Below are 105,378 nucleotides of genomic sequence, written 5' to 3'. Positions count from 1 at the left end.
CCGAAAGCCCCCGAACGGAGCGCAGAGGAAAAGCTGGGCAAACCAGCAGCTACCTCATGCGCACAACCCGACGACCAACGACAGCCCGACCTCACAGCCACACACCAGGTCAGTCGGTGGATCGAGGCTAAGAGTGCCCAGAGCACCGACGCGGACGAACCTCTGTTCCCGGTCCGCGTCGTCGCCGAACGCGTTGGCGTGCCCACCGCGACGCTGCGCAGCTGGAATCAGCGCTACGGCGTGGGTCCTCCCGAACACAGTCCGGGCCGGCACCGCCTCTACAGCGAGACCGATATCGAGGTCGCGCGTCGGATGTACGAATTGATCGTCGAGGGCGCCAGCCCGCGCAGTGCGGCGCGGACGGCGATCGACTCAGTGCGGCCGGCGCGTGGTGACGTCGCTACGCTGCTTGAGTCCGCCTTCGATTTCGATGTGTTCACCGCGGGCCTGCTGCTCGATCGTCACCTGCGCCACTTCGGTGTGCTCGACACGTGGGATCAACTGGTACGCCCGGCATTCGATGCGATTGCGCTGCGGCAGGCCCAGGGAGAGGGCTGCATCGATGTCGAGCATGCGCTGTCCTGGACGGTGTCGCGCTCCCTGCAGCGTTTCCCCATCGCTGAACCGAACGAAAACCCCTCGATCATCCTCGCGTGCACTTCGCGTGAAACACACTCGCTTGCCCTGGAAGCGTTGCGCGCTGCACTCGTCGAGCATGGACGCAGCGCGCTGATGCTCGGCGCCGACGTCCCGCGCACAGCGATCATCGATGCGGTCCAACGCAGAGGGCGCCCGGTGGCCGCGCTGTTGTGGTCGCAAACGGCGGACACCGCCGACGTTCGGATGGTCAACGACCTGGCCGCACATGCGTCGGTCAGTGTCGGCGGCCCAGGGTGGGATGCGGTGATTGAGGAGCTTCACGCACCGCGCCTGGACAGCCTTCGCGCGGCCATCGACTTCTTCGCGTCCGGCGGGTAGACCTGGCGGCTACGGCGAGAGGCCTGGCAAGGTCTTGATCCCGAACTCGCGGCGTAGCACCGTGCGCGCCGCGTAGAGCCCGGCCATCCCGTGCACGCCGCCGCCGGGCGGAGTCGCTGACGAGCACAGGTAGACCTTCGGGATCGGTGTGCTCCACGGGTTCAATCGCGGCGTCGGTCCGGTCAGCGCGTGCATCAGGGAGTTGCCGCCGACACCGATGTCACCGCCGACGAGGTTGGCGTTGTGGTCGGACAACTGCGATGCAGGTACCGACCGCACCGCCACAACGACATCGCGGAAGCCGGGTGCGAACCGCTCGAATACCTTCGTCACCACTTCGGCCTGGTCGACGCTCGAGCCGTGCGGCACGTGCGCATACGCCCACAGCGGCCTGCGTCCCTGCGCATCAGTACGGTTCGGGTCGGCAAGGTGGGGGAGAGCGGCGAGCACCATCGGCCATTCGGCATGCCTGCCCGCCGCGATTTCTTTTTCGGCAAGCGCCATCTGCTCCCGGCTGCCGCCCATGTGCAGTGTCGGGGCCTGGGCCGCACGTGGATCAGTCCAGGGAATCTCGTCAGAGAGCACGAAGTCCACCTTGGCGACCCCGGGACCAAAACGATAGCGCTGCAACGCTTTTGCGTATCGAGCCGGCACTCTGTTCCGGTAGATGGACAACAGCGCGGTCGGCGCAGTATCGAAAAGCACGACGCCGCCTGGTGGTTCGGTGACCTCTGCGCCCGCCGTGATGGTGCCGCCGTGAGCGCGCAGGTCGGCGATCAACGCGTCAGGAATAGCTTGGCTGCCGCCCACCGGAATAGCCCAGCCGACGGTGTGCGCAAGTGTGGCCAACATCAGTCCGGCACCGGTGGTGACGAACGACGGCATCCGGTTGATGGCATGTGCGGCAACGCCGGTGAACAACGCGCGGGCGTCTTCGCCGGCGAGCCTGCCCCACAGCGGGGTGCCCTGCTCGAGCATGTTTCGGGCGATGAACGCGGCGGCGATCGGATCGCTCGGAATGGAACGTTTGTCGCCGAGGAGGAAGTCGACGACACCAGCATCACGGTCGGTGAGCGGACCGAGCAGCCGGCGCCACGAATCGCCGTGGAGCAGCTCTGCGCAGGTGCGGTCGAGGTCGTGATAGCCGACCGCCGTCGGCTTGCCAGGAAGCGGATTGGCGTACGAGACGGAGGGCACCTTCAAGGTCACACCGCGGGCGGGTAGATCGAACGCCGTCAGGAACGGCGATGCGAGTGCCAGCGGATGCACAGCGGAGCAGACGTCGTGGAAGACGTCGCTGAACTCGGGGTCGGCCAGGGTCCGCGCGCCGCCTCCCAACGTCGGCTGCGCTTCGAAAAGCTGCACTGACAGACCGGCCCGCGCGCAGATGACGGCGGCGGCCAATCCGTTGGGTCCACTGCCGACCACGGTGACGTCCACCGCCCAATTACAGCCCATTAGGCTGGCCGCGTGAGCCTGCCCGTTGTATTGATCGCTGACAAGTTGGCGCCCTCGACCGTCGCCGCACTGGGTGACCAGGTAGAAGTGCGCTGGGTCGATGGTCCGGACCGAGAGAAGTTACTCGCCGCCGTGCCCGAGGCCGACGCACTACTGGTGCGCTCGGCGACCACCGTGGACGCCGAGGTGCTCGCCGCAGCGCCGAAGCTCAAGATCGTCGCCCGTGCCGGCGTCGGTCTGGACAACGTCGACGTGGATGCCGCCACCGCCCGCGGCGTCCTGGTGGTCAACGCGCCGACCTCGAACATTCACAGTGCCGCCGAGCATGCACTGGCGCTCCTGCTTTCGGCGGCGCGGCAGATCCCCGCCGCCGATGCGACGCTTCGCGAGCACACGTGGAAGCGCTCGGCGTTCTCCGGCACCGAGATCTTCGGCAAGACCGTCGGCGTCGTCGGCCTCGGGCGGATCGGACAACTGGTGGCCCAGCGACTGGCCGCCTTCGGCACGCACGTCGTCGCGTACGACCCGTACGTGTCTGCAGCCCGAGCCGCCCAACTGGGTATCGAACTGCTCACCCTCGACGAACTGTTGGGCCGCGCCGACTTCATCTCGGTGCATCTGCCCAAGACCAAGGAGACAGCGGGCCTCCTCGGCAAGGAGAATCTGGCGAAGACCAAGCCGGGCGTCATCATCGTCAACGCCGCTCGCGGCGGGCTGATCGACGAGGCCGCGCTGGCCGACGCCATCAACAGCGGCCATGTGCGCGGCGCAGGTCTCGACGTGTTCTCCACCGAACCGTGCACGGACAGCCCGCTTTTCGAATTGCCGCAGGTGGTGGTGACGCCACACCTCGGTGCGTCGACCGCCGAAGCTCAGGACCGGGCGGGCACCGATGTCGCCGAGAGTGTGAAGCTGGCGCTGGCCGGAGAGTTCGTGCCCGACGCGGTCAATGTCGGCGGAGGTGTCGTCGGCGAGGAGGTCGCGCCGTGGCTGGATCTGGTGCGCAAGCTGGGGCTGCTGGTCGGTGTGCTGTCCGCCGAACTACCTGTGTCGCTGTCGATTCAGGTCCGCGGTGAGCTGGCCTCTGAAGACGTCGACATACTTCGGCTTTCGGCGTTGCGCGGTTTGTTCAGCGCTGTGATCGAAGACCCGGTGACGTTTGTCAACGCGCCTGCGCTTGCCGCCGAGCGCGGTGTCGAGGCCGACATCAGTACCGCGACCGAGAGTCCGAACCACCGCAGCGTCGTCGACGTCCGTGCGGTGTACTCCGACGGCTCGGTGGCCAATGTGTCCGGCGCGCTGTCGGGTCCGCAACTGGTGGAGAAGATCGTTCAGATCAACGGCCGCAACTTCGATCTGCGCGCCGAGGGCGTCTACCTGATCGCCAACTACATCGACCAGCCGGGCACGCTCGGCAAGATCGGCACGCTCCTTGGCGCCGCCGACATCAACATTCACGCGGCCCAGCTCAGCGAGGACGCGGAGGGGCCGGGCGCGACGATCCTGTTGCGTATCGACCGCGATGTTCCCTCCGACGTCCGTGCCGCGATCACCGCGGCTGTCGGCGCCAAGCTGCTGGAAGTGGTGGACCTCACGTGAAACTGGCGATCATCGCAGGCGACGGCATCGGCCCGGAGGTCGTCGACGAGGCGGTCAAGGTGCTCGACGCCGTGCTGCCAGGTGTGAACAAGACCAACTACGACCTCGGGGCGAGGCGGTACCACGCCACTGGCGAGGTACTACCCGAATCCGTGCTCGACGAGCTTCGCGCGCACGATGCGATCCTGCTCGGTGCGATCGGCGATCCATCGGTGCCCAGCGGCCTGCTCGAACGGGGTCTGCTGCTGAGGATCCGGTTCGAACTCGACCATCACATCAACTTGCGCCCAGCCCGGCTCTATCCGGGGGTGAGCAGTCCGCTGGCGGGAAACCCGGAGATCGACTTCGTCGTGGTCCGTGAAGGTACCGAAGGCCCGTACACGGGGACCGGCGGGGCGATCCGCGTGGGCACACCCCATGAAATCGCCACCGAAGTCAGTGTCAACACCGCGTTCGGCGTGCGACGGGTCGTGCAGGACGCATTCGGCCGCGCCGCACGCCGGCGCAAGCAGTTGACCTTGGTGCACAAGAACAACGTCCTGACGTATGCGGGTGCACTCTGGTGGCGCACCGTGCAAGAGGTCGGCACCGAGTACCCCGATGTCGAGATCGCCTATCAGCACGTCGACTCCGCGACCATCCACCTCGTCACCGACCCGGGGCGGTTCGATGTCATCGTCACCGACAACCTGTTCGGCGACATCGTCACCGATTTGGCCGCCGCGGTCTGTGGCGGCATCGGACTGGCCGCGAGCGGCAACATCGATGCCACCAGGACCAATCCGTCGATGTTCGAACCGGTGCACGGCAGCGCACCCGACATCGCGGGACAGGGCATCGCCGACCCGACGGCGGCGATCATGTCGATCGCGCTGTTGCTTTCCCACGCGGGTGAAATCGATGCGGCAGCCCGCGTCGACAAGGCTGTCGAACAGCACCTGGCCACGCGCGGCGACGAGGCTCGGTCCACCACTGAGATCGGCGATCGGATCGCGTCAAATCTCTAGTCGCGTCGCCACCCTGACGCGGCAGTGCTGGTTGTTCGCAATCGGCTCGTCGTTGTTTGCGGCCGCGACGATTCCCGGGTTGTCCGCAGTGGCGGGTGCCGGTTTCGCCAATCTGTTGTGCTTCATCGGCTCCTGGTTCTTCACCACCGCGGGCTGGATGCAGTTGGTGCTGTCCGGACCCGCGATGCGGATCGGGTGGCTTTCGGCGGCTGCTCAGTTCGCCGGAACCATCCTGTTCAACATCAGCACCGGTGCCGCCCTGTGGGCACATGCGGTCAAGCCGGAGCGGCGCCTGGTGTGGGCACCGGATGCGACCGGATCCCTGGCATTTCTGCTCAGCGGGGTGCTTGGCGTGGTCGCCGTGACAGCCGTCGTCGGGATCGTCGAGCTGAAATCCCGCGACTGGCAGAGCGAGTGGATCAACATGATTGGTTGCGTGGCCTTCGCGGTATCCGCGCTCGGTGCGTTCGTCAGCGAAACCGGTGTCACCGAGGATGCCGTGCTGGCCAACACGGGCACCTTCATCGGCGCACTGTGTTTCTTGATCGCCGCATTGGTGATACTGCCGCGTCGCTCGCAACGAGAGTGAGGCTTCACGTTCGCGTTGGCTCAACCGGGACCAGCGGCGTGGCCAGCAGCGGCAGCAGCGCACACGCGGCGAACGCCACCGGAAAGCCGAGGACGCCGATCAATGCGCCGAAAGCCGGGGCGGCAGCGGCGGCGGTCAAGTGCTGACTGGTGTTCTGCACACCCAGCGCTCGGCCGCTCCAGAACGGTCCGGCTATCTCGGCGATGGCGGTGAACGCTAACCCGTTGTCCGACACGGTGATCACGGACGCGACGACCATCATCGCCACGCTGACCGGGGAACTTAGCGAGTCGCTCAGCGCCAACAGTCCCATCGCGACGGCGGCCGCCAGCGCGATGGTGCGAATCGGTTTCAGCCGCGAGCCCGTCACATCCGACCAACGGCCGGCAGCGATTCGACCGCATACGCCCATCACCTGGGTCACTGTGATGAGCGCACCTGCCGATGCCGCCGACCACCCACGGTCGGTCATCAACCACACCAGTGCGAACGTCCACAGCACGGATTGCGGCACCACTAGCAGCACAGAGACGGCGTGAATCCGGGTCAGCACCGTCGATGCGCGGTAGGGATTGGCCAGGTGCTCGGCCGGTGCCTCGGAGCGCGGCGGCCGCGGCGGATCGATCACGGCCACCGCGCAAATGACCGCGGAGACGGCGCACACAATCGCCGGGAACAGCAAGGCCGCCGAGATGCTGTAGGTCTCGGCGACTCTCGGAATCACCAAGGCGCCCAAGCCGACCCCCAGCGGCGTCGCGGTTTGGCGGATACCCATGACCAATCCGCGTTGATCCGGTGGGAACCAGCCGACCACGAGCCGGCCGCTGGCTGAATTGCTGCTTGCGGCCGCCATCCCACCGAGAAGCAGGAACACACCGATGGCGAACAATGAGTCGACGGATGCAGCCGCGAACGCGGCCGCAGCGATGAGCACCGACCCGAGAGTCAACACGATGCGTTCGCCGACGCGGTCGACGATGTAACCCCACGCGATGAGCGTGAGGACCAGGCCGAAGCTGGGCAGCGATGACATCAGGCCAGCCGCCGCAAGGTCGAGCCCGCGTTCGCGTTGCAGGCTCGGAATGAGGAACGCCGCACCGTTGATGAACACGTTGGCGCTCGTCGTCGCGGTCAGTGCGACGACGAGCATCGACCAGCGTCGCGCGGTGCTGATCGGGTCCCCGGACATGGCCCCCATGGTCGCATGTCGATCTCACATATCTGAATTGCTATCCCATTATCTGAGAAAGCACTGGGGCGGGAGCGCTCGCAACACCGAGGATCGCGGCCACTAGGCTGAGCGAATGCGCCTTGGACGTATCGCCAGCCCCGACGGGGTCGCCTTCGTCAGCATCGAGGGTCCCCCCGATGATCCGACTCAGGCGATCGCCAAAGAAATCGCAGAGCACCCCTTCGGCACGCCGACCTTCACGGGACGGGAGTGGCCGCTGGCCGATGTGCGCCTGCTCGCGCCGATTCTGGCCAGCAAGGTCGTGTGCATCGGAAAGAACTACGCGGCACACATCGCGGAAAGAGGCGGAGGTGATTTCCCCCACCCGGTGATGTTCATGAAGCCAAACACGGCGATCATCGGGCCCAACGTGCCCATCCAGCTGCCGGCCGACGCCAACCCGGTGCACTTCGAGGGTGAGCTCGCCGTAGTCATCGGCCGACCCTGCAAGGATGTTCCCGCCGCCCGCGCCGCGGAGAACATCCTGGGTTACACGATTGGCAACGACGTGTCCGCGCGGGATCAACAGCAAGCAGACGGCCAATGGACCCGGGCGAAGGGGCATGACACGTTCTGTCCGATCGGGCCGTGGATCGTCACCGATCTCGATGCGTCCGATCTGGCTTTGCGCACCGAGGTCAACGGCGAGACCAAACAGGACAGTCGGACGTCGCTGATGATTCACGATATCGGCGCGATCGTGGAATGGATTTCGGCGGTGATGACACTGCTGCCCGGCGATATCATCCTGACCGGAACGCCGGACGGTGTTGGCCCGATCGAGGACGGGGACACCGTCAGCATCACGATTGAAGGAATCGGGACCTTGTCGAATCCGGTTGTGCGCAAAGGAAAGGCATGACGGCCGGTATGCGCGTGCGGTTCTGCCCGTCGCCGACCGGCACGCCGCACGTGGGCCTGATCCGTACGGCGCTGTTCAATTGGGCCTACGCGCGGCATTGCGGTGGGGAGTTCGTGTTCCGGCTGGAGGACACCGATGCCGAACGGGACAGCGAGGAAAGCTATCTGGCGCTCCTCGATGCCCTGAGCTGGTTGGGGTTGACCTACGACGAGGGTCCTGACATCGGTGGCCCATACGCGCCGTACCGGCAGTCGGAGCGTGGCGAGATCTACCGTGACGTGCTTGCGCGTCTACAGGAGTCCGGTGAGGCCTACGAGGCGTTCTCGACCGCAGAGGAAGTGGAGGCACGCCACGTCGCCGCCGGCCGGAACCCGAAGCTGGGCTACGACAACTTCGACCGCGAACTCACCGAGGCGCAGCGCGCCGCGTTCATCGACGAGGGCCGCAGGCCGGTGCTTCGGCTGCGGATGCCCGCGCAGGACATCACCTGGTGCGACCTGGTCCGCGGGGACACCACGTTCGCGGCGGGCGTAGTTCCCGATTTCGCGCTGACTCGCGCCAGCGGAGATCCGTTGTACACATTGGTCAATCCCGTCGATGACGCGCTGATGAAGATCACCCACGTCTTGCGCGGCGAAGATCTGCTTCCGTCCACACCGCGCCAGATCGCGCTATATCAGGCGCTGATTCGAATTGGTGTCGCAGAGCGGGTACCCGAGTTCGCACACCTGCCAAGCGTTCTCGGGGACGGCAACAAGAAGCTGTCCAAGCGCGATCCGCAGTCGAATTTGTTCCTCCACCGCGATCGCGGCTTCATTCCCGAAGGTCTGCTGAACTATCTGGCGTTATTGGGCTGGGGTATCGCCGAGGACCATGACGTATTCAGCCTCGACGAGATGGTGGCTGCGTTCGATGTCGTCGACGTCAACTCCAACCCGGCCCGGTTCGATCAGAAGAAGGCGGACGCACTCAACGCCGAACACATCCGGATGTTGAGCGAAGAGGATTTCACCGTCCGGTTGGCCGCCTACTTCGCCGAGCACGAGCACGACACGGGGCTCGACGACGCGCAGTTCGCGGAGGCCGCCCGACTCGTTCAGACCCGAATTGTTGTGCTCGGGGACGCATGGGACCTGCTGAAGTTCCTCAACGACGGCGAATTCGTCCTCGACGAGAAGTCTGCAGCCAAGGAACTGGGGACAGACGCCGTGGCCGTTCTGGACGCTGCGCTCGGCGCGCTGGACAAGGTCGGGCAGTGGACCACCGCCGAGATCGAAAACGCGCTGAAGGTTTCCTTGTTGGAGAATATGGAGCTCAAGCCCCGCAAGGCGTTCGGTCCGATCCGGGTCGCCGCCACCGGGGCGTCGGTCAGCCCACCGCTGTTCGAATCGCTCGAGCTACTGGGTCGAGACCGCAGTCTCAGGCGGCTGCGAGCGGGCCGTGACCACGCCGCCGCCCTCACGGCCAAGGCGTGAAAATAGGCCCGCGAATCTTTGGTAGTCTGCTCGTCGGCCCGGAACAACGCGCGGCGGCAGCGCCGAGTGCTTAGCAGGGTTGAAAAGAGCTTGTGGCCTGCGGTTACGGGCGCCCCATGGGGTATGGTGTAATTGGCAACACAGCGGTTTCTGGTACCGCCATTCTAGGTTCGAGTCCTGGTACCCCAGCCATTTCGGTGATTTCTGTCGGCGTTGCCTCCTGGGCTATGCTGGCGGTCCGGAAATGTTCTGGCCCCCGTCGTCTAGCGGCCTAGGACGCCGCCCTCTCACGGCGGTAGCGTGGGTTCGAATCCCATCGGGGGTACAAGCGAGTGAGCCGAGGGCAGAGAGCTTGCTCTCATGCCGAGGCGATTGAGCTTGCGGACAAGCGAGTGAGCCGAGGGCAGAGAGCTTGCTCTCATGCCGAGTCGATTGAGCTTGCGGTGCCAAGGTCGATTTTCACAGTCGGCGCGTGAGCGCATCTGCCGCCGCCAACAAATCCGCCGCCCATCTCGCTCCTGGACGTCGTCCCATTCGATCGATCGGGCCCGACACCGAAACAGCAGCGATCACCGCGCCGTGAGCGTCGCGCACCGGCGCCGACACACTCGCCACTCCGGGCTCGCGTTCGGCGGCGCTCTGCGCCCAGCCGCGTTTGCGCACCTCGGCGAGAGTCCGATCGGTGAACTTCGCCGTCGGCAACACTGCCTGTTGAGTGGTGGCGTCGGCGTAAGCCAGCAGCACCTTGGCCCCCGAGCCCGCCGTCAACGGCAGTCGCGCGCCGACCGGAACGGTATCGCGAAGCCCGGCAGGTGGTTCCAGCGCCGCGATACAGATCCGTGCGGTGCCTTCGCGGCGATAGAGCTGCACGCTCTCTCCGGTGATCTCGCGTAGGCGCGGCAACACCACCGCGCCCGCGGCCAGAAGTGGGTCGTTGATCTGTCCTGCCAATTCGGTGAGCGCGGGCCCGAGCCGCCATTGGCCGTCTCCGTTGCGGATCAACAGCCGGTGTACTTCCAGGCCCGCGGCGAGCCGGTGCGCGGTCGCCCGCGGCAGGCCGGTGCGATCACACAGTTCGGCGAGTCCGCACGGCGAATCGGCGACCGCGTGCAGCACGCCCACCGCTTTGTCCAACACGCCGATACCGCTATCCTGTCTCACAGGGAGATATTAGCTTCCCAGAATGTGAGAAAGTCAAGATGGCAGCCCAAGATAAACCACGCACACTCGCCGAAAAAGTGTGGGATGACCACGTCGTCGCCCTCGGTGTGGGTGAAGGCGCCGCGCGCGAACCCGACCTCATCTACATCGACCTGCACCTGGTGCACGAGGTGACCAGCCCCCAGGCATTCGACGGCCTTCGGCTCAACAACCGCCCGGTGCGCCGGCCGGATCTGACCATCGCCACCGAGGACCACAACGTGCCGACGATCGACATCGACAAACCGATCGCCGATCCGGTGTCACGCACTCAGGTCGAAACGCTGCGTCGCAACTGTGAAGAGTTCGGCATCCGGTTGCACCCGATGGGTGACGTTGAGCAAGGCATCGTTCACATCATCGGTCCGCAGTTGGGACTCACCCAGCCCGGCATGACGGTGGTGTGCGGGGACAGCCATACCTCGACGCATGGCGCGTTCGGTGCGCTTGCGATGGGCATCGGTACATCGGAGGTCGAGCATGTGCTCGCGACGCAGTCGCTGCCGCTGCGGCCGTTCAAGACGATGGCGGTCAACGTCGACGGGCAGCTGCCTGCCGGTGTGAGTGCCAAAGACATCATCCTGGCGGTGATCGCGAAGATCGGTACCGGCGGAGGACAGGGCTACGTCATCGAATACCGCGGCAATGCGATCGAAGCGCTGTCGATGGAAGGTCGCATGACGGTCTGCAACATGAGCATCGAGGCGGGCGCACGCGCGGGCATGGTCGCGCCCGACGAGACGACCTTCGAGTTCTTACGCGGTCGTCCGCACGCGCCGCAGGGCGCCGATTGGGATGCGGCCGTCGCGGCGTGGAGTGAACTGCGCACCGATGAGGGTGCCGAGTTCGACACCGAGGTCTACATCGACGCTTCGGCTCTGAGCCCGTTTGTGACGTGGGGAACCAACCCCGGGCAGGGGGTGCCACTGTCGGCAGCGGTGCCAGACCCCGAGCTGATATTCAACGACGGTGAACGTCAATCTGCCGAAAAAGCATTGGCGTATATGGACCTTCGGCCCGGAACGGCGATGCGTGACATCACGGTCGACACCGTCTTCGTCGGTTCGTGCACGAACGGGCGCATCGAGGATTTGCGAGTGGTCGCCGACGTGTTGAGGGGCCGCAAGGTCGCCGACGGCGTGCGGATGCTCGTCGTTCCCGGGTCGATGCGAGTGCGTGCGCAGGCCGAATCAGAGGGTCTCGGTGAGATCTTCACCGCCGCCGGCGCGGAGTGGCGGCAGGCGGGCTGCTCGATGTGTCTTGGAATGAATCCAGATCAACTGGAGCCAGGACAGCGCTGCGCATCGACGTCCAACCGAAATTTCGAAGGGCGCCAAGGCAAGGGTGGTCGCACACATTTGGTGTCGCCTGCGGTCGCCGCCGCCACCGCTGTGCGTGGCACGTTGTCCTCGCCTGCTGATCTGACTCACGCATAGGAGCCCCGTCATGGAACCATTTCGCACACACACCGGCATCGGGGTTCCGCTTCGGCGAACCAATGTCGACACTGACCAAATCATCCCGGCGGTCTATTTGAAGCGGGTAACCCGAACAGGTTTCGAGGATGGCTTGTTCGCGGCATGGCGCAACGACCCGTCGTTCGTGCTGAATCTCGCCCCGTTCGACAAAGGGTCTGTGTTGGTGGCGGGTCCCGATTTCGGCACCGGCTCGTCACGCGAGCATGCCGTCTGGGCGCTTATGGACTTCGGATTCAAAGTCGTCATCTCGTCTCGCTTCGCCGACATTTTTCGGGGCAACGCGGGCAAGGCGGGCCTCTTGGCGGCCGAAGTCGCACAAGATGATGTCGAACTGTTGTGGAAGCTCATTGAGGAGCATCCGGGCATGGAAATTACTGTGAATCTTCAAGATCGGAACGTCACCGCGGGAACGGTCATGGTGCCGTTCAACATTGACGATTACACCGCCTGGCGACTTCTCGAAGGACTCGACGATATAGGCATTACGCTGCGGAAATGCGATGAAATCGATTCGTATGAAGCGCGCCGACCGAGCTGGAAACCGCGCACCTTGCAGTCGTGACGAAATGGCTCAGTGAGCCGAAATCATCACCACCGAACCCGGTTATCCGGGCCCCCGGCAGGAGCCCAAGGGGGGCAAGAAAGTTCGCTAGATTCTCGTGAAATTGCGCGTGGCTCTTGGAAATCAGTGGTCATTGGGTTTACCGTGTCCACTAGTCGGCCCAAAGTGGGCTACTGGTTTTCGGAGGTTTTGCATGAATAAAGCGGAGCTCATCGACGTACTCACGGAGAAACTGGGCTCGGATCGTCGGTCGGCAACCCTTGCGGTGGAGAATGTTGTAGACACCATCGTGCGTGCGGTTCATAAGGGTGACAGTGTCACCATTACCGGCTTCGGTGTTTTCGAACAGCGCCGTCGTGCCGCTCGTGTTGCGCGTAACCCGCGCACCGGCGAGACCGTGAAAGTTAAGCCAACATCCGTGCCGGCCTTCCGGCCCGGCGCTCAGTTCAAAGCGGTTGTCTCTGGCGCACAGCGCCTCCCGGCGGAAGGACCAGCAGTGAAGCGTGGTGTGACTGCGGGCGGCGCCCGCAAGGCCGTGAAGAAGGTCGCGGCCAAGAAGGCCGCCAAGAAGGCGGTCAAGCGCACAGCAGTCAAGAAGGCTGTGAAGAAGGCAGCCGTCAAGAAGGCCGTGAAGCGCACCGCAGCCAAGAAGGCGGTGAAGAAGGCGGCAGTCAAGAAGGCTGTGAAGAAGTCAGCCGTCAAGAAGGCCGTGAAGAAGGCCCCGGCCAAGAAGGCCGTGAAGCGCACTGCAGCCAAGAAGGCGGTGAAGCGTTCCCCGGCCAAGAAGGCCGTGAAGCGCGCTCCGGCCAAGAAGGGCCGCAGGTAAGTTCAACATCGAACACGCCGTGGGTCGTGCTGGCTAAGCCGGCAATCGAACGAATGCGACCCACGGCGTGTTTGTGTGTCGCGAGGCTAGCGGCTTCGGGGCGGGTCCCCCCCCGGCAGATTTCATTTCTTGACGGCGAGCGGACTGCCGATGTGATCGGCTGCGACCAGGTGTCCGTCGAACAGCGACAGCACCCACGTACTGCCCTTGCGGTTGCGTGATTTGTCCGGGCGAACCCCGTCGCGCTCACACCACCACGCGATCAGATCCGGAATCACCTTGCCCTGTGTGCAGATCACCGGCGTGCCTTCGGTGTCCGCGGCGATCTCGAGGAACCGGTTTCTGGCGGCTTTTCGGTTGTCCGCATAGGCTTCCTCGGTCAGCAGCGGTTCGCTGCTGATGGTGAGACCGAGCTCTTCGGCCAACGGTTCGATCGTCTGCCGACAGCGTGTCCGGTCGGCGGCGTAGAGCTCGTTGGCGCCGAAAGACAACAGCTGTCCGACGAGAGACTCGGCTTGGGCGCGCCCGTGCTTGTCCAACGGACGATTACGGTCGTCACCCTTGTATCGGGACTTGCTGCCCGCGGTGCCGTGCCGAACGACTAATACCGTCTTCGTATCGGCCGGCAACTTCTTGAAGCGACGTAGTACCTTTCGGTCGTGCGGGTAGCCGACCGCCTTGATGGCTTCGGCCACGGGAAGCCATTTGAGTTCGTCGACTTCGTCGTTCGGGCTGAACTCGCCGCCGATTGCGCGCGCCGTCCAGTACCGGACCTTCTTGATGTTCTGCTCGACGGGATAGCTCACCGCGGCGAGCCGGCGGCCGAGGTGCGCCGCGTAGCCGGTCTCCTCCGCCACCTCGCGCACGGCGGTCACGGGTTCGGTTTCGCCGGGGTCGACCTTGCCCTTGGGCAGCGACCAGTCGTCGTAACGGGGACGGTGAATGACCGCGACCTCGGGCGCGGAGGCACCATCACCCGGCCGCCATAGCACCGCACCTGCGGCGAAAACAGCATTGTCCGGAACTGCGTGAGGTGGGTTGTCCCTCGGCACGTCAACTCCTGCTGGTCATTCGGGCCCTGGCGAGCTCACAGCCGACGAGTTTCAAGGTTGCCGGTGGCGTTCCATCAACGACACCTGGTGGTCGCGAACCGTTTCACCCTCTCGTGGCGATGCTGTCCACTTACCGTCCATGTCCAACTCCCAGCACCGGGTAGCCGGGTCGAGGGCGGAATCAAAGACATCGTTCAATTGCGAAGCCAGCCTCGGATCCTTGACCTGAGCCATCACCTCGACTCGTCGATCGAGATTACGATGCATCATGTCGGCGCTTCCGATCCAGAACTCGTCGGTGGCGCGGAAGTGAATAATGCGCGAGTGCTCGAGGAAGCGGCCCAGAATCGAGCGCACCGAGATGTTTTCGGAGTAGCCGGCCACCCCCGGACGCAATGCGCAGATGCCGCGAACCACGACCTCGACGCCGACACCCGACTGCGATGCTCGGTAAAGCGCATCGATCACCTGCTCGTCGACCAATGCGTTGGCTTTGAGCCGAATGCCCGCATCGGCGCCGGACTGCTTGGCCGCAATTTCGCGTTCGATCCGTTCGATGATCCCTCTGCGGACGCCGTTTGGCGCGACCAACAGGTTGCGGTACGAGTCCTTGCGCGAATAACCGGTGAGCGAATTGAACAAATCGGTGAGGTCCGCGCCGATGTCCGGGGCGGCGGTCAGCAGGCCGACATCTTCATAGAGGCGCGCGGTCTTGCTGTTGTAGTTGCCGGTGCCGATATGGCAGTAGCGCCGAATCGTGGATCCCTCACGCCGCACCACCAGGCAGGTTTTGCAATGCGTCTTCAACCCGACCAGTCCGTAGACCACATGTACGCCCGCCCGCTCCAGTGCGCGGGCCCATTTGATGTTGGCCTGTTCGTCGAAGCGCGCCTTGATCTCAACTAGGGCGACTACTTGTTTGCCTGCCGCAGCGGCGTCGATGAGCGCGTTGACGATCGGCGAATCGCCCGATGTCCGATAGAGCGTCTGCTTGATGGCCAAGACGTTGGGATCCGCGGCCGCCTGCTCGATGAACCGTTGCACCGTGGTGGAAAACGAATCGTAGGGGTGGTGCACCAGGACGTCGCCGTCGCGCAGTGTCGAGAAGATGCTCTTGGGGGTCTCCCGCTCGCCGAATGCGGGTGGTGTCGCCGGCACAAAGGGACGGTCCTTGAGTGCCGGACGATCCTGACCGTAGATCTGCCAGAGCGACGAGAGGTCGAGTAGGCCGGGTACCTCGATGACATCGCCGCCGTCCACGTCGAGTTCGCGCTGAAGCAACTCGAGCATGCTCTCGGTCATGTCATCGGACACCTCGAGGCGAACCGGGGAACCGAAGCGCCGCCGCGCGAGTTCTCGCTCCAGCGCCTGCAACAGATCTTCGTCACGATCTTCTTCGACCTCGAAGTCCGCGTTGCGCGTGATGCGGAACGCGTGATGCTCGACGATGTCCATGCCGGGGAACAGCACCGGCAGGAACGCTGCGATCAGTTCCTCCATCGGCAGGAACCGCACCACATCGGATGAGCCTTCGCGGCGCGCCAACTCGACGAAGCGGTCGACGTTGTCGGGCACCTTGATTCGCGCGAAGTGCTGCCCGCCGTCTTCGGGCTGCCGGACCGTGACGGCCAGGTTCAGGCTCAGCCCGCTGACAAAGGGGAAGGGGTGAGCCGGATCGACTGCCAACGGTGTCAGTACCGGGAACACCTGCTCGTGGAAATACGTCGAGAGCCGTGCACGCTCGTCCTCGTCGACTTCGGCCCATGTGACGATCACGATCCCCTCGTCGGCGAGCGCAGGGCGCACCGCGTCGAGGAACACGTGGGCATGCCGACTGGAGATCTGCTGGGTGCGCTCGTTGATCCGGCGCAACTGCTCACGCGGCGACAAGCCGTCGGCAGACCGCACCGAAAGCCCCATCTCGTCGCGCCGCTTGAGTCCCGCGACACGCACCATGTAGAACTCGTCGAGGTTGGACGCGAAGATGGCAAGGAACTTCGCGCGTTCCAGCAGCGGCAGGGACGGGTCGGCCGCAAGCGCAAGGACCCGCGCGTTGAAGTCGAGCCAGCTCAGCTCTCGGTTGAGATAGCGGTCCTCGGGCAGCGCGTTGTCGACCGCTTGCGAGGTTGCCGCAGGCGGGGCCTCAGGCGCTGAATCTCCGGTGTGCCGCGGCCCCGGCCGAGCAGACGCCGTATCGGGTGGCGCCGGCTGCGCGGCTCCGGTCGCCGACCCGGAGTCGGTGGCGAGAATCTCGGTATCGGCTTCCGTCATTCCACAGATGATCCCCTATCGAGCAGTCGTGCTGCCACCGATGGACGAACTGTTATCTGGCACCGGCGATGGCCTGCGCCGTTGTCGTGCCGACCCCGAGGCGACGCGCGACGAGGAGGTCGTCGGGTGTGTCGATGTCGCAGCGCAGGCCGGGCCAGGCGCCGGTCAACTCGATCGCACCCGAATGCCGATGGCGCTGAGCCGAATCTGCGCCGAACTGCGGATCCAGCGCGACACCGAGAGCAATCAACGCCGAAGTGCCCGTGCCGTGCCGATCGCCGACGAAGCTGCGAGGGTAGGCGCGCGCGGCCGCGATGGCCTCGCGCAGTTCTTGTGGCTGGAGTGCGGGTAAATCACCCTGCAGCACAACGATGTTCGACGTCTCGACGCGCACCGCGTCCGCCGCGGCCGCGATGGCGTTGTTCAGTGGGTTCCGATGGCCCTGTGGCGTCGGGTCGGGCAGTACCCGGGCGCCGAGCTGCCGGGCGGCCTCGCCCGCGACGTCGTCCGGTGTCACCACCGTGATCGACCGGACCGCCGGCACCGCCGAGGCCGCCGTGATGGTGTCGATCAACATGGCCAGCACCACGCCTTCGCGGGTGGCCGCCGAGAAGACCGGCGCCAGCCGTGTCTTGGCAGCGGTCAGCCGTTTGACGGCGATCACCAGCCCGACATCGGCCTCCGATGACCCGCCCATGAACGCCATCCTGCCAGCCGACCGTGCCGCGCTAGGGTGAAGGCGTGGTCGAGGCGGCGGTGCTGGGGGCCGGAGCATGGGGAACGGCGCTGGCCAAGGTGTTGGCAGACGCCGGCAATGAGGTGCGTTTGTGGGCACGTCGTCCCGAGTTGGCCGACGAGATCAACACCACACATCGCAATCCCTTCTATCTAGGTGACGCCGAGCTGCCGGAGACGATCCGCGCGACCAGTGACCCGGCCGAAGCGCTGAGCGGGGCGTGCACGATTTTGCTGGCCGTGCCCGCGCAGACGCTGCGCACCAACCTGGTGCAGTGGGCCCCCCTGATTGGCGGCGACGCGACGTTGGTGAGCCTGGCCAAGGGCATCGAGCTGGATACGTTGATGCGCATGAGCCAGGTGATCGTGCAAGTCACCGGTGCGGACCCCTCGCGTGTCGCGGTGATCTCGGGGCCGAACCTGGCCAGCGAGATCGCCGACGAGCAACCCGCCGCAACCGTCGTCGCCTGCAACGACTCCGGGCGGGCCGTGACGCTGCAGCGCGCGTTCTCGACCGGTTACTTCCGCCCGTACACCAACGCCGATGTGATCGGCGCCGAAGTCGGCGGCGCATGCAAGAACGTCATCGCGCTGGCGTCTGGCATGGCTGCCGGAGTGGGGCTGGGGGAGAACACGGCAGCAGCGATCATCACTCGCGGCCTTGCCGAGATCATGCGACTCGGAATCGCGTTGGGCGCCAAGCCGGCAACGCTGGCGGGCCTAGCTGGCGTCGGTGACCTCATCGCCACGTGCACCTCACGGCAGTCGCGCAACCGCACGTTCGGCGAACGGCTCGGCCAGGGCGGCAGCATGGAGTCCGCGACGCGCGCCGCGGATGGGCACGTCGCCGAGGGCGTGGCGTCGTGCCAATCCATTCTCGCGCTTGCGGAGAGCTACGACGTCGAGATGCCGCTGACCGATGCCGTGAATCGGGTCTGCCACAAGGGCGCATCGGTGTATGAGGCGGTGGCACTGCTGCTCGGCCGCACTACGAAGCCGGAGTAGGACGTGGACGGACTGTACGGCGATTCGACGCGCAGCGTCAAAGCAGTTGGTTCGGAACCAGTTCCGGGTAATCCCGTCGTTGCCCCGCCGGTGATCGCGTCGACGTTTCATCTCTCGCCGGATGAGGCGCAGCCGCTCGACAAGTACGGACGTTACTCGAATCCCACATGGCGGCAATTGGAGTCGGCGCTCGCCGAACTCGAGGGAGCCGCGGCGGCGCTGGTATTCGGTTCCGGAATGGCCGCTATCACGTCGGTGTTGCGGGTGCTCGCGAAGCCTGGCACCAAACTTGTGGTTCCTGCCGACGGCTACAACCAGGTCCGTCGCTATGCCAAGGAATACCTTGCGTCACAAGGGGTCACGGTCGTAGAGGCCGAGAGCGCCGGGATGTGCGCCGCGGCATCCGATGCCGACGTGGTGCTCGCGGAGACGCCGGCCAATCCCGGTCTCGATGTCGTCGACCTGCACCGGTTGGCGATGGATTGCCGGCGTAGGGGTTCGACGCTCGTCGTCGACAACACCACCGCGACGCCCTTTGGTCAGCAACCGCTGTCCCTGGGCGCAGACCTCGTGGTGGCCAGCGCGACCAAAGCGCTGTCGGGTCACAGCGACCTGATCGCGGGATACGTCGCAGGCAGCCATCCCGAACTGATGGCCGCCGTCGAACAGGAACGCCTACTTGCCGGCGCCATTCTCGGGCCGTTCGAGGCGTGGCTGGTGCTGCGAAGTCTCGGCAGCGCAGGTCTGCGGTTTGATCGACAGTGTCAAAACGCCCAAGCGCTCGCGGTGATGCTGCGGGCCCATCCGGCGGTGCGCTGGGTCCGGTATCCGGGTCTGCCCGACGATCCCTCGCATCAGGTCGCGGCGCAGCAGATGAAGCGGTTCGGTGGATTGGTCGCGATCGAGTTGACCGATGCCGATGCTGTGCACGCGCTGGTGGATCGCAGCGCGCTGCTCGTCGCATCGACGAGCTTCGGGGGTATTCACACCTCGGTGGACCGCCGGATCCGCTGGGGCGATCCGGTCAGCGACGGCTTCGCCCGTATCGCGCTCGGCATCGAGGACACCGACGATCTGATCAGTGATTTCGAACGGGCTTTACAGTGAAATTGCAGGTCAGCGAATTGAAGCGACCTGTTGCAATGGTGGACGGTAGCCTCTCTAGGTTGTGACTGACCGTGATGGGCCCGGAGCTGGTCCGCCGGCGACATCGAGCTCGGGCGCGACCGGACGTGTCCGCGTCGCAGTCGTCTACGGCGGCCGCAGCTCTGAACACGCAATTTCCTGCGTTTCCGCAGGTAGCATCCTGCGCAATCTCGATCCGGAGCGCTTCGAGGTGGTGGCTGTCGGCATCACTCCCGAGGGGGCGTGGATGCTGACCGACGCCGAGCCCGACACCCTCGCCATCGCCGACGGGCGGTTGCCGCAGGTCACCGGCGCCTCGGGCAAGGAGCTCGCCCTCGCTGCCGATCCCGGGCGAAGGGGTGAGCTGCTCTCGGTCGGCCAGGGCGCCCCAGAGGTGCTCGGGGCAGTCGACGTGGTGTTCCCGGTGCTGCACGGCCCGTATGGCGAAGACGGCACCATTCAGGGGCTGCTCGAGTTGGCGGGTGTGCCCTACGTCGGTGCGGGGGTGCTCGCCAGCGCGTCGGGCATGGACAAGGAGTTCACCAAGAAGCTGTTGGCAGCAGAGGGGCTCCCCATCGGGGATCAGGCCGTGCTGCGACCGCGGCAAGAGACGCTGAGCCTGGATGACCGCGAACGACTCGGGCTGCCGGTGTTCGTCAAGCCCGCCCGCGGCGGATCGTCTATCGGCGTGAGTCGCGTGACGGCGTGGGATCAGCTGCCCACCGCGATCGAGATCGCGCGACGGCACGATCCCAAGGTGATCGTCGAGGCGGCGATCATCGGGCGTGAATTGGAGTGCGGGGTACTGGAATTCCCCGACGGCCGGGTCGAGGCGAGCACCGTCGGTGAGATCCGCGTCGTGGGTGTCCGCGGCCGCGAGGACTCGTTCTACGACTTCGCGACGAAGTATCTCGAGGACGCCGCGGAGCTCGACGTGCCTGCCAAAGTCGACGACAGCATCGCAGATGAAGTGCGCCAGTTGGCGATTCGGGCATTCGGAGCCATCGACTGCCAGGGTCTGGCCCGTGTCGACTTCTTCCTGACCGAGGACGGCCCGGTCATCAACGAGATCAACACGATGCCGGGGTTCACGACCATCTCGATGTTTCCGAGGATGTGGGCCGCCAGCGGTGTCGACTATCCGACGCTGTTGGCCACCATGGTCGAAACGGCGCGGAAGCGCGGAACGGGCCTGCGCTAGCTTACCGGCGCGGGGTCAACCGCCTTGGCGGGCAATGTCTTCGCGATCAACCGCGAGATCTCCTGGATCGGTGTCGGGCCGGTGTCGGCGGGCAGCGTCAAGGCCACATACACCGGGCGATCGACGGCGAACCAGGTACTGCGTGCTTGGTCGGTGCCTTGGCCTTCGCCCGCCCCTGGTTCGCCAACCCGAAACCACGACACCGCGTCCACAAGTTGAAGTGGACTGCCGAGCACGAACTCCGCGGGCCGGTCCACACCGCACCGCAGGATCACGGCCTCGCCGTCCGGGGTGGCGCGCCATGCCGCGGCCGCCGGCGGTGCAGGATCGGCCGCGCGAGCACGTCGGAATTCGCCGAGCTGTTCGGGCAGCGCGTCGACCAGTGCTCTGCAGTCTGCGCTGTCGGCCTGCGGCGCAGGCACCGAGACGATCGCGACGGGCTTGTCCGTGGCGGGGGTCTGTCGAAGTGCCGCAAAGGCCAGAATCGCGAGGACAGCGGCGACGGCCACCACGATCGCCGTGATCATCAGCGCCCTTGGCGGGCCGTCGCGGGTTTCGGTGTCCACCGACCAAACTCTAAGGGCGGGCTCCGTCGGCGATCGGGCAGGTCAGTGTGCGGGTGATGCCGGCGACCTGCTGGACGCTGGGTACCACTCCGGCCTGCAGTTCGCCGAGGCTGGACGCCCCGATTCGCACCACCACGTCATAGGGGCCGGTGACGTACTCGGCAGACAGCACTCCGGATAGCCCCGCGAGCTGTTTGGCGACGACCTCAGCGCGGCCCACCTCGGTCTGGATCAGCATGAAAGCCTCGACCACCCGGCTGTCCTCCTTCTGGCTGCATAGACTCCACGCCGCAGGGATCAAACGTACCGCAGCTCAGGGGAGGCGACATGGCGAGCGATGAGCCCCTCGAGACGCTCGCCGCGGTGGGCGAGTTCGCCGTGATCGACCGGCTTGTCGCAGGCCGCGAACAGCCGGACGCGGTGGCACTGGGTCCCGGTGACGACGCCGCGGTGGTGCTGGCCCGCGACGGCGCGACGGTGGTGTCGACGGACATGCTCGTCGAGGGGCGCCACTTCCGGCTGGACTGGTCTACGCCACACGACGTCGGCCGCAAGGCAATCGCACAGAACGCGGCGGACGTCGAGGCGATGGGTGCGACGGCGACCGCGTTCGTCGTCGCATTCGGAGCGCCCGGTGACACGCCCGCAGCGCACGCTGTCGAGCTCGCCGACGGCATGTGGCACGAGGCCCGACGGATCGGCGCCGGCATCGTGGGCGGCGATCTGGTGACGGCGCCGCAATGGGTGATCTCGGTGACCGCGCTCGGTGACCTCGGCGGCCGCGAGGCAGTACGTCTAGCTGGTGCCCATGCCGGTGACACCGTCGCCGTCGTGGGCGAACTCGGTTGGTCGGCTGCCGGATACATGCTGGCGCTCAACGGTATTCAAGATTTTGACGCGCTGCGTCGCCGGCATCTGGTGCCAGAGCCGCCGTACGGCCATGGACGCGTCGCCGCGGATGCGGGTGCCACGTCGATGACCGATGTCTCCGACGGCCTGGTGGCCGATCTCGGGCATATTGCGCGGGCATCGGGTGTCGGCATCGATCTGTCATCGGATTCGCTGGGCGCAGACCGCGATCCGCTCACGGCGGCGGGTGCCGCGCTGGCGGTCGATCCGTCGGACTGGATCCTTGGGGGAGGCGAGGATCACGCGCTGGTCGCAACATTCCCGGGGGCGCCGCCCGAGGGCTGGCGGGTGATCGGACGGGTGCTTGACGGTCCGGCGAGAGTCGTGGTGGACGGGAGGTCCTGGCATGGAGATCCGGGCTGGCAGTCGTTCTGAGGCAGCACGCACGCTAAGTTGACCCTCGATGACCGCACGACCGCTGAATGAAATCGTCGAGGACGGCTGGGCACGCGCGCTGGAACCAGTGCAGCCTCAGGTGGCCCACATGGGGGAGTTCCTGCGCGCCGAGCTGGCGGCGGGTCAACGTTATCTACCCGCAGGCCAGCATGTGTTGCGTGCCTTCACTTTCCCGTTCGAGAATGTACGGGTTCTGATCGTCGGCCAAGACCCGTATCCGACACCGGGTCACGCCGTCGGACTGAGCTTCTCGGTGGCACCCGACGTGCGCCCGTTGCCGCGCAGCCTGGCCAACATCTTCACCGAGTACACCGATGACCTTTCCCATCCCACCCCAACGACAGGCGATCTGACACCGTGGGCCGAGCGCGGCGTCATGCTGCTGAACAGGGTGCTCACCGTTCGGCCGGGAACCCCGGCGTCACATCGGGGCAAAGGTTGGGAAGCGGTGACCGAGTGTGCGATCCGGGCCCTGGTCGCGCGGCGACAACCGCTGGTCGCGGTGCTGTGGGGCCGCGACGCGTCAACATTGAAGCCGATGCTCGACGGCGCCGATTGCGTGGCGATCGAGTCACCGCACCCGTCACCACTGTCCGCATCGCGTGGTTTCTTCGGTTCGCGACCGTTCAGCAGAGCCAACGAGCTACTGGAGAAGATGGGCGCCGAACCGATCGACTGGCGTCTTCCCTAGCGTCAGCCGCGCGAGACCTTTCCGGCCTTGAGGCACGACGTGCACACGTTCACGCGCTTCTTGTTGCCGCCCGGGCTGCTGACGGCGCGCACGGTCTGGATGTTCGGATTCCACCGACGGCTGGTCCGGCGATGGGAGTGCGACACCGACTTGCCGAAGCCGGGGCCCTTCCCGCAGATATCGCACACGGCAGCCATATGTGAAACTCCTCGAATCAGTACTGGGGGTCTGGGGTTCCGCCGCGACCGGCGGCGGTTCGACCCGACAACCTGACCAGGATACCGGCAGCGCCGGGGATCACCAAAATGGTCTCCAACAGGCGCGAATGATTCCAAATGTTTCGGAAGGGCTGTCAGCGCTAGTGGATAGGCTTGCGGCCACGTCGACACCTCGAGCCAGCGGGGTGCCAGACAGCGGGCTGGAGGTGGGCATGGCGGATCGGCGGCTGGACGCCTCCGCATTGCGGGATTGGGCGCACACCGCCGTCGGCGACCTCATCACCCACACCGACGAGATCAACCGGCTCAACGTGTTCCCTGTCGCCGATGCCGATACCGGCACAAACATGCTGTTCACCATGCGTGCGGCCTGGGCGCAGGCCGACGCTCTGGCGGCGTCCGACGACGTTGTGGAGGTCGCTGCCGCACTGGCGCGCGGTGCACTGCAGGGCGCGCGGGGTAACTCCGGCGTCATCCTGTCGCAGATTCTGCGCGGCCTCGCCGATGTCACCGCATCGGCGGCGGCCGACCGGGGCGGGGTGCTCGCCGACGTCAGCGGGTCCCTGTTCGCGGCCGCAATCCGGCATTCGGTCGGCCTGGTCGTCAGCTCGATGGGCGAAGCGGTGCCCGGCACGATCGTGTCGGTCCTACAGGATGCAGCGGCCGCAGCCGAAGTGGCGGGTGCCGACGACGCCGGGATCGCCGCTGTGGTGTCGGCGGCCGCCGAGGCTGCGGCCGTTTCACTGGACAAGACCACCGGGCAACTCGACGTTCTGGCCGAGGCCGGTGTGGTGGACGCCGGCGGGCGCGGGCTGCTGGTACTGCTGGACGCGATGAGCGCGACCTTGACCGGGCACACCCGGCACCGGGACGAGTATGTACCGTCCCCGCCACACGACCACGTCGTCACCGCGACGGCGGCAGGTCCGCAATTCGAGGTGATGTACCTGCTCGGCGGTTGCGACACCGCCGGCGTTGAAACGCTTCGTCGCAGCCTTGACCGGCTGGGGGAATCGGTGGCGATCGCGACGACGGCCGACTCGGGCCAGTACTCCGTGCACGTGCACGCCGACGATGCCGGAGCTGCGGTCGAAGCGGCCCTGCCCCTGGGCACCCTGAGTCGCATCCAGATCACGTCCCTCACTTCAGCGGCGAGTACGCGGCCCTCGGGAGGGTGGGCCCGGGAACGGGCAGTGCTCGCCGTCGTCGACGGCGCAGGCGCCGAAGAACTGTTCGCGGGCGAGGGTGCGCAGGTGCTGCAACTCGACGCGAGCGGGCCCGTCAGCGCCAAAAACCTGCTCCACGCGTTGGTCAACACGGGCGCCGCACAGGTCATGGTGCTGCCGAACGGATACGTCGCCGCCGAAGAACTCGTCGCCGGCTGCACCGCCGCCGTCGGCTGGGGTATCGACGTGGTGCCGGTGCCGACGGCGTCGATGGTGCAGGGTCTCGCCGCCCTGGCCATGCACGAGCCAGATCGGCAGGCCGTCGACGATGGCTACACGATGGCGCGCGCCGCAGCGGGTGCCAGGCACGGGTCGGTACGGGTAGCCACCGAGGAGGCGCTCACCTGGGCGGGCGCGTGTCAGCCCGGCGACGGGCTGGGCATCTCGGGTGATGAGGTACTGATTGTGGGAAAGGACCTCATCGCGGCCGGCGCAGGGCTGATCGACCTGCTGCTGGCAGCGGGGGGTGAACTCGTCACGGTGCTCACCGGTGCAGGCGTCGACGCAGGGGTCGGCGCCGCGCTGGCAGATCACGTCCATCGTCAGCACCTCGCCGCCGAACTCGTCACCTACCACACCGACCACCGCGGCGACGCTCTGCTGATCGGGGTCGAGTAGTCGTGGCCAAACTCACCGACCGGCTCGATTTCGTCATCGGCAAGAAGTCCGCGGATCTGCTCGAGGAGCACTTCGGTATCCGTACGGTCAACGATCTGCTGCGGCACTACCCGCGCAAGTACAGCGACGAGATGACGACGGCCACCGAGGGCGAGGATCTCGAGGAAGGCGAACACGTCACCTTCGTCGACCGCATCACCAAGGTGGAAGTGCGGTTGACGAATCGGCCGCCGAAGCGCGAATACATGGTCGTCACGATCGGCGACCGCAAGCCGAAGGTGACCGCGACCTTCTTCAACGTCAAGATCATCAAGAGAACGCTCGAAGAGGGCCAGCGGGTGATGTTGTCGGGCGAGGTGGGCTATTTCAAAGGCACCTTGCAGCTGACGCATCCGGCATTCCTGGTGATACATGGCGACGGTCGAGTCGCTGGAACCAGATCGCTCAAGGCGATTGCCGAGGCCGAAGGGACGTCCGACGAGAACAAGCTGCTCTCCGTGTTCGCCCGTGACTTCTTGCCGATCTACGCCGCCAACAGCAAGGTGCAGAGCTGGGATATCTACGCATGCGTGCGCCAAGTGCTCGATGTGCTGGACCCGATCGACGAACCTCTCCCGGAATCGTTTCTGGCCGAACACAATCTGATCAGCGAGGACGAAGCGCTGCGCGCGATCCACACCGCGGAAAAGACGGCGGAACGCGATGCCGCGATCGCACGTCTGACCTATGACGAGGCCATCGGCCTGCAATGGGCGTTGGCACAGCGGAGGTTCGGCGAGTTGAGCGAGGCCGGTCCCGTCGCGGCCACTACGGACGTCGGTCTGGTCGCGGCCATGCGCAATCAGATGCCGTTCGAACTCACCGAAGGTCAAAAGGATGTCCTCGAGGTGCTGACCGCTGAGTTGGCGGCGAGTCGGCCGATGAATCGGATGCTGCAGGGTGAGGTCGGGTCCGGCAAGACCATCGTCTCGGTACTGGCGATGCTGCAGATGGTCGATGCGGGGTATCAATGTGCGCTCCTTGCCCCAACGGAAGTCCTTGCCGCCCAACATGCCCGATCGATCCGTAGCGTCCTCGGACCGCTGGCGATGGCGGGACAACTCGGTGGCGCCGAGCAAGGGACGCGGATCGCGCTGTTGACGGGGTCGATGTCGCCGCAGCAGAAGAAGCAGGTGCGCGACGAAGTCGCAGCCGGCGAAGCGGGCATCGTCATCGGAACACACGCGCTGCTGCAGGATGCCGTCGAATTCCATCGGCTCGGCATGGTGGTCGTCGATGAGCAGCACCGGTTCGGAGTGGAACAGCGAGATCGCCTGCGGGCCAAGGCGCCCGAGGGTGTTACTCCGCACCTGCTCGTGATGACCGCGACGCCGATTCCGCGCACCGTTGCCCTGACGCATTTCGGCGACCTCGAGACCTCGACGCTGCGCGAGCTGCCGCGGGGTCGGCAACCGATCACCACCAACACCATCTTCCTCAAGGAGCACCGGTCCTGGCTTGACCGTGCCTGGCAACGGATCACCGAGGAGGTGGCCGCTGGACGGCAGGCTTACGTCGTCGCTTCCCGCATCGACGAAGACGACAAGAGTGGCAAGAAAGGTCGAGGCAAGAAGCGCGACCAGGACTCCGAGCAGGGCCCACCCGCAACGACGGTCGTCGAACTGTTCGAGCGGCTGCGACGCGGCCCGTTATCGGGACTGCGGCTCGGCCTCATGCACGGGCGACTGTCCGCCGATGAAAAGGATGCGGTGATGGCCGCGTTCCGCGCGGGGGACATCGATGTCCTCGTCTGTACCACGGTGATCGAGGTCGGTGTCGATGTACCCAACGCGACGGTGATGCTGGTGATGGACGGCGACCGGTTCGGCATCAGTCAGCTTCACCAGCTTCGCGGTCGCATCGGTCGAGGCGAACATCCGAGCCTGTGTCTGCTCGTCACCCAACTGCCGGAAAGCTCAAAGGCAGGGGATCGCCTGAAGGCGGTCGCCTCGACGCTCGATGGTTTCAAGCTCGCCGACCTCGACCTCGTAGAGCGGCGCGAGGGTGACGTACTGGGCTACAGCCAATCAGGACGTCCGATCACGTTGCGGTTCCTGTCGCTGTTCGAGCATCTCGATCTCATTCTGACCGCACGCGACTTCTGCGATTCGCACTACGCGAGGAATCCGGGCGACCCCGGGATGGCGGCCCTGGCAGCGCCATTCGTCGATACCGAACGCGTCGAATATCTGGAAAAGGCGTGAACCGCAAGCGGCTACTGCTGCTCCTTGCGATCGTCGGAATCGCGGTGCTCGTCGCCGTTCAGGTCACCGACTCGTCGATCAACCGATCGCAGTTCATCGCCAGCGCCGACATTCCGACCGTCGCACCCGGCGTCGACGTACTTGCGGATATCGCGTTGGTACCGCTGCGCATCCGCAGCTACGACTATCGGCGGGATGCGTTCGGCGACAGTTGGACCGATGAGAACCCCGCACCTGGCGGCCACAACGGGTGTGACACGCGCAACGACATCCTCGATCGAGACCTCGTCGAGAAGTCGTACGTTTCGATCAAGCGATGCCCCACCGCGGTGGCGACTGGGCTGCTGCACGATCCTTACACCAACGCCGAGGTTGCCTTCGCCCGTGGCGAGCAGACGGGCGCGGCAGTGCAGATCGACCACATCGTGCCGCTGGCGCTGGCGTGGGATCTGGGTGCCCGGTTCTGGTCTGACGACCTGCGGCTGCGATTCGCCAACGACCCCGCCAACCTGATCGCCGTCGCGGGAGGGGCGAATCAGGACAAGGGTGATGGAGAGCCCGCTATCTGGATGCCGCCGAACACGGCGTTCCGGTGTCAGTACGCCATGCAGTTCATCGCGGTGCTGCGCGGCTACGCGCTTCCGATCGACGCCCCGTCGGCAGCGGCGCTTCGCGATGCGGCGTCGACCTGCCCCGTCGGCTAAGCGCCGGTGTAGGTCTCGGGGTCCGGCCGAAAACGGGTGCCGTCGTTCAGCCCGTTGAGCGTGGCCATGTCCTCGTCGCTCAGCTCGAAGTCGAACACGTCGATATTCGACTTGATCCGCTCCGGTGACGACGACCGCGGAATGACGATGTTGCCGAGCTGAATGCTCCACCTGATGAGCACCTGGGCCGGCGTCTTGCCATGTGCCTGCGCCACGGACCCGATGGTCGCGTTGTCCAAAAGGGCTCCGACCCCAAGAGGGCCGTAGGCCTCGGTGACGATGCCGTATTCGGCATTGGTCGCACGCAACTCGGCCTGGTTGAGCAGCGGGTGCAATTCGATCTGGTTGACCGCAGGCGTGAAGTACGACAGCTCGATGACGTTGGAGAGGTCCTCGGCGTGGAAATTCGCCAAACCGATCGACTTGGTATCGCCCAATTCCTTCCGCTTCATCAGTCCGCCCCAGCTGTCGACGTACTTACCAGGGTTTCCGGCCGGCCAGTGGATGAGGTAGAGATCGACGTAATCGAGGCCGAGCCGTTCCAGGCTCGCCTTCAAAGCGTCCTGCGACGCCTGGAAGCCCTGGTCGCTGGTGGCCAGCTTGGTGGTGACGAACACTTCCTCGCGCGCAATCCCCGACGAGGCGATCGCACGTCCGACCGCGGCTTCATTCCCGTAGGCCGATGCGGTATCGATCAGCCGATAGCCGGCCTCAAGGGCGGCGCTCACAGACTGTTCGGTCTCGGACTCCGACAATTCGCCGACGCCGAGACCGATCACCGGAAGGGAGTTCCCGTCGTTGAGCGTGACGGTAGGGATCGCAGCGGGCGATGAGGTCATGTCACCTAACCTGTGAAATCGAAGGTCCGTGGATCGGGACCCAACCGTGTTCCGTCGGCCAGCGAGGAAATGGACGCCATGTCCTGCTCGCTCAGTTCAAGATCGAACACGTCGAAATTACTCACAATTCGCTCGGGGGTCACCGATTTCGGGATGACTATATTGCCGAGTTGGATATGCCACCTAATCAAGACCTGGGCCGGAGTTTTCCCATGCCGCTCGGCGACCTCGGTCACCTTCGGGTTGTCCAGCAGAGCACCCTGCCCGAGGGGAGCCCACGCCTCGGTGGCAACGCCCAGCTGGGCGTGCACCTCACGCAACTCTTCCTGCGGAAACAGCGGGTGTAGTTCGACCTGGTTGACGGCCGGGACGATGCCGGTGGCATCGACCAGGATTCGCAGGTGCTCCGGCTCGAAATTGCTGACACCGATCGACCGGATGCGGCCCTCGTCACGCAGCCGGGAGAACGCCTTGAACGTGTCCACGAACGTGTTCTTCGCGGGCAACGGCCAGTGGATCAGATACAGGTCCAGGTAGGCGTCCGGCTCAGTAAAGCCCAGCTTTTCCATGCTGCGGTCAAAGGCCTTGAGCGTGGAGTCGTAGCCCTGATCGGAGTTCCACAGCTTGGTGGTGATGTACACCTCCTCGCGTGGCAGACCCGATTTCGCGAGCGCCTCGCCGACCCCGCTCTCGTTCCGGTATGCCGCCGCCGTGTCGACGTGGCGGTAGCCTGCCTCGAAGGCCGTGCTCACCGCGCGTTCGGTCTCATCGGGAGGTGTCTGGAAAACACCGAGTCCGACCTGAGGGATCGGGTTACCGTCATTCAGCGTGATCGAAGGAGAAGCCATGACTTCGAGTCTGCCAGTTGCGGCGTCGCGGACGCCGACAGGTCGCAAAGCCCGGTTGGTAAAGGTCGGCGGCATGTCGTTGCGCGCGCTTCCCCGCATCGCCGACCCCGTGAAACGGCTGCTGCTCGGTGGCCGTTCGGTCGTCATCGACGGCAATACCCTGGACACCACGCTGCAGTTCATGCTCTTCGGCCAGAACAAGATGGGGCTCGGAAGCCTGATCCTGGATCACGACGTCTCAACAGCTCGTGCGCTGCTGCGGATGTTGACGGACGGTTTCAAACAGGACATCCCCGTCGCATCGGTGACGAACCTCGTAATACCCGGCCCGGACGGAGCCATCCCTGCGCGCCATTACCGGCCGGTCGACGGGGACGGCGCGCCGCTGCTGGTCTTTTATCACGGCGGCGCGATGGTGCTCGGCGACCTCGACACGCACGACGATGCGTGCAGGCAGATCTGCCGGGAGGGCGGCCTGCATGTGTTGTCGGTGGACTATCGGCTGGCGCCGGAGCACAAAGCGCCTGCAGCCGTCCACGATGCGTTCACCGCGTTCGCCTGGGCGCTTGACCACGCTACGGAGTTGGGAGCCGACTCCGGGCGAGTGGCGGTAGGAGGCGACAGCGCCGGTGCCAACCTCGCCACACTGGTCTCGCTGCGTGCCCGTGACGCGGGCGTTCGGCTGCCTGCGGTGCAACTGCTGTTCTACCCGGTCACCGACTGGGGCGCCCAGACGCGGTCGCGAACATTGTTCGGCGACGGGTTCTTTCTCACCGGGGGTGATCTGCAATTCGGCGTCGAGAAGTACCTCGGCGGCGCGGATGTCGACGCGGCCGACCCGCGGGTATCGCCCCTGCTGGCCGACGACCTGTCCGGCCTACCGCCTGCGCTGGTGCTGACGGCCGGGTTCGATCCGCTACGCGACGAAGGCAGGCAGTACGCGGACGCTCTGCGCGCGGCCGGCGTGACCGTCGACTACCGAGAGTTCGGTTCGCTGATCCACGGCTTCCTCAACTTCTTCCCCGTGGGGGGTGGCAGCGCGGCCGCCACCGCGGAAGCGATCTCCGCCCTGCGGGCCCACCTGGCCCGCACGTGACGGGCGCCCGATGGGCCGCCGGTACTCTTAGCGCGTGGCTTCGAAACCGAAATACGACCTGAAGGCCTCCGACCGCAAGCGCAACCTGGCGGTCCAGATCGGCCTGACCGCGATCGTGGTGATCTTCGCCGTCGCGCTTGTGCTCTACATCGTCATGTCGGCGGACGAAAAGCCGACCGCGGGCGAGGCGGATCCGATCCGGGTCGAGTCCGCCCAGTTGATCAAGAAGGACGGCACCGACGAGCCCAAGGCCGTGCTGGCGCTGTACGAGGATTTCCTGTGCCCGGCATGCCGCAACTTCGAGCAGCAGTTCGGTCCGACGATTTCCAAGCTGATCGATTCCGGGGCAGTCGCCGCCGACTACTACATGGTCTCGATCCTGGATCGTCAGGGCGACGGGTACTCCACGCGAGCGGCCAACGCCGCGTACTGCGTCGCCGGCGATTCGACCGACGCGTTCCGCCGGTTCCACGCCGCGCTGTACGCCCAGCAGCCTCAGGAGGGCGTCGGCCCGTTCCCCGATAACGCCCGGCTGACCGAAATCGCGCGCCAGGCCGGCGCCGCGGACCAAGTTCCCGAGTGCATCAACAAAGAGACCTTCGCCGACATGGTGTCCGGACTCGCCTCGGCCACCAAAGTGAATTCGACACCCACGATCCGCATCAACGGTGAGGATTACAGCCCGAGCACTCCGGAAGCATTGATCGCCAAGATCGAGGAGATCGTCGGCAAGATCCCCGCGTTCGATGCCGGCGTACCGCCAGCCGCCGCTGAGCCCACGCCGATCGCTCCGCCGCCCCCGGTACCCGCGCCCGCGCCTGCGCCATGACCGTCACCACGCCCAGCGCTGTCGAGCCGAGCGAATCTGCGTCGGCTCAGTCGCCGGGTGTCACAGTCGGTAGGCCCAGCGCGATCTGGGTGCTGATCGCCGGGGTGCTCGGCCTCGCCGCGGCGGCGACCCTGACGGTCGAGAAGATCGAGATTCTGATCAATCCCGACTATGTGCCGTCCTGCAGCATCAACCCGGTGCTGTCGTGCGGTTCGGTGATGATCACCCCGCAGGCGTCGGTCCTCGGCTTCCCCAACTCGCTCGTCGGCATCGTGGCGTTCAGCGTCGTCCTGGTGACGGGTGTGCTCGCGATCGCCAAAGTCGATCTGCCGCGCTGGTATTGGGTGGGCCTGGCGATCGGCACATTGCTCGGCACCGTATTCGTGCATTGGCTGGCGTGGCAGAGTCTGTACAGCATCGGCGCATTGTGCCCGTACTGCATGGTGGTGTGGGCCGTGACAATCCCGCTGCTTGTCGTCGTGACATCGATCGCAGCCGCTCCTGCAACGTCGAACGGTGTTGTGCGCGCAGTCCATACGTGGCGGTGGTCCTTGGTTGCGCTGTGGTTCACCGGCCTGATCCTGCTGATCCTGGTGCGCTTCTGGGATTACTGGTCCACGCTCCTCTAGAACACGACGGGGGGTAACGCGTGATTTCCAAGGTCCTGGTGGCCAATCGCGGTGAGATCGCGATCCGGGCTTTTCGGGCGGCCTACGAGATGGGCATCACCACCATCGCGGTGTACGCGCATGAGGACCGCAACTCCCAGCACCGGTTGAAGGCCGATGAGTCCTATCAGATCGGCGACACGGGCCATCCGGTGCGCGCCTATCTATCGGTCGACGAGATCATCCGCGTCGCGCAGCAGGCAGGGGCGGATGCGGTCTACCCGGGTTACGGTTTCCTCTCGGAGAATCCACAGCTGGCCGCGGCGTGCGCGGATGCGGGTATCACATTCATCGGTCCGAGTGCGGAAATCCTCGAGCTGACGGGAAACAAAGCCAGGGCCATTGCTGCGGCGCGCGATGCCGGCCTGCCGGTGTTGAACTCCTCGGCGCCGTCGTCGTCGGTCGAAGAGTTGGTGGCGGCCTCGGCGAGCTTGGAGTTCCCGTTGTTCGTCAAGGCGGTGTCCGGCGGCGGCGGGCGCGGTATGCGGCGGGTGAGCGATCCGTCGGCGCTGCCCGAGGCGATCGAGGCGGCCAGTCGCGAGGCCGAGTCGGCGTTCGGCGATCCGATGGTCTATCTCGAGCAGGCGGTGTTGAACCCGCGCCACATCGAGGTGCAGATCCTGGCAGACAAGCACGGTGCGGTGATGCATCTGTTCGAGCGTGACTGCAGCATGCAGCGCCGCCACCAGAAGGTCATCGAATTGGCCCCTGCCCCAAACCTTCCCGCCGAGCTGCGGGACAAGATGTGTGCTGATGCGGTCGCGTTCGCGCGTCAGATCGACTACACGTACGCGGGCACGGTGGAGTTCCTGCTCGATGAGCGCGGCCATTACGTGTTCATCGAGATGAATCCGCGTATCCAGGTCGAGCACACCGTCACCGAGGAGATCACCGACGTCGACCTGGTCGCGAGTCAGTTGCGGATCGCCGACGGCGAGACGCTCGAGGGCCTCGGACTGAGCCAGGAAACGTTGCAGATCCGCGGTGCTGCCATGCAGTGCCGCATCACCACCGAGGACCCCGCCAACGGGTTCCGCCCCGACACCGGGCGCATCACGAGTTACCGATCACCGGGTGGCGCAGGGATCCGCCTCGATGGCGCAACGCATCTGGGCGCCGAGATCGGTGCGCATTTCGACTCTCTTCTGGTCAAGCTGACCTGCCGCGGACGCGATTACGCGACGGCGGTCGCCCGGTCCCGTCGTGCGCTGGCCGAATTCCGTGTCCGTGGGGTGTCGACGAACATCCCGTTCCTGTTGGCCGTGGTCAACGATCCGGACTTCCGTGCCGGCCGGATCACCACGTCGTTCATCGACGACCGCCCGTACCTGCTGACCTCGCACACCCCGGCCGATCGCGGCACCAAGATTCTCAACTACCTGGCCGATGTCACGGTCAACCAACCGCACGGCCCGCGGCCGTCGACGGTCTATCCACACGACAAGTTGCCCGACGTCGACCTGTCGCCACCGCCGCCGGCGGGATCGAAGCAGCGACTGACCGAACTCGGTCCCGAAGGGTTCGCGGCCTGGATGCGTGAATCCAAGGCCGTGGGTGTCACGGATACGACCTTCCGCGACGCGCACCAATCGCTGTTGGCGACCAGGCTGAGGACCACCGGCCTGATGATGGTGGCGCCCTACATCGCGCGGATGACCCCGCAACTGTTGTCGGTGGAGTGCTGGGGCGGCGCGACATACGATGTGGCGCTTCGATTTTTGAAGGAGGATCCGTGGGAACGGCTCGCCGCGCTACGTGAGGCGATGCCCAACATCTGCCTGCAAATGCTGCTACGCGGACGCAACACCGTGGGCTATACGCCCTATCCGGAGACAGTTACGAAGGCCTTCGTCGAGGAGGCGACGGCAACGGGCATCGACATCTACCGCATCTTCGACGCGCTGAACAATGTCGAGTCGATGCGGCCTGCCATCGATGCGGTTCGCGAAACCGGCACGTCGATCGCCGAGGTGGCGATGAGCTACACCGGCGACCTGACCGACCCGAGCGAGAACCTCTACACGCTGGACTACTACCTCAAACTGGCCGAGCAGATCGTCGACGCCGGTGCCCACGTGCTGGCGATCAAGGACATGGCCGGACTGCTGCGCCCGCACGCCGCCACCGTGTTGGTCGGGGCGTTGCGTGAGCGCTTCGACCTGCCGGTGCATGTGCACACCCACGACACCCCTGGCGGACAGTTGGCCACCTATGTGGCGGCATGGCAGGCCGGTGCCAACGCCGTCGACGGTGCGTCGGCGCCGTTGGCGGGGACGACGAGCCAGCCCGCGCTGTCCTCGATCGTCGCGGCGGCCGCCCACACCACCTACGACACCGGGCTGTCGCTGTCGGCGGTGTGTGATCTGGAGCCGTACTTTGAGGCGTTGCGAAAGGTGTACGCGCCTTTTGATGTTGCGGCGTCGGGTCCTCCGACCCCGACGGGGCGGGTGTATCGCCATGAAATCCCGGGCGGTCAGCTGTCGAACCTGCGCCAGCAGGCGATCGCGCTCGGATTCGGCGATCGTTTCGAGGAGATCGAGGCCAACTACGCCGCCGCTGATCGCATCCTGGGCCGGCTGGTGAAGGTGACGCCGTCGTCCAAGGTGGTGGGCGACCTGGCGCTCGCACTGCTGGGCGCCGGCATCAGCGCCGACGAATTCGCCTCGGATCCAGCACGGTTCGACATTCCCGACTCGGTCATCGGATTCCTGCGCGGCGAACTCGGTGACCCGCCGGGCGGCTGGCCGGAACCATTGCGCACCAAAGCACTTGCCGGACGCTCGCCGGCCACGCCGACCGAAGAGCTGTCCGCCGAAGACGAGTCGGCGTTGGCGCAACCGGGTGTGACCCGGCAAGCCACATTGAACCGGCTGCTGTTTCCGGGGCCGACAAAGGAATTCGAGGCGCATCGGGATCTGTACGGGGACACCTCCAGCCTGTCGGCCAATCAATTCTTCTACGGTCTGCGCCACGGCGACGAGCATCGGGTACGCCTCGAGCGCGGCGTGGAACTGTTGATCGGGTTGGAGGCGATCTCGGATCCCGACGAACGCGGCATGCGCAGCGTGATGTGCATATTCAACGGTCAGCTGCGGCCGGTGGTGGTGCGTGACAACAGCATCGCCAGCGAGGTGCCCGCCGCGGAGAAAGCCGACCGGTCCAACCCTGACCACGTCGCAGCCCCCTTCGCCGGCGTCGTCACCGTCGGTGTGTCCGCCGGTGACAAGGTCGAGGCAGGACAGACCATCGCCACCATCGAGGCCATGAAGATGGAGGCCGCGATCACCGCACCCAAGGCCGGCGAGGTCGGCAGGGTTGCGGTGGCGGCGACCGCACAGGTCGAAGGCGGCGATCTGCTGGTGGTGGTCAGCTGACCCGCATCGTTGCCGGCACACTGGGCGGACGGCGAATCACGGTGCCGCGCACCGGAACCCGCCCTACCGCCGATCGGGTGCGGGAGTCGCTGTTCAATCTTCTGACGGCGCGTATCGATCTCGACGGGCGCTCGGTCTTGGATCTGTACGCCGGCTCGGGAGCGCTTGGCCTCGAAGCGCTGTCGCGCGGAGCCGCCTCGGCGGTGTTCGTCGAGTCCGACCACCGTGCTGCGGGCATCATCGACAAGAACATCGCCGCGCTCGGTGTGAAGGGGAGCACGGTGCGCCGCGCTGCGGTCGCCACGGTGCTGGCTTCGGGAGCGCAGCCCTTCGACCTGGTGCTTGCCGACCCGCCCTACGACGTCGACGTCGCTGAGATCGATACCGTGCTCACCACTCTGACTCACGGCGGATGGACGGCAACCGGGACAGTCGCGGTCATCGAACGCCCGGCTTCTTCTCCGCTGCTGACATGGCCCGACGGCTGGCAGGTGTGGCCGTCCCGGACCTACGGCGATACCCGACTGGAACTGGCCGAATTCGACGTCGCCGCCGTTGCGGGTCCCTGACCCCGCGAGCTGCCTGTACCGTCGTTCCCCATGAGCGGCGCCGTATGCCCGGGCTCCTTCGACCCGGTAACGCTGGGCCATATCGACATCCTCGAGCGCGCGGCGGCCCAATTCGACGAGGTCGTCGTCGCGGTGCTGGTCAACCCGAACAAGAAGGGGATGTTCACCCTCGACGAGCGCATCGCGATGATCGAGGAATCCACGACGCACTTGCCGAATCTGCGCGCGGAGTCCGGTGAAGGCCTGGTCGTCGACTTCGTCAAGACACGCGGATTGACCGCGATCGTCAAAGGCCTGCGCACGGGAACCGACTTCGAATACGAACTGCAGATGGCGCAGATGAACAAGCACATCGCGGGCGTCGACACGTTCTTCGTCGCCACGACGCCGACCTATTCGTTCGTGTCGTCCTCGTTGGCGAAGGAGGTCGCGACGCTCGGCGGCGACGTCTCCAATCTGCTGCCCGAACCCGTCAACGTGCGGTTACAGGCCAAGCTCAAGGGTTGATCCCGGACTTGCACGGGTAACCCACTGAGTGGCGCACAGCCCTCAGCGCCCCAACCCGATTGCAAGAAAGTGTGGTTACCCCCATGGTCGAAACATTCGTCCAGTCGACCGACGACGTCGTCAAGTTCCTCAAAGACCAGCACAATTTGATCAAGGACATGTTCGAGGAGGTCTTCTCGGCATCGTCCGACGAGGCGCGCCGCACGGCCTTCACCGAACTGCGTCAACTCCTTGCGGTGCACGAGACCGCCGAAGAGATGGTGGTCCACCCACGGGTCCGTCACGAGGTAGAAGGCGGCGACATCATCGTCGACGCGCGTCTCGTCGAGGAGCACGACTCCAAGGAGGTGCTATCGGCGCTGGAGGCGATGGACATCGGTTCCCAGGAGTTTCTCGATGAGTTGTCGCTGTTCCGCGGCTCGGTGATCGACCACGCCGAGCGCGAAGAACTCGAGGAGTTCAACCGGTTGGAACGTGAACTCGACGCCGATGACCTCGGCCGGATGGCCAAGGCCGTACTGGCCGCGGAGGCGATCGCGCCGACCCGCCCGCACGCGGGTGTGGAGAGCGCCAAGGCCAACTTCATGGTCGGCCCATTCGCCTCGATGCTCGACCGGGCCCGTGACACGATCGCCGCAGCCGTCCGCTGATCGCGCTGTTTGCTGACCACTCGGGGGATGCGACGGCCGGTCATGTTGACATAATGTGCTCGAAGCAGTGGCGACGGGCCTGGCGGCCTGGTGGACTGGAGATCCTCGTGACACGGCAAGAAGCAGCTGACACGCGACACACCGTGTCGGAAGCTGAGTCACAGCAGTAACACCAGGCACACTGGTAACTGTCAACTACGCCTGGAGGGTGTTGCCGTGTACCGAGTATTTGAAGCGCTCGATGAGTTGGGCGCGATTGTCGAAGAAGCGCGCGGCGTGCCGATGACCGCAGGCTGCGTCGTGCCCCGCGGAGATGTTCTCGAGCTGATCGACGACATCAAGGACGCCATCCCCGGCGAACTCGATGACGCCCAGGATGTGCTGGATGCGCGCGATTCGTTGCTGCGGGAGGCCAAGGAGCACTCCGGCTCCATGGTGTCCTCGGCGACGGCCGAGGCGGATTCCCTGGTCGACCACGCTCGTCAGGAGGCTGATCGGCTGCTTGCCGACGCCAAGTCGCAGGCTGACCGCATGGTCGGAGAGGCCCGCCAGCACACCGAGCGGATGGTCGCAGAGGCCCGCGAGGAGTCGAGTCGCCTCGCCACCACCGCCAAGCGGGAGTACGAGGCCAGCACCGGACGGGCGAAGAACGAGGCGGACCGGCTCATCGAGAACGGCAACCTCGCTTACGAGAAGGCCGTTCAAGAAGGCATCAAAGAGCAGCAGCGACTGGTTTCGCAGACCGAAATCGTCCAGACCGCGACGATGGAGGCCACCCGCCTCATCGACTCGGCGCACGCCGAGGCGGACCGGTTGCGCGGCGAATGCGATATCTACGTCGACAGCAAGCTGGCTGAATTCGAGGACTTCCTCAACGGAACGATTCGGTCGGTGGGTCGCGGTCGGCATCAACTGCGGACCGCCGCGGGGACGCACGACTACGCAGCTCGATAAGCCGCCAGAGGGTCGCCGTAAGATCGATACCCATGGCGACGCATGCGAAGGCGGCGGCGCGGCGCGCGTCCAGATCGCCGCTTGTGCTGAATATCTCCAGGCTGGGGCGAAGGCCCGGGTCGATGATGACGGTCTCGGAGACCGTTCCAAGCCCGATGCGCATCGGGCTTGACCTGATCGCCATCGACGAGGGCGCTCCGCTGGACCTTGATCTGCGGATCGAATCCGTCTCGGAGGGTGCGTTGGTCTCCGGCACGGTGTCCGCACCGACCGTGGGCGAGTGTGCGCGCTGTCTGTCGCCGATCACCGGGCATGTCGAGATCTCGATCACCGAACTGTTCGCCTATCCCGACAGCGCCACGGAAAAGACCACCGAGGCCGACGAGGTCGGCCACGTCGTGGACGACACCGTCGACCTCGAGCAGCCGATCATCGATGCGGTCGGGCTGGCGTTGCCGTTCGTACCGCTGTGCGGACCCGACTGCGAAGGCCTGTGTCCTGACTGCGGAGTACCGCTGGCCACCGCCGAACCCGGACATCAGCACGACAAGATCGACCCACGGTGGGCCAAGCTCTCCGGCATGTTCGACACTGTCGGCGGAGCCGACGATCCCGCTGAGGACAGCCGTGACTGATCGCGCGACGCTGCTCAAGGCGCTGGGAGTCGACCTGCCCGAGGAGCTGCTGACCATGTCGCTCACGCACCGCAGTTACTCCTACGAGAACGGTGGACTGCCCACCAATGAGCGCTTGGAGTTCCTCGGTGACGCCGTGCTCGGACTGACCATCACCGAGGAGCTCTACCACCGACACCCCGACCGCAACGAGGGCGATCTGGCCAAGCTGCGGGCGAGCATCGTCAACACCCACGCGCTGGCCGAGGTCGGTCGCCAGCTCACAAGCGATGGATTGGGTGCTTACCTGCTGCTCGGCAAGGGTGAGGAGAACTCCGGCGGCGCCGGCAAGGCCAGCATCCTCGCCGATGGTGTCGAATCCCTGCTCGGCGCAATCTATTTGGAGCATGGCGCGGCCATCGCGCGGGAGGTGATCCTGCGGCTGTTCGCCTCGCTGCTCGACACCGCGCCGACCCTGGGTGCGGGGCTGGACTGGAAGAGCAGTCTGCAGGAGCTCACCGCTACGCGGGGCATGGGTGCGCCGTCGTATTCGGTGACTTCGACAGGTCCCGACCATGACAAGGAATTCACCGCGATGGTGATCATCGTTGGCGCGGAGTACGGCAGGGGAGTCGGCCGCACGAAGAAAGAGGCCGAACTCAAGGCCGCCGCGGCGGCGTGGACGGCGCTCACCGCCGCTCCTGGCGAAGATGCCTGAGCTCCCCGAAGTCGAGGTTGTCCGTCGCGGTTTGGATGCACACGTCGTCGACAAGACCATCAGGGCCGTTCGGGTACACCACCTGCGCGCGGTGCGCCGTCACGAAGCCGGACCCGCCGATCTGACGGCAAGACTGCTCGATTCGCGGATCGTCGGGACGGGGCGACGCGGCAAGTACCTGTGGCTCACGCTCGCTGACGGTTCGGCGCTGGTCGTGCACCTGGGGATGAGTGGGCAGATGCTGCTCGGCCCGTTGCCCAAAAATGACCATCTGCGGATTGCGGCGCTGCTCGATGACGGCACCGCCTTGAGCTTCGTGGACCAGCGCACGTTCGGCGGCTGGATGCTCGCCGATGTCGTCACCGTCGACGGCACGGATGTACCGTTGCCCGTCGCGCACGTGGCTCGCGACCCGTTGGACCCGAAGTTCAATCGCGAAGGCGTCGTTACGGTGTTGCGGCGCAAGCACTCCGAGATCAAGCGGCAGTTGCTCGACCAGACGGTGGTATCGGGCATCGGCAATATTTATGCCGACGAGGCGTTGTGGCGGGCACGTGTGAACGGCGCCCGGTTGGCGTCGTCACTGACGCGGGCCAAGCTCGGGGAGGTGCTCGACGCCGCGACCGAGGTGATGACCGAGGCACTCGGCCAGGGCGGAACATCATTCGACTCGTTGTATGTGAACGTCAACGGCGAATCCGGTTATTTCGAGCGGTCGCTGGACGCCTATGGCCGCGAGGGGGAGCCGTGCCGGCGGTGCGGCGCGGTGATGCGGCGCGAGAAGTTCATGAACCGCTCGTCGTTCTACTGTCCGAAATGCCAACCGCGCCCACGGGTGCGCCGGGACTGATTACGACGCTATCGACGTTCTGCAGATCGGCACTCGAACTTTCTCTGCAAACGTGGATTTCGACCAGAACGAAAGGAGTGTCATGACCGAACTGTGGGTTGAGCGCACCGGCGCGCGTCGCTACACCGGACGCAGCACGCGCGGCGCCGAGGTACTCGTGGGCAGCGAAGACGTCGAGGGCGTCTTCACCCCCGGCGAGCTGATGAAGATCGCCTTGGCGGCCTGCAGTGGGATGGCCAGCGACGCGCCGTTGCAACGGCGGTTGGGCGACGACTACCCGGTGACGATCAAGGTGTCGGGGCCGGCGGATCGCGAACAGGAGCGCTACCCGCTGCTCGAGGAACGCATGGAGCTCGACCTGTCCGGGTTGTCGGAGGACGAGGTGGCGCGGGTACTCACGGTGGTGGAGCGGGCCATCGACCAGGTCTGCACCGTAGGTCGCACGCTGAAGTCCGGTACCAAAGTGACGTTTGAGGTTGATGATGCAGGAGTTAGCTGAGGTACGACTCACCGCGTGGGTGCACGGCTACGTCCAGGGGGTGGGCTTCAGGTGGTGGACCCGGTCTCGCGCATTGGAACTCGGGTTGACCGGATACGCCTCCAACAGGCCAGACGGGCGCGTCCAGGTAGTCGCGCAGGGCCAACGGCCGGCCTGCGAAAAGCTGCTTGAACTGCTGCAAAACGGTCCCACACCCGGCCGTGTCGACAAAGTCATCGCCGATTGGTCAGAAGTGGGCGAAACGCTATCGGGGTTCACCGAGCGTTAGCCTGCGCGGCGGTAGTGTGGCACGTCGTGCACCTCAAGAGTCTGACCCTGAAGGGCTTCAAGTCGTTTGCTTCGCCGACGACTTTGCGCTTCGAGCCAGGCATCACGTGCGTCGTCGGCCCCAACGGGTCCGGCAAATCGAATGTGGTGGACGCGCTCACCTGGGTGATGGGCGAGCAGGGCGCCAAGACCCTGCGTGGCGGCAAGATGGAAGACGTCATTTTCGCCGGCACCTCCTCGCGTCCGCCGTTGGGTCGAGCCGAAGTGACAGTCACGATCGATAACTCGGACAACTCCCTGCCGATCGAATACTCCGAGGTGTCGATCACCAGACGGATGTTTCGCGACGGCGGCAGCGAGTACGAAATCAACGGCGCCAATTGCCGTTTGATGGATGTGCAGGAGTTGTTGTCCGACTCCGGCATCGGCCGCGAGATGCACGTCATCGTCGGACAGGGCAAGCTCTCCGAGATCCTGGAGTCCCGTCCCGAGGACCGGCGCGCGTTCATCGAGGAGGCCGCAGGCGTCCTCAAGCACCGCAAGCGCAAGGAAAAGGCCGTCCGCAAGCTCGACTCGATGTCGGCGAACCTGGCGCGGTTGACGGATCTCACCACCGAGTTGCGCCGTCAGCTGAAGCCGCTCGGCAGGCAGGCCGAGATGGCGCGTCGCGCCCAGACGATCCAGGCCGACCTGCGTGACGCCCGGCTGCGGTTGGCCGCCGATGACCTGGTCTCTCGGAAGGCCGAGTTCGAGAACACCAACCAGACCGAGACGACGCTGCGCCGCGAACACGACGAACTGGCTTCCCGCCTGGCGGCAAGGACCGTCGAATTGGATGCCAACGAGGCCGCGGTCGGAAGCCTCAGCGAACGCGCGGAATCCGCTCAGCAGACCTGGTTTTCGCTATCGGCTTTGGCCGAACGCGTCAGCGCCACGGTACGTATCGCCACTGAACGCGCGCAGCATTTGGACGCCGAGCCCGAAGCCTCCACCGGCCCCGATCCCGAGGCGTTGGACGCCAAGGCCGAGGAAGTCGCCACCCAGGAGCGCCAACTCCTTGCGGAGCTGGCCGAATCGCGATCGCGTCTGGAAACCGCCCGCGCCGAACTGAGTGCGCGCGAAGGCGTCGCCGCAGAAGCCGAACGCGCCCATCTGGCCGCGGTCCGCGCCGAGGCCGACCGCCGTGAAGGTCTGGCCCGGCTGGCCGGCCAGGTCGACACGATGCGCACCCGCGTCGAGTCGATCGACGAGACCGTTGCGCGGCTGACCGTTGGGATCGAGGAGGCCGCGGCGAAAGCCCAGCAGACGCAGGCGGAGTTCGAGACCGTGCAGAGTCGAGTCGGCCAACTCGATGCCGGCGAGCTTGGTCTCGACGAGCACCACGACCGCACGGTGACCGCGCTGCGGCTTGCCGACGAGCGGGTCGCCGAACTGCAGGCGGCCGAGCGTGGCGCCGAACGCCAGGTCGCGTCGCTGCGCGCCCGCATCGAGGCGCTTTCCGTCGGCCTCGACCGCAAGGACGGCGCGGCGTGGCTGCAGAAGAATCACAGTGGCCCAGGACTTTTCGGTTCGATCGCCAATCTGGTCAAGGTGCGCCCTGGCCACGAGGTGGCGATCGCCGCGGTGTTGGGTTCGGCCGCTGACGCCCTCGCCGCCGAGAACTCGGGTGCGGCGCGTTCGGCCGTCGCCGCGCTGAAGCAGTCCGACGGCGGTCGTGCGGCCATCGTCCTGAGCGATTGGCCTGTGCACTCCGCGCCCAACTCGGGCCCGCTTCCCGAGGGTGCGCTGTGGGCGCTGGATCTCGTCGACGTGCCCCAACGGCTGCAGGGCGCGATCACCGCGATGCTGTCGGGCGTTGCGGTGGTTCGTGACCTCTCCGCAGCCCTGGACGTGGTCGCGGCGCGCCCGCAATTGAAGGCGGTCACCGCCGATGGTGACCTGGTGGGCGGGGGGTCGGTCACCGGCGGTTCCGATCGCAAGCCGAGCACGCTGGAGATCACGTCGGAGGTCGAGAAGGCCAGGAGTGAACTGGCTGCGGCGGAGAAGCAGACCGGCGAACTGTCGGCCGCGCTGGCCGGCGCGCTGGAAGAGCAGTCCAACTGGCAGGACGCCGCCGAGCAGGCGCTGGCCGCGCTCAACGAGTCCGATGCGGCCATCTCGGCGGTGTACGAACAGCTCGGCCGACTCGGCCAGGATGCCCGCGCCACCGACGACGAATGGCAGCGGCTCATCCACCAGCGCAACGAGCTGGAGACCGGCCGAAATCAGACCGTTCAGGACCTCACCGAACTCGAGCAGCGGTTGCACAACGCCCAGCAGGAGCCGACGTTCGAAAACGAACCCGTCGACCGGCAGCAGTCGACGGCAGCGGCCGAAGCCGCCCGGTCGGCCGAGGTCGAGGCCCGCCTGACTGTGCGTACGGCCGAAGAGCGTGCCAACGCCGTTCGCGGTCAAGCGGATTCGCTGCGCAGGGCCGCTGTCGCCGAGCGCGACGCCCGGCTGCGGGCTAAGCGTTTACGTGAGGCCCGCGTGCACGCCGCAGCGGTTGCGGCGGCCGTGGCGGAGTCCGGCCGCCTGGTCGCTCAGCGACTCAGCGGCGCGGTGGCGATTGCGTCCCGGGCACGCGACGACGTGGCCGCCGAGCGTCAACGCCGAGTGGGTGCATTGGCGAAGGCGCGTGAAGAGGTCAACGAACTGGGTGCCAAGATCGCCGCACTCACCGATGCCTTGCACCGCGACGAGATCGCCAAAGCTCAAGCGGCACTTCGTATCGAACAGCTCGAAGAGCATGTCCTCGAGAGCTTCGGCATGGCTGCCGCCGATCTCGTCGCCGAGTACGGCCCTGACGTTTCGCTCGCGCCGTCGGAGCTGGAGATGGCCGAATACGAGCAGGCCCGCGAACGCGGAGAACAGGTGACGGCTCCCGCGCCCATGCCGTTCGACCGGCCCACCCAGGAGCGCCGCGCCAAGAAGGCCGAGCGCGAACTCAACGAACTGGGCCGGGTAAACCCGTTGGCGCTGGAGGAGTTCGCCGCGCTGGAAGAGCGGTACAACTTCCTGTCCACACAACTCGAGGACGTCAAAGCGGCGCGCAAGGATCTGCTGGACGTCATCGACGATGTCGACGCGCGCATCCTCCAGGTGTTTGCCGAGGCATACACCGATGTGGAACGTGAGTTCCGAGAAGTGTTCTCGGCTCTGTTCCCCGGTGGCGAGGGCCGACTGCTGCTGACCAACCCCGACGACATGCTCACCACCGGCATCGAGGTCGAGGCCCGCCCGCCAGGCAAGAAGATCAAGCGCCTCTCGCTGCTCTCCGGCGGCGAGAAATCGCTGACCGCTGTCGCGATGCTGGTGGCCATCTTCCGTGCGCGGCCGTCGCCGTTCTATGTCATGGACGAGGTGGAGGCCGCACTCGACGACGTGAACCTGCGCCGTTTGCTCGGTTTGTTCGAGCAGCTGCGCAGCCAGTCGCAGCTGCTCGTCATCACGCACCAGAAGCCGACGATGGAGATCGCCGACGCGCTCTACGGCGTGACGATGCGCGACGACGGCATCACCGCGGTGATCAGCCAGCGCATGCGCGGCGAGGAACTGGTGGGCGCCGCCAACTGATTGTGATTTCGGTGTAGCCAGTCGCGTTGAACGCGACTGGCTACACCGAAATCACAGCGGGGTGACGCCGCCCTCGCGAAGTTCGGTGAGGTCAGCCGCGCCGCACCCGTGCAAGCAGATCAGCAGCTCGTCGATGAAACGTTGCAGCCAATCCGTCACGGCGGCAGCCGATTCGATCGCCGGCGCCAGCAGCGGCCGAGCAACCGACACCACGTCGGCGCCAAGTGCCAGCGCCTTGGCCGCGTCCATCCCGGTACGGATGCCGCCAGAGGCGACGAGCGGAACCCCGGGTAGCGCGCTCCGCACTTCCAGAAGTGCCTGCGCGGTCGGAATGCCCCACTCGGCGAGCGCCGGGTAGCGGATCTCGCCGTAGCGAACGAACTGCTCGACGCGCGCCCATGACGTGCCGCCGGCCCCGGCGACATCCACCGCCGCGATCGGGCAGTCCGCAAGTTCCGCGGCCGCCCTGGCCCCGATACCGTGGCCGACCTCCTTGACCATCACCGGATAGCCGATGGATCCCGCGATGTCACGCAGGCGTGCGATCGAACCCGAGAAGTCGGTATCGCCCTTGTGCTGCATCGCTTCCTGCAGCGGATTGGCGTGCACTGCAAGGGCATTGGCGTTGACCTGATCCAACGCCCTCACCAGCGCGGGCACAGTCTGCGCCGTTAGTTGGGAGAGTCCGATGTTGCCGATCAGTAGAACGTCGGGTGCGATGTCGCGGACGCGGAAGGTCGCCGAGGCCGAACCGTTGTCGAGCATGATGCGCTGCGATCCCAGCATCATGCCGATGCCGAGCTGCTGGGCGGCATCGGCCAGGTTGCGATTGATGATGCCGGACAGCTCCGCGCCACCGGTCATCGGACCGATGAGTACCGGAGCGCGTAAGCGGCTGCCAAGGAAATCTGTCGCTAGCTCGATGGACCCGAGGTCGGTCTGGGTGAGCGCGTTATAGGGCAACTGATAGCGCTCCAAGCCGGTGGTCACCGTCTGGAAGTCGACAGGCTCACTCAGGCACACGTCGATGTGTCGACGTTTGCGGGTTTCCATAAGGCCGCCGGAGCTCCCGGGCGCAGACGCCACCGGCTACCCCTCCTGACACAATGACGTGGTGACGGGATCTGTCGAAATTGGTGTGTGGATCGCGGTCGCGGTCATCGCTGTACTGCTGATTACCGCGCTTGTCGTGGGTCTGGTGCGGTACCGGCGCCGACGGATCAGCTTGTCGTCTGCAGACACCGCCACTCCCGTCGACCGCTCCGGCGGCTATACCGCCTCGTCAACCATCACGTTCTCGCAGTCAGCGCCCGCTGAGCCGGTCGAACGGATCGACACCAGCGGGCTGCCCGCCGTCGGCGATGATGCCACCATCCCGCGGGACGCACCGAAGCGGGCCATCTCAGACGTCCCGCTGCCCGAACCGCCGGTAGTCGAAAAACCGCCGGCCCCACCCGCGGAACCCGCGGAACCCGCGGAACCCGCGGAACCCGCGGAACCCGCGGAACCCGCGGAACCCGCGGCTCCGGCGGCTCCGGCGGCTCCGACAAAGCCCGCGCTCGACGAGATCGCGCCGGCAGACGGCCGGTTGGAGAGGCTGCGGGGGCGGCTTGCCAAATCGCAGAACACGCTGGGCCGAAGCATGCTCGGCCTGCTCGGCGCGGGTGACCTCGACGAAGATTCCTGGCAGGACGTCGAGGACACTCTCCTGATCGCCGATCTGGGCCCCGTCGCGACCGAATCGGTCGTCACCGCGTTGCGGTCACGGATGGCCAGCAGTCGGGTGCGTACCGAGGCCGAAGCCCGTGAAGTCCTGCGCGAGGTGCTGATCAACGAGTTGCGCCCCGACCTGGACCGCTCCATCAAGGCGCTCCCGCACGCCGACAAGCCCTCGGTGCTCCTTGTCGTCGGTGTGAACGGCACCGGCAAGACGACGACCGTCGGCAAGCTGGCGCGGGTGCTGGTGGCCGACGGCCGCCGCGTCGTGCTGGGAGCAGCCGACACCTTCCGCGCCGCCGCCGCCGACCAGCTACAGAGTTGGGCGTCTCGCGTCGGGGCCCAGGTGGTGCGCGGCCCCGAGGGCGCCGACCCGGCGTCGGTGGCGTTCGATGCCGTGGACGCCGGTGTCGAGGCAGGTGCCGACGTCGTCGTCATCGACACCGCAGGGCGCCTTCACACCAAAACGGGCCTGATGGACGAACTGGGCAAGATCAAACGGGTCGTGAGCCGGCGCGCCGAGGTCGACGAGGTATTGCTGGTACTCGACGCCACGATCGGTCAGAACGGTCTGCCACAGGCCCGCGTGTTTGCCGAAGTCGTCGACATCACCGGTGTGGTGCTTACCAAGCTCGACGGCACGGCAAAGGGCGGGATCGTGTTCCGCGTGCAGCAGGAACTGGGTGTGCCGGTCAAACTTGTCGGTCTCGGCGAGGGCCCCGACGACCTCGCGCCGTTCGAGCCCGCCGCGTACGTCGACGCGCTGCTCGGTTAACAAACACCGCTGTTCGGCACATTATCCGCACTCATCCGCTGGTGAAACATGAGCGTAACCATGTTCGCGGTTGCGTTCACATTGCCGAAACGTGAATGCATCACAGGTGAAACGCGCGCCACAGACTCTCTTCGGGAGGCCGATCTGTCGGCGCCTTTCCCAAGGAGGTTCACACAAAGTGGTATCAGCCGTACCTCTACTTCTACCTGACGATGCATTCGCACCGTTCGGCCCGGATGGGCTGAGCGCGGGCGACACCGCCTGGGTGCTGACCGCCGCCGCGTTGGTGTTGTTCATGACACCAGGCCTGGCGTTCTTCTACGGTGGACTGTCCCGACAGAAGTCGGTTCTCAACATGATGATGATGTCGTTCGGCTCGATCGGAGTCGTCAGCGTCATCTACATCCTGTGGGGATACTCGATGTCGTTCTCTTCGGCGCATACCGGCGCCGATCCAGGCCTCATCTTCGATAATCCGTTTTCACTGTTCGGCGTGAGCCAACTTCTAGAAACCAAGGAAGTCGGCGAGGAGACGCTATACGTGCTCGGCGGATTCGGTTCGGTGCCAGCGATTGTGTGGGTGGGTTTCCAGCTCACCTTCGCCGTGATCACCGTCGCGCTGATCAGTGGCGCGGTCGCCGAGCGGATGAAGTTCGGAACGTGGTTGCTGTTCGGTGGCATCTGGGTCACGCTGGTCTATTTCCCGCTCTCCCACATGGTGTGGGGCGGTGGCATGCTGTCCGGCGCTGAGAACGGCATTGCCTCTTGGCTTTTCGGCTACGACGCGGAAGCCGAGGCGGCCAACGTGCCGCCGATCGACTTCGCCGGCGGCACCGTTGTCCACATCAACGCCGGCATGGCCGCATTGGTTCTGGCGCTGTTGCTCGGGAAGCGAGCCGGATGGGGAAAGACGCCCTACCGGCCGCACAACATTCCGTTCGTCATGCTGGGTGCCGCGATTCTGTGGTTCGGTTGGTTCGGCTTCAACGTGGGCTCCGAGGGCGCGGCAGACATGCTCGCGGGCCTGGTCTGGGTCAACACCACGGCGGCCACCGCCGCGGCGATGCTGTCCTGGCTATTGGTGGAACGCATCCGCGACGGCCACGCCACCAGCGTCGGTGCCGCATCGGGCATCGTCGCGGGTCTGGTGGCGATCACCCCGGCGTGCGGGTCGCTCACTCCGGTGTGGTCGCTGGTCCTCGGCGCGGTAGCAGGCATCCTGTCTTCCCTGGCGATCGGAATGAAGTACAAGTTCGGCTACGACGACTCGCTCGACGTCGTCGGAGTCCACCTCGTCGCGGGTCTGTGGGGCACCATCGCCATCGGACTCTTCGCGACCGATACCGGACTGTTCCTCGGCGGTGGTATTCAGCAGTTGGTTGTGCAAGCGGTAATCGCGTTGGTGGCAGTCGCCTTCACCGGGATCATGACCGTAATCATCGCGTTCGTCGTCAAACCGTTGGGCTGGCGAGTTGCCACTGAAGACGAAGAAACTGGTATCGATGAGACCGAACATGCTGAAACGGCTTATGAGCTCGCCTGATCGGCAACAATTTCATCGGAAGGGATTGACTACATGAAGCTGATTACTGCGATCATCAAGCCGTTCACGCTCGAAGACGTCAAAACCGGACTCGAGCAGACCGGGGTCCTCGGAATGACTGTCAGCGAAGTCCAGGGCTACGGTCGCCAGAAGGGTCACACCGAGGTGTATCGCGGCGCTGAGTACTCCGTCGACTTCGTTCCCAAGGTTCGAGTCGAGGTCGTGGTCGACGATTCCGCCGTGGACAAGGTCGTGGACGTGATCGTCCAGGCCGCGCGCACCGGAAAGATCGGCGACGGCAAGGTGTGGGTCAGTCCAGTTGAAACGGTCGTGCGGGTACGCACCGGCGAGCGTGGAACGGATGCCCTTTGATCAGTCTGAAGTGATGAGAAGTCTTCGCCCGGCCGTTGGATCGTGAGCGTTTACAGGTTTGAGGCCGGGGAGGACACGAAATGACTGAACAGAGTCGAGATTCCGCCGCCGGGCCCCCACAGTGGGTGGCTCCGGCGGCGGGCTCGTCACGTCCAGCCACCGACCTCGTCGCTGCCGCCGGGCAACTGCTGACCAATGATGCCCGGCAACTGGATTCGGCTGCGCTGCGGGATGCACTGCTGGATCTACACGAATTCTGGCTCACCACAAAGGCGACCGAGATCGGCATCACGCCTACCAGTGGCTTCGCTATCGTCGCGACCGGTGGACTGGGCCGAGGCGAACTGGTGCCGTACTCGGATCTCGACCTGACGCTATTGCACGACAACATGCCGCACGATGTCGTCGGTCAGGTCGCCGAGTTACTGTGGTATCCCTTGTGGGATGCGAACATTCGTATCGACCACAGTGTCCGCACGGTGCCCGAGGCGCTAACCGTGGCCGGCCAAGATATCTCCGCCGGATTGGCCATGCTCGAAGCGCGGCATATCGCGGGTGATTCGGACCTTTCAACTCTGCTGATCGGGGGAGCCAGGCGCCAGTGGCGTACCGGAGTCGCTTCGCGCTTCGACGAACTTGTGGAGCACACCCGCGCGCGCTGGCATCGCAGTGGCGAGATCGCCCACCGCGCAGAGCCCGATCTCAAATGCGGACGCGGTGGCCTGCGCGACGTTCAGCTACTCAACGCGCTGGCGATCGCTCAGCTCGCCGATGTCTATCCCAGCCGATCACTGGCGTCCCCCACCGAAACACTGGGGGAGGCGCATATGACATTGCTGAATGTGCGCACCGAACTGCACCGGGTCGCAGGGCGCGGCCGCGACCTGCTACTGGCCCAACACGCCGACGAGATCGGCGCGGCATTGCAGATCGGCGACCGATTCGATTTGGCCCGCATGCTTTCCGATGCCGCCCGGACCATCAGCTTCTATGTCGACACCGGTATTCGCACCGCAGGCAATGCGCTGCCGAGACGCGGACTCGCTGCGTTTCGACGGCCGACGCGCCGTCCCCTCGACGAAGGGGTGATCGAATTCGCCGGCGAGGTCATCCTCGCGCGTGATGCACGCCCTGAACGTGACCCCGGCCTGATCTTGCGGGTGGCTGCCGCCTCGGCCACCACCGGTTTGCCGATGGCGGCGTCCACGCTGGCCCGTCTCGCCGAGAACGCGCCGGAACTGCGTACGCCGTGGCCCCGCCAAGCTCTCAAAGACCTGCTGGTCATGCTGGCCGCAGGTCCGGCAGCCGTGGCCACCATCGAGGCGCTTGACCGAACCGGCCTGTGGGGTCGCCTCTTTCCGGAATGGGGTGCGGTGCGCGACCTTCCGCCACGCGACGTCGTACACATCTGGACTGTCGACCGACATCTCGTTGAAACCGTTTCGCGGGCAAGCGCATTCACCACCAGAGTGTCGCGGCCCGACCTGTTGGTCCTTGGCGCACTGTGCCACGACATCGGTAAGGGCCGTGGTGGTGATCACAGCGTGATCGGTGCGGATCTGGCGGTCCAGATCGGTACCCGCCTCGGCCTGTGGCCCTCAGATGTCGAGATCCTGTCCAAGGTGGTGCGCCACCATCTGTTGCTGCCGCACACTGCGACGCGACGCGATCTACAGGACCCCAACACCATCGCGTTGGTGGTGGGTGCGCTCGACGGTGATCTCGTCGTACTGGAACTGCTGCACGCACTGGCCGAAGCGGACTCGCTGGCGACCGGTCCGGGGGTGTGGGGTGACTGGAAGGCGTCCCTCATCGGCGATCTCGTGCACCGCTGCCGCTTGGTGATGGCCGGCGAACCACTGCCGGAGCCCGATCCCATTGACCCGCGGTACCTTTCGCTGGCCGCCGAGGTCGGCATCCATGTCGAGATCACACCTGCCGACAGTCCGCACATTTACAACGTCACGATGATCGCGCCGGATCGCCGGGGATTGTTGTCCAAAGCCGCGGGTGTGTTGGCGCTGAACTCGTTGCGGGTGCATTCGGCGTCGGTGAACGGGCATGCGGGTTCGGCTATCAACACATTCGTGGTGTCGCCCCACTTCGGTTCCCCGCCCGCTGCCGAGCTGCTGCGGCAGCAGTGGATCCTCGCTCTCGATGGCGACCTCGACACGCTCGCGTCGCTGGACAAGCGCGATCGCGACGCAGCGCAGTACGGAACGGCACGCGCCGGCGAGGTGCCGGATGCCGTCCCGATCAACCACGTGATCGCCCCGCCGCGAATCCTGTGGTCCGACGGAGCGGCCCCAGGGGAGTTGGTGGTGCAGATCCGCAGCACCGACCGCGCGGGCCTGCTGGCGAGGCTGACGGCAGTCTTCGAACGCGATGGCGTCGATATTGCGTGGGCGAAGGTCACCACCCTCGGCTCGTCGGTCGTCGACGTGTTCGGCATCGCCGCGGCTGGGGACACCGACGCCGTGCGCGACGGACTCGAGCGCGACCTGTATGCCGTCCTGCCCGCACCCCCGCCCGTGAAGCCGGTTTCAGAGGCCAGCTAGTGCGGGTTCGGCGAGCATCGGCAGCCAAAATCGGCGCATGACCGCCGAGGGACAAAGTGTTGCCAACCGCGGTTCAGGGCCTACGCAAGCACTGGTGAGCGCAGCTTTGGTGCTCCCAACGGTGGTGATCTGGTACCTGCGTGCGCTGGCCTCCGACCTGGACTGGCCGGTGGACACCGTGAAGCTCTGGAGCCTGGCGTGGACCGCGGTGCTCGGGATTTACTTCGTCGCGGTTGTCGCACTCTTTGCACGCACCGCCGCGCGACGGTTGCCCGCGGTGATCGTTGGCACGGCGGTGACGATCCTCGACGTCGGCATCGCGGCCGTGACTTCGTTCGCTTCGTACACGGGTGTCGTGGAATGGGCCGACCGGCTGATGACGGTCGTCACGCTCGTCGGGTTCGTCGCCGCATGGGGTATTGCGCGCCGGCAAACCCCGAAGTGGGCGATTGGCCTCGCCCCTACGCTGGTGGTGGCGGTTCTCATCGCCGTGCTCAGCGCGTCGGGCCTCTTGTACCGCACGATCGGCACCGCATGGGTCGCGTACTGGGTCGTCTGGATCGGGGCCTTCGTGCTGGGTTGCCTGATCTGCTGGGGTTTCGACGCGATGGGCTCGTCATCCACAGCGGGCACCGAAGGAATGCCGCCACCCGTCCAGCACCTGGGCCCGCAGGCGTATCCGCCTGTGCGGCAGACCAACTCGATGGCTATCGCGGCACTGGTGTCCTCGTTGGTGCTGGCGCCCCTTGGCATCGTGTTCGGGCACATGGCGCTATCGCAGATCAAGCGGAGCGGCGACGACGGCCGGGGACTGGCCATCGCAGGCCTGGTGATCGGCTATGTCACGACGGCGCTGCTGGTGCTCTTCGCGGTCATCGTCGTCGTGTACTTCGTCGTGCTCATCGGTTCGCTCGACGACGTGTCGTAGGGGTGCCGGGCCGGAGAAGTTAGGCTGGACCGCGTGTTTGAATCGCTGTCCGACCGGTTGACCGACGCCCTACAGGGGCTGCGCGGTAAAGGGCGGTTGTCCGACGCCGACATCGATGCGACGACCCGCGAGATCCGGCTGGCATTGCTCGAAGCCGACGTGTCGTTGCCGGTGGTCCGCGACTTCGTCGCACGCATCAAGGAGCGCGCCAAGGGCGCCGAGGTGTCCGGCGCGCTGAATCCCGCCCAACAGGTCGTCAAGATCGTCAACGACGAGCTGATCACCATCCTCGGTGGCGAGACTCGCCAGCTGGCGTTCGCCAAGACCCCGCCAACGGTCATCATGCTGGCCGGCCTCCAGGGCTCGGGTAAGACCACGCTCGCCGGCAAGCTCGCAAAATGGCTCAAGGGTCAAGGCAACGCCCCGCTGCTGGTCGCGTGTGACCTGCAGCGCCCCGGCGCCGTCAACCAGCTCCAGATCGTCGGCCAACGCGCAGGTGTCGACGTCTTCGCTCCGCATCCCGGCACAGTCGAAGGGTCCGACGACTCGGCGCCGGGTGACCCCGTCGCAGTGGCATCGGCGGGCATTGCCGAAGCCAAGGCCAAGCACCACGACGTCGTCATCGTCGACACCGCTGGTCGCCTGGGCATCGACGAGGAGCTGATGCGGCAGGCGGGCGGGATCCGCGACGCGATTGACCCCGACGAAGTGATCTTCGTGCTCGACGCGATGATCGGCCAGGACGCCGTCAACACCGCCGAGGCGTTCCGTGCGGGCGTCGGGTTCACCGGTGTGGTGCTGACCAAGCTCGACGGCGACGCCCGCGGCGGCGCGGCGCTGTCGGTGCGCGAGATCACCGGCGTACCGATCCTGTTCGCGTCGAGCGGCGAGAAGCTCGAGGACTTCGACGTCTTCCACCCCGACCGGATGGCGAGCCGCATCCTGGGCATGGGCGATGTGCTCTCGCTCATCGAGCAGGCCGAGCAGGTATTCGACGCCGAGAAGGCCGAGGTAGCTGCCGCGAAGATCGGCAGCGGCGAGCTCACGCTGGAGGACTTCCTCGAACAGATGCTGGCGATCCGCAAGATGGGCCCGATCGGCAACCTGTTGGGCATGCTGCCCGGCGCGGGTCAGATGAAGGACGCGCTGGCCGCCGTCGATGACAAGTCGCTGGATCGGCTGCAGGCGATCATCCGCGGCATGACGCCCGCCGAGCGTGCGGACCCCAAAATCATCAACGGCTCGCGCCGATTGCGCATCGCCAACGGATCGGGTGTGACGGTCGGCGAGGTCAACCAGCTCGTCGAGCGGTTCTTCGAGGCTCGCAAGATGATGTCGTCGATGGCGGGCCAGATGGGCATGCCGTTCGGTCGAAAGGGATCGTCCCGTAAGGCCGCGAAGAACAAGAAGAAGGGCAAGAAGGGCGGGAAGGGGCCGACGCCGCCGAAGGTGCGCAATCCCCTGGGTGCGGCAGGAATGCCCGCCGGATTCCCGGATCTCTCGGATATGCCCAAGGGTCTCGACGAACTCCCTCCCGGCCTCGCCAACATCGACCTGTCCAAGCTGAAGTTCCCGGGCCAGAACTAGGGTGACGGCTGCACCGCCGCTCCATATCAAAGGCCTCGGGCTGCCTGACGGACAGCCAGTGCAGTGGTGGATCGTCGACGGCACGTTGAGTGCCGAACCGGTGAATGACGCTGCGACGGTCTTCGACGGCGGCTGGATCCTGCCCGGCCTCGTCGATGCGCACTGCCACGTCGGGCTCGGAGCCCATGGGGCGACCGATCTGGACGAGGCCATCACCCAGGCCGAGACCGAACGCGACGCTGGCGCGCTGCTGCTGCGCGACGCCGGGTCACCGTGCGACACCCGCAGCCTCGATGACCACGACGACCTTCCGCGGATCATCAGAGCCGGCCGCCACCTCGCCCGGCCCAAGCGCTACGAGCGCGGGTTCGCGATCGAAATGGAGGACGAGTCCCAGCTGCCCGCTGCCGTGGCCGAACAGGCGCGGTTCGGCGACGGCTGGGTGAAGCTCGTCGGCGACTGGATCGACCGCGAGGTCGGAGACCTGGCGCCGCTGTGGTCCGACGACGTACTGAAGGTGGCGATCGACGCCGCCCACGACAACGGCGCCCGCGTCACGGCACACGTGTTCAGTGAGGACGCACTGCCCGGGCTGATCAAGGCAGGCATCGACTGCATCGAGCACGGCACAGGGCTGACCGACGACACCATCGAGCTGATGGTCGAGTACGGCACCGCGTTGGTGCCCACGATGATCAACATCGAGAATTTTCCCGGTATCGCCGACGCCGCAGCCAAATTCCCGGCCTACGCTCGCCATATGCGCGACCTCCACGAGAAGTGTCCGTCGCGCATCGCCGCCGCCCGAGAAGCAGGCGTGCCGATCTATGCCGGCACCGATGCGGGCAGCATGGTGGCCCACGGCCGGATCGCCGACGAGATCGACGCACTCAAAGGCATCGGGATGAGTCCGACCGAGGCGTTGGGCGCGGCGTGCTGGAGCGCCCGGGAGTGGTTGGGCCGACCAGGTATTGAGCACGGGGCCTCAGCCGACCTGGTCTGCTACCAGGACGATCCGCGGCGCGGCGCGGGCATCGTCAACAACCCGGATCTGGTGATACTTCGGGGCGTTGCCTACCGCTAGTAGACGTCGCGCAGGTACCGATGCGACTTGATGAGGTCGTTGACGTATGCGTGAGCCGCGGCGGCATCCATACCACCGGATTGGGCGACGATGTCGTGCAGTGTCGCGTCGACGTCCTTGGCCATTCGCTCCGCGTCACCACAGACGTAGACGTGTGCCCCGGCCTGAAGCCAGTCGAAGAACTCCGCCGCCTGCTCCAGCATGCGATGTTGCACATAGGTTTTCGGGACGCCGGCGGCACCGTCGCGGGAGAACGCGACGTCGAACCGGGTGAGCGTGCCCGATTCCACGAAGCCCTGTAACTCGTCGCCGTAGAGGAAGTCGGTCGCGCGCCGCCGGTCGCCGAAGAACAGCCATGACCGCCCGGGCGCCTTGTTCGCGTGGCGTTCCTGAAGGAAGGCCCGAAACGGCGCAATGCCAGTTCCCGGGCCGATCATGATGATCGGCACGTCGTCGGCAGGTAGGCGGAAATGGTTGTTGGGTCGCAGGTGTACCCGCATGGTGTCGCCGCGCTCGGCGAGGAATGTCGAGGCCACGCCGCCGTGCGTGCGGTCCTCGGCGCTGTAGCGCACTGTCGCGACGGTCAGGTGCACGCGGTCGGAATGCGCCAGCGGACTCGATGCGATTGAGTAGTCGCGGAATTGAAGCGCGCGCAGCGTGTCGACGACCTCGTCGACGGCCAGGCCGCCCAGCTTGATCAGGTCCAGGACGTCCTTGCCGTAGAGCCACGAACCGGGCACCAGCGCGCTGTCACTGCGTAGCGCAGCCGCTGCCAGTTCATCACTGGTTCGGCTGGCCACCAATGCCTTCAACGCCCGTGACGGCGTCCGGATCTCGAACTTGTCAGTGAGCAGGACGCCGAGTGGCTCGTCGTGGTCGGCGACGGCGTAGCCTCTTCCGACGCCGAGCTGCGACAGAATCGCGTCGACGAGCGCCGGATCGTTGCTCGCGTGCACGGCGATTGAATCGCCTGCCTGGTAAGAGATTCCAGTGCCGGCAAGGTCAATCTCGTAGTGGCGGACCTCCTTATCGGACTCCGGCGCCGTGAGTCGGCGGTTGACGACCAGGCGGACGTCGACGGGGAGGTTGCGCTCCCGGCTGTGCGGCGGCTCGACTTCCTTGATCTCGGAAGTGTTCGCGACGACAGTCGACGCCGGTTCAGTCGACTCCGCGGCCAGCAGTTTGACGACGTCGGTCGACCACGCTTTGGCCGGCTGTTCGTAGAAGCCGTCGATGTCCACGCGTTCGGCCAGCCGAGTCGCTCCAAGCGCCTCGAGTCGTTCGTCGAGCAGCCTGCCCGCGTGGCAGAACAGGTCGTAGGAGATGTCGCCGAGCGCCAGCACCGCGAAACTGAGGTGTTCGAGTCGCTCGGTCTCGCCGCTGATCGCTTCCCAGAACAGGGTGGCGTTGTCGGGGAACTCACCGTCGCCGAAGGTCGACGTGACGGCGACGAAGTGCGTGGCCGTCTGCAAGTCGGCGACATCGATCTGGTTGAGCTCGATGGCCTCGGCTTCGATGCCGACGCTCTCGAGTGTCTCGGTGAACGTCATCGCCGCGTCCTCGGCGTTGCCCATATCGGTGCCATAGCCGACGATCAGTGAAAACTGCTGGCCAGTCACGATCGCTTCCCCTCGGTCTCGCCCGAATTTAGGGTGACCTTACTTGGAAGCGAGGTGCTGCGGGGGTCTCTCTACCGCCGCGGACGAGCCAGTGGATTCGGCGCGTTGACAGACCCTCAAGGTTGGTTAGCGCGCCGAATTCACTGCGGCGGGTCGTCAGCGGGGCTGGCTGAAACCCCAATCGAACAGGCGGATCGCCTGACCGTACAGATCGCCGGTGCCGTACATCTCCACCACCACCAGTCGGCGGTTGCCCCGCTGCGCGGCGGCGACAAAGGTATGGCGGGCGAGGTTGGTGAACCCGGTCTTGCCTGCGAATGTGCCGGGGTAGCGGGTCAGTAGTTCGTTCTGGTTGGTGATGGTCTTGCCGGGGAACTGAGCCGACGGCGATCGCATGATGTGCGCGATCAGCGGGTAGGTCAGCGCCGCGCGATAGATCACCGCGAGGTCTAGGGGAGTGGTGACCGATTCCCATCCCGGCCCGTCGAGCCCGGATGGGGACGAGGCCTTGGTGGAACGAGCGCCAAGGGCGGCCGCCTTGCGGTTCATCGCGGGAACCGCCACTCCCTGTCCGCCGAGCATGTCGGCCAGCATGTTCGCGGCGTCGTTACCCGACACCATCAGCAGTGCCTCGAGCAGCTGGCGGGTCGTGTACGGCTGACCGGGCTTCAATCCCACGCAGGAGCATTCGACCTCGGTGTGCGACGAATTGGCGCGTGCGAAATTGTCCGGGCGCAGGTGGTCCAGCACCACCATCGCCAGCAACGGCTTGATGGTGCTCGCGGGCGCATGCGGCTCATTTGCGTTGCGGGAAGCCAGAATTGCGCCGGTGTCCAGATCGGCAAGCAACCATGCCTGCGCCGGTCCTTCCGGCAGCGCGACAGCACCCGACGGCTCGATGCCGGGCTGGGCCACCGCGGGCGGCGCGACGGCATTGACCGAACACAGAGGGATCGTCGTGATCGCCAACGCGGCCAACAACTTTCGCACGGACGCCGAGCCTAACCGGCGCGTTCGGATTCGCGGTCTCGAACGTGTTGCGATTCAGCAACTTCGCACGACTACAGAGCGCCGATGGTGGCATTCCGGTCGAGCGCAAAGCCCCAATCGAGGAGGCTGGCGGCCTGATCCCAGTACGTCGGCTGCCCGGGTTTGTCCATGCCGAACATCAGCGCGATGACCAGGCGCCTGCCGTTGCGATTGGCCGCGCCGACGAAGGTCTTCTGCGCGATGTCGGTGAAGCCCGTCTTGCCGCCGAGCGTGCCGGGATAGCGCTTGAGCAACTCATCCTGGTTGACCAGCACTTTGTCGCCCGTTTTCGTGGGAAAAACGGCGGTCGGCTGCGCGGTGATCTGCGCGAACACCGGGTTGGCCATGGCGGCGCGGAAGATGACCGCGAGGTCGTGCGGTGAGGACCACATGTCGATACCGGGACCGTCGAGACCCGACGGTGAGCCGGCATTGGTGCCGTATGCGCCGAGCAGTGCGGCGTGGGCATTCATCTTCATCACGGCGACGTCCTGACCGCCGAGCATGCTGGCAAGGGTGTTGGCGGCGTCGTTGCCCGATACCAAAAGCAGCGCCTCGAGCAGCTGGCGTGCGGTGTAGACCTTGCCGGGAGCAACACCGGCGCAGTTGCATTCGACCTTGGTGTCGGCCTCGGTGGCCACGATCGTGGTGTCGAGCGGGATCTCGTCGAGCACCGTCAACGCGAGCAGGACCTTGATCGTGCTCGCGGGTGCGTACTGGCCGAATTCATCGCGAGCGGCCAGCACCGCCCCGCTGTCCATGTCGGCGAGGATCCAGGCCTGCGCCGGCCCTTCGGGTATCGGCACCGAACCCGATGGCTGGATGACGCCGGCAGGCACGGCTGACGCCACCGCGGTCCCCCCGGCAACCAAGCACAGGGTGGTCGCGATGCCGACCAGAAACCTCCGCATGACGGCTGAGCCTAACGCCGTGGCGCGATCGTGTTCAATCGATGCATGTTGAGCCTGGAAGAGATATCGGATCGTTTCGAGATACAACAGCTGCTGATCGATTACTCGACGGCGATCGACCAAAGGCAATTCGACGACCTTGATCGGGTCTTCACCCCCGACGCCTACATCGACTATCGGGCGATGGGCGGGATCGACGGCCGTTTCCCCGAGGTCAAGGCCTGGCTGGCGGAGACGTTGCCGAAAATCTTCAATGCCCACGCCCACATGCTGGGCAACTTCGACGTGCATGTCGACGGTGACATCGCGTCATCTCGAACCTTCTGCTTCAACCCCATGGTGTTCGGCGGAGACGAGAACCAGATCATGCTCTGCGGGCTCTGGTACATCGATGAGTTCATCCGCACGGCCGAGGGCTGGCGCATGACCAAGCGGGTCGAAGAGAAATGCTTCGACAAGCTGCTGTGAGCCCGCGCGAGCGACCTGAAATGCACGCGGGTTCACGGCGTGTCGCGTACACACGGTCAGTCGCCGGAAGTGGGCCGGGGCTGTCGCGCTCAGCGGCGTGCCAACTTGGCGGCCGCTCGGGTCAGCCGGTCCGAGATGCGTACGGAGAAAAGGGGATTGAAAAAGTCGGTGCGCAGGCGGGTCAGTGTCGAACTCGTGATGCGCCACTGGCCGTCGATCTTCTCGTAGGTCTCGTGGTAGTGCCCCCAGCCGTCGAGGTTCAGGCCGGGCGCCAACCGCACGATGTCGTTGAGCGCCCAGATGCCACGTGCGGTCGTCGGCGACGTCAGCTCGATCTCGGGTGCGTGAACCTGATGCACGGTGGGCTGGGTGTTCAGGGTCTTGCGCACGAACGCAACGAACTCGTCGGCGCCGTCGATCACCTTGCCGCCCGACGGCGAGGTGTCGCTGTGAAAGTCATCGGCGAAGACGCCGCGCCACGCCTGCCAGTCCTTGGTGTCCAGGTAGCGGCAGTAACGCGCCTTCAACTGCTTGATGGCCTCGATGTCGAGCAGGGTCTCGGTGGCGTCCACAAACGAGAGGGTAGCGGGCGGATTTTCACTGCTAGGGCCCGTTCTGGCACAATGGGCGGCTGTCCGCCACGCAACTCCGGCTGTGTGGTGGTCACACACGTAAGGCAAAACCGGACCGGGCAGCCCGCCCGCGTCGCTCGAATTGCCAACGTGGCAATCACAGGAGAATCGCACCACCATGGCTGTCAAGATCAAGCTTGCCCGTTTCGGCAAGATCCGCAATCCCCAGTACCGCATCGCCGTCGCCGACGCGCGCAATCGCCGCGACGGCCGCGCCATCGAGGTCATCGGCCGGTACCACCCGAAGGAAGATCCGAGCCTCATCGAGATCAACTCGGAGCGCGCCCAATACTGGCTCGGCGTCGGCGCCCAGCCCACGGAGCCCGTGTTGGCGCTGCTGAAGATCACGGGTGACTGGCAGAAGTTCAAGGGTCTGCCCGGTGCCGAGGGCACGCTGAAGGTCAAGGAGCCCAAGCCCAGCAAGCTGGATCTCTTCAACGCAGCGTTGGCCGAAGCCGACGGCGGACCGTCGGGCGAGGCCACCCAGGCCAAGAAGAAGAAGGCGCCCGCCAAGAAGGCCGCCGCCGAGAAGCCTGAGAAGGCTGACGACACCGCCGCCGAGACCGCACCGGTCAAGGACGAGTCCGAACCGGCAGCCGAGGGTGCGGACGCCACCGTCGACGGCGCCACCGAGAACTGAGCCCGGCTGTGAGTTCAGTTGTCGTCGACGCCGTCGAGCACCTGGTTCGCGGGATTGTGGACAATCCCGACGATGTGCGGGTCGATATGGTGACCAGCCGCCGCGGGCGCACCGTCGAGGTGCACGTCCATCCGGAAGACCTCGGCAAGGTCATCGGCCGCGGCGGACGCACCGCGACCGCCCTGCGCACGCTGGTGGCAGGCATCGGGGGTCGAGGCATCCGCGTCGACGTGGTGGACACCGACCAGTAGTTAGGTCGACATGGACCTCGTTGTCGGGCGGGTAGTCAAGGCGCACGGGGTCACCGGCGAGCTCGTCGTCGATGTCCGTACCGACGACCCCGAAACCCGCTTCGCGCCCGGTAACAGCCTGCGTGCCCGCGCCAAGGGCGGGTCCGAAAGGCTGGTTATCGTCGCTGCAGCGCGCCAGCACGGCGGGCGATTGCTGGTCCGGCTGGATGGGGTCGCCGACCGCGACAGCGCTGACGCGTTGCGCGGCGCCCTTTTCCTCGTCGATTCCGCGGATCTGCCCCCCATCGAGGACCCCGACGAGTTCTACGACCATCAGCTGGAGGGGCTGCGGGTGCGCACAACCGCAGGCGCCGAGGTGGGCACCGTCGCCGAGGTGCTGCACACCGCGGCAGGGGAGCTGCTCTCGGTGCGGACCGAAGATGGTGAGGTGCTCGTCCCGTTCGTCGGCGCCATCGTGGCGTCGGTGTCGTTGGCCGATCAGGTCATCGTGATCGATCCGCCCGATGGTCTGCTGGACCTGGAATGACGATGCTGCGCATAGATGTGTTGACCGTCTTTCCGGAGTATCTCGACCCGCTGCGACAAGCTCTGCCGGGCAAGGCGATTGAAGCCGGGATCTTCGCAGTCGGTGTGCACGATCTGCGACGCTGGACCCACGATGTTCACCGCTCGGTCGATGACGCACCCTACGGCGGCGGGCCGGGAATGGTGATGAAGGCGCCGGTGTGGGGTGACGCCCTCGACGAAATATGCTCCGACGAAACGCTTCTGGTGGTTCCGACACCGGCGGGGCGGCTGTTTACCCAGGCCGACGCCGAACGGTGGAGCAACGAAAAGCACCTTGTGTTCGCCTGCGGCCGCTACGAAGGCATCGACCAACGGGTCGCCGACGATGCGGCCCGGCGGATGCGCGTCGAGGAAGTGTCGATCGGTGACTACGTGTTGCCCGGCGGAGAGTCCGCGGCGTTGGTCATGATCGAAGCGGTCGTCCGACTGCTGCCCGACGTACTGGGCAATCCGGCTTCCCACCAAGATGATTCACACTCTGACGGGGTGCTGGAGGGGCCGAGCTACACCCGACCGCAGAGCTGGCGCGGACTCGACGTGCCGGAGATTCTGCTGTCCGGCGACCACGCGAAGATCGCGGCGTGGCGACGCGAACAGGGCCTGCAGCGCACTCGCGACCGGCGACCCGACCTCTTGGACTGAACGCGCTCAGTTGACGTACTGCACGCTGCCGTCGATTTCCATGATGCCGAGTTCGACAGGGAGCTCGGGCTCGCGTTGCTGCACCTGGGTGCGGAACTCTCGCAGCGCGGCGGACAACATCTCGGTTTCATAGGCCCTGTCCGTCAGGACCCGATCGCCATAGGCCACTGCGGCGGCGCCACAATCGCGATGCGTCATACCGACTACCCGTTTCACCCAATGCAAGTCCACCGAGATGGCGAGGTTCTCCCAGAACGTCTGATGCCAGCCTGCGAAGGCCGATGCCACCACGCCGACCGGGCCGCCGGCGAAGGCGAACTCGCTGTAGTTGTTCTGCCAGCCGCGGCCCGTCATGTAATTCCAGGCGTTGGTGGTGAATCGCGGGTCGATGCACTTCATCAGCATCGCCTCGTAGCCCTCGTCGAGCTGCGCCTGTGCCTGCGGCGCGGTGGCCATCGCGGCGACACCGACACCCAGGCTGCCGAGCATGGTTCGACGGGAAAGCCGCAGTGCGGAGCGGTCGTCATCTGTCATGGGGTCGCTTTCCTTCCGCATGGGCCCAGCTCGCGCAAAAGGGGCGAGTTAGATATGGCCGCCGGGGAACATCGTTTTGACGGCCTGGGTGACGTGCTCGCGCGCGGCCGCGTCGCCGGTGGGATCCAGCGACCCGATCGCCATCACATAGCGTCGCTCATGGCCGATCACCCCGGTGGACACATGCAATTGGTTGGCGCCGCTCCAACAGCAGAACCACCCCTGTTTGACGGCGACGGGCTCGGCGTAGAGCCCATCGGGAATGCCGAAACGCTGCGGGTATCCGTCGATCCCTATCGGCGTCGACCGCGCGAGATTGCCGATGATGACGTTGGCTTGCTCCTGCGGCAGTCCGCCGCTGCCGTTCAGCAGCTTGTCGTAGTACCGGACCAGGTCGCCTGCGGTGCTCATCGTGAGGTCCCAGCTACCGTTGTACGGCTTCGTCGTGCTGGTAAGGCCGTAGCGGGCGACGACGCGGCTGATGATGTCGCTGCCACCGCTGCGGTTCCAGAAGTTCTCGGCCGCACTGTCGTCGGACGATCTCAGCATGACGTCGAGCGCGCCGCGATCAGCGGGCGACAGCTCCGTCTTCCCTTCGGCTTCCTGCAGCAACAGGTCGTCTGCGATGAACAGCTTCACCACCGAGGCGATGGGGAACGGCCGACCGTCCCCGCCCGACACCGTCTGGCCGGTGCTTCGATCCAACACCACGACCGAGATGTCGGCACCCGCCGCACCGGCGACCGCCTGCTGGATGCGGCCATCCAGCCCGGCGAAGCTGGCGGGGGGTTCGTCGAGCGGTGCTTCGGGTAGCGGAGCCATGCTGCCCTGCGGCGCGACGACGGTCAGTGCGGGCTCCGGAGGAGTTCCGTACACCCTCGCCTCGCACCCGCATCCGGCGAGCATCGCGGCGCTGACGACCGCGACAGCCGTGACCAGCTTCGACGCCCCGCGTCGCATGACCCTCCCACGGCTCCTTGGTGGATAAGGGTTCGGGCTCACTACACCGCCATACCCTTTGGCATTCAGCCTAACCGCCGATGACCGGTCGCGCGCAGCTAGGCGTCCGCAGCGTGCGGGGTCGTCGTTCGTCACCGGATTTCGCTGGATCGGGCCTATCTGGCACAATTGAGCAGTTGTCTGCGCCGGTCGGGACCTTCGGTCTCTCAGTCCGCTGCGAGATACACCCCGATACCCGAAAGATCGGCTCGGCGACGCGATTGATTCGCCACCGCCCGCAGCCGCCAACAGCAAGGAAGTGTCACCGATGAACACGCTGGATTTCGTCGATCAGGCGTCGCTACGCGACGACATCCCGGACTTCAGCCCCGGCGACACCGTGAACGTGCACGTGAAGGTCATCGAGGGCTCCAAGGAACGCATCCAGGTCTTCAAGGGTGTCGTTCTGCGCCGTCAGGGCGGTGGCATCCGCGAGACGTTCACCGTGCGCAAGGAGAGCTACGGCGTGGGCGTCGAGCGGACGTTCCCCGTGCACTCGCCCAACATCGACCACATCGACGTCGTCACCCGCGGTGACGTCCGTCGTGCCAAGCTGTACTACCTGCGCGAGCTGCGTGGCAAGAAGGCGAAGATCAAGGAAAAGCGCTGACTGGCGCGTCCGGCCGACACGCCGGGTTCTGACAGGTGGGAGCCGATCGGCGCGGCGATGAGCAGCGCGCTGGCTACCCTGATCCGGTGAGTGGATCCAGCGAACCCGACGAGCTCGACGGCGTGCCCGAGGACTCTGATTCTGTTTCCGATGTCGCCGCCGGGGCGGCTCCGGAAGACGACGCCGACGAACCGAAAAAGAAGCACGGCGCGCTGCGCGAATTCGCCATTCTGATCTCGATCGCGCTGGTCCTCTACTACGTCATGCTGACGTTCGTCGCGCGCCCGTATCTCATCCCATCGGAGTCGATGGAGCCCACGCTGCACGGGTGCCCCGGTTGCACCGGCGACCGCATCATGGTCGACAAGTTGTCCTATCGGTTCGGATCGCCCGAACCCGGCGATGTCGTCGTCTTCAAGGGTCCACCGAACTGGAACGTCGGATACAAGTCGATCCGGTCCGACAACGAGGTGGTGCGCTTCATCCAGAACGGCCTGTCCTTCATCGGGTTCGTCCCGCCGGACGAGAACGACCTCGTCAAGCGAGTCATCGCGGTTGGCGGCCAGACCATCGAGTGCCGCGCCAATACCGGGCTGACGGTCAACGGCAAGCGCCTCGACGAGCCGTATCTGGACTTCGCCACGATGAATGTCGAACCCAACAACCCCTACGCCGCGTGTCTGGGCAATGAGTTCGGGCCGGTGACCGTCCCCGAAGGCAAGGTGTGGGTGATGGGGGACAACCGCACCCATTCCGCGGATTCGCGCGCGCATTGCACGAGTACGCCCACCGACGCACAACGGGGACTGCTGTGCACGGGTGACCCGGAGGCGGGCACGGTACCGGTAGCCAATGTGATCGGAAAAGCACAGTTCATCGCATGGCCACCGGGCCGATGGGGTGGGGTGGACTCGGTAAATCCCCAGGTGAACCCGTAGTCCCAATAGGAGTTTCGCGATGAGCCGCTCAGAGCGAAGTGGGGGCACCGCCCGCCGAAGGCAGGGGGACAGAGGGCCTGAGTTGCCGTCGACATGGCCTCCACGAACGGTGATCCGGAAGTCCTCCGGCCTGCGCACCTTGGAGTCTGCGCTGTACCGCGGTGGCCTGGGGCCCGTGGCGGGCGTCGATGAGGTGGGGCGCGGAGCCTGTGCGGGGCCGCTCGTGGTGGCGGCCTGCGTGCTCGGACCGAACCGGCTCGAGAGCCTGGCGGCACTCGACGACTCCAAGAAGCTCAATGAGAATGAACGCGAGCGCCTGTTTCCGCTGATCCGCAGGTACGCGCTGGCCTACCACGTGGTCTTCATTCCATCGAAGGAAGTCGATCGCCGCGGAGTACACGTGGCCAACATCGAGGGCATGCGACGTGCCGTGGCGGGCCTGTCGGTGCGGCCGGGTTATGTGCTGTCCGACGGCTTCCGGGTGCCGGGTCTGCCGGCGCCCTCGCTGCCTGTGGTCGGCGGTGACGCGGCAGCGGCGTGCATCGCGGCGGCGAGCGTGCTGGCGAAGGTGAGTCGTGACAGGCTGATGGTCGCGATGGAGTCCGAGCATCCGGGCTACGGCTTCGCCGAGCACAAGGGATACAGCACTCCGGCGCACAGCGCGGCCCTCGCCGAGTTGGGCCCGTGCAGCCAGCACCGGTACTCGTTCATCAATGTCCGTCGGCTGGTGACAGGGGTGGGCACAGAAATCGGCACCGTGTTGGTGCCGGACGTGGAACTCGACACCGAACCCGAACAGCGGAGCCGATTCGGGTAGGGGAGGATTGGAATCGCGATGAGTGCGGATATGAAGGACGGCTGAGCTGATGAGTGCCGAAGATCTCGAAAAGTACGAAACCGAGATGGAGCTCTCGCTCTACCGCGAATACAAGGACATCGTCGGGCAGTTCAGCTACGTCGTCGAGACGGAGCGGCGCTTCTACCTCGCCAACAGCGTCGAGCTGGTGCCCCGCAACTCCGAGGGCGAGGTCTACTTCGAGCTGAGGATGGGCGACGCGTGGGTGTGGGACATGTACCGGCCGGCTCGCTTCGTCAAACAGGTCCGGGTGATCACCTTCAAGGACGTGAACATCGAAGAGGTCGAGAAGCCCGAGCTTCGGCTCCCCGAGTAGCTCACCCGCCAGGGTTGAAGGCGCCCTTCGGAATGGTGAGCGGCAGGTCGACGGAGCTGATCAGGCCCGGCGCCGCTGCCACCACGTAGGGCACGGCGTTCACGACGCGCATGGCTGTGGCCACCATCGCTCCCGCCCCGGATGTCATGCTCTCGATTCCTGCTTTCTTGCGATCGCGAAGCGTCACGTCGAAGGTGCAGTCGATGTCCGGCGTGCCGGTGATGACGACGCGATAGCCCAGGGCATTCGGCAGCGTCGGCCAGTGCGGTGCGACGTCGGGAGCCAGGCGGGTGACGTGTTCGATGACGATGGCCTCGCGTCCGTCGACGACACCGATCGCCTGCATCCGCAATGCGCCGCAGGTGCCTGCCTCGACCGTGCCCATCGCGACGTCGAGCGTCCGTTCCGTCACCGCGCGATCGAATGTCGACCGCATTTCCTGAACCTCGACGCCGAGCGCATCGGCGACCATCCGGATCTGTCCCTGCCATTCGCCTTCGATGGCGCCCGGCATGGCGATCCACGGCTCGTAGTCGAGGGGACGGCCGAATCCCATTGCGTCACTCATGATGTCGGGCACGCCGTAGTCGTCATAGAGGCCGATCTCGTAGGCGTGGATCTTCTCGATCTGGGACGACTGCGTACTCAGTACCAGCGAAAGGTAGTCGGCGGCGAAGCCGGGCTCGATACCCGATGCGTACAGCGATACCTGGCCCGCCTTCGCCGCGGTGACGAGCTGATCACGCCACTCGGCCGGCTCGTACGCATGCGGGTTGACCAGCCTGGTGGTGCTCGTCGTCACGACGTTGATTCCGGCGCTGAGCAGTTTCACGTAGTCAGGGATCGCCAACGCATCGCGTTCGGGACCGCTGGCGGCGTAGATGACGCAGTCGGGCTTCAGCGCGATGAGCGCGTCCGCGTCGGTTGTGACGCTCAGCCCGATCGGTTCGCCGTTGGCGAGTTCGCCGGCGTCCATGCCGTCTTTTTCGGGGGAATGCACCCACACTCCGACGAGATCGAGGTTCGGACGTTGGTTGATAGCCCGGATCGCGATGGACCCGATGCCACCCGTCGACCACACCACGACGCGGTGCCTACCTGCTGTCATTTTTCCTCCTCGTGGCGAGCGCCCGAACAAGTTTTAGAATAGCAACCACTATTAAAGCGAAGCAGAACAAATCTTAGGTTATAGTCGGTCGGCGTGGCCACCCCGTCCTTGATGCGGCACTGAATGTTCACCCTGCGATTCGACATGCGAGCGCCCGCCGTCGGTGCACCCGCGACTGACCTCTACGCCGGGGCGATCGACATGTGTGCGTGGGCCGAGACGCGCGGCGCGCTGATCGCCGTGTTGAGTGAACATCACGGTGCTGACGACGGTCATCTCCCTGTCCCGCACATCCTCGCGTCCGCGATTGCCGCCCGCACCAAGCAACTCGCGATCCTTCTGGCGGCCGTGCCCATCACGTTCTGGGACCCTGTCCGGCTGGCGGAGGAGATCAGCGTTCTGGACATCATCAGCAAGGGGCGGGTCTCTTACGCCTTCGGAATCGGCCACCGCCCTGAGGAATACGAGCATTTCGGGCTTGATATGGACGGGCGCGGACGGCGGGCCGATGAGTCCCTCGCGTTACTGTGCCTCCTGCTTGCGGGAGAACCGGTCGAGCTCGACGGCAGACGAATGCATGTCACACCGGCTCCTGCGACACCAGGGGGGCCGTACATGCTCATCGCGGGAGGCAGCAAGGCGGCGGCGCGGCGCGCGGCGAAGTACGGGCTTGGCTTCATCTCTCAAACCGATTCACCCGCACTCAAGGACTTCTACGAAGCGGAATGCCGTGCCAACGGCCATGAACCGGGGGTGATCCAGTTTCCCACTCCCGACGCGCCCACCACGGTCTTCGTCGCCGACGACGTCGACGCCGCATGGGATGAGCTCGGAATCCACCTCCTGCACGATGCGACGATGGCTGCGTCCTATCGCCATGGCGATGATTCGGTCGCCAGCATCTCGCGCGCCGACACTGTCGCCGCCCTACGGGATACCCCTGGCCCGTACCGGATCTTCACCATCGACGAGGCGGCCGCCTATATCCGCGGCGGCAGACCGCTTCCGCTGCTTCCGCTGTGCGGCGGTATCCCGCCCGACATCGCATGGCCGTATCTGGAACGCGCCGTCATGGCGACCGAGCGTGCGTGACCGAAAGGTGAAATTGTGACGTTGACAACCGTGGTCTGGTCGACCGGAGGCGTCGGATCCATTGCGATAGACGCGATTACGGGCCGTCCGGACCTCGATCTTATCGGAGTATGGGTGCATTCGGCGGACAAGGTCGGCCAGGACGCCGGCGTGCTCGCCGGTATCGATCCGGTCGGGGTGACGGCGACCAATGACGCCGACGCGCTGATCGCGCTGCAGCCCGACTGCGTGGTATATGCCGCCAGCGGACCCGACCGCGACGGGGGTGCCGTGCCCGATTACCTCAAGCTGCTCGAGTCGGGTATCAACGTCGTGTCGACGTCGTCAACCAGCCTGGTGTATCCACCCGCCTATTTCTCGCCTGAGTGGCGTGAGCAGTTGGAATCGGCGGCCAAAGCGGGAAATGCGTCGTTCTATGCATCCGGCATCTTTCCCGGGTTCGGCTCAGATCAGTTGGCACTGGTGCTCGCCACGCAGTCGAAGAAGATCGGCTGCCTCAAGGTCACCGAGGTCGCACTCAACGACCACTACCCGGTGGCCGACGTGATGATGAACGGCATGGGTTTCGGCCACCCGCTCGATTTCGAACCTCTCCTGAAGACTCCGGGCTTCATCGAAATGGCGTGGCGGGCACCGATACATCTCATGGCTGCCGGCCTGGGCGTCGAGGTCGAGGAGGTTCGCGGGACGCTCGACCGCCGCCTCACCGAGCGCGACATCGAGGTGGCGTTCGGCACGATCAAGGCGGGAACGTGTGGCGCGGTGAGCACCAGGGCGGCCGGAGTGGTCAACGGCAGGGAAGCGATTGTCGTCGAACACATCATCCGGATGGCGCGCGACGTGGCGCCTGACTGGCTCACATCGGAGTTCGATGCGACATACCGCGTCGATATCGAGGGCGATCCTGACATTCACTGCGCGATGAACGTCGGCGCCGCGGAAGGTCACGCCGCGGGCCACGCGGCGATGGCCGCCACCGCGATGCGGGTGGTCAACGCGATTCCGTACGTGGTCGAAGCACCCGCCGGCCTACTGAGCTCGCTCGACCTGCCGAACACATTGCCGCGTCACGCATTCGATTAAGAGGAGCAGCCCATGACCGAAGTGCACACCACCGATCTGTACTACGACCCGTTCGATTTCGACATCGATGACAACCCCTATCCGATCTGGAGACGGCTGAGGGACGAGGCGCCCCTCTACCGCAACGAGAAGTACAACTTCTATGCGCTGAGCCGCTATGAGGACGTCGCGCGGGAACTCCACAACTGGGATACCTACCGGTCGGGCAAGGGCACCACGATGGACATCATCATGAGTGGTGTCGAGGTGCCCCCCGGCGTCATCCTTTTCGAGGACCCGCCGCTCCATGACATTCATCGGCGACTGCTGTCAAAGGTTTTCACGCCTCGGCGGATGGAGGCCATCGAACCCCTGACTCGGCAGTATTGCGTCCGTGCGCTCGATGCACTGGCAGGCGCCACGACGTTCGACTTGATCACGGACTTCGGGGCGCTGATCCCGATGCGGACCATCGGTTATCTGCTGGGCATTCCCGAGCAAGGGCAGCAGCAGATCCGGGACAACACCGACGCGTCGATTGGACTGAAAGACGGCAACTTCCAGTCGGTGTCGGCCGATGCCTTCGAGAATGCGTATCAGCTCTTCGCCGAGTACATCGAATGGCGTGCGGAGCATCCCTCCGACGACGTCATGACGCAATTGCTCAATGCGGAAGTCGAAGAGGACGGAGAGCTCCGGCCGCTGACGCGGATCGAGGTGCTGACCTATACGAGCATGATCGCCGGGGCGGGCAATGAAACGACCACCCGACTGATCGGCTTCATCGGCCAGCTTTTGGCCGAACACCCCGACCAGCGGCGTGAACTCGCCGAGGACTTCTCGTTGATTCCTAGGGCTATCGAGGAGGTGCTGCGTTACGAGTCGCCGTCACCGGTGCAGGCGCGCACTGTCGCAAGGGATACCGATGTTCATGGGCAGACAATCGTTGAAGGCTCAGTCATGCTGCTGCTCAACGGCTCAGCCAATCGGGACGAGCGGCACTATCCGGACGGCGAGAGTTTCGACATCCATCGCACCGGATCTCATCTGTCGTTCGGTCAGGGGTTGCATTTCTGCCTTGGCTCGTCGCTGGCCCGGATGCAGGCACGGGTGGCGCTCGAGGAGATGCTGACCCGCTGGCCAGAGTGGGACATCGATTTTGACAACGCCGCGATGGCACACACGTCAAGCGTCCGCGGGTGGGGTCGGCTGCCCATCGTCACGGCTTAGCCGATTCACGACTCACGGACGCTGATGCCCCGCAAGGTGGTGTCACGGGCCAGGATCAACGCGTTCCGCGTGCCGATCTGTTGAAGGATGTTCTCCGGAATCCACTGCTCACCGATGATGCACCGGGCCAGCAGATCGGCAGCGGGACTGTCTTTGCGTATCTCCCCGGAACGGATGCCATCGGAGAGTAGGGCTTTCATCTGCCGAATCCGAGTCGTGAATGACCACGCGGGATTGGAGGTGTCCGGCGGGGTATGACGCAGCCAGGCCAATTGGATTCGGAACTCGTCGGGGAACTGGTCGAGTGCGTTGATATTGAGCCAGCTCAACGCGTCAAGCTTCTCGATCGTCGTGGCCTCCGTGTGCACGATGTCGGTCCACGCGCCGCCGACCTTGTGCCCGAACTCCAGCATGATCGACATCAACAGCTCGTCCTTGGAGCCGATGACGCGGTACACCGTGCCGGTGCCCAGCCCCGCGGCGGCCGCGATGTCCCTGATGGTGGTCATCTCGTATCCGCGGCGGCCGAATTCGGCGCGGGCCACCGCCCGGACATGAGCCGCCTTGAGGTCGCTGTCGTCCTCGGTGTCGACCCAACTCTGGATCACGCCTTCAGCTGCCGCGAATGCTTTCGACTTGTCCAGATCCGCGTCTGTGGGCAGGTCGACCGCGAGACCTTCAAGAGCGATATGGCTTTTCAGCGTGGCCAGTTCGTCCGTCGACGCCTTGTGCCGGATGACGTCGAGACCGACGTGCAGCATGCTCTGGCACACCCGGTCGGCCAAGGTGGGGAGGTCCAGGTCGGATCGGATGTATCCGCTCCAGCGGCCGGCTCGAAGTGCCTGCAGCATCGCCGCCTGGATGGTCGACGGCGGACGCTGCGTCAGCTCCATCAGCTCGGGGTCCGAGCTAGGGCCTTCGTAGAACGACATCTGCAGTGCGGCCCGGTGCTCTACCGCGCAGCGGGCGATCTCACAGCCGAGCTCGGTGATCTGCTCGGCGACGGGACGTGGATCCGGCTCGTCGAGACGCTTCAAGGCCAACTCGCCGACGCGGTCCAGGTCTGCGTGATAGCGCCTGATCAGCTCGACCAGGATCGCTTCCTTCGAGTCGAAGTGGTGGTAGAGGCTGCCCGCGAGGATGCCCGCCGCATCGGCGATCTGCTGCAGCGAAGTACGAAGACCCGACGTGGCGATGACGGAGTTCGCCGTCTTGAGGATCTCGGTGCGTCGCGTCGCATCGACCGCCGGTTCATCGGCGACGGCGCTGAGTTTTGCGGCGCGCTGACCCTTCTTGCCCGCGGTCCGGCTACTTCTCGGACTCCGCCTCACGGCGTCGGCGTCGGTCATCGCTAACTGCGTACCTTTCCTGGCGTCGTCGGCTTCGACAACTGCAAGGAGATCCTACCGACCGGCACTCGAACTGCGGGGACGCCGCAATCGGAGGTGGTGTTCACGAGGGTGCGTCCGCGCGCGCCGCGATCAAGGGGCGGTCATAAGAAGGATCCGTCGTGTCGTGAGTGGCCACCTTCATGGAGCCCGCCATCATCGCGATCACCTCGTCGGTGATGAACGACGTCGACTCCGCGTTCCACTCGACGACACATACCCGTTCGACGATCGCCCAGCGTCCGCCGCGTCGTTGGAGGCGATCCACGTAGCGCCCGCCCGAGAGAGTCATGTGGTTCTGGGGCTCGCGGTCGGTTCCGACGAAGAGGTAGTAGGTCTCGGCGTGCGCTTCGTCCCCGTTGAGTTCCACAGTGTGGTTGAGGAGGTAGTGCTGGTAGCGGGTCTGTGTGGAGTGGTACGCGAAGGCCCAATCGATGAAGTCGTCGACCTCGCCGATGAATCCCACGTGGTCGTCGACGGCACCATCGTGATAGGCCGACCGCAGTAGGGCGCGATCGCGTCGGTCCATGCCTCGTGCGTACCGCATCATGCAATCGTGGATCTGCGTGCGATCCTCCAGGCGAGCAAGCCTTTCGTGTAGGTCTGAGTCGCCGGTCATCTACCTTCCCATCCGTTGATGCCGACGACCTCGTCGATGGCTCGGCGGGGCGCGGCGGTGAACCTGAAACCGCTGCGCAACCGCCCGACGGGTAGCAGGCAGCCTTGTGTGAACGACTCTGGAATGCCGAGCAGTTCACGCACTTGCTGCTCGTGGTGCAGGTGAAGGGTCGTGATGCAAGTTCCATACCCACGCGAATGCAGCGCCAGCGCGAAGTTCCAGACGGCGGGAAAGATGGATCCGTAAAGAGTTGCCAGGTAGAAGGATTCGTCCCCGTCGGCTCTCGGCATCGTAGGTTCGTAGCAGGGAATCACCAGCGCGGGAACGTCTGCCAAGTGTTCGACCAGCCACTCGGTAGATGACATCAACTTGGCTTCAGAGGTCCCGGAGGGCATGAACCCGGCGATCAGCTGACCGCCCACCTTCTCCAGGTAGGCCGTGCGGTACAGGTCGGCGATCTTGTCGCGCAGCGCCTCATCGGTGACGATCACCCACCGCCACGCCTGCTGATTGGATCCGTTCGCAGCTTGTAGTCCTATTCGCAGGCAGTCACGGATGTCGTCCAGTGCGATGGGCGCAGTGAGGTCGAGTGACTTCCGAGCGGATCTCGTGGTGGTGAGCAGTTCGTCGATATCCACTTCTGCTCCTTACTTCGTGGGCTCGGGAAAGGCGACTTCGGCGTTGTCGGGCATCGCGCTGATGCCGAGACGGTCACACACTTCGAGCACTTCGTCGACGATCGAGTCGGGCACGATGAATTTGTCGGTCGCAGACACCTCGTCGAGGTGCGCCAGGATGTCCTCGGCGGTCGGTTCGGTTTCGGCATCGGCCACCCAACCCGCACCGAGTCCGACGAACACGCGGGCATACCGTCCCGCGCACGCCGAGTAGTTGCGGTGGGTGAAATCGCAGGCGCGGCTGGCCAGGAACGACACCAGTGGCACGACCAGCTCGGCTCGGATAGCGCGCATGAAGCCCGATTCTCGGAGGAACTTTTCGTCACCGACCGTCTCGGTGACCATCCGCGAAAAGCCGGTGGGAAGGACGGTATTGGAGAGAATTCCGTGCGCCGCGCCCTCGATGGCGATGACGTTGGACAGCCCGACCAGGCCGGTTTTGGCGGCTGCGTAGTGCGCTTCGGACGGCTGACCGAAATTGCCCGCCGACGACGAGATGAACACGAACCGGCCGTAGTTCTGTTTCGCCATCACCTTGTACGCGGGCTGGCTCAGATAAAAGCCGCCGTCGAGATGCACTCTCAGCATGTGGCGCCAGTCGTCGGGGGAGAGCGCCTCGAACGGGATACTGTTGAAGATGCCGGCGTTGCTGACGACTGCGTCCAGGCGCCCGAAGGTGTCGACCGCTGCGTCGACAATGGCCTGGCCACCCTCGGGGCTGTCGACGGAATCATGGGACGCGACGGCCCGTCCGCCCGCTTTCGTGATCTCATCGACCACCTGATCGGCCACGCCCGCGTCCGCACCGTCGCCGCGCATGGTGCCCCCGAGATCGTTCACCACGACCGCCGCGCCCCGTCGCGCCAGGTCGAGGGCATAAAGTCGGCCCAATCCACGGCCCGCGCCGGTCACGATCGCGACTTGACCTTCGAAGTCGATCACGCTGCACTCCTTGCTGATTGACTCCAGTTCGACCGGACTTTACGGTGGAACAGATATTTGGTCAACGGGTTGGTGGCGGGAGGTCCCCGGTGAACGACGCCGATGGCGACCGCCTGCAGGCGCTGGGCATGTTGGCGTCCGCGCTCGCCGGGCGACCTGTCGCGGTGGCGGCTGTCGATCCGGGTGAGCCGTCGTGGACCGACGGACAGACGGTTTTCGTCGATCCCGCTGCACGCCAACGCGAGAATCTGGAATCGGTGGCGGTGCACGCGTCACTGATCGCGGCCGACAGCCTCGCGCCCGACATCGTGGGTGCCTTCGTCCGGCATCCCAGGGTGGCCAAGCGGTACCTGGCCATCGAGGGGCACCGTGCTCTCGGTGCCAACGGTGACGTGCTGCCGGGGGTGCTGAGTGCGATGGCCGATCCGGGAACTGCGAGCCGTAGCGACTCGCCCGAAGCGTCGCTGTCCATCGCGTCGGGTAAAGATGCGCTCGATGAGCCGCCGACGCGGTGGGGTGTCATTCGTGCCAAGAAGATACTGGCGGCAGGCGGTCGGGCCGCCGAGCAGGTGGACCACGAAACGGTTGCTCACGTGCCACGGCGCGACAGCAAGGAGGCGCTCGAAGAACTCGATGACGGCGAGGTCGACGACAGCGACGATCCCGACCTGTTCAGCAGTCCCGTTGGCGGGGGCGGGTTCATCGGCAAGTGGTTGAAGAAGATGTTGTCGTCGGCACGCAAGACGGGAGGCGGCGGCGGCGGACCGCCAGGTGCGGACTCGCCGACGCATCGCACCAACTCGGCGAATCGGGGAGCGTTTGCGGTGTCGTCGACGGCCAACGCATCAACGGAGGACGTCGCCGACATCAAGACGCAGGGCTTCAAGTACCCGGAGTGGGACGCCGACCGCAAGAGCTATCGGCCGGACTGGTGCACCGTGCGCGAGATCGAACCGCGGATCAAGGCGTCGGCGCCCGATGCCATCGACGGTGCCATCGGTGTCCGCCGCCCGCTGGCTCGCCTCGGCATGGGCCTGCATCGTCGTCATCGGCAGCCCCAAGGGGACGACATCGACATCGACGCTGCAATCGAGGCCCGCGTCGAAGTGAGGGCCGGATCGGCGCCCGACGAGGCCGTTTATCTCGACAGCCTCCGGCGGCGGCGTGACTTGTCAGTACTTCTGCTACTCGATGTCTCCGGATCGACCGCGGAACCGGGAATGGTAGGACGAACGGTCCATCAGCAGCAGCGAGCGGTGATCACCGACCTCACGGTCGCGCTGCACGACCTCGGCGATCGTGTTGCGCTGTATGCCTACAACTCACAGGGGCGCGAAGCGGTGAACATGTTGCCCGTCAAGAGATTCGACGACCATCTCGATGCCGGGGTGATCCGGCGGTTGAACAGTCTCGAGCCGGGAGCGTATTCGCGCCTCGGCGCGGCCATCCGCCACGGTTCGGCCGTCCTCGAGACGCGAGGTGGGACATCGCGGCGCCTGCTGGTCGTGGTGTCCGATGGTCTGGCCTACGACCACGGTTACGAGCGTGCCTACGGCGCGGCCGATGCACGACGCGCGTTGACGGAAGCTCGCCGACGGGGGACCGGTTGCGTGTGCCTGACCGTGGGAGCCGGCACCGACGTCGGGGTGCTGAAGCGAGTCTTCGGAAGCACCGCGCACGCGACCATCGCCCGGCCCGAGCAATTGGCTGGCATCATCGGCCCGCTCTTTCGGTCGGCCGTCCGTTCCGCAGAAGTACGGCGTCGGGTGTCATGACTTCGCTTGCGCGCCAACACCAAAAACCCCCAGCTGACCCGCAGATGGCGGTGCTCGGCACACGCGGTACAGCTCGCCGCATTGTTGAAACAAACATCTGTTCCGGCTAGGCTCTCACTCACCGCAACGACGCGGGCGACGAAAGGGGCGCAATGGGCACCGAGCCCGGGATCGCGTACCAGAATGGCGCCGTGCCACGGGCCGAGGCGTCGCGCCCCTACTACCGGCAGGTGGGCAACGAGGAGGCCGTGTTCAAAGCGGCCTATCGCCAGGGGCTGTCGCTGGTCCTGAAAGGACCCACCGGCTGCGGCAAGACCCGCTTCGTCGAAGCGATGGCACACGACCTCGGCCGCCCGTTGATCACCGTGGCCTGCCACGACGACCTCACCACCGCCGATCTGGTCGGTCGATACCTGCTGCGCGGGGATGAGACGGTCTGGGTCGATGGGCCGCTGACCCACGCGGTGCGGGAGGGAGCGATCTGCTACCTCGACGAGGTCGTCGAAGCCCGTCAGGACACCACGGTTGTGCTGCACCCACTCGCCGACTACCGGCGACAACTGCCCATCGAACGCCTCGGCATCACCCTCGACGCGGCGCCGGGGTTCGGTCTCGTCGTGTCCTACAACCCGGGTTACCAGAGCGTCCTGAAGGACCTGAAGGACTCCACGCGGCAACGGATGGTCGCCATCGAGTTCGGGTTTCCCGAGCCAGACGTCGAAGAGGGCATCGTTGCCCGCGAATCGGGCGTGGATGCTGCGATGGCCGCCGAACTCGTGAAATTCGGTCAGGCGATTCGGCGCCTCGAGACCGGGGGGCTGCGCGAGGTCGCTTCGACGCGGGTGCTCATCGCGGCGGGCCGACTGATCGTCGAGGGTCTGACCAAGCGCGATGCGGCCAAGGCCGCGATCGCGGGACCGCTTACCGACGACGTGTCGGTAGGCCGCGGTCTCCACGAGATGATCGATGTCTACCTGGGTGCTTCTGACGTTAATTGACGGTTCTAGACGCCCCCGCTAGGGTCTGAACAAATATTAGGTCGACCCCAAGAGAGGTCAGATGTCCTACGAAAGCACCGCTGAGCCGATCAAGGTCGGCTATCTGATGGACTTCACGTTGCCCCCGGGCTTCCCCGAGGACCTTTTCGCATCGTTCACCCAGACCTTCGACCTGATCTTCGAAGAAGCCGTTGCGCAGGGCTTGATGGATCGACCGGTGCAGATGATCTACCGCGAGGTCGAGGGTCTTCCGAAGGGTTCGGTGAAGGCGGTGATCGATGCCTACGGCGAACTCGTGGACGAGGGCTGTCTCGTAGTGTTCGGCCCCAACATCACCGACAACTGCGTGCCCATGCGTGAGGCGATCGAGGAGCGCTTCAAGGTTCCGGCGATCAGCGTCACCGGGACCGACGATTGGCTCGGCGAGTGGACGTTCGCCTTCCCCCAGGGGTCGATGACCGACGAGCCGATCTTTCTCGCCGATCTCGTCGCCAAGCGAGGCCTCACCGAGATCGGTGTCCTCGTCGAACAGAGCCTCATCGGGGAGAGTTATCTGAAGAACCTGCGGAGTGCGTGCCGTCGCAAGGGAATTCGTATCGTCGCGGAGGCGGCGATCGCTCAGACGGCGCAGGACATCAACGAAGCCGTGCGCACCCTGCACGAGGCGAAAGCCGAGGCGATAGTGCACCTCGGCTTCGGCTTCGGCATCGTATTCGTAAACCCGGCGCTCGAGGCGGTGGGCTGGGATCCCCCGAGGTTCACGACCACCGCGTTCCAGAACGCGTGGGTGAACCCGATCATGTGGAACGCGTTCATGGGATGGGTCGGGGTCGACCAGTACGACGAGGAAAACCCGATCGGACAGGATTTCCTGGACCGCTACGCCGCGAAGTACAACGGCAGCCGTCCGGAATTCTGTGTGACGGTGGTGAACCGCGACGTCGCCGCGACGCTCGTGCGCGCGTTCACCGATGCCCATCCGCTGAGCCCACGCGGGGTCAAAGAGGCACTCGAGCGAGTCAAGATGATGCCCGCCGCCTCAGGAGCGCCGGGAACCCGCGTGTCGCTTGGCAAGTGGACGCGCCGCGCGTGGATGGGGTCGGGATACCTTGTCGCCCGGACCCTCGACGCCGACGGCGTCAACTCGCATCTGGTCGACCGGTTCGGGGCGGAGTGAGATGACCACGGAATCGAAACCGCTTGAAACCGAGCCGGAATCACCACGCGCGCCTCGTAATGGCCCGAATTGGGGCAGGGTCATCTCCCTATTTGCGTGGCTAGGCTTCCTCGGCCTGTTCCTCGCAGTCGGGCGCACGGCGGTCGACCCGCGCGTGGCGAATCCGAATGTCGAAGGACGGCCCCGGCCGGTCGGGTTCCTGACGGGATTCGATCACTGGCAGATCATTCCGCAGGTCGGCGCATTGATCATGGTCGTGGTGCTGACCGCCGTCTTCATCATCGGCTGGCGTCGAAACCCCGGCAGTCCGGTGTTGCTGATGGTCCTGGTGACGACGCTGATCGTATGGCAGGACCCGATCATGAACTGGTCGCCGTACGCGGTCTACAACCCGGCGTTGATGCACTGGCCGGAGTCCTGGCCGTTGATCATGATGTCTCCGACCGTCGAACCCTTCATCGTCTTCGGATACGTGACGTTCTATTTCGGTCCGTACTTCCCGGCGATCTGGATTCTGCGCAAGTTGCAGGCCAAGCGCGGACCGGAATCGTTCGTCAGCCGGCATCCGCTCCTCAGCCTCGGCGGGCTGGTGTTGGTGATCGGCTTCATCTTCGACGCCATGCTGGAGATCAGCCTGGTGCGCACGGGGCTGTACATCTACTCGCAGGCGATCCCGTTCGGAACGTTGTTTCCTGGCAGCACCTTCCAGTTTCCACTGATCTGGGAGTCGCTGTCGGTGACGTTCGTGATGATCCCGGCGGCCATCCTCGTCTACCGCGACGACACCGGGAAGTCGGTCGCGGAGAAGCTCGCTGCGAAGGCCAGGCTGTTCCCCACCAAACCGGTACTCGGCACATTCCTGGTGATGTTCGCGATCATCAATGTGTCGTACTTCGCCTACGGCGCGTGGTTCTGGGCGATCAAGGCCAGCGGGCTTGCCACGTCGGTCGCCTGTCCGTGGCCGTATCCCGAGGCCAAGGTGTATGACCCGCAGGGGTACTACGAGGAGAACGGCGCCGAGGGCCCGTATTCGGTCGGCAAGTGGTCCACCTGGCAGCAGGGTCTCCCGGACGGTCGCCCCGACGTCGAGCTGGGCAGCAAGAGTATGCGCTGCGCGACCGAAAGTGCCGATGGGTGATGAGCGCTTGCGCGAAGAACAGACGATGACTGAGCCTCGCAGCGTCGTCATCACCGGAGCTTCAAGGGGTCTGGGCTTCGCCTCGACCGTGCGCCTCTATCGCGAGGGGTGGCGCGTGGTCGCGGCGATGCGGACGCCTGATCGCGGAATGCCGTTGCTGCGTGAGGCAACCGGTGCTGCGGCGGACGACGACCGCCTCATCGGGGTCCAACTCGACCTGACTGACAGCGCATCGATCGCGGCGGCGGCCAAGTCGATCGAAGAGGCTGTCGGCGCGCCATATGCCCTGGTGCACAACGCCGGAATCTCGGCGGCGGGCATGGTCGAAGAGGCCCCGATCGACCTATGGGAGCGCATGTTCGCCACGAACATCTTCGGCCCGGTTGCGCTGACAAAGGTGCTGCTGCCTGCCATGCGGGCAGCGGGCAGGGGCCGTATCGTGCTGATCTCAAGCGCAGGTGGGGTGCGCGGAATGCCTGCTACCGCACCGTACTCCGCAGTCAAAGGCGCGCTGGAACGGTGGGGCGAGTCGATGGCCGGTGAGGTCGCGTCGTTCGGCATCGGCGTTACGATTCTGGTAACCGGCACGTACGACACCGAGATAATCACCGACGCTGGAACCACCGATAGTCGAGTGCTCGACGGACCCTACGCTCGCCACCACCGCACCATGGACAAGCGCGGTCGCGCTGCAATGAGACGGGCGGCCAAGTCACCGGACCGCTTCGTGGCCGGGCTCGCAAGGGCGCTCGAAGACAACGCGCCGTTCGTTCGACGGCCGGTGGGGCCCGACGCCCGAATGCTGCTGGTCGCGAACAGGCTGCTGCCCGGCGCGGCCATGCACACCATGACGCGCCTGATGATGGGAATCCCACGATTCGGCGCTCTGGGAGGCACATCGGCCGCAACCATGGGACCACCCGACCCGCACACTCAGGAGAGCGACAATGGCTGACACTCCCACGGTCCGTTTCGAATCGAAAATGTTGATCGACGGCAAGCTCGTCGACGGCGAGGCAGGCACCTTCACCAACATCAACCCGGCCAACGAAGAGGTCCTCGGGCAGGTTGCCGACGCATCGAAGGCCGATATGAACCGCGCGATCGACGCTGCCAGAAGGTCTTTCGACGAGACCGATTGGTCGACCAATCGGGAGCTGCGCAAGCGCTGCCTGTTGCAGCTGCACGAGGCGATCGAAAGCGAGCTCGAGGAGTTGCGCGAGGAGCTCATCCTCGAGGTCGGGGCGCCGCGAGCGGTGACGCACGGGCCGCACCTGGATGCCCCGCTAGAGGATGGGCTGAAGTATCCCGCCAGGTTGATCGACACCTTCGAATGGGAAGCCGACCTCGGCGACAAGGTCGTATCGGTGACCGGTGTCAACACCAGACGGAAGGTTTGGCACGAACCCGTCGGCGTGGTCGGTGCGATCGTGCCGTGGAACTTCCCATTCGAGGTCACGATCAACAAGCTCGGTCAGGCGTTGGCAACGGGTAACACGCTGGTGCTCAAACCCGCGCCGAACACACCGTTCAACGCGACCCGGCTCGGCCGGCTCATCGCCGAGAAGACCGATATCCCAGCGGGTGTGGTCAGCGTGGTGACCGCGTCGGATCACTTTGTCGGCGAGGAACTCACCCTGTCGCCAAAGGTCGACATGATCTCGTTCACCGGGTCGACCGTCGTCGGCAAGCGGATCATGGAGAAGGGCGCGGCGACGATGAAGCGCCTGTTCCTTGAACTCGGCGGCAAGTCGGCGACCATCGTGCTCGAGGATGCGGACTTCAACACCGCCTGCCTGATCGGTATCGGTCCGCTGATGCACGCCGGCCAGGGTTGCGCGGCACCGACGCGGATGTTGTTGCCGCGGTCCCGGTATGACGAGGGTGTCGCGATCCTCAAATCGATCTACGAGAACATCAAGGCGGGCGACCCGCAGGATCCGGGCACCATCTGCGGTCCGGTGATCTCCGCCAAGCAGCAGGAGCGCATCCTGGGCTACATCCGGAAGGGTGTCGACGAGGGCGCGAACATGCTGGTCGGCAGCACTGAGCCGGCAGAGCAGTTCAACAAGGGATTCTGGGTCAACCCAACACTTTTCACCGATGTCGACAACACTATGACCATCGCGCAGGAGGAGATCTTCGGACCCGTACTCGTCGTCATTCCCTACGAGGACGAGGACGACGCAGTCCGAATCGCCAACGACAGCGTGTACGGACTTGCCGGAAACGTGATGTCGAGTTCGCTCGACCGATCCCTTGCCGTCGCGCGCCGGTTGCGCGCCGGCTTCATCGGACTCAACGGAACCGCGGGATACGGGGCGGACACCCCGTTCGGCGGATACAAGGACAGTGGCGTCGGCCGTCAGAACGGCATCGCCGGATTCAGCCAATACACCGAAGTGAAATCGGTGGCCTACCCAGCCCAGTAGGAGGAGCAGGACTTGTCAGATCTATTCGACGACCTCGAGGACTTCGGGGCATTCGACGACGCCATTTCCGGCGACGTTCGTGACCCGTACACGGAGTTGGCGCGGATTCGCCGCGAAGAGCCGGTACAGCGACTCGAAACATCCGGTGCACTGCCGCACGAAGAGTCGCTGCCGATGTTCATCGTGTATCGCCACGAGGATGTCGCGCAGATGCTCCGCGACAACGAGACATTCTCGTCTGCCGCCGTCATCGCGGCCTTCGGTCCGGTGCTGGGTGAGGGGGTGATGCTCGGCATGGATGAGCCGATCCACGGTCGGCTTCGTGGCCTCGTCTCGAAGGCGTTCGCGCAGAAGTCGTTGGCGCGGTGGGAGGACGAGCTCGTCGGTCGCGTGGCCAACGGCCTCATCGACAAGTTCGCGGCCAACGGCAAGGCGGATCTGGTGAAGGAGTTCACCTTCGACTATCCAAGCCAGATCATCGCCGGTCTACTCGGACTGCCCGAGGCGGACTATCCGCAGTTCCAGCGGTGGTCGATCTCGCTGTTGAGCTGGATGATGAATCCCGAACGGGGACTGGCGGCCTCGGCTGCGCTGTGCGATTACTTCGCACCGATTCTGGAAGCTCGCCGGGTCGAGCCGCGCGAGGATCTGATCAGTGCGCTCGCAGCTGCCGAGATCGACGGGGGAAAACTCGCCGACGAGGAGATCTTCTCGTTCCTTCGACTCCTTCTGCCTGCCGGCGTCGAGACGACATACCGGTCGCTTGGCAGCCTGTTGCTCGCGCTGCTGTCGAACCCGGACCAACTCGAGGCGATTCGTGCCGACCGCTCGTTGCTTCCGCAGGCGATCGAGGAGGGCGTGCGGTGGGAACCGCCGCTGCTGACCATCACTCGCCAGGCGACCAAAGATACGGTGCTCGGCGGGGTGGACATCCCCGCGGGCGCGACCGTGATGCCGATGTTGGGATCGGCTACGCACCAGGATGACCGCTTTCCGGACCCCAACAAGTTCGACATCTTCCGTCAGCAGAAGAGCAATCTGGCGTGGGGCCACGGCGTCCACGTATGCCTCGGCATGCACCTGGCGCGCCTCGAAATGCGAACGGCCATCAATCTTCTACTCGACCGACTGCCGAATTTGCGGCTCGACCCCGACGGAGACGATCCGCACGTCAGGGGGCAGGTGTTCCGATCGCCGACCTCGGTGCCTGTGCTGTTCGATCCGCAGGTCCTGACCCCGTGAGCCGGATTCCAATTGGCACCGTCATTGCAATTAGGAGCATTTCGTGACCAACTTCGAAACAGTGGATTTCTTCACCGACGAATCCCTTGTTCCGGACCCGTATCCGTACTTCGACCATCTGCGGTCGAAATGCCCGGTTGCCCATGCCACCCCGTACAACGTGCTCGCCATCACGGGATACGACGAGGCGCTCGCCGTGTACAAAGACCCCGCGTTCTCATCGTGTGTGTCGGTCGCAGGCCCGTTCTCCGGTATGCCGTTCGGGCCGGGTGACACCGACGATGTCACTGACCTGATCGAGCAGCACCGTGGATCGGTACCGATGGCTGAGCACATCACGTCGCAGGACCCGCCTGTGCACACCCGTACCCGGAGCCTGCTGAACAAACTCATCACGCCAAAGCGCCTCAAGGAGAACGAGGACTTCATGTGGCGCTTGGCCGACCAGCAACTCGATACCTTCCTGGACAAGGGCAGCTGTGAGTTTCTGACCAGCTACGCCAAGCCGTTCTCGTTGCTCGTCATCGCAGATCTTTTGGGCGTTCCGCTCGAGGACCATGAGGAGTTCAAGTCGGTGTTCGCGCTCGAGACAGTCGGCGAGTTGGGTGCAGAAGCACCGACCTCGCACAACCCCCTGGAGTGGCTGAACGAGAAGTTCTACGCCTATATCGAAGACCGCAGGCGGACGCCGCGACAGGATGTGCTGACCGAACTGGCCCAGGCCAAACACGAGGACGGGTCCACTCCCGAAATCGAAGACGTGATGAATCTGTCGACGTTCTTGTTCGCCGCCGGCACCGAGACGACAACGAAATTGGTCAGCTCGGCGATGCGATTCATCGGCGACAACCCGGGATCGGAAAGGTTGTTGCGCGACGACCGCAGCAAGATCCCGGCCTTCTTGGAGGAGACGCTGCGGCTGGAGAGTCCGGTCAAATCGCATTTCCGGATGGCGCGCACGACAACGAAGATCGGCGAGGTCGAAGTGCCGGCGGGGACGACCGTCATGCTGCTTCCCGGTGCGTGCAATCGCGATGAGCGTAAGTTCCCTGAGTCCAATTCATTCCGGAGCGACCGGCCCAATGTGCGGGAACAGATTGCGTTCATCCGCGGCGTGCATTCCTGCCCCGGCGCACCGCTGGCCCGAGCGGAAGGCAGGATCTCGCTGAACAGGATCCTGGACCGGATGAGCGACATCACCATCTCAGCGGAGCACCACGGCCCGGCGGACAACCGAAACTATGCATATGAGCCGACATTCATCATGCGCGGACTGTCCGAGCTACACATCACCTTCGCACCGGTTGGCTGAGCCAGCCCGTCACCGAGGAGCACCATATGACCGGAAAGCTCGACGGCAAAGTCGCTTTCATCACAGGTGCGGCCCGTGGTCAGGGTCGCGCTCATGCGATCGAGATGGCCAAGGAGGGCGCGGACATCATCGCGGTCGACATCTGCCGCGACATCCCGTCCAACCCCTATCCGTTGGCCACACCCGACGACCTCGCCGAAACAGAGCGGTCGGTCAAGGAGATCGGACGCCGCGTCGTCGCCCGCGTCGCCGACGTCCGGGAGCGCCACGAGTTACGCGACGCTGTCGAGGCGGGCGTGGCCGACCTCGGCAAGATCGACATCGTCGTCGCCAATGCGGGGATCTTGCCGATGGCCATGGGAAGAGCCTTCGACGCAATGTCGTTCGTCGACGCCAGCGACGTCGACCTGCTCGGCGTGATGAACACCGTCGCGGTCACCGTCCCGCATCTGCCTGACAGTGCTTCGGTGATCATCACGGGATCGACCGCCGGGATGATTCGTGGCACCACCGACAACCCGAACATGGGTCCCGGCGGAAGGGGCTACGGCTGGAGCAAGCGGGTGCTGATCGAGTATGTCGAAGAGATGTCGATGGCGCTCGCGGACAGGATGATTCGCGTCAACTGCATCCATCCGACCAACTGCAACACCCATCTGCTGCAGAACGACGGCATGTACAGTATGTTCCGGCCTGACCTCACCCAGGAGGGCAAGCAGGCCACCCGCGAGGATGCCGAGCCGTTGTTCACCATCTTCCAGGCCATGCCGATCCCATACGTCGAACCCGAGGACATCGCGAAGCTGGGGGTGTTCCTGGCCAGCAATGACAGCCGGTACATCACCGGACAACAGATCCGAGTCGACGGCGGCTCATTGCTCAAGTGGCCCAACGGACCCGGGGGATAGGGGCGCGCACCTACGGGCGGTGCAGGAATCCGTGCAGGATCGCCTGGACGAGTTCGTCGACGATCGCCTCGCGCGATGGCGGACGGTTTCCGAAGAAGGTCGACCGCAGCGCGACCATGCCGACAATCATCGCGACCGTCGAGTGTGCGGGCAGATCCGGGTGACCCGAATGCAGACCGCGCAGGCGCATGCCCTCGCCGCTGATCTGGCCGAGCAGGGTCAGCGCTCGCCGGATGTCGGTGATGCCTGCACTCTCGATCTCCTCCTCGCTGAGGCCGTCTGAGGCGACGAGGGTCAGCAGAAGGCCCTTGTGCTCGACGAGGACGTCGTAGAGGCGGCCGACGAATTGCCGAGAAAGCTCCTCTTCGTCGGTCTCTTCGGGAATGACGGCCTGCCATGTCTTGCCGAACTCGTCGACGAAGTTCGTGAACGGCAAGACGAGGGCTTCACGGAACAAACCCGCCTTCGAGCCGAAGTGGCGGAACAACAGATATTCGGTGACCCCGGCGGCCTCGGCGATTTCACGAGTGGTCGTGGCGCGGTAGTCCTGGCGGGCGAACAGATCCCGGGCGGCGTCGAGCAGAAGCCTGCGTGCCTCGCCGCGCGGCCGGCGAGTTGTCTGGGGGTTCTGCTTCCCAGGTGAACGTCGCTGCGGCACCACTTCTGACTCCTCTGGACCGCGCTGCGCGGTTGATGGCACTCAACGATAGCGGTGCTTGACCCAACCCTTTTAATAGTGTCCACTATTATTAATCGGTCGATCATTGTGAAAGGACGCGCCCGTGGGCCAGCTCATCATGCTCGGGACTCTGTTCGGGCTGATCATCCTGATTTTCGGTCTGGTGACCTACTTCGACCCCGAGGCCCGCGGCAAAGCGGTCAGCGGTGAGCCCGAAGTGGCGGGCGCAACGAACGAGGTCGACCGATGAACACCGAGATGACGCCGTTGCTGATTGCGTCCAATGCCTTCGGCTGGGGCAGCGGCATCCTGTTCATTGCCGCCGGGATCTATCTGAGCGTTCGGCGTGGCCACCTGCACCCCCTGCTTCTCCTGTGCATCTCGGCGATCTCGTTCTCATGGATCGAAGCGCCTTACGACTGGGCGATGTACGCGCAGTTCCCGCCGGCGCTGCCGCGCATGCCCTCGTGGTGGCCGCTCAACATGACGTGGGGCGGGCTGCCCTCGTCGGTGCCGCTGGGCTACATCGGCTACTTCTGCATTCCCGCCGTCACGGGCGCCGCGATCGGGCGGCGGCTGGCCGCCCGGTTCAACTGGCGCAGGCCGCAAACCCTGCTGATCGTCGGCCTCGTCGTCGGCTTCTGCTGGGCCCTGATCTTCAACGGCGGCCTCGGCGCTCGGCTGGGAGTCTTTCACTACGCCTACGTGCTCCCCGGCCTCGGACTGTTCGAGGGGACCCTGCATCAGTACCCGATCTACGACGCCATCGCGATGGGCATTCAGATGATGGTCTTCACCTACCTGCTCGGGCGTACGGATGCGCAGGGACGCAACGTCATCGAGATGTGGTCGGACAAGCTGTCGAAGACGCGGGTCCAGTCGGCGATCGTCTCCGTCATCACCGTCATCGTCCTTGGAAATGTGCTCTACGGCGCCGTTTTCGCGCCCCATCTGGTGACCAAGCAGATGGGTTTCGTGACTTCTGGTCCAGATGTTCAACTGTTCCCTGGAGTACCGAACCAGCCGAGATAGCGCCGTCTCGAGCGAGCGGTCAGGACAGCTGGGTGGCGATCTCGTCGAACGCGGCGATGGTCGGGAACAGCTTGGTCGCGTCCTGGGGCAGCGGCCAGCTGGACAGCTTGGCCGCCACGAGCCCGGCGGAGCGGTTGACGTAGATCATCTGACCGTGAATCCCCAAGCACAGCAACACATTGTTGCCCGGGTATGGGAACCAGCACTGGTTGCGGTACATGCCGCCGGGCATGCGGTTGTCGTCGGGGCTGGCGGCGAACGCATCCCGCGAATCGACGCCACCGTCGTACGTATCGGCTATCCACGACATGGAAACCACCTGTTCGCCCGTCAACGAGGTTCCGCCGCCCAGGTACAGCGAGCCGAACCGGACGAGGTCGCGCAGACAGGTGTTGATCCCGCCATCGAACATGCCCGTGCCGACCGCATCGATGGCGATCGTCGCGTTGTTCTCCGCACCGAGCCTGCTCCACAGCACCGCAGACATCAACTCGGGCATCCGCAGTCCACTGACCGCTTCGCAGACCCAGGCCAGGATGTCGGTCTCGCAGGAGCGGTACCGAAACGGGCCGCCGTGTGGCGAGCCCTGGCGCAGGGTGAGCAGGTAGTCGTACATCGTCGTCGGCAGGTCGGGCACCGTGCGTGGAGCCCAGCCGATGGCCTGCTCGAGCAGCCTCACTTCGGCCATCGGGTCGAGGTAGTCCTCGGAGAAGGTGATCCCGGATCGCATGTCGAGCAGGTGCCGGACCGTGGCGCCGTTGTAGCCGGACCCCGCGAGTGCTGGTACGTAGTGGCTGAGCTCCGCGTCGACATTGAGCGCACCGTTGCTGACCAGGGCACCTGCCACCATGCCGATCAACGATTTGCTCACCGACATCAACAGGTGCGAGGTGTCGGCGGTCATTCCGCCGTAGTACTGCTCGGTGATCAGCCGGCCCCGATGAGTGACGATCCAGCCGTCGGTCGCCGTCGCTGCCATGACGTCGCCGACCGTGGTGCGTCGGCCATTTGTGTTGTCGTGTAAAGGAATATCGGAAAGTTCGGTCGGCTCCGCTGCGGCAGGCAACTCGGCGACCGGGCCGACGCCACGCCCGATCACCGCCGTCGGCAGGAAGTCCGCGACATGCTGGAAGGTCCAGTGCAGGTGCGAGGCGGACTGCCAGTTGTCCAGCGTGACTTCCGTCGGCACACGTCCGGCGTCGCCTCCCAGCACCATGGCGACGAGACTAGCTCAGCCCTACTTGACCCCCGCAGTGCTCTTCGGAGTTGCAGGCTCGGAGATCGGTGTACCAGCGAATTCGTCGCGGACCGAGTCGATGAGGTGTCGGGCGCGGATGGTCAGCGACGATTTGCCCGTGCCGTCGACCTGGAGGCGCCCCTTGGTCACCAGCACGCCGAGGTCGGCGCCCTTCCAGCGATAGTCGCCGGGCCCGTAGATCCGCAGGAAGAACGCCTCCGACTCGTTCTGCAGCTGGTGCCAGTCCAGCGCCGGGCGACGGAATACCAGGGCGCCCGTGGAGTCCAGAAAGTACTGACCGGTGCGCGGCGTGGCGGTCAGGCGCTGTACCACGTCGTCGGTCTCTTTCATCACCATCTGGCTCCACACGTCCGCGGACGCCAACTCCTCCCAGCGTTCGTTGATCTCGTCGACGTCCAGGTCGAAGTCGACGTTCATGAACTCCAGGATGTGGAAGAGGAAAAGGGGCACATCGGCATAGGCGCCTGCGGTCACGTTGGTGATCGATGACGCCCCACTGATCCGGGGGTTGAGCTCGCCGAGGTAGATGTCGTTGGTGTCGGTGTCGACAAGGACGTCCACCTCGAAGAAGCCGCGGTACCCCTCCTTGGCGAGTCGATCGCCCAATCGGCGAACCAATTGTGTTGCGATGCGCCTACTTTCGCCGGTAAGTACCTCGGGGAACATCTCGTTGCCGCACCAACCGCCGCGGGACGGGGTGAGGTTCTTGTAGCCGATCAGTTCCGACATGAAGGGTCCGACGACGGTGCCGCACCGGGTGAGCACCGCCTCGACCGCCACGGGCCGGTTGTTGATCCGGCGCATCACCTTGATCTCCTGACCGACGATGTCGTCGCTGTGCTTGCGCCAGTCGGCCTCCGACGAGATGAAGAAGGTGGTCTTTCCCGAGTCGCCGTACGGCGTTTGCACGACGAGTTCGTCGCCGAGATCCGCCTTTTCGGCCGCTGCGCGCAGCCCGGCCCAACTGTCGACGCGGGTGAGCACGTTCGGCACGCTGGGCGCGCCCGCCTCGTTGCCGAGCTGCGTGGTGACGATCTTGGAGTCCAGGTGCTCACGCAGGCTCGCCGCGGGCAGAATCAGGTCGTAGCCCAGTTCCTCGCAGAGTTGTTCGGTTTCGCTGTCGAAGAACACCATCGCGACCTTGGGCCGGACACCACGCGGGGTGGCCGCCTTGATGTGGGCGCGCACCTCCGGGTTGGTCAGCAGCCAGTTGTTGATCTCCTCGCCGCTCTCGAACTCCTGATAGGGCTTGCGACTCGGGGTGAACACTCGCGGATGGGCGCCGTCCCATGCGTCGTAGTACGTGATGTACGAGAAGTTGCGTACCCAGCGGTCGAGGCCCAACAGGTTGAACGGGGTCGCACCGAAGAACAGGATCGGTACGTCGTTGGTGCGGAAGAAGTGCCGTACCTCCGAGATGTTCTTCAGCCGGCGTCGCGGCTGCCCTGAACCGGAGGCGAAGGCCGCGTCGGTGCCGATGCTGACCTCAACGGGCTTGGCAGGTGTGGCCGGTTTGGCTGCTTTGGCCAGGGCGGTGCGTTTCGCGGGTGCCGATCTGCTGGTCGAAGTCTTCTTCGCGGGCGTCTTTTTGGCCACAGCGGGCCGTCTCGCTCGAACCGGGCGATCACCACTCATCGCGCTACCTCGCTGGTTGTCGGGTAATCCGACACTATGCCGCGACCGCGCGAGATGGGTGCTATTTCATGGTGGCGAGGTTGTGCCACAGGTTGCGCAAACTGTCGGTGCCCCCGAAAAGAGTGGTGAAGTGCGTCGAATCGATCAGCACGATATCGCCGGCCCGCTGCCCGCTCGGCGGCATCCAGACGAGCGCATTGAACTCGCTATTGCCCGCAGCAGTGAACGGGTGCGGTCGATTCGGGTCCACGCGCTGGCGTCCGAGCACCCGCAGGCCGTCACCTTCCGGTGCGGTCAGTTCGTAGTGGGGAAGGTGCGGGTGGAAGTTGAATGTCGTGACGTTGTCGAGCAGTCGCGCGGAGTCCACATCGCGGAACCCGGTCAGGGGTGCGATCTCCTTGGTGCCCTCGACAACGGCGGGGCGCAGACCCCACGTGTTGTGGACGGGCACATCGAGGGCTTTCATGAGTGACCGCGTGTACTGACCGAACCGCTGCTGGCGCGGCACCAACGGATCGCCGTGGTGTTGGAATTCCATCTGCCGCTGGCTGAAGTCGTCGGTGAAGCCCACATCGTGGTGCGGTGCCAGCAGCAGGCAGGTGCCCTCACGCTTCAACCACTCCTTGATGGCCGCGATCTCCTCGGGTGCCGCCTCCTGCTCAGACAGGATGTGGTCGAGTCCGAAGACCATCAAGGTGTCGGTGTCGGCGAGAACCCGCTCGTCGATCGGCAGCTTGTAGCCGGCCTGATCGATGCGCTGGAACACGGCGACCGGGTGGCCCGTTGCCTCACCAGCGAGCTCTTGGAAGGCCAGCGTCGAACGGTGGAAGAGTTCCAGTGTCCCGGCGATTCCCTGCAGGAAATGGGATTTGTCGTACTCGGTGGTTTCGTAGCTGGGCCACAACGCGTTTCGGACCTCGGTCATGGTGGAGAAGCGGTTGTACATCTCGCCAGGGTCGCGTTGCGCCTCCCACGGATAGCTCCATGTCCAGTAGATGCCGATCCTTCGCCGCCCATCGTGTTTCCGCGCGATGTGGCTCTGGTTGTAGGTACGGGCGGGAATCGGCGTGCTCATGATGCGCTCTACTTTCCGCCGAGCGTTGTCAGATAGCGCAGGGCATTGATGCCGGGCAGGAAGAAATAGGCGCCACCTGTGAGCGTGGTAAAGGCCGGTATACCCTTGTGCACCTTGCGGATCGGCCGCTTCGGAACGGTGAAATCCAATGTGCCGTCCTGTGTGCCGCAGATGGGGTCGTGCTCGTTGCCGAGCTCATGGAATGCCTTGTCATTGATCCAGACGTTCTGCGCGAACTCGAATTGGCGAACGAGGTCGGCGCAGATGATGAACGCGGCGATGCCACGGTCGACGCCGTCGTCTGGTGCACCGTCTGGGAGTGCAGGTCCGTAGGTGGCGCCGCGCCGGATCATCCTGCGACGGTTCATGTTGTGTGCGGTATCGCGAGGATTGAGCCGTCGTGCGTGCGAACCCAACGGACACGCATAGCCGAAGGGGTCCATCTCCTTGTAGTTGTAGTCGTTGTTGCGCATCGGGTCAGCGCCCAGCTCGGGATCATCCTTGTCGGGCGCCAGCACCAGGGGTGCCCCGCTGCGCCAGCGACCCATGAACTTGGCGGCGAGCAGTTCCTCGTCGTCCGAAGTCTCGGAGTTCTCGCGTAAGTAGTCGCGGAACTCCGTCACGTGTTCGCGCAGGCGGCGATAGGCCATGAAACTTCCATTGCGAGACAACTTTTCGGGCTGCGGCAGGTTCGTGACAGGCCCATCTTCATCCGGGTACCCGAGGATGAATTCGCCCGGCTTCAACAGGGCCCCCGACCCGGGAGTGGGCTCCTCGCCGGAGCCTTCCATGACCGGTTGCGACAGCCTGTCGCGGAACCCGAAGTGGTCGTGGGCGTAGTTGAACGGCGGCGTGGCGTTCAAGTCGAGGAACGACAGACTGCGGACTCCGTCGGTGCGGGCGAGCAACTGGTCATGGTTCTCGATGGATATCCGGGATTGCTCGTCGTCGCGGGCGAACAGGATCGCGATGGCGTGCACATCGTCGCCCGCGAGGCCTCCCACCCAGTTGTCAGGATGACACGATCCCGTATCTCCGAGAATGTCGGCGCGGGACGCCATCCCTTCGCGGAACTCATCGGGAAAGCTGGCCAACGACTCCTCAGGTACGCCGAGCGCGCGCAGGCCGGTCCAGGTGAACGCCAGCGTGATCCATCGTCGGCTGTCGTCCATGGTTTCGGTGGCGTCGGCCGCGGACTGCACGAGGTCGAGCAGTTCCGACAGCCAGGCCCGGCCACCGTCCTGGGTATCGAAGGTCAGAAACTCATACCGCCCCGTGATTGCCGGGGTTCGGGTCAGCAGGATGTGCTGAATGTCGTCGAGTTCGAGCATGGTGGCGCCCGAGGGCTACTGCATCTGGTCGAGCATGTCCGAGAAGGCGGCCTTCAGGCGCAGCGCCTTCTTGATCTCGTCGGCCGTCACGTACGGATACTCGCCGTACTCCAGAAAGCTTGGGCACTGGTGTTCGCGGACGAACTTCATGAACGCATCCGGGTTTTCCTTCCAATCCTCGGGGAACCCCTCCAGGTTGGTGAACACGGTCGTGATGCCCGTCGCGCTGAACAGTTTGACGGCATCCTCGGTGTACTTGTCGAAGTCGGTGTCGAAGATGCCCTGGTACTGGAAGTGCAGGCCCGACCCGACGTCGAAGAGCACCCACCTGAGGTAGTGCAGTCGCAGTGGCGCGAGCGCCTCCGGGCTGGCCGCGATCGTCTCCTCGATTGTCTTGCCGTATGCGCGCACGGCTGCCTCGCGGCCTTCCTTGACCTTCGCGATGATCGAAAAGCCGTAACAGGCGGGCGTCCTGGGATAGGTAGGGCCGTAGCGGCCCCGCTCGAGTTCGAAGTAGCCCTCCGGTGGGATGGCCTTCGCGGCCGGCTTCGACCACACTTGATCTGACAACGACATTTCCGCCCCCAATGGTCGAACCGGATGAGGCGGACATTAGCACTGAGTAATTGGCGTGCATGACTTTTCGCAGAGCCAGCGACCTGACTCGCGGGTAATCACCGAACGTACGGAATGGTACGGAAGTGCTGAAAGTTAGCTGCTTTCCCGGCTCTTCCCAGATGAGGGTGTAGGTCGGCCGGGCGCGTCGGTCCGCAGATAGACGTCGAGGTCTCCCGACGATGGAGGTTCCTACGCCATCCATCCGAAAGACCTCGACGTGTCCGACGCTACCCCGCCGGCCGGCTTCGGCCGCCCTGACCTGACCGCCTTCGCGGCTCATCCCAATCGACCCTGATCGGGTCTGCTGACCCCCTCGACGAGAACGCAGCGACATCACAGCCACCCAACCCCGACCGTCCGGGAAGCCGGGGCACGTCACATGGCCTGTGCTGCGGGCGTGTCGAGTGGGTCGTCCAGGGGCGACGCAGGAGCGTCGACGCGACGTGCTGAGAGGTGGTTCCAACCGAGCGCTAGGACACCGGCTACAGGCATGGCGATAGGTCAGGAACGGCGTCGCTCCCTGCGCAGGAGGGAGCGCAGAGTCTCGGCGTTCGCGTAGCCGACCCGTAGCGCGATCTCGGCGGAGGTGAGGTCCGTGGTTGCTGAGAGGTGCCGAGCTCGTTCGATGCGAAGCCGTTGGACGAAGCCGAGCGGAGTGAGGTTGAGCGCCGCACGGACTCGTCGTTCGAGGGTGCGCCGGCTGGTGCCGAGCGACTGCGCGACGAAGGCGACGTTGAACGGTTCGTCCAGGCGGGCGCGCACGAAGCGTTCGAACTCGACGACGATCGGGTCCTCGTGCCGGAGATGTTCGTAGGCGACGAAGGCCGCCTGCGACGGACGCTCGTCGATGATGAGGAGCTTGGCGACATGTTGGGCCAGGTCGGGGCTGATCGATCGCACGAGTGAGAGCGCGAGGTCGATGTGGGCGAACGCGGCGCCGGCGGTGACGAGGTTCCCGTCGACCACGACCATGGTGTCGAGATCGAGGGCGACGGTCGGATAGCGCTTCAGGAACTCCGGCCCCAGGAACCAGCTGGTCGTCGCCCGCCGATGATGCATCCGTCCGGTCTCGGCGACGGCGAACACGCCGGTGCACGCCGCGGCGATCCGGGTGGTCGCGTCGTCGAGGCGCCCGAGTGAGGCGATGACCGAACGTGCATCTCGGCTCTGGAGGGCGTCGTGGGTCGCGGCGGCCGTGAGGGTTCCAAGCGCAGGGACGACGACCACGTCGAACTCTCCGGACTCCGACAGCGGGTGGTCCACCGACAGGGTCATCGATGCCGTCGTGGTCACTCGCCGTTTCGGTCCGAGGATGGCGAGTTCGATCGGGTCGATCCGCGGGTCGACATCGCCGCGGGCTCCGTCGGCCACCCGCACGATGTCGATGACCGACGCGACCGCCGAACCGAAGCAGCCGTCGATCGCGATCAGTCCGATACGCATGGCGCGAACAATAGCAATACTGTCGTATACGCCACTCCCCACCGGCCCTCGCTCGTCATACGCTGAACTCGCCCCACGAAGAACCCCGACTTCAAGGAGAACCTCTCATGTCCACACCCGCATCACTTCCGTATGCCTTCGTCGCCAAGATCGTCGCGGCCGATGGACAGCACGACGCGCTCGCCGATCTGCTCGCCGGCGCTGTCGCACTAGCCAACGAAGAAGTAGGAACGATTGTCTGGTTCGCGGCTAGGACCCACGCCGACACCTTCTGGATCTTCGATGCATTCCCCGACGAGGCCGCTCGCGACGCCCACGCCAACGGCGCCATCGTCGCAGCCCTGATGGCCAACCAGCACCTCCTCGGCGCAGCACCCGAGATCCTGGCGGCCGACGTCCTCGCGTCCAAGCTCCCGTAGTCCGCCAACGCACGAGACGATCGCGCCCCGCCGAGCCGTCGGACCCGACCGCCTCGACACCCGCACCACGTTGACGATCCCCGACGGGCCGATCACGAGGAGGCCAGGCAACACCAGGCGCAAGCCTGGAGCGGCACTGTTTCACCGGTGGTCATCGAGAGAGCCAGCGCGGTTCCATGGCAGCGCAACTGTGTCAACTTGCCCTCCGTCCCGCGAGGCGCCGTGGGCGGGTCGTGGTTGCGATCCGTTGCCGTGACGGGAGACGCGTTGCGCGTCGCAGCGATGACGGGTCGTTGGCGTTCCGGGGCGTTGCGTTCGTGCGCGCCGCGCGTGCGGCATGGAGCATCTCGCTGCGCACACAACGATCGCTGCGCCGACGCACCGTTGACACCTCGCACGTCCAGGTCGCGACACAACGCCACGCTGCGTTGCCGAGCGGAGCGAGGCCTATCGGCACACGGACAGGATGCCGGCCGCGAGCGCTCAGCAGGCGAGGGGTCCGTCGCAGAGGAGAGCGACGTCGGTGTCGGGCAGAGCCGTGAGGCCAGCGCATCGCGCGACCACCAGAACCGAACCGCCCCTGCCCTGCGTTTGCGCAGGTCAGGGGCTGTTCGCCGGAGCCGCCTGTCGGAATCGAACCGACGACCTAATCACGTCGGCTCTGCGTCTATCGCTTGATGCGCCCACTGGGTGAACGAGCCGCTGACCTGCGCAAACGCCGAGCGTGGGGGACGCTGCCATCCGGTGGTGACCGACGACGACCGACCAGTACCGACCGTTTTACCGGAGTTTCACCGGAGCTCGCGGCGGCGTCGAAGCCGAGCAAGCTCCATTCTTTAGCTCACCGCGCCTTGCTCCTCGCCGGTCCCGTCGTCGTCGAAGACGTTTCAGGGCTCTTCCCAGGTGAGGGTGTAGGTCGGCCGGGCGCGTCGGTCCGCAGATAGACGTCGAGGTCTCCCGACGATGGAGGTTCCTACGCCATCCATCCGAAAGACCTCGACGTGTCCGACGCTACCCCGCCGGCCGGCTTCGGCCGCCCTGACCTGACCGCCTTCGCTCGACTCGACGGCCTCGGTCTGAGCGTGACCGGGCAACGACTTGAACCGGATCGTGCGGTCCTCGCGTGCCGCGTGGTGGAACCAGATCAGTGGTGCCGACGGTGCGGCAGCGAAGGCGCTGCTCGTGACACCGTGATCCGGCGGTTGGCCCACGAGCCACTGGGCTGGCGACCGACCGTGCTGGAAGTTGTAGTGCGCCGCTACCGCTGTGCCGACTGCGGACACGTGTGGCGCCAAGACACCAGCGCCGCGGCGGAGCCACGCGCGAAGCTCTCGCGCACCGGGTTGCGGTGGGCGCTGGAAGGGATCGTGGTCGCACACCTCACCGTCGCCCGTGTCGCCGAGGGACTCGGGGTCGCGTGGGACACCGCCAACAACGCGGTCCTGGCCGAAGGCAAGCGGCTGCTGATCAACGACCCCACGCGGTTCGAGGGCGTGAAGGTCATTGGCGTCGATGAGCACGTCTGGCGCCACACCAGGCGTGGCGACAAGTACGTCACCGTGATCATCGACCTCACCCCGGTCCGCGATGGCTCCGGCCCAGCAAGGCTGCTGGACATGGTCGAGGGCCGGTCGAAGGCGGCGTTCAAGACCTGGCTCGCCGACCGCGACGACGCCTTCCGTGACGCGGTCGAGGTGGTCGCGATGGACGGCTTCACCGGGTTCAAGACCGCCGCTGCGGAGGAGATCCCGGACGCGGTCACGGTGATGGATCCCTTCCACGTCGTGCGCCTGGCCGGTGACGCCCTCGACAGGTGTCGGCGCCGGGTCCAACTCGCGATCCACGGGCACCGTGGGTTCAGGGACGACCCGCTCTACAAGTCGCGGCGCACGCTGCACACCGGCGCGGACCTGCTCACCGACAAGCAGAGCGACAGGCTACGCGCGCTGTTCGTTGATGACGCTCACGTCGAGGTCGAGGCGACCTGGGGTGTCTACCAGCGCATGATCGCCGCCTATCGCCACGAGGACCGGCAACGTGGCCGCGAGCTCATGGAGAAGCTGATCACCGACCTCAGCGCCGGCGTCCCCAAGGTGCTCACCGAGCTCACCACCCTGGGCCGGACCCTGAAGAAGCGAGCCGCCGACGTGCTCGCCTACTTCGAACGACCTGGCACCAGCAACGGGCCGACCGAGGCGCTCAACGGACGGCTCGAACACCTGCGCGGCTCCGCACTCGGGTTCCGCAACCTGACCAACTACATCGCCCGAAGCCTGCTCGAGACCGGCGGCTTCAGACCCCAACTCCTACACCCCCGATTGGGATGAGCCGCTTTCCCGATATTTGGTGATGAACTGCGGCAGGTTAGGGAACCCTGATGCGGGCGTTGGTCGAGAAGTTGACGGTCATTTGTGCCAATTCACTCTTGAACTATGACCTTGATCGTATTCTGCGGAAATACGGATCCTTTCATTCACGAAAGGAGGAGCCGTGAAACTATTTGTGCGGTATTTGATCATGGGGCTCGCCTCGGCATCGGTTCCCGTAGCCCTCGCCGGTGCGCCGGAGGCGTTGGCGGATTGCACCAGCGCCGGTGGCTCCACCATCTGCGCGCAGGGGGAGGTGCGCGGCGGGTCCGATGCTCCGATGTCGGGTCCGGCCTATCCCGGCTACTGCGCCGACCCCTGGTATTGCAGCGACGACTGGGGCGTCGACGTGTACTGGGATCCGGGACGTAACAACAGCAACCCCAGTCCGCCCGGGATCAACAACGATCTACCCGGCCGAGGCGGCGGAGGCGGCCGCGGAGGCGGCGGAGGCGGTCGACGCTGAACATCGCCGTGAGTCCAATTGTCCATTCGAGCAAGGAGTTTCGTATGTTCTCTCGTAGTGTCATAGGAGCCGGCATGATCGCTGGCGCAATGCTCTTCGGCAGCGCGGCGACGGCCGCTGCCGATCCGCCGAACTGCACGGCAGCGGATCTGGCCGGCGTCATGGCCGGTGTATCGGCGGGCACATCGTCATATCTGTTCACCCATCCGGACGTGAACGCATTCTTCACGGGTCTCAAAGGCAAGCCCCGCGATCAGATGACAGCTGATATCCAGGCGTACTTCGAGGCGAACCCACGGGTCAGCGACGAGCTCCGCGCAGTAAGGCAGGCCGCGGCCGACTTCCGGGATCGCTGCAACGTGGAGATGCCGAATATGCCGATGGGCTAGCCCAAGAAGCGCGGGAATCGCCGCGGACAGAGTCCGGCCTGACACACTGGACCCGTGCGCTCCACACCGCAGAGCTGGCTCACCGACATGGACGGCGTCCTCGTCCGTGAGGAGCATGCGCTGCCCGGGGCCGCCGAGTTCCTGCAGAGGTTGGTCGACAAGGAGCGCCCGTTCCTGGTCCTGACCAACAACTCGATCTTCACACCACGGGACTTATCGGCGCGGCTCCTGCGCTCCGGCCTGACTGTGCCCGAGGCATCGATCTGGACGTCCGCGCTGGCCACCGCCGCCTTCCTGGCCGACCAGTTGCCCGGTGGGTCGGCCTACACGATCGGCGAGGCGGGCCTGACCACGGCGCTGCACGCGGTGGGCTACACCCTCACCGACGTGGATCCCGACTTCGTCGTGCTGGGCGAGACCCGGACCTATTCCTTTGAGGCGATCACCAAGGCCGTCCGGCTGATTCTCGGGGGCGCCCGCTTTATCGCGACGAATCCCGACGTGACCGGGCCGTCGGCCGAGGGTCCGCTTCCTGCCACCGGTTCGGTCGCGGCCATGATCACCAGGGCGACCGGGCGTGATCCGTACTTCGTCGGCAAGCCGAACCCGATGATGTTCCGCAGCGCGCTGAACCGCATCGAGGCGCATTCGGAGAACACCTTCATGGTCGGGGATCGGATGGACACCGACGTCGTCGCGGGTATCGAGGCGGGGCTGGAAACCATCCTGGTGCTCACGGGCTCGACCACGGTTGACGACATCGAGCGGTATCCGTTTCGGCCGAGCCGCGTGCTGCCGTCCATCGCCGAGGCGATCGACCTCGTGTGATCCCCGTCGAGGGATGAATTCAATGGCCGATATCGAGTTGATCGGGGTGCCCTTCGACGGTTACGGCCGTGCGGGAAACCAGACGCGGGCCGCCCGCGTGCTGCACGAAGCGGGCCTGGCCGATGCCTTCGACCATCACCATGTCACCGACCACAACCTCGACCTTCCCGAGCCGGATCCGGCACGCGGCGCGTCGACCGGCTTGATCAACGAGCCCGCGTTGCTTGCCATGACCGATGCGCTGAACCTCCGTGTCGGTGAGGCGGTCACGGCGGGTCGATTCCCGGTCGTCTACGGGGGCGACTGTTCGTCGCTGTTCGGCATCGTGACCGGTCTTCGCGATCACGTCGGTGACGTGGGACTGGTGTTCATCGACGGACACGAGGACACCATGCCGCTCGATGTATCCGAGGATGGCGAGGCGGCCAACACCGAGATCGGCCTGCTGCTCGGCGTGACCGGGCGGCTGCTGGGTGGCGTCCTCGGCGACCGGTTGCCCGCGCTGCAGCCAGAGCATCTGGTCGTGCTCGGGCCGAGAGACGATGCCTGGCGGCGGCGCTTCAACGTCGGCACGCTCGCCGACGGCGGGGTGTGGGTTGCGCCGCTCGCGGAGGTCGCCGATGATCCGGCTGGTGCGGGCCGCGCCGCGATCGCCGAACTCGCCGGGCATGTCAATCGGTGGTGGTTGCACATCGATCTCGACGTGCTCGACCCGGTCGAGTTCGGTGCACAGGGGCTACCCGATATCGAGGACGAACCCGGCGGACTGACGTGGGTTCAACTCGCCGATGTGGTCGTTTCGTTGTTCGGCTCCCCGGCGCACTGCGTGGGCGCCAGCCTCGCGATATACGACCCGGATCAGGACCACGATCGCTCCGACGCCGACAAGATCGTCGAATTCGTTCGAAACGCCTTGGCCCGCACGACAATAAACCCCTGACCCAGGAGACACGTGGCCGAACCCATCGATGACTACTTCACCGAGACCATCTCGGCGATGAGCGCACCGCGCCGGAAACCGGGGCAGGACGAACCGGTCCGCGACGGGTCGTCGTTGACAGTGCGAGTGTGCCTGGCGCTCTTCGATGTCGCGTTGGGCAGCCGACATCTCGATCTGGCCGCGCGACAACTGCGATCGCAGGGCAAGGGCTACTACACCATCGGATCATCCGGCCATGAGGGCAACGCCGCGGTGGCAGCGGCGCTGCGGCCCACGGATCCGGCGCTGCTGCACTATCGGTCTGGCGCCTTCTACCTCGCCCGCGCCGCCCTCGTCGAGGGCCGCGAGGCGCTGCGCGACGTGCTGCTCGGCTTCGTCGCGGCGACCGATGAACCGATCGCGGGCGGACGCCACAAGGTGTTCGGTCGCTACGACCTGCACATCATTCCGCAGACGTCGACCATCGCGTCGCACCTGCCGCGGGCGGTCGGCGTGGCCTTCTCCATCGCGCGGGCCAAGAAGCTGGGGGTGGCGTGCGCGTGGCCCGAGGATGCGGTCACGGTGTGCAGCTTCGGCGATGCGTCGGTGAACCATTCCACCGCCGTCGGGGCGATCAATGCGGCACTGCACGCCGCGTATCAAGGTGTGCCGATGCCGCTGCTGTTCGTCTGCGAGGACAACGGGATCGGCATCAGTGTGCCGACACCGCGTGGCTGGATCGAGCGGGCGTACGGCGAGCGCGACGGGTTGGCGTACTTCGCGGCGGACGGATCGGACGTGGCTGCGACCTTCGATGCGGCAACCGCCGCCGCAGACTGGGTGCGAACCCGTCGGCGCCCGGCATTCCTGCACGTGCGGACGGTGCGGCTGATGGGCCACGCCGGGTCAGACTATGAGCCGGCCTATCGGCGCCCCGACGAGATCGTTGCGGAATACGACCGCGATCCGGTGCTGTGCACCGCCAAACTGTTGGTCGACATCGGCGTGCTGACACCTACCGATGTGCTCGACCACTACGAAGCCAAGCGTGCCAACGTGATCGAACTCGCCAACCAGATCAGCGAGCTTCCCCAGCTCGACAGTGCGCACGCGGTGATGGAACCACTGCGCACGACCGACGACGATATCCGTGGCGCCGTGCCCGAGTCTCTGGTCGCATCGGTCAAGTCCGCTGAGACGGATGCGCCGATGACGGTGGCGACGGCGATCAACCGGGCGCTGCACGACATTCTGGACCGCTATCCGGAGGCGATGATCTTCGGCGAAGACGTCGCCCGTAAAGGCGGCGTGTACGGCGTCACGCGCGGTCTGCTGTCGGCGACCAGTTCGGCGCGAGTGTTCGACACACTGCTCGACGAGCAGTCGATCCTGGGTCTGGCGCTCGGGGCCGGAGTCTCGGGTCTGTTGCCCATCCCCGAAATCCAATACCTCGCTTACTTTCACAACGCCGCCGACCAGATCCGCGGTGAGGCGGCGACGCTGCAGTTCTTCTCCAACCGCCAGTACCGCAACCCCATGGTTGTCAGAGTCGCCGCCTACGGATACCAGAAGGGCTTCGGTGGGCACTTTCACAACGACAACTCGATCGCTGCGATGCGCGACATTCCCGGTGTGGTCATCGCCTCACCCGCGCGTCCGGACGACGCCGCCGCGATGCTGCACACGTGCGCAGCGGCGGCGCGGGAAGCCGGCGCGGTGTGTCTCTTCCTCGAACCGATCGCGCTGTATCACACGCGAGATCTGTACGACGACAACGACGGCGGCTGGCTCGCTTCGTATCCGGAGTCCGGCGTGGCGGTCGGCCGGGCGCGGACGTACGGCGAAGGCACCGATCTGACGATTCTGACGTTCGGCAACGGGCTGCGGATGAGTCTGCGGGTCGCACGCAGGCTGGCGGCGTTGGATATCGGAGTCCGCGTCGTCGACCTGCGATGGTTGGCGCCGTTGCCGGTGGAGGACATGCTCTACGAGGCCGGAGTCAGCGGGCGAGTGCTCATCGTCGACGAGACCCGCGAGACCGGCGGGGTTGGCGAAGGCGTGCTGGCAGCCTTGGTCAAGCATGGCTTTGTGGGTCCTCTCGGTCGGGTCGCGGGCAATGACAGCTTCATCCCACTGGGCGACGCTGCGTTGCATGTCCTGCTATCGGAGGAGACGGTCGAGGCGGCGGCGATCAAACTCGTCGGATCCGGCACTTGATAGCTTGACCGGGTGAGTTCGGACCCGACCCGGCCGTTGGCCGGGGTGCGCATCGTCGAGATCTCGAGCTTCGTTGCGGTGCCACTGGCCGGGATGACGCTGGCCCAGATGGGCGCCGAGGTGATCCGCGTCGACCCGATCGGGGGAGCGGCCGACTATCACCGCTGGCCGCTGACCGATGACGGTGAGAGCATTTACTGGGCGGGGCTCAACAAGGGCAAGCGCTCGGTCGCCGCCGATATGCGCTCATCTGACGGTCAGGATCTGGTGCAGCGGCTGATCGCCGGCAGCGGTGTACTGATCACCAATGTCGCTGGGCGGGAATGGCATTCCTATGAAGCACTGACGCGGTTGCGGCCCGACCTGATTCACGTTGAGGTGTCAGGACGCGCGGACGGTGGCACCGGCGTCGACTACACAGTCAATGCCTCCATCGGCTTTCCAATGGTGACCGGCCCCGCCGACCTCGCAACTCCGGTCAACCACGTGCTGCCCGCGTGGGATGTCACCTGCGGGATCTACACGGCGTTGGCCGTGGTCACGGCCCTGCGGCACCGCGACGCCAGCGGGCAGGGGCAGCGGATCAGCATTCCGCTGGAAAACGTTGCGCTGGCCACGGCGGGCAATCTGGGCTTCTTCACCGAGGTCATGATCAACGGCACCGCACGTCAGCGGATCGGCAATTCGGTGTATGGACAATACGGCCAGGACTTCACGAGCAGTGACGGTGTCTCCTTCATGATCGTCGCCCTTACCGGCCGGCATTTCCGCGATCTGACCCATCTCACCGGAACAACGAAAGCCGTTGCTGCACTGGCGGAGACGCTGGGAGTCGATCTGGCCGACGAGGGGCAGCGCTATGAGCATCGTGGTGCGCTGTTCGGGCTCTTCGATGAGTGGTTCTCGCAGCACACCGCGCAGGAGATCACCGATGCCCTTTCGGCGAGTTCCGTGTTGTGGGACCGCTATCGCACTTTCGACGAGGCGGCCCGCGGCGACCGGGTGACCAACAATCCGATGTTCACAGCGCTCAACCAGCCGCGTATCGGCGAGTACCTGGCGCCGGGACTGCCGATGTCGATCGGCGGTGTCTATCCGGCCGCGGCAGTCGCGCCGGCACTGGGCGACGACACCACAGCGGTGCTCGAGGAGTGGCTCGATCTGAGCGTGGATGACATCGCACGTCTGACGAATGCGGGCACCGTGGCATGAGCAAGCTGCTGGGACTGCTGGACCTGCAGCCGGGGGACACCGGGGACATGTGGATCGGTCCGGCCAGTGGGCCGGAAGGAAAGCGTTCGTATGGCGGCCAGTTCATGGCACAGAGCCTCGCGGCGGCGTGCCGGACCGTAGACGCCGACCGGTCGCCGACGAACATGCATCTGCAGTTCCTGCGCGGTGGTGAGGCCGGTGAGCCCGTCGAGTACACCGTGACAAAGGTTTTCGACGGCCGGACCGCCGCGGCACGCCGTGTCGACGCCCGGCAGAACGGGCGGCTGCTGACGGCCGCGACGGTGTCCTTCGCCATCGATCTGGCCGGCCCCGAACACGGCGCACGCTCGTCGATGCCGCACGACCCGAACGCTCTTGCGCTGACCGGCCCGGCGGGTCCGGCGCCGTCGATGCCGTTGGACGAGCTCGATATCCGGATCGCCGACGAGGGAACCGGTGATGGCTTTGTCCGCCGATTCTGGTGGCGGACAACGGCTGAGCTTCCCGAAGATCCGCTGCTACACACCTTGGTTGCCGTGTTCGTCACCGATGTGTACATGATTGATCCGGCGCTGAAGGTCCACGGACATTCGATGAAGGCGCGCACGCATCGCAGCGGCACCACCGATTCGTCGATCTGGTTCCACCGACCCGTACGGGCCGACGAGTGGAACCTGCTGGAGACGACCTCACCCGCGGCCGCGCGGGGACGCGGCGTGGTGACCGGCAGCCTGATCCGCGCCGACGGTGTCATCGCGGCGACGCTGGCGCAGGAAGGTCTTATCGCCGAGCGGGATTGAGCCTCGGTGATCTCTATGGTCCGCGTTCGGGGTTGTCGTCGGGTTGTTCTGGTGGGCGCAGGAGCAGTTCGGGGCGGTGGTAGTAGTTGATGCGGGTTTGGCCGGTGTCGAGGTGTGGTGGTGGGGCCCATTCGGTGTCGCCGTGGGCGTTGATGGTGGTGGTCCAGCCGTTGTTGTTGTTGACGAGGCGGTTGTCGGGTCCGCAGGCCAGGGTGAGGTCGTTGATGTTGGTGTTGCCGCCATCGGCCCAATCGGCGGCGGCGTGGTGGACTTGGGCGCCGTAGGCGGGCACGGTGCAGCAGGGTTTGGTGCACCCGCCGTCGCGGGCGATGAGCATGATCCGCTGTGCCGGGGAGGCCACCCGCTTGGTGCGGAACAGGTCGAGTGCTTGTCCGGTGGCCTTGTCGAAAATCGCCAGCCAGTGGTGGGCGTGGCCGGCGATGCGGATCACGTCATTGATGGGCAGCTTGGTGCCGCCGCCGGTGGTGCCGACCCCGGCGCGGGATTCGAGGTCTTGCAGGGTGGTGCGGATGATGATCGAGGTCGGCAACCCGTTGTGTTGACCCAACTGCCCGGATTCCAGCGCATTACGCCCGACCGCCAAGAAAGCGTCGTGTTGGCGTTGGTCGGGGGTGCGGTGATCGGTGTCGATCTGTTCCTGTGACGGTGTGCCGCTGACGCACGGGTTTTCGTCGTCGGGATTACACATCCCGGGTGCGGCGGTTTTGGCGAAGATGGCTTCCCAGATCGCCCACGCTTCGGGGGTCAGGTAGCCCCGGATGGGCACCATGCCGTCGCGTTGTTGGGGGCCGCAGTGCAGACCGCGTTTCCTCTGGCGTTCGGTGTCATCGGGGGCGGGGCCGTCCTGATCCAGCAGAAACAGCACATCGTCGG

The 105,378-nt window shown here is 65.3% G+C and carries 101 protein-coding genes and 2 tRNA genes; 72 read left to right on the top strand and 31 right to left on the bottom strand.

Going from position 1 to position 105,378, the window contains the following annotated elements; translation table 11 throughout:
* Positions 1-33 precede the first annotated feature (33 nt).
* Positions 34-978, top strand: a complete 945-nt coding sequence (locus tag CSQ99_RS16725) for a MerR family transcriptional regulator (protein WP_281258486.1) — start codon at positions 34-36, stop codon at positions 976-978.
* Positions 979-987: 9 nt separating this feature from the next.
* Here CSQ99_RS16725 and CSQ99_RS16720 read toward each other — a convergent pair whose 3' ends face one another.
* Positions 988-2,418 carry a phytoene desaturase family protein gene (locus CSQ99_RS16720; RefSeq protein ID WP_176561055.1) on the bottom strand — a complete coding sequence of 477 codons (1,431 nt, stop codon included), beginning with the start codon at positions 2,416-2,418 and terminating at the stop codon, positions 988-990.
* Between the two features lie 30 nt (positions 2,419-2,448).
* On the opposite strand from CSQ99_RS16720, the gene serA reads away from it, so the two are divergent.
* From serA to CSQ99_RS16705, 3 genes are read left to right on the top strand one after another with little or no spacing between them, the layout of a single operon-like run.
* Complete coding sequence (serA, locus tag CSQ99_RS16715; protein ID WP_099040110.1) at positions 2,449-4,035, top strand: phosphoglycerate dehydrogenase; 1,587 nt, start codon at positions 2,449-2,451, stop codon at positions 4,033-4,035.
* Complete coding sequence (locus tag CSQ99_RS16710; RefSeq protein ID WP_099040109.1) at positions 4,032-5,042, top strand: 3-isopropylmalate dehydrogenase; 1,011 nt, start codon at positions 4,032-4,034, stop codon at positions 5,040-5,042. Before serA ends, CSQ99_RS16710 begins: the two co-directional genes overlap by 4 nt.
* 31 nt (positions 5,043-5,073) lie before the next feature.
* Positions 5,074-5,631, top strand: a complete 558-nt coding sequence (locus tag CSQ99_RS16705; RefSeq protein ID WP_245908949.1) for a hypothetical protein — start codon at positions 5,074-5,076, stop codon at positions 5,629-5,631.
* A 4-nt stretch (positions 5,632-5,635) separates the two neighbouring features.
* Here CSQ99_RS16705 and CSQ99_RS16700 read toward each other — a convergent pair whose 3' ends face one another.
* Complete coding sequence (locus CSQ99_RS16700) at positions 5,636-6,820, bottom strand: MFS transporter (protein ID WP_099040108.1); 1,185 nt, start codon at positions 6,818-6,820, stop codon at positions 5,636-5,638.
* A gap of 115 nt (positions 6,821-6,935) precedes the next feature.
* Here CSQ99_RS16700 and CSQ99_RS16695 point away from each other — a divergent pair, with 115 nt between their 5' ends.
* The 4 genes from CSQ99_RS16695 to CSQ99_RS16680 all read left to right on the top strand — a co-directional run bounded on the left by CSQ99_RS16695 (position 6,936) and on the right by CSQ99_RS16680 (position 9,524).
* Positions 6,936-7,724 (top strand): fumarylacetoacetate hydrolase family protein, encoded by a 789-nt coding sequence (locus CSQ99_RS16695; protein ID WP_099040107.1) that lies wholly within the window; start codon positions 6,936-6,938, stop codon positions 7,722-7,724.
* Positions 7,721-9,199, top strand: coding sequence for a glutamate--tRNA ligase (gltX, locus tag CSQ99_RS16690; protein ID WP_099040106.1), 1,479 nt, complete (start codon positions 7,721-7,723; stop codon positions 9,197-9,199). Before CSQ99_RS16695 ends, gltX begins: the two co-directional genes overlap by 4 nt.
* A 117-nt stretch (positions 9,200-9,316) precedes the next feature.
* Positions 9,317-9,391: transfer RNA gene (locus CSQ99_RS16685), tRNA-Gln, on the top strand.
* Positions 9,392-9,451: 60 nt separating this feature from the next.
* Positions 9,452-9,524, top strand: a tRNA-Glu gene (locus CSQ99_RS16680).
* A 134-nt stretch (positions 9,525-9,658) separates the two neighbouring features.
* Here CSQ99_RS16680 and CSQ99_RS16675 read toward each other — a convergent pair.
* Complete coding sequence (locus CSQ99_RS16675; RefSeq protein WP_099040105.1) at positions 9,659-10,360, bottom strand: IclR family transcriptional regulator; 702 nt, start codon at positions 10,358-10,360, stop codon at positions 9,659-9,661.
* A 38-nt stretch (positions 10,361-10,398) separates the two neighbouring features.
* Between CSQ99_RS16675 and leuC the strand changes: the two genes are divergently transcribed.
* From leuC to CSQ99_RS16660, 3 genes are all read left to right on the top strand, one after another.
* Positions 10,399-11,835, top strand: coding sequence for a 3-isopropylmalate dehydratase large subunit (gene leuC, locus CSQ99_RS16670; RefSeq protein ID WP_099040104.1), 1,437 nt, complete (start codon positions 10,399-10,401; stop codon positions 11,833-11,835).
* 10 nt (positions 11,836-11,845) lie between these two features.
* A complete protein-coding gene (gene leuD / locus CSQ99_RS16665) occupies positions 11,846-12,439 on the top strand; it encodes a 3-isopropylmalate dehydratase small subunit (protein WP_099040103.1) in 594 nt (197 codons plus the stop codon).
* A gap of 193 nt (positions 12,440-12,632) precedes the next feature.
* Positions 12,633-13,265 carry an HU family DNA-binding protein gene (locus CSQ99_RS16660; RefSeq protein ID WP_099040102.1) on the top strand — a complete coding sequence of 211 codons (633 nt, stop codon included), beginning with the start codon at positions 12,633-12,635 and terminating at the stop codon, positions 13,263-13,265.
* Positions 13,266-13,387: 122 nt separating this feature from the next.
* On the opposite strand, the gene mutT1 is transcribed toward CSQ99_RS16660, so the two are convergent.
* The 3 genes from mutT1 to cofC are packed head-to-tail and all read right to left on the bottom strand — an operon-like array spanning position 13,388 to position 17,285.
* Positions 13,388-14,317, bottom strand: a complete 930-nt coding sequence (gene mutT1 / locus CSQ99_RS16655) for an 8-oxo-(d)GTP phosphatase MutT1 (protein WP_099040101.1) — start codon at positions 14,315-14,317, stop codon at positions 13,388-13,390.
* A gap of 51 nt (positions 14,318-14,368) precedes the next feature.
* Positions 14,369-16,588 (bottom strand): RNA degradosome polyphosphate kinase, encoded by a 2,220-nt coding sequence (locus CSQ99_RS16650; RefSeq protein ID WP_099040100.1) that lies wholly within the window; start codon positions 16,586-16,588, stop codon positions 14,369-14,371.
* A gap of 52 nt (positions 16,589-16,640) precedes the next feature.
* A complete protein-coding gene (gene cofC / locus CSQ99_RS16645; RefSeq protein ID WP_099040125.1) occupies positions 16,641-17,285 on the bottom strand; it encodes a 2-phospho-L-lactate guanylyltransferase in 645 nt (214 codons plus the stop codon).
* Between the two features lie 44 nt (positions 17,286-17,329).
* On the opposite strand from cofC, the gene CSQ99_RS16640 reads away from it, so the two are divergent.
* The 3 genes from CSQ99_RS16640 (at position 17,330) to CSQ99_RS16630 (ending at position 20,654) form a co-directional block, all read left to right on the top strand.
* Positions 17,330-18,328 (top strand): NAD(P)H-dependent glycerol-3-phosphate dehydrogenase, encoded by a 999-nt coding sequence (locus CSQ99_RS16640; protein WP_099040099.1) that lies wholly within the window; start codon positions 17,330-17,332, stop codon positions 18,326-18,328.
* A 3-nt stretch (positions 18,329-18,331) separates the two neighbouring features.
* A complete protein-coding gene (locus CSQ99_RS16635) occupies positions 18,332-19,435 on the top strand; it encodes a cystathionine gamma-lyase (RefSeq protein ID WP_099040098.1) in 1,104 nt (367 codons plus the stop codon).
* A 61-nt stretch (positions 19,436-19,496) separates the two neighbouring features.
* Positions 19,497-20,654: a D-alanine--D-alanine ligase family protein gene (locus CSQ99_RS16630; RefSeq protein WP_099040097.1), complete on the top strand. Its 1,158-nt coding sequence runs from the start codon at positions 19,497-19,499 to the stop codon at positions 20,652-20,654.
* Here the strand turns inward: CSQ99_RS16630 and CSQ99_RS16625 are convergent.
* The gene (locus tag CSQ99_RS16625; RefSeq protein WP_099040096.1) at positions 20,651-21,220 is read right to left on the bottom strand and encodes a DUF3515 domain-containing protein; all 570 of its coding nucleotides are present in this window, start codon (positions 21,218-21,220) and stop codon (positions 20,651-20,653) included. The two genes, CSQ99_RS16630 and CSQ99_RS16625, sit on opposite strands and share 4 nt — an antisense overlap.
* Positions 21,221-21,230: 10 nt before the next feature.
* Complete coding sequence (locus CSQ99_RS16620) at positions 21,231-21,473, bottom strand: Lrp/AsnC ligand binding domain-containing protein (protein WP_099040095.1); 243 nt, start codon at positions 21,471-21,473, stop codon at positions 21,231-21,233.
* Positions 21,474-21,547: 74 nt separating this feature from the next.
* On the opposite strand from CSQ99_RS16620, the gene CSQ99_RS16615 reads away from it, so the two are divergent.
* The gene (locus CSQ99_RS16615) at positions 21,548-22,504 is read left to right on the top strand and encodes a thiamine-phosphate kinase (RefSeq protein WP_099040094.1); all 957 of its coding nucleotides are present in this window, start codon (positions 21,548-21,550) and stop codon (positions 22,502-22,504) included.
* Between the two features lie 28 nt (positions 22,505-22,532).
* Positions 22,533-23,216: a uracil-DNA glycosylase gene (locus CSQ99_RS16610; protein ID WP_099040093.1), complete on the top strand. Its 684-nt coding sequence runs from the start codon at positions 22,533-22,535 to the stop codon at positions 23,214-23,216.
* A 2-nt stretch (positions 23,217-23,218) separates the two neighbouring features.
* On the opposite strand, the gene rpmB is transcribed toward CSQ99_RS16610, so the two are convergent.
* Complete coding sequence (gene rpmB, locus CSQ99_RS16605) at positions 23,219-23,413, bottom strand: 50S ribosomal protein L28 (protein WP_099040092.1); 195 nt, start codon at positions 23,411-23,413, stop codon at positions 23,219-23,221.
* A 233-nt stretch (positions 23,414-23,646) separates the two neighbouring features.
* Here rpmB and CSQ99_RS16600 point away from each other — a divergent pair, with 233 nt between their 5' ends.
* The 3 genes from CSQ99_RS16600 to CSQ99_RS16590 are packed head-to-tail and all read left to right on the top strand — an operon-like array spanning position 23,647 to position 28,225.
* On the top strand, positions 23,647-25,278 hold the full coding sequence (locus tag CSQ99_RS16600; RefSeq protein ID WP_099040124.1) for a DAK2 domain-containing protein: 1,632 nt from the start codon (positions 23,647-23,649) through the stop codon (positions 25,276-25,278).
* A 2-nt stretch (positions 25,279-25,280) separates the two neighbouring features.
* Entirely contained in the window at positions 25,281-27,521 is a 2,241-nt protein-coding gene (gene recG / locus CSQ99_RS16595; protein ID WP_099040091.1) for an ATP-dependent DNA helicase RecG, read from the top strand.
* Positions 27,518-28,225: an HNH endonuclease family protein gene (locus CSQ99_RS16590; protein WP_099040090.1), complete on the top strand. Its 708-nt coding sequence runs from the start codon at positions 27,518-27,520 to the stop codon at positions 28,223-28,225. The genes recG and CSQ99_RS16590 overlap by 4 nt, the downstream gene beginning before the upstream one ends.
* Here the strand turns inward: CSQ99_RS16590 and CSQ99_RS16585 are convergent.
* Both CSQ99_RS16585 and CSQ99_RS16580 read right to left on the bottom strand, forming a co-directional pair.
* Positions 28,222-29,064 (bottom strand): aldo/keto reductase, encoded by an 843-nt coding sequence (locus tag CSQ99_RS16585; RefSeq protein ID WP_099040089.1) that lies wholly within the window; start codon positions 29,062-29,064, stop codon positions 28,222-28,224. The genes CSQ99_RS16590 and CSQ99_RS16585 overlap by 4 nt on opposite strands.
* A gap of 5 nt (positions 29,065-29,069) precedes the next feature.
* Positions 29,070-29,912: an aldo/keto reductase gene (locus tag CSQ99_RS16580; RefSeq protein ID WP_099040088.1), complete on the bottom strand. Its 843-nt coding sequence runs from the start codon at positions 29,910-29,912 to the stop codon at positions 29,070-29,072.
* On the opposite strand from CSQ99_RS16580, the gene CSQ99_RS16575 reads away from it, so the two are divergent.
* The 14 genes from CSQ99_RS16575 (at position 29,911) to smc (ending at position 45,122) form a co-directional block, all read left to right on the top strand.
* Positions 29,911-31,008, top strand: a complete 1,098-nt coding sequence (locus tag CSQ99_RS16575) for an alpha/beta hydrolase (protein WP_099040087.1) — start codon at positions 29,911-29,913, stop codon at positions 31,006-31,008. The genes CSQ99_RS16580 and CSQ99_RS16575 overlap by 2 nt on opposite strands.
* A 34-nt stretch (positions 31,009-31,042) precedes the next feature.
* Positions 31,043-31,837: a DsbA family protein gene (locus tag CSQ99_RS16570; protein WP_099040086.1), complete on the top strand. Its 795-nt coding sequence runs from the start codon at positions 31,043-31,045 to the stop codon at positions 31,835-31,837.
* Positions 31,834-32,466, top strand: a complete 633-nt coding sequence (locus CSQ99_RS16565; protein ID WP_099040085.1) for a vitamin K epoxide reductase family protein — start codon at positions 31,834-31,836, stop codon at positions 32,464-32,466. Before CSQ99_RS16570 ends, CSQ99_RS16565 begins: the two co-directional genes overlap by 4 nt.
* A gap of 20 nt (positions 32,467-32,486) precedes the next feature.
* Positions 32,487-35,879: a pyruvate carboxylase gene (locus tag CSQ99_RS16560; protein ID WP_099040084.1), complete on the top strand. Its 3,393-nt coding sequence runs from the start codon at positions 32,487-32,489 to the stop codon at positions 35,877-35,879.
* Positions 35,876-36,448, top strand: a complete 573-nt coding sequence (rsmD, locus tag CSQ99_RS16555; protein ID WP_099040083.1) for a 16S rRNA (guanine(966)-N(2))-methyltransferase RsmD — start codon at positions 35,876-35,878, stop codon at positions 36,446-36,448. Before CSQ99_RS16560 ends, rsmD begins: the two co-directional genes overlap by 4 nt.
* A 30-nt stretch (positions 36,449-36,478) precedes the next feature.
* Positions 36,479-36,955 (top strand): pantetheine-phosphate adenylyltransferase, encoded by a 477-nt coding sequence (gene coaD / locus CSQ99_RS16550; RefSeq protein ID WP_099040082.1) that lies wholly within the window; start codon positions 36,479-36,481, stop codon positions 36,953-36,955.
* Positions 36,956-37,038: 83 nt separating this feature from the next.
* Positions 37,039-37,605 carry a hemerythrin domain-containing protein gene (locus tag CSQ99_RS16545; RefSeq protein ID WP_099040081.1) on the top strand — a complete coding sequence of 189 codons (567 nt, stop codon included), beginning with the start codon at positions 37,039-37,041 and terminating at the stop codon, positions 37,603-37,605.
* Between the two features lie 216 nt (positions 37,606-37,821).
* Positions 37,822-38,559 carry a cell division protein SepIVA gene (sepIVA, locus tag CSQ99_RS16540; protein ID WP_099040080.1) on the top strand — a complete coding sequence of 246 codons (738 nt, stop codon included), beginning with the start codon at positions 37,822-37,824 and terminating at the stop codon, positions 38,557-38,559.
* 32 nt (positions 38,560-38,591) lie between these two features.
* Complete coding sequence (locus CSQ99_RS16535; protein WP_099040079.1) at positions 38,592-39,194, top strand: YceD family protein; 603 nt, start codon at positions 38,592-38,594, stop codon at positions 39,192-39,194.
* On the top strand, positions 39,187-39,891 hold the full coding sequence (rnc, locus tag CSQ99_RS16530; RefSeq protein WP_099040078.1) for a ribonuclease III: 705 nt from the start codon (positions 39,187-39,189) through the stop codon (positions 39,889-39,891). Before CSQ99_RS16535 ends, rnc begins: the two co-directional genes overlap by 8 nt.
* Positions 39,884-40,741: a DNA-formamidopyrimidine glycosylase gene (gene mutM / locus CSQ99_RS16525; protein ID WP_099040077.1), complete on the top strand. Its 858-nt coding sequence runs from the start codon at positions 39,884-39,886 to the stop codon at positions 40,739-40,741. The genes rnc and mutM overlap by 8 nt, the downstream gene beginning before the upstream one ends.
* 82 nt (positions 40,742-40,823) lie before the next feature.
* Positions 40,824-41,240, top strand: a complete 417-nt coding sequence (locus CSQ99_RS16520) for an OsmC family protein (protein ID WP_099040123.1) — start codon at positions 40,824-40,826, stop codon at positions 41,238-41,240.
* The gene (locus CSQ99_RS16515; protein ID WP_099040076.1) at positions 41,224-41,508 is read left to right on the top strand and encodes an acylphosphatase; all 285 of its coding nucleotides are present in this window, start codon (positions 41,224-41,226) and stop codon (positions 41,506-41,508) included. Before CSQ99_RS16520 ends, CSQ99_RS16515 begins: the two co-directional genes overlap by 17 nt.
* A 26-nt stretch (positions 41,509-41,534) precedes the next feature.
* On the top strand, positions 41,535-45,122 hold the full coding sequence (gene smc, locus CSQ99_RS16510; RefSeq protein ID WP_176561053.1) for a chromosome segregation protein SMC: 3,588 nt from the start codon (positions 41,535-41,537) through the stop codon (positions 45,120-45,122).
* Between the two features lie 51 nt (positions 45,123-45,173).
* On the opposite strand, the gene fni is transcribed toward smc, so the two are convergent.
* Positions 45,174-46,175, bottom strand: a complete 1,002-nt coding sequence (gene fni, locus CSQ99_RS16505; RefSeq protein WP_099040074.1) for a type 2 isopentenyl-diphosphate Delta-isomerase — start codon at positions 46,173-46,175, stop codon at positions 45,174-45,176.
* A 61-nt stretch (positions 46,176-46,236) separates the two neighbouring features.
* Between fni and ftsY the strand changes: the two genes are divergently transcribed.
* From ftsY to CSQ99_RS16470, 7 genes are all read left to right on the top strand, one after another.
* Entirely contained in the window at positions 46,237-47,613 is a 1,377-nt protein-coding gene (gene ftsY, locus CSQ99_RS16500; RefSeq protein WP_099040122.1) for a signal recognition particle-docking protein FtsY, read from the top strand.
* Between the two features lie 178 nt (positions 47,614-47,791).
* Positions 47,792-49,156 carry an ammonium transporter gene (locus CSQ99_RS16495; protein ID WP_099040073.1) on the top strand — a complete coding sequence of 455 codons (1,365 nt, stop codon included), beginning with the start codon at positions 47,792-47,794 and terminating at the stop codon, positions 49,154-49,156.
* A 33-nt stretch (positions 49,157-49,189) separates the two neighbouring features.
* Positions 49,190-49,528 (top strand): P-II family nitrogen regulator, encoded by a 339-nt coding sequence (locus tag CSQ99_RS16490; RefSeq protein ID WP_099040072.1) that lies wholly within the window; start codon positions 49,190-49,192, stop codon positions 49,526-49,528.
* 80 nt (positions 49,529-49,608) lie between these two features.
* Positions 49,609-52,086, top strand: coding sequence for a [protein-PII] uridylyltransferase (locus CSQ99_RS16485; RefSeq protein WP_099040071.1), 2,478 nt, complete (start codon positions 49,609-49,611; stop codon positions 52,084-52,086).
* A gap of 94 nt (positions 52,087-52,180) precedes the next feature.
* On the top strand, positions 52,181-53,014 hold the full coding sequence (locus tag CSQ99_RS31425; RefSeq protein ID WP_245908948.1) for a DUF4190 domain-containing protein: 834 nt from the start codon (positions 52,181-52,183) through the stop codon (positions 53,012-53,014).
* Between the two features lie 33 nt (positions 53,015-53,047).
* On the top strand, positions 53,048-54,601 hold the full coding sequence (ffh, locus tag CSQ99_RS16475; RefSeq protein WP_099040070.1) for a signal recognition particle protein: 1,554 nt from the start codon (positions 53,048-53,050) through the stop codon (positions 54,599-54,601).
* A gap of 1 nt (position 54,602) precedes the next feature.
* Positions 54,603-55,685, top strand: coding sequence for a metal-dependent hydrolase family protein (locus tag CSQ99_RS16470; RefSeq protein ID WP_099040069.1), 1,083 nt, complete (start codon positions 54,603-54,605; stop codon positions 55,683-55,685).
* Here CSQ99_RS16470 and CSQ99_RS16465 read toward each other — a convergent pair.
* The 3 genes from CSQ99_RS16465 to CSQ99_RS16455 form a co-directional block, all read right to left on the bottom strand.
* Positions 55,682-57,304, bottom strand: coding sequence for a diflavin oxidoreductase (locus tag CSQ99_RS16465; RefSeq protein WP_099040068.1), 1,623 nt, complete (start codon positions 57,302-57,304; stop codon positions 55,682-55,684). The two genes, CSQ99_RS16470 and CSQ99_RS16465, sit on opposite strands and share 4 nt — an antisense overlap.
* A 156-nt stretch (positions 57,305-57,460) precedes the next feature.
* Positions 57,461-58,258 carry a D-alanyl-D-alanine carboxypeptidase family protein gene (locus tag CSQ99_RS16460; RefSeq protein WP_099040120.1) on the bottom strand — a complete coding sequence of 266 codons (798 nt, stop codon included), beginning with the start codon at positions 58,256-58,258 and terminating at the stop codon, positions 57,461-57,463.
* A 107-nt stretch (positions 58,259-58,365) separates the two neighbouring features.
* The gene (locus tag CSQ99_RS16455; protein ID WP_099040067.1) at positions 58,366-59,244 is read right to left on the bottom strand and encodes a D-alanyl-D-alanine carboxypeptidase family protein; all 879 of its coding nucleotides are present in this window, start codon (positions 59,242-59,244) and stop codon (positions 58,366-58,368) included.
* A gap of 45 nt (positions 59,245-59,289) precedes the next feature.
* Between CSQ99_RS16455 and CSQ99_RS16450 the strand changes: the two genes are divergently transcribed.
* Complete coding sequence (locus tag CSQ99_RS16450; protein WP_176561051.1) at positions 59,290-59,712, top strand: nuclear transport factor 2 family protein; 423 nt, start codon at positions 59,290-59,292, stop codon at positions 59,710-59,712.
* Between the two features lie 89 nt (positions 59,713-59,801).
* On the opposite strand, the gene CSQ99_RS16445 is transcribed toward CSQ99_RS16450, so the two are convergent.
* On the bottom strand, positions 59,802-60,284 hold the full coding sequence (locus CSQ99_RS16445; RefSeq protein ID WP_099040065.1) for a nuclear transport factor 2 family protein: 483 nt from the start codon (positions 60,282-60,284) through the stop codon (positions 59,802-59,804).
* Positions 60,285-60,462: 178 nt separating this feature from the next.
* On the opposite strand from CSQ99_RS16445, the gene rpsP reads away from it, so the two are divergent.
* Genes rpsP through trmD form a run of 4 tightly spaced genes read left to right on the top strand, consistent with a single transcriptional unit; the run spans position 60,463 to position 62,444 of the window.
* Positions 60,463-60,984, top strand: coding sequence for a 30S ribosomal protein S16 (rpsP, locus tag CSQ99_RS16440; protein WP_099040064.1), 522 nt, complete (start codon positions 60,463-60,465; stop codon positions 60,982-60,984).
* A gap of 8 nt (positions 60,985-60,992) precedes the next feature.
* Positions 60,993-61,235: an RNA-binding protein gene (locus CSQ99_RS16435; protein ID WP_099040063.1), complete on the top strand. Its 243-nt coding sequence runs from the start codon at positions 60,993-60,995 to the stop codon at positions 61,233-61,235.
* 10 nt (positions 61,236-61,245) lie between these two features.
* Positions 61,246-61,761, top strand: coding sequence for a ribosome maturation factor RimM (gene rimM, locus CSQ99_RS16430; protein ID WP_099040062.1), 516 nt, complete (start codon positions 61,246-61,248; stop codon positions 61,759-61,761).
* Between the two features lie 5 nt (positions 61,762-61,766).
* The gene (gene trmD / locus CSQ99_RS16425; RefSeq protein ID WP_099040119.1) at positions 61,767-62,444 is read left to right on the top strand and encodes a tRNA (guanosine(37)-N1)-methyltransferase TrmD; all 678 of its coding nucleotides are present in this window, start codon (positions 61,767-61,769) and stop codon (positions 62,442-62,444) included.
* A 6-nt stretch (positions 62,445-62,450) separates the two neighbouring features.
* On the opposite strand, the gene CSQ99_RS16420 is transcribed toward trmD, so the two are convergent.
* Both CSQ99_RS16420 and CSQ99_RS16415 read right to left on the bottom strand, forming a co-directional pair.
* A complete protein-coding gene (locus tag CSQ99_RS16420) occupies positions 62,451-62,978 on the bottom strand; it encodes a hypothetical protein (protein ID WP_099040118.1) in 528 nt (175 codons plus the stop codon).
* Between the two features lie 48 nt (positions 62,979-63,026).
* Positions 63,027-63,938 carry a serine hydrolase family protein gene (locus CSQ99_RS16415; protein ID WP_099040061.1) on the bottom strand — a complete coding sequence of 304 codons (912 nt, stop codon included), beginning with the start codon at positions 63,936-63,938 and terminating at the stop codon, positions 63,027-63,029.
* A 307-nt stretch (positions 63,939-64,245) separates the two neighbouring features.
* Between CSQ99_RS16415 and rplS the strand changes: the two genes are divergently transcribed.
* The 4 genes from rplS to CSQ99_RS16395 all read left to right on the top strand — a co-directional run bounded on the left by rplS (position 64,246) and on the right by CSQ99_RS16395 (position 66,697).
* Positions 64,246-64,587 carry a 50S ribosomal protein L19 gene (gene rplS / locus CSQ99_RS16410; protein ID WP_006242158.1) on the top strand — a complete coding sequence of 114 codons (342 nt, stop codon included), beginning with the start codon at positions 64,246-64,248 and terminating at the stop codon, positions 64,585-64,587.
* Positions 64,588-64,673: 86 nt separating this feature from the next.
* On the top strand, positions 64,674-65,525 hold the full coding sequence (gene lepB / locus CSQ99_RS16405) for a signal peptidase I (RefSeq protein ID WP_099040117.1): 852 nt from the start codon (positions 64,674-64,676) through the stop codon (positions 65,523-65,525).
* Positions 65,526-65,607: 82 nt separating this feature from the next.
* Entirely contained in the window at positions 65,608-66,342 is a 735-nt protein-coding gene (locus CSQ99_RS16400) for a ribonuclease HII (protein WP_099040060.1), read from the top strand.
* A gap of 49 nt (positions 66,343-66,391) precedes the next feature.
* Positions 66,392-66,697 (top strand): DUF2469 domain-containing protein, encoded by a 306-nt coding sequence (locus CSQ99_RS16395; protein WP_099040059.1) that lies wholly within the window; start codon positions 66,392-66,394, stop codon positions 66,695-66,697.
* A 1-nt stretch (position 66,698) separates the two neighbouring features.
* Here CSQ99_RS16395 and CSQ99_RS16390 read toward each other — a convergent pair whose 3' ends face one another.
* Positions 66,699-67,805 carry an NAD(P)H-dependent amine dehydrogenase family protein gene (locus CSQ99_RS16390; protein WP_099040058.1) on the bottom strand — a complete coding sequence of 369 codons (1,107 nt, stop codon included), beginning with the start codon at positions 67,803-67,805 and terminating at the stop codon, positions 66,699-66,701.
* A 123-nt stretch (positions 67,806-67,928) separates the two neighbouring features.
* On the opposite strand from CSQ99_RS16390, the gene CSQ99_RS16385 reads away from it, so the two are divergent.
* Genes CSQ99_RS16385 through CSQ99_RS16375 form a run of 3 tightly spaced genes read left to right on the top strand, consistent with a single transcriptional unit; the run spans position 67,929 to position 71,189 of the window.
* Positions 67,929-68,897 carry an LLM class flavin-dependent oxidoreductase gene (locus tag CSQ99_RS16385; RefSeq protein WP_099040057.1) on the top strand — a complete coding sequence of 323 codons (969 nt, stop codon included), beginning with the start codon at positions 67,929-67,931 and terminating at the stop codon, positions 68,895-68,897.
* Positions 68,898-68,918: 21 nt separating this feature from the next.
* Entirely contained in the window at positions 68,919-69,980 is a 1,062-nt protein-coding gene (locus CSQ99_RS16380) for an NAD(P)H-dependent amine dehydrogenase family protein (RefSeq protein WP_425437829.1), read from the top strand.
* Positions 69,981-69,992: 12 nt separating this feature from the next.
* Positions 69,993-71,189 (top strand): cytochrome P450, encoded by a 1,197-nt coding sequence (locus CSQ99_RS16375; RefSeq protein ID WP_099040055.1) that lies wholly within the window; start codon positions 69,993-69,995, stop codon positions 71,187-71,189.
* Between the two features lie 5 nt (positions 71,190-71,194).
* On the opposite strand, the gene CSQ99_RS16370 is transcribed toward CSQ99_RS16375, so the two are convergent.
* The 4 genes from CSQ99_RS16370 to CSQ99_RS16355 form a co-directional block, all read right to left on the bottom strand.
* Positions 71,195-72,538, bottom strand: a complete 1,344-nt coding sequence (locus CSQ99_RS16370) for a TetR/AcrR family transcriptional regulator (RefSeq protein ID WP_099040054.1) — start codon at positions 72,536-72,538, stop codon at positions 71,195-71,197.
* 103 nt (positions 72,539-72,641) lie between these two features.
* Positions 72,642-73,196, bottom strand: a complete 555-nt coding sequence (locus CSQ99_RS16365) for a nuclear transport factor 2 family protein (RefSeq protein WP_099040053.1) — start codon at positions 73,194-73,196, stop codon at positions 72,642-72,644.
* Complete coding sequence (locus CSQ99_RS16360) at positions 73,193-73,834, bottom strand: nitroreductase family protein (protein ID WP_099040052.1); 642 nt, start codon at positions 73,832-73,834, stop codon at positions 73,193-73,195. The genes CSQ99_RS16365 and CSQ99_RS16360 overlap by 4 nt, the downstream gene beginning before the upstream one ends.
* 9 nt (positions 73,835-73,843) lie before the next feature.
* Positions 73,844-74,815 carry an SDR family NAD(P)-dependent oxidoreductase gene (locus tag CSQ99_RS16355; protein ID WP_099040051.1) on the bottom strand — a complete coding sequence of 324 codons (972 nt, stop codon included), beginning with the start codon at positions 74,813-74,815 and terminating at the stop codon, positions 73,844-73,846.
* A gap of 128 nt (positions 74,816-74,943) precedes the next feature.
* Here CSQ99_RS16355 and CSQ99_RS16350 point away from each other — a divergent pair, with 128 nt between their 5' ends.
* The 9 genes from CSQ99_RS16350 to CSQ99_RS16310 all read left to right on the top strand — a co-directional run bounded on the left by CSQ99_RS16350 (position 74,944) and on the right by CSQ99_RS16310 (position 85,797).
* Positions 74,944-76,590: a nitric oxide reductase activation protein NorD gene (locus CSQ99_RS16350; RefSeq protein ID WP_176561057.1), complete on the top strand. Its 1,647-nt coding sequence runs from the start codon at positions 74,944-74,946 to the stop codon at positions 76,588-76,590.
* Positions 76,591-76,742: 152 nt separating this feature from the next.
* Positions 76,743-77,588, top strand: coding sequence for a CbbQ/NirQ/NorQ/GpvN family protein (locus CSQ99_RS16345; protein ID WP_099040049.1), 846 nt, complete (start codon positions 76,743-76,745; stop codon positions 77,586-77,588).
* 61 nt (positions 77,589-77,649) lie between these two features.
* Positions 77,650-78,765 carry an ABC transporter substrate-binding protein gene (locus CSQ99_RS16340; RefSeq protein ID WP_099040048.1) on the top strand — a complete coding sequence of 372 codons (1,116 nt, stop codon included), beginning with the start codon at positions 77,650-77,652 and terminating at the stop codon, positions 78,763-78,765.
* A gap of 1 nt (position 78,766) precedes the next feature.
* Positions 78,767-79,903 (top strand): spirocyclase AveC family protein, encoded by a 1,137-nt coding sequence (locus CSQ99_RS16335; RefSeq protein WP_099040047.1) that lies wholly within the window; start codon positions 78,767-78,769, stop codon positions 79,901-79,903.
* A 25-nt stretch (positions 79,904-79,928) separates the two neighbouring features.
* Positions 79,929-80,858 carry an SDR family oxidoreductase gene (locus CSQ99_RS16330; RefSeq protein WP_099040116.1) on the top strand — a complete coding sequence of 310 codons (930 nt, stop codon included), beginning with the start codon at positions 79,929-79,931 and terminating at the stop codon, positions 80,856-80,858.
* Positions 80,851-82,335, top strand: a complete 1,485-nt coding sequence (locus CSQ99_RS16325; RefSeq protein ID WP_099040046.1) for an aldehyde dehydrogenase family protein — start codon at positions 80,851-80,853, stop codon at positions 82,333-82,335. Before CSQ99_RS16330 ends, CSQ99_RS16325 begins: the two co-directional genes overlap by 8 nt.
* Before the next feature lie 12 nt (positions 82,336-82,347).
* A complete protein-coding gene (locus CSQ99_RS16320; RefSeq protein WP_099040045.1) occupies positions 82,348-83,577 on the top strand; it encodes a cytochrome P450 in 1,230 nt (409 codons plus the stop codon).
* Between the two features lie 43 nt (positions 83,578-83,620).
* Positions 83,621-84,889 carry a cytochrome P450 gene (locus CSQ99_RS16315; protein WP_099040044.1) on the top strand — a complete coding sequence of 423 codons (1,269 nt, stop codon included), beginning with the start codon at positions 83,621-83,623 and terminating at the stop codon, positions 84,887-84,889.
* 26 nt (positions 84,890-84,915) lie between these two features.
* The gene (locus tag CSQ99_RS16310) at positions 84,916-85,797 is read left to right on the top strand and encodes a mycofactocin-coupled SDR family oxidoreductase (protein WP_099040043.1); all 882 of its coding nucleotides are present in this window, start codon (positions 84,916-84,918) and stop codon (positions 85,795-85,797) included.
* A gap of 10 nt (positions 85,798-85,807) precedes the next feature.
* On the opposite strand, the gene CSQ99_RS16305 is transcribed toward CSQ99_RS16310, so the two are convergent.
* Complete coding sequence (locus CSQ99_RS16305; RefSeq protein ID WP_099040115.1) at positions 85,808-86,455, bottom strand: TetR/AcrR family transcriptional regulator; 648 nt, start codon at positions 86,453-86,455, stop codon at positions 85,808-85,810.
* Positions 86,456-86,579: 124 nt separating this feature from the next.
* Between CSQ99_RS16305 and CSQ99_RS31025 the strand changes: the two genes are divergently transcribed.
* Entirely contained in the window at positions 86,580-86,726 is a 147-nt protein-coding gene (locus CSQ99_RS31025; protein ID WP_176561049.1) for a hypothetical protein, read from the top strand.
* Entirely contained in the window at positions 86,723-87,508 is a 786-nt protein-coding gene (locus CSQ99_RS16300; RefSeq protein ID WP_099040042.1) for a spirocyclase AveC family protein, read from the top strand. Before CSQ99_RS31025 ends, CSQ99_RS16300 begins: the two co-directional genes overlap by 4 nt.
* Positions 87,509-87,527: 19 nt before the next feature.
* Here the strand turns inward: CSQ99_RS16300 and CSQ99_RS16295 are convergent, their stop codons facing one another.
* From CSQ99_RS16295 to CSQ99_RS16270, 6 genes are all read right to left on the bottom strand, one after another.
* Positions 87,528-88,724: a serine hydrolase domain-containing protein gene (locus CSQ99_RS16295; protein WP_099040041.1), complete on the bottom strand. Its 1,197-nt coding sequence runs from the start codon at positions 88,722-88,724 to the stop codon at positions 87,528-87,530.
* Between the two features lie 21 nt (positions 88,725-88,745).
* On the bottom strand, positions 88,746-90,245 hold the full coding sequence (locus CSQ99_RS16290) for a biotin carboxylase (protein WP_245908950.1): 1,500 nt from the start codon (positions 90,243-90,245) through the stop codon (positions 88,746-88,748).
* Positions 90,246-90,462: 217 nt separating this feature from the next.
* Positions 90,463-91,476 (bottom strand): hypothetical protein, encoded by a 1,014-nt coding sequence (locus CSQ99_RS16285; protein WP_099040039.1) that lies wholly within the window; start codon positions 91,474-91,476, stop codon positions 90,463-90,465.
* 8 nt (positions 91,477-91,484) lie between these two features.
* The gene (locus CSQ99_RS16280) at positions 91,485-92,807 is read right to left on the bottom strand and encodes a Dyp-type peroxidase (protein WP_099040038.1); all 1,323 of its coding nucleotides are present in this window, start codon (positions 92,805-92,807) and stop codon (positions 91,485-91,487) included.
* Between the two features lie 15 nt (positions 92,808-92,822).
* Entirely contained in the window at positions 92,823-93,383 is a 561-nt protein-coding gene (locus CSQ99_RS16275) for a hypothetical protein (RefSeq protein WP_099040037.1), read from the bottom strand.
* 543 nt (positions 93,384-93,926) lie between these two features.
* Positions 93,927-94,868: a GlxA family transcriptional regulator gene (locus CSQ99_RS16270; RefSeq protein WP_006247388.1), complete on the bottom strand. Its 942-nt coding sequence runs from the start codon at positions 94,866-94,868 to the stop codon at positions 93,927-93,929.
* Positions 94,869-94,975: 107 nt separating this feature from the next.
* On the opposite strand from CSQ99_RS16270, the gene CSQ99_RS16265 reads away from it, so the two are divergent.
* The 9 genes from CSQ99_RS16265 to CSQ99_RS16225 all read left to right on the top strand — a co-directional run bounded on the left by CSQ99_RS16265 (position 94,976) and on the right by CSQ99_RS16225 (position 104,484).
* Positions 94,976-95,287 (top strand): putative quinol monooxygenase, encoded by a 312-nt coding sequence (locus tag CSQ99_RS16265; RefSeq protein WP_006247389.1) that lies wholly within the window; start codon positions 94,976-94,978, stop codon positions 95,285-95,287.
* A gap of 1,001 nt (positions 95,288-96,288) precedes the next feature.
* Entirely contained in the window at positions 96,289-97,614 is a 1,326-nt protein-coding gene (locus tag CSQ99_RS16260; protein WP_099040036.1) for an ISL3-like element ISPfr2 family transposase, read from the top strand.
* Positions 97,615-97,777: 163 nt separating this feature from the next.
* Positions 97,778-98,119 carry a hypothetical protein gene (locus CSQ99_RS16255; RefSeq protein ID WP_099040035.1) on the top strand — a complete coding sequence of 114 codons (342 nt, stop codon included), beginning with the start codon at positions 97,778-97,780 and terminating at the stop codon, positions 98,117-98,119.
* Between the two features lie 44 nt (positions 98,120-98,163).
* Positions 98,164-98,508: a heme-binding protein gene (locus CSQ99_RS16250; protein ID WP_099040034.1), complete on the top strand. Its 345-nt coding sequence runs from the start codon at positions 98,164-98,166 to the stop codon at positions 98,506-98,508.
* Positions 98,509-98,562: 54 nt separating this feature from the next.
* Positions 98,563-99,336 carry an HAD-IIA family hydrolase gene (locus CSQ99_RS16245; protein WP_099040033.1) on the top strand — a complete coding sequence of 258 codons (774 nt, stop codon included), beginning with the start codon at positions 98,563-98,565 and terminating at the stop codon, positions 99,334-99,336.
* Between the two features lie 22 nt (positions 99,337-99,358).
* Complete coding sequence (locus CSQ99_RS16240; protein ID WP_099040032.1) at positions 99,359-100,276, top strand: arginase family protein; 918 nt, start codon at positions 99,359-99,361, stop codon at positions 100,274-100,276.
* Positions 100,277-100,288: 12 nt separating this feature from the next.
* Positions 100,289-102,472: a thiamine pyrophosphate-dependent enzyme gene (locus CSQ99_RS16235; protein ID WP_176561048.1), complete on the top strand. Its 2,184-nt coding sequence runs from the start codon at positions 100,289-100,291 to the stop codon at positions 102,470-102,472.
* Between the two features lie 12 nt (positions 102,473-102,484).
* Positions 102,485-103,684: a CoA transferase gene (locus CSQ99_RS16230; protein WP_099040031.1), complete on the top strand. Its 1,200-nt coding sequence runs from the start codon at positions 102,485-102,487 to the stop codon at positions 103,682-103,684.
* The gene (locus tag CSQ99_RS16225) at positions 103,681-104,484 is read left to right on the top strand and encodes an acyl-CoA thioesterase (protein ID WP_099040030.1); all 804 of its coding nucleotides are present in this window, start codon (positions 103,681-103,683) and stop codon (positions 104,482-104,484) included. The genes CSQ99_RS16230 and CSQ99_RS16225 overlap by 4 nt, the downstream gene beginning before the upstream one ends.
* Positions 104,485-104,497: 13 nt before the next feature.
* Here CSQ99_RS16225 and CSQ99_RS16220 read toward each other — a convergent pair.
* Positions 104,498-105,378: HNH endonuclease signature motif containing protein (locus tag CSQ99_RS16220; protein ID WP_141562690.1), on the bottom strand; the 881-nt coding region annotated here is incomplete at its 5' end.

It is taken from the genome of Mycobacterium neglectum, assembly GCF_002591975.1.
Taxonomy (GTDB): domain Bacteria; phylum Actinomycetota; class Actinomycetes; order Mycobacteriales; family Mycobacteriaceae; genus Mycobacterium; species Mycobacterium neglectum.
Note: the sequence above shows the minus strand (reverse complement) of the source record. Positions and strands in the feature narration are given on the sequence as shown.

Excerpts from the sequence above, each read along its gene's own strand:
- CSQ99_RS16700 (WP_099040108.1), bottom strand. The coding sequence starts at position 6,820 with ATGTCCGGGGACCCGATCAGCACCGCGCGACGCTGGTCGATGCTCGTC.
- CSQ99_RS16695 (WP_099040107.1), top strand. The coding sequence starts at position 6,936 with ATGCGCCTTGGACGTATCGCCAGCCCCGACGGGGTCGCCTTCGTCAGC.
- gltX (WP_099040106.1), top strand. The coding sequence starts at position 7,721 with ATGACGGCCGGTATGCGCGTGCGGTTCTGCCCGTCGCCGACCGGCACG.
- leuC (WP_099040104.1), top strand. The coding sequence starts at position 10,399 with ATGGCAGCCCAAGATAAACCACGCACACTCGCCGAAAAAGTGTGGGAT.
- leuD (WP_099040103.1), top strand. The coding sequence starts at position 11,846 with ATGGAACCATTTCGCACACACACCGGCATCGGGGTTCCGCTTCGGCGA.
- CSQ99_RS16660 (WP_099040102.1), top strand. The coding sequence starts at position 12,633 with ATGAATAAAGCGGAGCTCATCGACGTACTCACGGAGAAACTGGGCTCG.
- CSQ99_RS16650 (WP_099040100.1), bottom strand. The coding sequence starts at position 16,588 with ATGACGGAAGCCGATACCGAGATTCTCGCCACCGACTCCGGGTCGGCG.
- cofC (WP_099040125.1), bottom strand. The coding sequence starts at position 17,285 with ATGGGCGGGTCATCGGAGGCCGATGTCGGGCTGGTGATCGCCGTCAAA.
- CSQ99_RS16615 (WP_099040094.1), top strand. The coding sequence starts at position 21,548 with ATGGCGAGCGATGAGCCCCTCGAGACGCTCGCCGCGGTGGGCGAGTTC.
- CSQ99_RS16610 (WP_099040093.1), top strand. The coding sequence starts at position 22,533 with ATGACCGCACGACCGCTGAATGAAATCGTCGAGGACGGCTGGGCACGC.
- rpmB (WP_099040092.1), bottom strand. The coding sequence starts at position 23,413 with ATGGCTGCCGTGTGCGATATCTGCGGGAAGGGCCCCGGCTTCGGCAAG.
- CSQ99_RS16600 (WP_099040124.1), top strand. The coding sequence starts at position 23,647 with ATGGCGGATCGGCGGCTGGACGCCTCCGCATTGCGGGATTGGGCGCAC.
- CSQ99_RS16585 (WP_099040089.1), bottom strand. The coding sequence starts at position 29,064 with ATGACCTCATCGCCCGCTGCGATCCCTACCGTCACGCTCAACGACGGG.
- CSQ99_RS16575 (WP_099040087.1), top strand. The coding sequence starts at position 29,911 with ATGACTTCGAGTCTGCCAGTTGCGGCGTCGCGGACGCCGACAGGTCGC.
- CSQ99_RS16580 (WP_099040088.1), bottom strand. The coding sequence starts at position 29,912 with ATGGCTTCTCCTTCGATCACGCTGAATGACGGTAACCCGATCCCTCAG.
- CSQ99_RS16565 (WP_099040085.1), top strand. The coding sequence starts at position 31,834 with ATGACCGTCACCACGCCCAGCGCTGTCGAGCCGAGCGAATCTGCGTCG.
- coaD (WP_099040082.1), top strand. The coding sequence starts at position 36,479 with ATGAGCGGCGCCGTATGCCCGGGCTCCTTCGACCCGGTAACGCTGGGC.
- CSQ99_RS16545 (WP_099040081.1), top strand. The coding sequence starts at position 37,039 with ATGGTCGAAACATTCGTCCAGTCGACCGACGACGTCGTCAAGTTCCTC.
- CSQ99_RS16535 (WP_099040079.1), top strand. The coding sequence starts at position 38,592 with ATGGCGACGCATGCGAAGGCGGCGGCGCGGCGCGCGTCCAGATCGCCG.
- mutM (WP_099040077.1), top strand. The coding sequence starts at position 39,884 with ATGCCTGAGCTCCCCGAAGTCGAGGTTGTCCGTCGCGGTTTGGATGCA.
- CSQ99_RS16520 (WP_099040123.1), top strand. The coding sequence starts at position 40,824 with ATGACCGAACTGTGGGTTGAGCGCACCGGCGCGCGTCGCTACACCGGA.
- CSQ99_RS16515 (WP_099040076.1), top strand. The coding sequence starts at position 41,224 with ATGCAGGAGTTAGCTGAGGTACGACTCACCGCGTGGGTGCACGGCTAC.
- fni (WP_099040074.1), bottom strand. The coding sequence starts at position 46,175 with ATGGAAACCCGCAAACGTCGACACATCGACGTGTGCCTGAGTGAGCCT.
- CSQ99_RS16490 (WP_099040072.1), top strand. The coding sequence starts at position 49,190 with ATGAAGCTGATTACTGCGATCATCAAGCCGTTCACGCTCGAAGACGTC.
- CSQ99_RS16485 (WP_099040071.1), top strand. The coding sequence starts at position 49,609 with ATGACTGAACAGAGTCGAGATTCCGCCGCCGGGCCCCCACAGTGGGTG.
- CSQ99_RS16455 (WP_099040067.1), bottom strand. The coding sequence starts at position 59,244 with ATGCGGAGGTTTCTGGTCGGCATCGCGACCACCCTGTGCTTGGTTGCC.
- CSQ99_RS16450 (WP_176561051.1), top strand. The coding sequence starts at position 59,290 with ATGTTGAGCCTGGAAGAGATATCGGATCGTTTCGAGATACAACAGCTG.
- rpsP (WP_099040064.1), top strand. The coding sequence starts at position 60,463 with ATGGCTGTCAAGATCAAGCTTGCCCGTTTCGGCAAGATCCGCAATCCC.
- rimM (WP_099040062.1), top strand. The coding sequence starts at position 61,246 with ATGGACCTCGTTGTCGGGCGGGTAGTCAAGGCGCACGGGGTCACCGGC.
- CSQ99_RS16420 (WP_099040118.1), bottom strand. The coding sequence starts at position 62,978 with ATGACAGATGACGACCGCTCCGCACTGCGGCTTTCCCGTCGAACCATG.
- CSQ99_RS16415 (WP_099040061.1), bottom strand. The coding sequence starts at position 63,938 with ATGCGACGCGGGGCGTCGAAGCTGGTCACGGCTGTCGCGGTCGTCAGC.
- rplS (WP_006242158.1), top strand. The coding sequence starts at position 64,246 with ATGAACACGCTGGATTTCGTCGATCAGGCGTCGCTACGCGACGACATC.
- CSQ99_RS16395 (WP_099040059.1), top strand. The coding sequence starts at position 66,392 with ATGAGTGCCGAAGATCTCGAAAAGTACGAAACCGAGATGGAGCTCTCG.
- CSQ99_RS16390 (WP_099040058.1), bottom strand. The coding sequence starts at position 67,805 with ATGACAGCAGGTAGGCACCGCGTCGTGGTGTGGTCGACGGGTGGCATC.
- CSQ99_RS16385 (WP_099040057.1), top strand. The coding sequence starts at position 67,929 with ATGTTCACCCTGCGATTCGACATGCGAGCGCCCGCCGTCGGTGCACCC.
- CSQ99_RS16375 (WP_099040055.1), top strand. The coding sequence starts at position 69,993 with ATGACCGAAGTGCACACCACCGATCTGTACTACGACCCGTTCGATTTC.
- CSQ99_RS16370 (WP_099040054.1), bottom strand. The coding sequence starts at position 72,538 with ATGACCGACGCCGACGCCGTGAGGCGGAGTCCGAGAAGTAGCCGGACC.
- CSQ99_RS16365 (WP_099040053.1), bottom strand. The coding sequence starts at position 73,196 with ATGACCGGCGACTCAGACCTACACGAAAGGCTTGCTCGCCTGGAGGAT.
- CSQ99_RS16350 (WP_176561057.1), top strand. The coding sequence starts at position 74,944 with ATGTTGGCGTCCGCGCTCGCCGGGCGACCTGTCGCGGTGGCGGCTGTC.
- CSQ99_RS16345 (WP_099040049.1), top strand. The coding sequence starts at position 76,743 with ATGGGCACCGAGCCCGGGATCGCGTACCAGAATGGCGCCGTGCCACGG.
- CSQ99_RS16340 (WP_099040048.1), top strand. The coding sequence starts at position 77,650 with ATGTCCTACGAAAGCACCGCTGAGCCGATCAAGGTCGGCTATCTGATG.
- CSQ99_RS16335 (WP_099040047.1), top strand. The coding sequence starts at position 78,767 with ATGACCACGGAATCGAAACCGCTTGAAACCGAGCCGGAATCACCACGC.
- CSQ99_RS16330 (WP_099040116.1), top strand. The coding sequence starts at position 79,929 with ATGACTGAGCCTCGCAGCGTCGTCATCACCGGAGCTTCAAGGGGTCTG.
- CSQ99_RS16325 (WP_099040046.1), top strand. The coding sequence starts at position 80,851 with ATGGCTGACACTCCCACGGTCCGTTTCGAATCGAAAATGTTGATCGAC.
- CSQ99_RS16310 (WP_099040043.1), top strand. The coding sequence starts at position 84,916 with ATGACCGGAAAGCTCGACGGCAAAGTCGCTTTCATCACAGGTGCGGCC.
- CSQ99_RS16300 (WP_099040042.1), top strand. The coding sequence starts at position 86,723 with ATGAACACCGAGATGACGCCGTTGCTGATTGCGTCCAATGCCTTCGGC.
- CSQ99_RS16295 (WP_099040041.1), bottom strand. The coding sequence starts at position 88,724 with ATGGTGCTGGGAGGCGACGCCGGACGTGTGCCGACGGAAGTCACGCTG.
- CSQ99_RS16285 (WP_099040039.1), bottom strand. The coding sequence starts at position 91,476 with ATGAGCACGCCGATTCCCGCCCGTACCTACAACCAGAGCCACATCGCG.
- CSQ99_RS16280 (WP_099040038.1), bottom strand. The coding sequence starts at position 92,807 with ATGCTCGAACTCGACGACATTCAGCACATCCTGCTGACCCGAACCCCG.
- CSQ99_RS16275 (WP_099040037.1), bottom strand. The coding sequence starts at position 93,383 with ATGTCGTTGTCAGATCAAGTGTGGTCGAAGCCGGCCGCGAAGGCCATC.
- CSQ99_RS16270 (WP_006247388.1), bottom strand. The coding sequence starts at position 94,868 with ATGCGTATCGGACTGATCGCGATCGACGGCTGCTTCGGTTCGGCGGTC.
- CSQ99_RS16265 (WP_006247389.1), top strand. The coding sequence starts at position 94,976 with ATGTCCACACCCGCATCACTTCCGTATGCCTTCGTCGCCAAGATCGTC.
- CSQ99_RS16250 (WP_099040034.1), top strand. The coding sequence starts at position 98,164 with ATGTTCTCTCGTAGTGTCATAGGAGCCGGCATGATCGCTGGCGCAATG.
- CSQ99_RS16240 (WP_099040032.1), top strand. The coding sequence starts at position 99,359 with ATGGCCGATATCGAGTTGATCGGGGTGCCCTTCGACGGTTACGGCCGT.
- CSQ99_RS16225 (WP_099040030.1), top strand. The coding sequence starts at position 103,681 with ATGAGCAAGCTGCTGGGACTGCTGGACCTGCAGCCGGGGGACACCGGG.